Source organism: Aliikangiella marina (assembly GCF_007004765.1).
In the GTDB taxonomy this organism is placed as follows: Bacteria; Pseudomonadota; Gammaproteobacteria; order Enterobacterales; family Kangiellaceae; genus Aliikangiella; species Aliikangiella marina.
Window position 1 is genome coordinate 401,557 of sequence record NZ_VIKR01000001.1, and the last position, 115,343, is coordinate 516,899.

92 protein-coding genes and 2 tRNA genes (1 of these 94 running past the window's edge) are annotated in these 115,343 nt (G+C 42.3%); 57 read left to right on the plus strand and 37 right to left on the minus strand.

Going from position 1 to position 115,343, the window contains the following annotated elements; translation table 11 throughout:
• From FLL45_RS01875 to FLL45_RS01890, 4 genes are all read left to right on the plus strand, one after another.
• On the plus strand, positions 1-1,133 hold the end of the coding sequence (locus tag FLL45_RS01875; RefSeq protein WP_142888089.1) for a TonB-dependent receptor. The gene continues 2,008 nt to the left of window position 1, outside the view; the window shows 1,133 of its 3,141 coding nt (coding positions 2,009-3,141); its start codon lies beyond the left edge, outside the window; the stop codon is at positions 1,131-1,133.
• 437 nt (positions 1,134-1,570) lie between these two features.
• Complete coding sequence (locus FLL45_RS01880; RefSeq protein WP_142888090.1) at positions 1,571-1,915, plus strand: hypothetical protein; 345 nt, start codon at positions 1,571-1,573, stop codon at positions 1,913-1,915.
• Positions 1,916-2,033: 118 nt separating this feature from the next.
• Positions 2,034-2,525, plus strand: coding sequence for a nuclear transport factor 2 family protein (locus FLL45_RS01885; RefSeq protein WP_142888091.1), 492 nt, complete (start codon positions 2,034-2,036; stop codon positions 2,523-2,525).
• A 425-nt stretch (positions 2,526-2,950) separates the two neighbouring features.
• Complete coding sequence (locus FLL45_RS01890) at positions 2,951-3,508, plus strand: YiiX/YebB-like N1pC/P60 family cysteine hydrolase (RefSeq protein ID WP_142888092.1); 558 nt, start codon at positions 2,951-2,953, stop codon at positions 3,506-3,508.
• 116 nt (positions 3,509-3,624) lie between these two features.
• Here the strand turns inward: FLL45_RS01890 and FLL45_RS01895 are convergent, their stop codons facing one another.
• From FLL45_RS01895 to deoA, 3 genes are all read right to left on the minus strand, one after another.
• Complete coding sequence (locus FLL45_RS01895; protein ID WP_142888093.1) at positions 3,625-6,006, minus strand: aldehyde dehydrogenase family protein; 2,382 nt, start codon at positions 6,004-6,006, stop codon at positions 3,625-3,627.
• Positions 6,007-6,098: 92 nt separating this feature from the next.
• Positions 6,099-7,133: a deoxyribose-phosphate aldolase gene (gene deoC, locus FLL45_RS01900; protein WP_142888094.1), complete on the minus strand. Its 1,035-nt coding sequence runs from the start codon at positions 7,131-7,133 to the stop codon at positions 6,099-6,101.
• A 12-nt stretch (positions 7,134-7,145) separates the two neighbouring features.
• Positions 7,146-8,483, minus strand: a complete 1,338-nt coding sequence (deoA, locus tag FLL45_RS01905) for a thymidine phosphorylase (RefSeq protein WP_142888095.1) — start codon at positions 8,481-8,483, stop codon at positions 7,146-7,148.
• 390 nt (positions 8,484-8,873) lie between these two features.
• Here deoA and FLL45_RS01910 point away from each other — a divergent pair, with 390 nt between their 5' ends.
• The 3 genes from FLL45_RS01910 to FLL45_RS01920 all read left to right on the plus strand — a co-directional run bounded on the left by FLL45_RS01910 (position 8,874) and on the right by FLL45_RS01920 (position 11,827).
• The gene (locus FLL45_RS01910; protein ID WP_142888096.1) at positions 8,874-10,079 is read left to right on the plus strand and encodes a NupC/NupG family nucleoside CNT transporter; all 1,206 of its coding nucleotides are present in this window, start codon (positions 8,874-8,876) and stop codon (positions 10,077-10,079) included.
• 45 nt (positions 10,080-10,124) lie between these two features.
• Complete coding sequence (cdd, locus tag FLL45_RS01915; protein WP_142888097.1) at positions 10,125-11,069, plus strand: cytidine deaminase; 945 nt, start codon at positions 10,125-10,127, stop codon at positions 11,067-11,069.
• A 116-nt stretch (positions 11,070-11,185) separates the two neighbouring features.
• Positions 11,186-11,827, plus strand: a complete 642-nt coding sequence (locus tag FLL45_RS01920; protein WP_142888098.1) for a TetR/AcrR family transcriptional regulator — start codon at positions 11,186-11,188, stop codon at positions 11,825-11,827.
• A 77-nt stretch (positions 11,828-11,904) separates the two neighbouring features.
• Here FLL45_RS01920 and FLL45_RS01925 read toward each other — a convergent pair whose 3' ends face one another.
• From FLL45_RS01925 to FLL45_RS01940, 4 genes are read right to left on the minus strand one after another with little or no spacing between them, the layout of a single operon-like run.
• Positions 11,905-12,774 carry an LOG family protein gene (locus tag FLL45_RS01925; RefSeq protein ID WP_185964287.1) on the minus strand — a complete coding sequence of 290 codons (870 nt, stop codon included), beginning with the start codon at positions 12,772-12,774 and terminating at the stop codon, positions 11,905-11,907.
• A gap of 60 nt (positions 12,775-12,834) precedes the next feature.
• On the minus strand, positions 12,835-14,133 hold the full coding sequence (locus FLL45_RS01930) for an NCS2 family permease (RefSeq protein ID WP_142888100.1): 1,299 nt from the start codon (positions 14,131-14,133) through the stop codon (positions 12,835-12,837).
• A gap of 47 nt (positions 14,134-14,180) precedes the next feature.
• A complete protein-coding gene (locus FLL45_RS01935; RefSeq protein ID WP_142888101.1) occupies positions 14,181-15,575 on the minus strand; it encodes an MFS transporter in 1,395 nt (464 codons plus the stop codon).
• Positions 15,576-15,604: 29 nt separating this feature from the next.
• On the minus strand, positions 15,605-16,627 hold the full coding sequence (locus tag FLL45_RS01940; protein ID WP_142888102.1) for an adenosine deaminase: 1,023 nt from the start codon (positions 16,625-16,627) through the stop codon (positions 15,605-15,607).
• Between the two features lie 266 nt (positions 16,628-16,893).
• Between FLL45_RS01940 and FLL45_RS01945 the strand changes: the two genes are divergently transcribed.
• Complete coding sequence (locus FLL45_RS01945) at positions 16,894-17,436, plus strand: GNAT family N-acetyltransferase (RefSeq protein WP_142888103.1); 543 nt, start codon at positions 16,894-16,896, stop codon at positions 17,434-17,436.
• 27 nt (positions 17,437-17,463) lie between these two features.
• Here the strand turns inward: FLL45_RS01945 and FLL45_RS01950 are convergent, their stop codons facing one another.
• Positions 17,464-18,672 (minus strand): hypothetical protein, encoded by a 1,209-nt coding sequence (locus FLL45_RS01950; protein ID WP_142888104.1) that lies wholly within the window; start codon positions 18,670-18,672, stop codon positions 17,464-17,466.
• 116 nt (positions 18,673-18,788) lie between these two features.
• Positions 18,789-19,379 (minus strand): bactofilin family protein, encoded by a 591-nt coding sequence (locus FLL45_RS01955; protein WP_142888105.1) that lies wholly within the window; start codon positions 19,377-19,379, stop codon positions 18,789-18,791.
• A gap of 555 nt (positions 19,380-19,934) precedes the next feature.
• Here FLL45_RS01955 and FLL45_RS01960 point away from each other — a divergent pair.
• The 3 genes from FLL45_RS01960 to FLL45_RS01970 all read left to right on the plus strand — a co-directional run bounded on the left by FLL45_RS01960 (position 19,935) and on the right by FLL45_RS01970 (position 26,703).
• On the plus strand, positions 19,935-20,312 hold the full coding sequence (locus FLL45_RS01960; RefSeq protein ID WP_142888106.1) for a DoxX family protein: 378 nt from the start codon (positions 19,935-19,937) through the stop codon (positions 20,310-20,312).
• 369 nt (positions 20,313-20,681) lie between these two features.
• Complete coding sequence (locus tag FLL45_RS01965; protein ID WP_142888107.1) at positions 20,682-21,266, plus strand: gamma-glutamylcyclotransferase; 585 nt, start codon at positions 20,682-20,684, stop codon at positions 21,264-21,266.
• Positions 21,267-21,504: 238 nt separating this feature from the next.
• Positions 21,505-26,703 (plus strand): hypothetical protein, encoded by a 5,199-nt coding sequence (locus tag FLL45_RS01970; RefSeq protein ID WP_142888108.1) that lies wholly within the window; start codon positions 21,505-21,507, stop codon positions 26,701-26,703.
• A gap of 6 nt (positions 26,704-26,709) precedes the next feature.
• On the opposite strand, the gene FLL45_RS01975 is transcribed toward FLL45_RS01970, so the two are convergent.
• A complete protein-coding gene (locus tag FLL45_RS01975; protein ID WP_142888109.1) occupies positions 26,710-27,879 on the minus strand; it encodes a metallophosphoesterase in 1,170 nt (389 codons plus the stop codon).
• Between the two features lie 338 nt (positions 27,880-28,217).
• Entirely contained in the window at positions 28,218-28,415 is a 198-nt protein-coding gene (locus FLL45_RS01980; RefSeq protein ID WP_142888110.1) for a hypothetical protein, read from the minus strand.
• Positions 28,416-28,823: 408 nt separating this feature from the next.
• On the opposite strand from FLL45_RS01980, the gene FLL45_RS01985 reads away from it, so the two are divergent.
• From FLL45_RS01985 to FLL45_RS02000, 4 genes are all read left to right on the plus strand, one after another.
• Entirely contained in the window at positions 28,824-29,243 is a 420-nt protein-coding gene (locus FLL45_RS01985) for a DUF1801 domain-containing protein (protein ID WP_210247090.1), read from the plus strand.
• 82 nt (positions 29,244-29,325) lie between these two features.
• On the plus strand, positions 29,326-29,910 hold the full coding sequence (locus tag FLL45_RS01990) for a DJ-1/PfpI family protein (RefSeq protein WP_142888111.1): 585 nt from the start codon (positions 29,326-29,328) through the stop codon (positions 29,908-29,910).
• A 113-nt stretch (positions 29,911-30,023) separates the two neighbouring features.
• Complete coding sequence (locus tag FLL45_RS01995) at positions 30,024-30,410, plus strand: DoxX-like family protein (RefSeq protein ID WP_142888112.1); 387 nt, start codon at positions 30,024-30,026, stop codon at positions 30,408-30,410.
• A gap of 296 nt (positions 30,411-30,706) precedes the next feature.
• On the plus strand, positions 30,707-31,240 hold the full coding sequence (locus FLL45_RS02000) for a hypothetical protein (protein ID WP_210247091.1): 534 nt from the start codon (positions 30,707-30,709) through the stop codon (positions 31,238-31,240).
• Between the two features lie 29 nt (positions 31,241-31,269).
• On the opposite strand, the gene FLL45_RS02005 is transcribed toward FLL45_RS02000, so the two are convergent.
• Positions 31,270-32,070 (minus strand): substrate-binding periplasmic protein, encoded by an 801-nt coding sequence (locus FLL45_RS02005; RefSeq protein ID WP_185964288.1) that lies wholly within the window; start codon positions 32,068-32,070, stop codon positions 31,270-31,272.
• A gap of 96 nt (positions 32,071-32,166) precedes the next feature.
• Entirely contained in the window at positions 32,167-36,798 is a 4,632-nt protein-coding gene (locus FLL45_RS02010; protein ID WP_142888114.1) for an EAL domain-containing protein, read from the minus strand.
• Between the two features lie 488 nt (positions 36,799-37,286).
• Between FLL45_RS02010 and FLL45_RS02015 the strand changes: the two genes are divergently transcribed.
• Positions 37,287-38,195 carry a M14 family metallopeptidase gene (locus FLL45_RS02015; protein ID WP_142888115.1) on the plus strand — a complete coding sequence of 303 codons (909 nt, stop codon included), beginning with the start codon at positions 37,287-37,289 and terminating at the stop codon, positions 38,193-38,195.
• A gap of 20 nt (positions 38,196-38,215) precedes the next feature.
• Here the strand turns inward: FLL45_RS02015 and FLL45_RS02020 are convergent, their stop codons facing one another.
• The 3 genes from FLL45_RS02020 to FLL45_RS02030 all read right to left on the minus strand — a co-directional run bounded on the left by FLL45_RS02020 (position 38,216) and on the right by FLL45_RS02030 (position 40,410).
• Positions 38,216-38,719, minus strand: a complete 504-nt coding sequence (locus tag FLL45_RS02020; protein WP_185964289.1) for a CIA30 family protein — start codon at positions 38,717-38,719, stop codon at positions 38,216-38,218.
• Positions 38,720-39,005: 286 nt separating this feature from the next.
• The gene (locus FLL45_RS02025; RefSeq protein ID WP_142888117.1) at positions 39,006-39,662 is read right to left on the minus strand and encodes a cupin domain-containing protein; all 657 of its coding nucleotides are present in this window, start codon (positions 39,660-39,662) and stop codon (positions 39,006-39,008) included.
• 61 nt (positions 39,663-39,723) lie between these two features.
• Entirely contained in the window at positions 39,724-40,410 is a 687-nt protein-coding gene (locus tag FLL45_RS02030) for a tellurite resistance TerB family protein (RefSeq protein ID WP_142888118.1), read from the minus strand.
• Between the two features lie 616 nt (positions 40,411-41,026).
• Between FLL45_RS02030 and FLL45_RS02035 the strand changes: the two genes are divergently transcribed.
• Complete coding sequence (locus FLL45_RS02035) at positions 41,027-42,868, plus strand: amidohydrolase (RefSeq protein WP_142888119.1); 1,842 nt, start codon at positions 41,027-41,029, stop codon at positions 42,866-42,868.
• A gap of 147 nt (positions 42,869-43,015) precedes the next feature.
• Here FLL45_RS02035 and FLL45_RS02040 read toward each other — a convergent pair whose 3' ends face one another.
• Complete coding sequence (locus tag FLL45_RS02040; protein ID WP_142888120.1) at positions 43,016-44,797, minus strand: DUF3300 domain-containing protein; 1,782 nt, start codon at positions 44,795-44,797, stop codon at positions 43,016-43,018.
• A gap of 377 nt (positions 44,798-45,174) precedes the next feature.
• On the opposite strand from FLL45_RS02040, the gene FLL45_RS02045 reads away from it, so the two are divergent.
• The 3 genes from FLL45_RS02045 (at position 45,175) to FLL45_RS02055 (ending at position 47,409) form a co-directional block, all read left to right on the plus strand.
• Positions 45,175-45,636, plus strand: a complete 462-nt coding sequence (locus FLL45_RS02045; RefSeq protein WP_142888121.1) for an EVE domain-containing protein — start codon at positions 45,175-45,177, stop codon at positions 45,634-45,636.
• 7 nt (positions 45,637-45,643) lie between these two features.
• Positions 45,644-46,339 (plus strand): aspartate/glutamate racemase family protein, encoded by a 696-nt coding sequence (locus FLL45_RS02050; RefSeq protein ID WP_142888122.1) that lies wholly within the window; start codon positions 45,644-45,646, stop codon positions 46,337-46,339.
• Positions 46,340-46,488: 149 nt separating this feature from the next.
• The gene (locus tag FLL45_RS02055) at positions 46,489-47,409 is read left to right on the plus strand and encodes a TIGR01777 family oxidoreductase (RefSeq protein WP_142888123.1); all 921 of its coding nucleotides are present in this window, start codon (positions 46,489-46,491) and stop codon (positions 47,407-47,409) included.
• Here the strand turns inward: FLL45_RS02055 and FLL45_RS02060 are convergent.
• Positions 47,406-48,440: a DUF3080 family protein gene (locus FLL45_RS02060; protein WP_142888124.1), complete on the minus strand. Its 1,035-nt coding sequence runs from the start codon at positions 48,438-48,440 to the stop codon at positions 47,406-47,408. The genes FLL45_RS02055 and FLL45_RS02060 overlap by 4 nt on opposite strands.
• A 134-nt stretch (positions 48,441-48,574) precedes the next feature.
• Between FLL45_RS02060 and FLL45_RS02065 the strand changes: the two genes are divergently transcribed.
• Positions 48,575-49,717, plus strand: coding sequence for a serine hydrolase domain-containing protein (locus FLL45_RS02065; RefSeq protein WP_142888125.1), 1,143 nt, complete (start codon positions 48,575-48,577; stop codon positions 49,715-49,717).
• 97 nt (positions 49,718-49,814) lie between these two features.
• On the opposite strand, the gene FLL45_RS02070 is transcribed toward FLL45_RS02065, so the two are convergent.
• From FLL45_RS02070 to pepA, 4 genes are all read right to left on the minus strand, one after another.
• The gene (locus FLL45_RS02070) at positions 49,815-49,988 is read right to left on the minus strand and encodes a DUF3012 domain-containing protein (RefSeq protein ID WP_142888126.1); all 174 of its coding nucleotides are present in this window, start codon (positions 49,986-49,988) and stop codon (positions 49,815-49,817) included.
• 17 nt (positions 49,989-50,005) lie between these two features.
• Positions 50,006-52,834, minus strand: a complete 2,829-nt coding sequence (locus tag FLL45_RS02075; RefSeq protein ID WP_142888127.1) for a valine--tRNA ligase — start codon at positions 52,832-52,834, stop codon at positions 50,006-50,008.
• 64 nt (positions 52,835-52,898) lie between these two features.
• Complete coding sequence (locus FLL45_RS02080) at positions 52,899-53,324, minus strand: DNA polymerase III subunit chi (protein ID WP_142888128.1); 426 nt, start codon at positions 53,322-53,324, stop codon at positions 52,899-52,901.
• A 50-nt stretch (positions 53,325-53,374) separates the two neighbouring features.
• Entirely contained in the window at positions 53,375-54,868 is a 1,494-nt protein-coding gene (gene pepA, locus FLL45_RS02085) for a leucyl aminopeptidase (protein WP_142888129.1), read from the minus strand.
• Between the two features lie 327 nt (positions 54,869-55,195).
• Between pepA and lptF the strand changes: the two genes are divergently transcribed.
• The 14 genes from lptF to FLL45_RS02155 all read left to right on the plus strand — a co-directional run bounded on the left by lptF (position 55,196) and on the right by FLL45_RS02155 (position 67,862).
• A complete protein-coding gene (gene lptF / locus FLL45_RS02090; protein WP_142888130.1) occupies positions 55,196-56,323 on the plus strand; it encodes an LPS export ABC transporter permease LptF in 1,128 nt (375 codons plus the stop codon).
• Entirely contained in the window at positions 56,316-57,383 is a 1,068-nt protein-coding gene (lptG, locus tag FLL45_RS02095) for an LPS export ABC transporter permease LptG (RefSeq protein WP_142888131.1), read from the plus strand. Before lptF ends, lptG begins: the two co-directional genes overlap by 8 nt.
• A gap of 290 nt (positions 57,384-57,673) precedes the next feature.
• Positions 57,674-58,153 (plus strand): hypothetical protein, encoded by a 480-nt coding sequence (locus FLL45_RS02100; RefSeq protein ID WP_142888132.1) that lies wholly within the window; start codon positions 57,674-57,676, stop codon positions 58,151-58,153.
• A 569-nt stretch (positions 58,154-58,722) separates the two neighbouring features.
• The gene (locus FLL45_RS02105; RefSeq protein WP_142888133.1) at positions 58,723-59,490 is read left to right on the plus strand and encodes an RNA methyltransferase; all 768 of its coding nucleotides are present in this window, start codon (positions 58,723-58,725) and stop codon (positions 59,488-59,490) included.
• A 91-nt stretch (positions 59,491-59,581) separates the two neighbouring features.
• Positions 59,582-60,766: an IscS subfamily cysteine desulfurase gene (locus tag FLL45_RS02110; RefSeq protein ID WP_142888134.1), complete on the plus strand. Its 1,185-nt coding sequence runs from the start codon at positions 59,582-59,584 to the stop codon at positions 60,764-60,766.
• A gap of 176 nt (positions 60,767-60,942) precedes the next feature.
• The gene (locus tag FLL45_RS02115) at positions 60,943-61,638 is read left to right on the plus strand and encodes a spondin domain-containing protein (RefSeq protein WP_142888135.1); all 696 of its coding nucleotides are present in this window, start codon (positions 60,943-60,945) and stop codon (positions 61,636-61,638) included.
• Positions 61,639-61,650: 12 nt separating this feature from the next.
• Entirely contained in the window at positions 61,651-62,376 is a 726-nt protein-coding gene (locus tag FLL45_RS02120; protein WP_142888136.1) for a spondin domain-containing protein, read from the plus strand.
• A gap of 78 nt (positions 62,377-62,454) precedes the next feature.
• Positions 62,455-63,192: a response regulator transcription factor gene (locus FLL45_RS02125; RefSeq protein WP_142888137.1), complete on the plus strand. Its 738-nt coding sequence runs from the start codon at positions 62,455-62,457 to the stop codon at positions 63,190-63,192.
• 51 nt (positions 63,193-63,243) lie between these two features.
• Positions 63,244-64,710: a sensor histidine kinase gene (locus FLL45_RS02130; protein ID WP_142888138.1), complete on the plus strand. Its 1,467-nt coding sequence runs from the start codon at positions 63,244-63,246 to the stop codon at positions 64,708-64,710.
• A 140-nt stretch (positions 64,711-64,850) separates the two neighbouring features.
• A tRNA-Lys gene (locus tag FLL45_RS02135) sits at positions 64,851-64,926 on the plus strand.
• Positions 64,927-65,037: 111 nt separating this feature from the next.
• Positions 65,038-65,113 (plus strand) — tRNA-Lys (locus tag FLL45_RS02140).
• A 198-nt stretch (positions 65,114-65,311) separates the two neighbouring features.
• Positions 65,312-65,806: a methylated-DNA--[protein]-cysteine S-methyltransferase gene (locus tag FLL45_RS02145; RefSeq protein ID WP_142888139.1), complete on the plus strand. Its 495-nt coding sequence runs from the start codon at positions 65,312-65,314 to the stop codon at positions 65,804-65,806.
• A gap of 3 nt (positions 65,807-65,809) precedes the next feature.
• Positions 65,810-66,733 carry a site-specific tyrosine recombinase XerD gene (gene xerD, locus FLL45_RS02150; protein WP_142888140.1) on the plus strand — a complete coding sequence of 308 codons (924 nt, stop codon included), beginning with the start codon at positions 65,810-65,812 and terminating at the stop codon, positions 66,731-66,733.
• A gap of 268 nt (positions 66,734-67,001) precedes the next feature.
• Positions 67,002-67,862, plus strand: coding sequence for a DsbC family protein (locus FLL45_RS02155; RefSeq protein ID WP_142888141.1), 861 nt, complete (start codon positions 67,002-67,004; stop codon positions 67,860-67,862).
• A 98-nt stretch (positions 67,863-67,960) separates the two neighbouring features.
• Here FLL45_RS02155 and FLL45_RS02160 read toward each other — a convergent pair whose 3' ends face one another.
• Positions 67,961-68,329 carry an Mth938-like domain-containing protein gene (locus tag FLL45_RS02160; RefSeq protein ID WP_142888142.1) on the minus strand — a complete coding sequence of 123 codons (369 nt, stop codon included), beginning with the start codon at positions 68,327-68,329 and terminating at the stop codon, positions 67,961-67,963.
• Between the two features lie 221 nt (positions 68,330-68,550).
• On the opposite strand from FLL45_RS02160, the gene acs (FLL45_RS02165) reads away from it, so the two are divergent.
• Both acs (FLL45_RS02165) and FLL45_RS02170 read left to right on the plus strand, forming a co-directional pair.
• On the plus strand, positions 68,551-70,494 hold the full coding sequence (gene acs, locus FLL45_RS02165) for an acetate--CoA ligase (RefSeq protein ID WP_142888143.1): 1,944 nt from the start codon (positions 68,551-68,553) through the stop codon (positions 70,492-70,494).
• A 202-nt stretch (positions 70,495-70,696) separates the two neighbouring features.
• A complete protein-coding gene (locus tag FLL45_RS02170) occupies positions 70,697-71,662 on the plus strand; it encodes an aspartyl/asparaginyl beta-hydroxylase domain-containing protein (protein ID WP_142888144.1) in 966 nt (321 codons plus the stop codon).
• Between the two features lie 90 nt (positions 71,663-71,752).
• Here FLL45_RS02170 and FLL45_RS02175 read toward each other — a convergent pair whose 3' ends face one another.
• The 3 genes from FLL45_RS02175 to FLL45_RS02185 form a co-directional block, all read right to left on the minus strand.
• Positions 71,753-72,478 carry an exonuclease domain-containing protein gene (locus FLL45_RS02175; protein WP_142888145.1) on the minus strand — a complete coding sequence of 242 codons (726 nt, stop codon included), beginning with the start codon at positions 72,476-72,478 and terminating at the stop codon, positions 71,753-71,755.
• A gap of 2 nt (positions 72,479-72,480) precedes the next feature.
• Positions 72,481-74,337 carry a putative nucleotidyltransferase substrate binding domain-containing protein gene (locus FLL45_RS02180; RefSeq protein WP_142888146.1) on the minus strand — a complete coding sequence of 619 codons (1,857 nt, stop codon included), beginning with the start codon at positions 74,335-74,337 and terminating at the stop codon, positions 72,481-72,483.
• 266 nt (positions 74,338-74,603) lie between these two features.
• Entirely contained in the window at positions 74,604-75,890 is a 1,287-nt protein-coding gene (locus FLL45_RS02185; protein WP_210247092.1) for a DcaP family trimeric outer membrane transporter, read from the minus strand.
• Between the two features lie 220 nt (positions 75,891-76,110).
• Here FLL45_RS02185 and acs (FLL45_RS02190) point away from each other — a divergent pair, with 220 nt between their 5' ends.
• From acs (FLL45_RS02190) to ppk2, 3 genes are all read left to right on the plus strand, one after another.
• Positions 76,111-78,060, plus strand: coding sequence for an acetate--CoA ligase (gene acs / locus FLL45_RS02190; protein ID WP_142888147.1), 1,950 nt, complete (start codon positions 76,111-76,113; stop codon positions 78,058-78,060).
• Positions 78,057-78,734, plus strand: a complete 678-nt coding sequence (locus FLL45_RS02195; protein WP_142888148.1) for a response regulator transcription factor — start codon at positions 78,057-78,059, stop codon at positions 78,732-78,734. The genes acs (FLL45_RS02190) and FLL45_RS02195 overlap by 4 nt, the downstream gene beginning before the upstream one ends.
• Before the next feature lie 83 nt (positions 78,735-78,817).
• Positions 78,818-79,783: a polyphosphate kinase 2 gene (ppk2, locus tag FLL45_RS02200; protein WP_142888149.1), complete on the plus strand. Its 966-nt coding sequence runs from the start codon at positions 78,818-78,820 to the stop codon at positions 79,781-79,783.
• Between the two features lie 176 nt (positions 79,784-79,959).
• Here the strand turns inward: ppk2 and FLL45_RS02205 are convergent, their stop codons facing one another.
• The 3 genes from FLL45_RS02205 to nhaR all read right to left on the minus strand — a co-directional run bounded on the left by FLL45_RS02205 (position 79,960) and on the right by nhaR (position 83,191).
• A complete protein-coding gene (locus tag FLL45_RS02205; protein WP_142888150.1) occupies positions 79,960-80,787 on the minus strand; it encodes a substrate-binding periplasmic protein in 828 nt (275 codons plus the stop codon).
• A 122-nt stretch (positions 80,788-80,909) separates the two neighbouring features.
• Positions 80,910-82,160 carry a cyclic di-GMP phosphodiesterase gene (locus FLL45_RS02210; protein ID WP_142888151.1) on the minus strand — a complete coding sequence of 417 codons (1,251 nt, stop codon included), beginning with the start codon at positions 82,158-82,160 and terminating at the stop codon, positions 80,910-80,912.
• 125 nt (positions 82,161-82,285) lie between these two features.
• Entirely contained in the window at positions 82,286-83,191 is a 906-nt protein-coding gene (gene nhaR / locus FLL45_RS02215) for a transcriptional activator NhaR (protein ID WP_142888152.1), read from the minus strand.
• A 155-nt stretch (positions 83,192-83,346) separates the two neighbouring features.
• On the opposite strand from nhaR, the gene FLL45_RS02220 reads away from it, so the two are divergent.
• The 5 genes from FLL45_RS02220 to FLL45_RS02240 all read left to right on the plus strand — a co-directional run bounded on the left by FLL45_RS02220 (position 83,347) and on the right by FLL45_RS02240 (position 87,176).
• On the plus strand, positions 83,347-83,604 hold the full coding sequence (locus tag FLL45_RS02220) for a hypothetical protein (protein ID WP_142888153.1): 258 nt from the start codon (positions 83,347-83,349) through the stop codon (positions 83,602-83,604).
• A complete protein-coding gene (locus FLL45_RS02225; RefSeq protein ID WP_142888154.1) occupies positions 83,598-84,014 on the plus strand; it encodes an HPF/RaiA family ribosome-associated protein in 417 nt (138 codons plus the stop codon). The genes FLL45_RS02220 and FLL45_RS02225 overlap by 7 nt, the downstream gene beginning before the upstream one ends.
• Before the next feature lie 66 nt (positions 84,015-84,080).
• Entirely contained in the window at positions 84,081-84,830 is a 750-nt protein-coding gene (locus FLL45_RS02230; protein ID WP_142888155.1) for a tellurite resistance TerB family protein, read from the plus strand.
• Positions 84,831-85,132: 302 nt separating this feature from the next.
• Positions 85,133-85,807 (plus strand): PspA/IM30 family protein, encoded by a 675-nt coding sequence (locus FLL45_RS02235; protein ID WP_142888156.1) that lies wholly within the window; start codon positions 85,133-85,135, stop codon positions 85,805-85,807.
• Complete coding sequence (locus tag FLL45_RS02240) at positions 85,800-87,176, plus strand: hypothetical protein (protein WP_142888157.1); 1,377 nt, start codon at positions 85,800-85,802, stop codon at positions 87,174-87,176. Before FLL45_RS02235 ends, FLL45_RS02240 begins: the two co-directional genes overlap by 8 nt.
• 77 nt (positions 87,177-87,253) lie before the next feature.
• On the opposite strand, the gene FLL45_RS02245 is transcribed toward FLL45_RS02240, so the two are convergent.
• Entirely contained in the window at positions 87,254-88,093 is an 840-nt protein-coding gene (locus FLL45_RS02245; protein WP_142888158.1) for a hypothetical protein, read from the minus strand.
• A gap of 320 nt (positions 88,094-88,413) precedes the next feature.
• On the opposite strand from FLL45_RS02245, the gene FLL45_RS02250 reads away from it, so the two are divergent.
• The 5 genes from FLL45_RS02250 (at position 88,414) to FLL45_RS02270 (ending at position 97,397) form a co-directional block, all read left to right on the plus strand.
• The gene (locus FLL45_RS02250; RefSeq protein ID WP_142888159.1) at positions 88,414-89,367 is read left to right on the plus strand and encodes an alpha/beta hydrolase; all 954 of its coding nucleotides are present in this window, start codon (positions 88,414-88,416) and stop codon (positions 89,365-89,367) included.
• A 114-nt stretch (positions 89,368-89,481) separates the two neighbouring features.
• Positions 89,482-91,860 (plus strand): TolC family protein, encoded by a 2,379-nt coding sequence (locus FLL45_RS02255; protein ID WP_185964290.1) that lies wholly within the window; start codon positions 89,482-89,484, stop codon positions 91,858-91,860.
• 9 nt (positions 91,861-91,869) lie between these two features.
• Complete coding sequence (locus FLL45_RS02260; RefSeq protein ID WP_142888161.1) at positions 91,870-92,979, plus strand: efflux RND transporter periplasmic adaptor subunit; 1,110 nt, start codon at positions 91,870-91,872, stop codon at positions 92,977-92,979.
• Positions 92,980-92,989: 10 nt separating this feature from the next.
• Positions 92,990-96,064 carry an efflux RND transporter permease subunit gene (locus FLL45_RS02265; RefSeq protein ID WP_142888162.1) on the plus strand — a complete coding sequence of 1,025 codons (3,075 nt, stop codon included), beginning with the start codon at positions 92,990-92,992 and terminating at the stop codon, positions 96,062-96,064.
• A 247-nt stretch (positions 96,065-96,311) separates the two neighbouring features.
• The gene (locus FLL45_RS02270; protein ID WP_210247093.1) at positions 96,312-97,397 is read left to right on the plus strand and encodes a c-type cytochrome; all 1,086 of its coding nucleotides are present in this window, start codon (positions 96,312-96,314) and stop codon (positions 97,395-97,397) included.
• Between the two features lie 9 nt (positions 97,398-97,406).
• Here the strand turns inward: FLL45_RS02270 and FLL45_RS02275 are convergent, their stop codons facing one another.
• The 5 genes from FLL45_RS02275 to FLL45_RS02295 form a co-directional block, all read right to left on the minus strand.
• Positions 97,407-97,739 carry a hypothetical protein gene (locus tag FLL45_RS02275; RefSeq protein WP_142888164.1) on the minus strand — a complete coding sequence of 111 codons (333 nt, stop codon included), beginning with the start codon at positions 97,737-97,739 and terminating at the stop codon, positions 97,407-97,409.
• A gap of 111 nt (positions 97,740-97,850) precedes the next feature.
• On the minus strand, positions 97,851-98,306 hold the full coding sequence (locus tag FLL45_RS02280; protein ID WP_142888165.1) for a hypothetical protein: 456 nt from the start codon (positions 98,304-98,306) through the stop codon (positions 97,851-97,853).
• Between the two features lie 224 nt (positions 98,307-98,530).
• Positions 98,531-98,950 carry a hypothetical protein gene (locus FLL45_RS02285; RefSeq protein WP_142888166.1) on the minus strand — a complete coding sequence of 140 codons (420 nt, stop codon included), beginning with the start codon at positions 98,948-98,950 and terminating at the stop codon, positions 98,531-98,533.
• Between the two features lie 41 nt (positions 98,951-98,991).
• Positions 98,992-99,573, minus strand: coding sequence for a hypothetical protein (locus tag FLL45_RS02290; protein ID WP_142888167.1), 582 nt, complete (start codon positions 99,571-99,573; stop codon positions 98,992-98,994).
• A gap of 141 nt (positions 99,574-99,714) precedes the next feature.
• Positions 99,715-103,524 (minus strand): PAS-domain containing protein, encoded by a 3,810-nt coding sequence (locus FLL45_RS02295; protein ID WP_142888168.1) that lies wholly within the window; start codon positions 103,522-103,524, stop codon positions 99,715-99,717.
• A 184-nt stretch (positions 103,525-103,708) separates the two neighbouring features.
• On the opposite strand from FLL45_RS02295, the gene FLL45_RS02300 reads away from it, so the two are divergent.
• From FLL45_RS02300 to FLL45_RS02325, 6 genes are all read left to right on the plus strand, one after another.
• Positions 103,709-103,966: a DUF4212 domain-containing protein gene (locus tag FLL45_RS02300; protein ID WP_142888169.1), complete on the plus strand. Its 258-nt coding sequence runs from the start codon at positions 103,709-103,711 to the stop codon at positions 103,964-103,966.
• Between the two features lie 9 nt (positions 103,967-103,975).
• A complete protein-coding gene (locus tag FLL45_RS02305; RefSeq protein ID WP_142888170.1) occupies positions 103,976-105,796 on the plus strand; it encodes a sodium:solute symporter family protein in 1,821 nt (606 codons plus the stop codon).
• 73 nt (positions 105,797-105,869) lie between these two features.
• Complete coding sequence (locus FLL45_RS02310) at positions 105,870-107,768, plus strand: AMP-binding protein (protein ID WP_142888171.1); 1,899 nt, start codon at positions 105,870-105,872, stop codon at positions 107,766-107,768.
• A gap of 395 nt (positions 107,769-108,163) precedes the next feature.
• Positions 108,164-109,087 (plus strand): hypothetical protein, encoded by a 924-nt coding sequence (locus FLL45_RS02315; protein WP_185964291.1) that lies wholly within the window; start codon positions 108,164-108,166, stop codon positions 109,085-109,087.
• A 2-nt stretch (positions 109,088-109,089) separates the two neighbouring features.
• Entirely contained in the window at positions 109,090-110,844 is a 1,755-nt protein-coding gene (gene recJ, locus FLL45_RS02320) for a single-stranded-DNA-specific exonuclease RecJ (protein ID WP_142888173.1), read from the plus strand.
• A gap of 93 nt (positions 110,845-110,937) precedes the next feature.
• Positions 110,938-112,893 (plus strand): alpha/beta hydrolase family protein, encoded by a 1,956-nt coding sequence (locus FLL45_RS02325; RefSeq protein WP_185964292.1) that lies wholly within the window; start codon positions 110,938-110,940, stop codon positions 112,891-112,893.
• A 20-nt stretch (positions 112,894-112,913) separates the two neighbouring features.
• Here the strand turns inward: FLL45_RS02325 and yacG are convergent, their stop codons facing one another.
• Entirely contained in the window at positions 112,914-113,102 is a 189-nt protein-coding gene (gene yacG, locus FLL45_RS02330; RefSeq protein ID WP_142888175.1) for a DNA gyrase inhibitor YacG, read from the minus strand.
• Between the two features lie 155 nt (positions 113,103-113,257).
• On the opposite strand from yacG, the gene FLL45_RS02335 reads away from it, so the two are divergent.
• Positions 113,258-113,536 carry a peptidylprolyl isomerase gene (locus tag FLL45_RS02335; RefSeq protein WP_142888176.1) on the plus strand — a complete coding sequence of 93 codons (279 nt, stop codon included), beginning with the start codon at positions 113,258-113,260 and terminating at the stop codon, positions 113,534-113,536.
• Between the two features lie 69 nt (positions 113,537-113,605).
• Here the strand turns inward: FLL45_RS02335 and FLL45_RS02340 are convergent, their stop codons facing one another.
• Positions 113,606-115,183, minus strand: coding sequence for a phosphoenolpyruvate carboxykinase (locus tag FLL45_RS02340; protein WP_425456669.1), 1,578 nt, complete (start codon positions 115,181-115,183; stop codon positions 113,606-113,608).
• Positions 115,184-115,343: the final 160 nt, after the last annotated feature.

Below are 115,343 nucleotides of genomic sequence, written 5' to 3' on the forward strand. Positions count from 1 at the left end.
TCTATCAACCAGCATTTGACGCAATCCAAAACGCGAGCAGTGACGGTAACGTTTCATTCACTGATCCTAACTTCGAGCTTCCTTCAGATTGGCGCTATCAAATCGCGACTGACGTAATGTTTGATATCGAAGGTTTTGTAGATAGTGCGAAGTGGACTACTGAGTTCATGCATATCGACAAACAAGATTCAGTTTTCTGGGTCGATGCTTCATTACAAGACGCAACTGTGACAACAGCTGCAGATGGCCGCCGTTTAATCTACACTGATAATGATCGTCGTTATGACTTGATGTTGACTAATACTGATGTAGATGGTCGTTCAAACATCTTCTTAACCTCTTTGGATATGAACTGGGATAACGGTTGGTCTGTAAATGCTTCTTACACTAACCAAGACATCACTGAAGTTAATCCTGGTACTAGCTCTACCGCTAGAAGTAACTACCGCTTCTCTGATGGTATCAACCGTAACGTTCCAAGAGATCAACTGGGGGTTGCTGCGTTCGAAATCGAGCATCGTTTTGTGTTAAACGTTGGTTACAACACAGAGTTGTTTGACGGTTACGAAACTAACATCAACTTGTTTGCTGAAAGACGTTCAGGTGTACCGGTTACTCACACAACTAACTTCGACCGTAGTGTGTTAACTTCTGATGTTAATGGTGAAGTTATTGGATTAAGCCCTGAGTTTACTTCTGGTGACTACACGTCTTACATCCCAACTGTCGGTGATCCAAATGTTGTCTACACTGACCCTGCGCTAGAAGGTCAATTGCAAGCTGCTATCAGCGAGCGTGGTCTTTCTGCATACGCAGGTGGTTATGCGCCAATTGGTTCTGACAGAACACCTTACATCACTAATATCGATTTGAGCATCAATCAAGAAATCCCTGGTTTATTTGATGATCAAAAAGGTGTGATTACTTTAATCATCGATAACTTCTTAAACTTCATCGACCACTCTAAAGGTCAAGTTTATGACAACCGATTCAACACGCTTCGTTTGTATGATGTTGACTCGATTGACGATCAAGGTCGCTACGTAATCGACCGTGTTCGTGATGATGGTAATCGTTTCAATGCTGAGCAATCTGCATGGAGATTGAAACTTGGCGTGAAATATACTTTCTAATCAGTATATTTTAACCAAACCATTTAAAAACCGGCTTTTTAGCCGGTTTTTTTTGCCTTTGAATTAAGCGCTATGATAATCATTAGACACTCCTGTTTTATCGTCGATACCATTTGTTAGTGTCTGCGAACATTTCAAGACTTCAGCTTTTAACATCCTGCATTTTCAGTATCAATTAATTCACTTCGGTGGGTGGTCATATCGATTCCTGCCTAAATAATGAAATTATTAAGAAAGGAGGCACATAACAGAGAGCGAGAACAACACCAAGACAACTCAGAGATTGAAGATTGATGGCGTGAGAGAATGTCGATATAGTGACTGTCTGCAGTGGGTCTGACAAGAACCTATTAAATGAGAGTAAAAGCACATAGCCATACGCCAAAAAAGACCCGTACAATATGCTTATTAGCTAGTCTTAGGGGCAATAATTAAAAATGGATTTAGTTGGAAGATTTGAAGATACGTTTTGCAACATCGCTATAGAAAAAGGAGACGGTAGTTCTAGCAATGATGCTGAACTTTTCGAAGAGATGAAAGCGTATTTTATTCGACTGTACAATCACCCACGAGGAAAAAGTCGAATTGAAGGCTTGCTCAACCATAACAACGAATGGGTACAGTTTTGGGTAGCTTCGCATCTTCTGAGTGAAGGTGACAATAAGCGTGCAGCTACAGTGCTGAAAAAGCTTTCAAATGATGGGGGAAATCTTGGGTTTGGTTCAGAGACGACTTTAAATGAGTATAAAAAAGGGACTCTAGGTTCTCCATTTGGCCTTTAGCTTGATTAAGAGTATGAGTCTTCAAATAGAGGGCTTAAAAAACGAGGTCTCATTTGAGGCAAGCGTTATACTTGAGGTTAGTTTTCATATCTGATGTCTCTTGATAAAGGAACAATAAATGAATATTCAAAAAATTCTCGGTTTGGTTTTGTCAGGAATTATAGCTGTATCTTTAACTTGGGCTTGCCAGGCAAATGAAAAATCACACACCCCTTTAGAGAAAGCAAATCTAAAGAAAGCCGTATATTGTATGGAAATTTTGGAAAACAGAAACGATCTTAAGCCATCCAAAAGAATTGAAATTTTACGTAACGAATGTTACGCCGAGAACTTTGTCGAACATTCACCCCATATAAGCGGTGGTCGAGAGGGACTATTCAGATTGTTTAAGAGTCGATACAAAAAATATCCGAAACTTTCTATGTCTATTAAACGAAGCGCGTCTGAAGGTGATTTAGTTTGGCTGCATCTTCATGTAAAGCACACACCGGACTCTCTCGGAGCTGCTCTCATGCATATATTCCGCATGAAAGATGGAATGATTGTGGAGCATTGGGGGGTTGGTCAACCTGTTCCAGAAGTGTCTAAAAACAAGAATACAATGTTTTAAAATCTATGAGTTGGAGTTGTATAGCAAATCAAAGCGCGCGGAATTGGTAAAGTCTTTGAGACGTTGAGTTTCCGCTTTCAGGAAAAAAATAGTAGATATTGTAGCCCGCCTACCGTTTACGTTATTGCAAAAATACTTACTCGTAGAAGCACCTCAAACCAGAAATAATGAGTTTATGAATGGTTCAATCCCTTCCTTTAAATTTTATCTAAGTCAGTTAATAAAATTAAAATTGTGGCTGTTTGTGAATCTGCATTTCGGCTTCGTTTGTAATTAGAAACGCTTTTAATTACACCAAACCATAAAAAGGTCGCTTTATTCGATACTTTAAGTCCGTAGTATAGATACCATAAACTAATTTCTTGTTCTGCAAACCTCCAGAAAATACATTGGGTCTATCTAAAGAAACTAACAAGGAATGCAAAATGATTGACCAAAAAACAATGTCCGACTTGCGAGAAGGCGATATTATATTCACTTCGATACCCAACCTACTTTATCAATCGGTTGAACGCGCTTCGAATTCCCCAACTTCACATGTTGGCATTCTTTTTAAAATTGGCGACGACTGGGTTGTTGCAGAAAGTCGAGTTCCTATCAGTTGCTATACGCCACTAATAGATTTTGTTAGTCGATCGAAGCGGGGCTGGGTCAGTGTAAAAAGAGTTAGCAAAAAGTTGACTCAGCGCGATATCACTAAACTTAGAACTGAATGTGATTCAATGATGGGAAAACTTTATCACTTAGGGTTTAAATACCGCTCAAACCGACAGTTTTGCTCAAAGTTTGTGTATGACGCATACAAGAAGTCACTCGGTATAAACGTTGGCAAATTAATGACGCTTAGAGACCTGCTGGAAGAAAACCCCAATATATCAAAGACATTTTGGCGTTTCTGGTATCTTGGATTTATACCTTGGAATAGACAAACAATAACCCCAGGCAGCCAGTATAATGATCCGTCACTCGCGACAGTTATCTAGCATTAACAAAACTTCAATCTACTGGAAATTTAGAAACTGCAGGCAAAAAGAAGCCCGAATATTTCGGGCTAACGATTGAGTGTATAGATACAAAACTATTGAATAATAAACTTGTATTAATCCCCGTAAGGAATCCAAATATTTTTAACTTCACATGCCTCTCTCAACAACTGCTGAGAAACATCATTTGCATACCAATCATGCGCTTTGCCATAGTTGACCCAAGTGCGCTTTAGATTGGCTGCTGAGGCTAGTTCGACCTGTTGGCTGCCTTCAGCAGACCCTTGATACCAAACGCCGTCGACTTGATCATGATCGGCTAACACTTTAACTAACCCATCACGCTCACCAGTCACAATGTTTATAACACCCGCCGGTATATCCGAAGTTTCAATAATTTGATAAAAATCTGTCGCCAACAAAGGCATCTTCTGAGAAGGTACAACCACAACTCGGTTACCCATTGCGATCGCTGGAGCCAGCATAGTGACAAAAGCGAGGAGGGGAGATTCATCCGGACAGGCGATGCCTAAGATCCCTAAAGGCTCATTCATCGCTAAGGTAACACCTTTTAGCGGCGGCTGGTGAACTCGACCTTCGTACTTATCGGTCCAAGCCGAATAAGTAAACAATCTTTCAATAGCGGTATCAAATTCTGCCTCTGCTTGAGACTGACTTTGCGTGCCAAAAGATACGAGCCGTTGACAAAACTCTGCACGGCGATAGCTCAAGTTCTCGGCAATGTAATACAACAGCTGAGCTCGAAGATGAGTATCAGTTTTTGCCCAAGACGCTGCTTTGTGAGCTGCTTCAACAGCATTTCGGATATCTTTACGATTGCCCTCACCAACTCTACCAAGCGTTTGACCGTCAGAACTTAACACCTTAATCGTATTACCATTATCGGCTCGCGCCTGTTTACCGTTGATATAATGTTTTGCCGTTTGATCGATTCCTGGAATTCCGGCGACTGGTTGTAGCTTGGTTTTTGGATCTTGAGTGGCATTGCTTGGTTGGTTTTTAGTAACCGAGTTGGCTTTTGGTTTAAGGTACTCATACATACCTTCCTTACCGCCTTCGCGGCCAAGGCCAGACTCTTTGTAACCGCCAAAACCACAAGCAGCGTCAAACTGATTGGTTGAGTTAACCCAAACAACACCGGCTTTTAATTGCGGCGCGACATCAAGCGCTTTGTTGATGTTTTCTGACCAAACACTCGCAGCAAGCCCGTAACGCGTATTGTTTGCAAGATCGATGGCTTCTGGCTGATGACGGAAAGTCATGACCGACAAAACTGGTCCAAAAATTTCGACATTAGCAGCAACGTTTGAAGATTCAACATTACATAATAACGTTGGAGGGTAGAAACAGCCGTCCTGTGGAAGCTGTGAGTCCGGCTGCCATAAATCAGCGCCTTGCTCGACACTTTGATTGACCAGTGCATCAATTCTCTCGCGTTGCACTGGGTCAACAATTGCACCAACGTCAGTATTTTTGTCGAGGGGATCACCAATACGTAGGTTGTTTAGTCGACGTTTTACTTTTTCAATAAACTCATCAGCAACGCCTTCTTGCACCAATAATCGAGAACCTGCACAACAGACTTGACCTTGGTTAAACCAAATCGCATCAACGAGTCCTTCAACGGCACTATCTAAATCGGCATCAGCAAAAACAACAAATGGTGATTTGCCGCCAAGTTCTAAAGTAAGTTTTTTACCAGAACCAGCAGTTTTTTCTCGAATCATTCGGCCAACATTAGTGGAACCGGTAAAAGCAATTTTATTGATATCCGGATGAGTGACAATTGACTCCCCGACGCTACCATCACCAGTCACAATGTTGACTACACCTTTCGGTAAATTAACTTCTTCAAATACTTCAGCAAGCATTAAAGCCGTCAAACTGGTGTACTCAGCTGGTTTTAGAACAACGCAATTGCCTGCCGCAAGGGCAGGTGCAATTTTCCAGGCAGCCATCAATAACGGAAAATTCCAAGGGATAATTTGACCGACAACGCCAACCGCTTCAAATTCTGGGAATTCAGAGTCGAGTAACTGAGCCCAACCCGCGTGATGATAAAAGTGACGAATTAACAATGGAACATCAATGTCGCGAGACTCTCGAATTGGCTTACCGTTGTCCATTGATTCGAGCACGGCAAATTGTCGGGCTCGCTTTTGTAATACTCGAGCAATAGCATATAAGTAACGCGCTCGACCATGACTACCGAGTGCTTGCCATTCTGGTTGCGCTGATTTTGCGGCTGCGACAGCTTTATCGATGTCAGTTTCGGTCGCTTGAGTGATTGTTCCGAGTACGTCACCGGTTGCCGGATTCTTAGTCTCAAAAGTTTTTGCATTGTCGCTTTGTTGCCATTGGCCATCGATGAACAGACCAAAGCCTTGGCCTTTGTTGGCAAGCCAATCTTTTACCGAGTCGTTAGCTTCTGGTGCGGGCCCATAGCTCATGTCGTTAAAAATTTCAGTAACCTTCATTTTTCATTCCACAATATTTTGTTTTTTTATTGCTTGTACAATTGTCCGATTAAATGGTCTTGTCTATCGGTCCTTTTTCAGCAAGTTTAAAGTTAACCCATTGGATGATGATAATTTGCTGAATAACGACCGGTTACATGATGCTCTAATTGTCTTTCGATATCTGCCAACAGACTAGACGCACCAAACCGGAACATTTCTGGATTAAGCCAGGTGTCGCCCAATTCTTCTTTCATTAACACGAGATAGTTAATAGCGTCCTTCGCCGTGCTAATACCACCGGCAGGTTTAAAACCAACGCGGAAACCGGTTAAATCATGATAGTGTCTAATCATCCGTATCATCACTAAACTGACCGGTAAAGTCGCGTTGGTCGACTCCATACCAGTACTAGTCTTAATGAAATCACTGCCGGCCATCATCGAGACCATCGATGCTTTGGCGACATTCGACAGGGTGCTCAATTCACCCGTTGAAATAATGGTTTTCATATGCGCCTCGCCGCAGGCTTTTTTAAAGGCTTTAACTTCGTCGTAAAGTGCTTGCCAATTACCATTTAACACGTGAGCGCGAGTAATAACGATATCAATCTCTTTTGCCCCAGCAGCCACCGAACGTTTTATTTCTTCAAGTCGAGTTTCCATGGGCGCCAGGCCTGCTGGAAAACCAGTTGAAACCGCCGCGACCGGGATATTTGTACCTGCTAATGCATTCACTGCAGTGTCGACCATTTCATGATAAACACAAACCGCACCTGTGGTAATTCCTAGTGACTCGACGCCGAGTGCTTTTTGGATGTCTAAATTTAGCGGGTACTTTGCCTTCGCGCACAAGCGTTTGACCTTACCTGGCGTATCTTGACCTGATAGCGTGGTCAAATCGATGCAGCTGATTGCTTTTAATAACCAGGCGGCTTGGTAATTTTTTTTCAGGGAACGACGGGCAGTTAATGATTTTGTACGTCGTTGTACCGCGGAAAGGTTAACGCGAATATCGTTCAACCAATCAACCGTCAAAGGAACGCCAGGGTTGTGCACAGTGTGTTCGTCAATGCTATGTTGATTGCTTGTTTTTGTGCCTTTAACAATAGGTTCAACGTTATTGCGAACAGTATCTTTTTTGCTCATAAAAGTATCCTACTACGCTGGAGTTTTGCTCGTGATGCGTTCTAAAACTGCGTTTGGTTTATTAGTCACCGATTCACTCAAGACGACGGCAGCGTGGACTTGTTTAATGGCGCGTTGTGCGTCTTCATGTGACTTTGCGTGGACCATCATCAGTGGTTCATCAGCATTAATTTGATCGCCCACCGCTTTGATTTCGCTCAAGCCAACCGAGTGATCAACATCGTCTTGGGCGCGGCGTCGGCCGCCACCAAGTTCCACTACCACATTACCAATCGCTCGTCCGTCCATCTCTTCAATAGTGAGAGTTTTTGACTGGCCAGACAATACAGGCACTACGACCGGCGCTTGCGCTAAATACTGCTGCGGTTTTTCGAGTAAATCAGCGGGGCCCCCAAGTGCGACAACCATTTTACTGAATAGCTCTGCTGCCTGACCACTTTGTAAACTTTGGTTCATTTTGGCTTCGCCTTCAGCAAGGTTTTCACATACGCCACTTAATACCAACACTTCGGCGCCAAGTTCTATGACGACTTGGTGAAGTCGCGGGTCGCAATGTTTGCCTGTCAAATAATCAATCGATTCTTGCACTTCCAGAGCATTGCCGGCTGTTTGACCTAAAACTTGAGACATATCGGTAATCAACGCTGAGGTCGGTAAACCCAAACCTTCACCGACTTCGACAATATTTTTGGCGAGTGCTTTAGCCATTTGGTAGTCTGCTGCAAATGCACCGCTACCGGTTTTTACATCCATGATTAAAGCGTCTAAGCCTGAGGCGAGCTTTTTACTTAAAATCGACGCGGTAATTAAAGGAATTGATTCAACGGTGGAAGTGACGTCTCGAATACCATAGAGGCGTTTATCGGCAGGTGCAAGCTCTGAGGTTTGGCCTACAATAGCACAGCCTATTTCGCTAACAATTCGCTGGAAATCGGCAACAGAAGGCGCTGCATTGTAGCCTGGAATACTTTCCATTTTATCTAAAGTTCCTCCCGTATGACCTAAACCGCGTCCGGATATCATTGGCACATGAGCACCACAGGCGGCTAACATGGGAGCAAGCATTAAGCTGACTTTGTCGCCTACGCCTCCGGTCGAGTGCTTGTCGACAACCGGACCATTCAGTTTGAAGTTTGACCAATCTAAGGTCGCGCCTGAATGTTGTAAATTGCGTGTTAATTCAACACATTCGTCACGCTGCATTCCCTGAAAGAACACCGCCATGGCAAAAGCTGCAACTTGTCCCTCGCTGATAGATTGATCAACAATTCCATCCACAAAAAAGCGAATTTCATCGGCCGATAATACCTTTCCGTCACGTTTGGTTCGGATAACTTCTTGTGCCAGCATTTCTAAACTGTGCCTTTTATTTTTAATGTGAGGAGATCATAGTAGATTACGAAAATTAATGCGCAATAATAAATGAAAGCTGACCATTTGGTCAACTTTATAAATATGACTAAAAGCGGCAATATTATAGGCCCTACCAGCATGACTCGACCTTGACCATTTGGTCAACTCTTGTTAGTCTGCTTTGCGGTGTTGCTAAAGAAATGGCGATAGCTGGGGAGGGGCGCCCCGGAGTTGAATGTTCACTCTACCATGACCTCAAAAATAATAAAATAGTCTTGTTTGGTTTAAAAATAGTCTTGTTTGGTTTAGACGTGACTAAAAAGGACTAACATCAAGTTTATGCCATCTGTCGGCGATCAGCCGAATGGCTTTATGGGAACCCGCTTCATGAGCATCATCGGAATAATAGTCCTCATTGCGATAGCAATCGCTTTCTCTGAAAACCGAAAAGCCATTAATTTCAGAACCGTCGGCGCTGCATTTGCGCTTCAGGCGATATTTGCTTGTTTTGTTCTCTACATACCTTTTGGACAAGAGGTTCTTGCATCCGTTTCTAGTGGCGTTCAAGTTGTGATTAATTACGCTGACGCGGGTATTCAGTTCTTATTTGGTGATTTAGCGAGAGAGAAACTCGGTTTTATCTTCGCGTTTAACGTCTTGCCGGTACTTATATTTTTCTCAGCGTTAGTCTCGGTGCTTTACTATCTCGGTATCATGCAAAAAATCATTCAAGTGATTGGGCGGTTTTTTCAATACGTTATGGGAACCGGACATGCTGAATCTCTCTCGGCCACGGCAAACATATTTGTTAGCCAAACTGAAGCGCCATTGATAATACGGCCCTACATCGCAGGAATGACTCGCTCAGAGTTATTTGCCGTGATGGTTGGTGGTATGGCTTCGATTGCTGGTTCGTTATTAGTGGGCTATTCCAACATGGGGGTCGAGCTCAAATACCTAATTGCATCAAGCTTTATGGCAGCGCCTGGCGGACTAATGATGGCTAAAATCGTTGTTCCAGAATTAGGTAAACCGCATGAGGCTGCGGTCGATATTGAATTTGATCAAGATGCAAAGCCCGCAAACGTGATAGACGCTGCAGCAAGCGGAGCGATTAGCGGCATGAAATTGGCTGTGAATATCGGCGCGATGTTAATTGCGTTTATTGCGTTAATCGCGCTGATCAATGGTAGCTTGAGTGGATTAAGCGGGTTGCTTGGTTTACCTGAAATTACGATGCAGAAGATCTTAGGTTACGTTTTTGCGCCAGTCGCCTACTTAATTGGTGTGCCATGGGGGGAGGCGGTAACCGCTGGAGGGCTTATTGGCCAAAAGGTGATTCTCAACGAATTTGTCGCATACGTCGATTTTGTAGCAATCAAGGATAGCTTGGTTCCAGAATCACAAGTGGTTATTACTTTTGCTTTGTGTGGATTCGCCAACCTGTCTTCGATCGCGATCTTACTCGGTGGCTTGGGCAGTATTGCGCCTGGTCGACGGCATGATATTGCTAAATTAGGTTTAAAAGCAGTGCTTGCTGCATCATTGGCTAATTTAATGAGTGCAGCATTGGCTAGCTTATTTTTTGTTTAATTCACGAGTGATTAAATAATCAATAAAACGAACAGAGACTGCAATATGACAATACGTAATCTGTCATCGCGAACTCCCGAGAAAGATCGAGAGAGCTTTGAGCGCGTGATACAAAATGACGGCGTAATGCTGGCTGAAGAGTGTCAGAAATTCTGTGAAACGCACAATGAATCTCTCGAAACACTGATGCTAAAGTTGTTACCACTTGCAGCAGATTATTCGGTTGCCAATATTTCTAACTTTAACGTTGGGGCCGTTGTCTGTGGTAAGCAACAAAATAGAAAGGGATATAGCAATTTATATCTTGGCGCAAATTTTGAATTTGATCATCTAGCGCTCGGTAATTCACTTCATGCTGAGCAAGCGGCGGCAACCAATGCTTGGATGCATAATGATTCGATTAAATCACTTGCAACCTCCGCGGCGCCCTGCGGACATTGTCGTCAATTCCTTTATGAATCTAGCTGTGGCGACTCGTTACCCATTTTAATTCCCCAGCCCGAATCCTCAATCGCTCAATCGAATGCAGATTACCAAGCGATTGAATTGAATACCTTATTGCCTGCAGCATTTGGTCCTGCCGATCTAGGTTCGCAAGAAAAGCTGATGTCAAATAACAATCAGGGGATTAATCTATCCTTTGCAAAGGGAGTAAATGATTCATTAGTCGATTTAGCGCGATTAACAGCTGAACAAAGTTACGCTCCTTATACTAAAAATTTTGCAGGTTGCGTTATCTTAGCCGAAGACAATGAAACCTATTTGGGACGCTATGCAGAAAACGTTGCATTTAATCCTAGTTTACTCGCGTTTACCGCCGCGCTTAGTCAAATGAGAATGGCAAGAAAAGCTTTTTCAAGTAATCGAATTAAGCGGGTAATAATCGTAGAACATGATACTCAAACAAGTCAGCGTTCAGCCAGTGAACTGTTACTAGGCTCGCTCAATTCAAGAGTCAGATTAGAGTGGCATGCAGCCACACTAGAATAGCATTAACAACTAACCGTAAAAGCAAAATAAAAATAAAATAACAAAGAAAACAATAACAGTAAAAAATAAAAACAATAAGATACTAAAGCAGTACCCAAACGATTACAGAGAAGAGAATGAAAGATCAAAAAGAAATTACTCGGGAAATTAACGAGAAAAAAATTCTCCATGCTGCAGAATCGGTTTTTGCGCAGTATGGCTACAAGGGGGCGACCACGGAACAGATTTCTAAAGTTGCAGAATTACCAAAGGCTAATATTCATTACTACTTTAAAACTAAAGAAAATATCTATCACCGCGTGTTAGAGAATATTCTTAACGACTGGATGGATGCCGCAAAAGCGTTTGATAATTTTGAAGAGCCAAACGTGGCGTTAACCAAGTATATCGAATCCAAAATGCAATACTCTCGTCATTATCCTGCCGCTTCGAAAGTTTGGGCGAGTGAAATTATGCAAGGAGCGCCGGTTGTCGGTTCGTTCTTAGAAACGACGTTAAAAGATTGGTTGGAAGATCGAATTAATGTCCTTCAGGGATGGATAGATTCAGGAAAAATTAAACCTGTTGATCCTCGAGCCTTTATATTTTTAATCTGGTCCGTCACTCAACATTACGCAGACTTTGAACATCAAATCGTTATATTAAATGAAGGCAATAGACTAACCGATGAAGAGTTTGCGCAAAAAACGCAGCAGGTGGTTGAGTTTGTTTTGGCGTGTGTTGGGTTGAATCAGAGCAATAAGTTTCAAGAGGGTTGAAGCCTGAATCTTAATATCGTGACAATGAACAAATAGAAACAGGTAGCTAGGTCATAAACTAGCTACCTGTTTTTCTTTTATTTCTTTATTTTTAAATCTCTTTCAAGTAATTTCACAACATCTTCAGGATTGTCGACATGAGTAAAGAGTTCTTCTACCTCATATCGTTTAATCGTGCCACGCTTCACCATATCATCGAGTCTTTGGTAAAAGCTTTTCCAGTGAAAGTCTTTGTCGCCAACAATATACATTGGTAAAGGATCGAGTTGATTGCTTTTGATTTGTTCAATTGTTTGGAACAATTCCCATTCAGTGCCTGTTCCACCAGGTGCAAAAACCATTGCGGCTGAGTGGTTAATCATTAAGCTTTCACGGATGGCCACGCTTGTGAAAATGATACCGTCTGAGATAATGTTTTGCGCTTTTTTAGATGATGGTCGATACTGCCAAAACGCTTTACTTGCATCACCATTTTCTCCTTTACGCGATGGACCATAGTAGGTTGTGTAACCAATACTTGGACCACCCGCTTTCGTTGCGCCACGAGCGCCGGCTTCCATTATGCCTGGTCCAGCGCCAGTTAAAATCGGATAAACTTCTGCGTTTCGTTTAGTCCAGTTGTAAGCGAGATTATAAATCTGTTTGTAGAGTCGAGCATTCGCTTCATTAACTTCTGGATCGGTAGATTGACCATTCTCGCTGATACGAGAGCTTCCGAAAATAGTGACAAAGCCGTTGGGGTATTTGTTGGCTCTGAACGACTCGGCACAAGACAAATCGCGGAAAAAGTCATCTAGGGTCAGATTGTTTTCTGCACCTTTGTAAGGGCCAGTATAACTGGCGTTTTTGATAGCACTTTTACAGGTTGTTGGCGCAGTATCAGCTTGCACTGAAAATTGAGCCACAGACAAAATTATCGAAGTAACTAATAGCGTGATTTTTTTCATTATCATCGTATCCAAAAGTTTTTAGTGAATTAAGTTAATCAGTTTGCTTTTTCAAGATCCTTATTCAGTACCTAAGAATACATACTTAGAGACGAAAACAAGGGCCATGATTAAAGCGGGAATATGGGAACGGTTAAATTGACCGGTCGTGATTTTTAATATTGCGTAGCTGATGATGCCAAACCCGATACCATCGGTAATTGAAAAAGACAGTGGCATAACAATTATTGTAACTACCGCTGGCACGTATTCGGTCATATCTTCCCAGTCAAGCAGCGTGACATTTTTGACCATATAAGTGGCAACAAATAGTAGTACAGGGAAAGTTGCGTAGCTTGGAATCGAACCCACTAAAGGTGACAAAAACAAGCTGGCTAAAAAGAGAAGGGCAACAACTACCGCCGTTAATCCTGTGCGACCGCCAGCATTAACGCCTGCTGTGCTCTCGATATAACTGGTTGTTGGTGAAGTACCAATGACTGCACCCGCCGCCATTGTTGTACTATCGGCGAGCAGCACTTTGTTCAAGCGAGGTAGCTTGCCATCTTTATCCAACAGGTTAGCTGAATTGGCTACACTGACTAAAGTACCGGCAGTGTCAAACATATGCACGAACAAAAAAGCCAGTACGATACCTAGCATTGCAATGTCAAATGCACCGGCAATGTCGAGTTGTCCGAGCGTCGGCGATAAACTAGGCGGCATTGAGAAAACACCTTTTATCTCGGTGATGCCAAATAACATACCGAGTAACGTTGTGACGAAGATACCGATAATAATCGCGCCTGGAATTTTCCGAGCCTCTAGGGTAACGATGATTAAGAAACAAAATATTGCGAGCAGAACAGTTGGTTCGGCTATGTCACCCAGAGTGACTAGGGTTACTGGATGGTCGATAACAGTTGCCATATTTTGGAGAGCAATAATGGCCAAAAATAAGCCAATGCCGGCCGCAATGGCTATTTTTTGAGAAGGCGGTATCGCGTTGATAACCCATTCACGGATCGGTAAAACGGTGAGGATTAAGAACAATACACCAGCAAGGAATACTGCCCCTAAGGCGACTTGCCAGCTATGCCCAGCACCAAGCACCACAGAGTAAGTAAAGAATGCGTTAACGCCCATTCCGGGGGCGAGTGCAATTGGGTAGTTAGCGTATAAGCCCATTGCCAAAGTTGCTAAGGCAGAAGCAACACAGGTGGCAACGAAAGCGGCATCTCGATCAATGCCTGCTTGCGACAAAATATCAGGGTTCACAAAAATGATGTAGCCCATGGTTAAAAATGTCGTAAACCCGGCAATGATTTCAGTTTTTAAGGTAGTTTTGTTTTCTGATAATTTAAATAGTGACTCTAGCATTGTGCTTTCTCTTAGTTATTTCTTTTTATTAATCGACTATCAAAAATTTAGCGATGTAATTTATCCAAAATAGGCGAACGGCTATTCCAAGTAAATAATAGCAAAATCATGCCAATAAATGCGGAGGCAAGATAAAAATGAATGACATAGTCCCAACCCCAGTGCTCAGCAATATAACCTGTACCAAAGTTTGCAGCAAAAGCACCGATGTAGCCAAACAAACCAGTTAGTCCGACTGCGGTTGCGGCTGCCTTTTTGGTTGCAAAATCAGCGGCAGCCACAGCGACGAGTAACATGGGCCCATGGACAAAAAAGCCGACTGCAAATAGGGTAAATGACATGAGTACTGGATCGTCAAAAGGTACATACAATATCGCCAGTACCGAAAGGACCAACAAGAACATAAATAGTACCGATACTCGGCCGCGTCGTCCTCGGAAATAGGTATCAGACAGCCAGCCTGCTGCAATCGCACCGACAATGCCAGCAATCTCAAAAACTGAGGTGGTTATGGCCGATTCCGTAATTGAAAAGCCGCGACTCTCTTTTAGGAAGCTGGGCGCCCAATCTAAAATACCAATGCGGACGATATAAACAAACAAATTCACTAAGCTAACAAGCCATATGAGTTTGTTAAACAAGATATGGTCTTTAAAAAGTTGAATGGCACTTTCTTTTTTATTCACATCTTCGATGACATCATCATCTAGAAATAAGTCATCTTCATCGGGTCCATGCTCTTTAAGTTGCTTGCGTTGATAAACTTCAACGGGTGGGAGATCAACATCTTCAGGTTTATCTCGTAAACGATTAAACAAAAATACCCCGTAGATTACTGCGAACATGGCTGGCGCAAAAAACACTGAACGCCAAGTTTCGAAATAAACAATTAAGTATCCACCCGCAGTTAAGATAAACGCCGCACCAATATGATGTGACATATTCCAGATACCCCACTGTTTACCGATTTCGCTTGTTGTAAACCAATGAGTGATTAATCGGGAGCAGGGCGGTTGTCCCATACCTTGGAAGATATTATTTAATATCCAAAATAAGGCAAAAAAGGTCGTCACTGATAATCCCAGAAAGCTACTCATGCTCTCAGTGGTGAAACCCAATAGAAAGCTTACACCTGCGGAGAGCAACAAACCGGCACTCATCACGTAGCGGGCGCTGTAATTATCGACTAGCAGTCCACTCACGAACTTTGAGAGACCGTAAGCGATTGAAGCAAATGCTAGCGCTGCACCAAACTCGTCTTTACCGATATCAAACTCTTCTCTGATGTAGGGGTTGGCGACTGATAAATTTTTACGAATAAAGTAAAAAACCGCATACCCGGTCAATATCGAAAACATAATTCGATTTCGCCAATACGGATAGCGATTGATGGCGTCTTGAGTGAGCTCGATTGATTGTTTATTAGAATTTGATTGGCTCATTGACCTTTTATTCCTTAAAGAGTTATCCCTTAATGAGTGGATACCGTATTGACTAGGTTATCGATTGCCGCCAGATGTTTTGCCTTTTCTGGCTCATCCAAAAAAGAAGCCGTGAAACTATTTTTGGCAAGTTGAACTATTTGTTGCTCGGTTAGGTTTAAAGCTGACTGAATCGCGAAAAAATTTTCGTTAAGATAACCACCAAAATAAGAAGGATCATCCGAATTAATCGTAATCAAAAGGCCTTTTTCGAGCATTGCAGGTAACGGATGAGTGTTGAGAGCATCAACGACGCATAGCTTTAAGTTTGAGAGGGGACAAACGGTCAACGCCATTTGGCTTTCGCTCAACCGCTTAACCAGCGCTTCGGATTCCATCGCGCGATTGCCATGATCGATTCGATCGACTTTCAGTAAATCTAAAGCTTCTTTGACATAGGAAGGAGGACCTTCTTCACCAGCATGCGCAACCAGCTTCAAGCCTAATTCTCTGGCTTGATTAAACACTTGTTCAAATTTTGATGGCGGGTGGCCTACTTCAGAAGAGTCGAGTCCGACCCCATCAATGCGATCAAGAAATGGTTTAGCTTGCTGTAAAGTGTCAATCGCTTCCGCCTCGCTTAAGTGACGTAGGAAACACATGATAGTCTTAAAGGTAATTCCCCATTTTTGCTGGCTGTCATTAAGGGCTCTATTGATGCCAGTAATAACGGTTTCAAATGCAATCCCTCGCTCGGTATGGCCTTGCGGGTCAAAAAAGATTTCGACATGACGAATATTTTGCTGATGGCACTTTTCTAAATAGGCGATAGTCAGATCATAAAAATCTTGCTCATTGATTAAGACGCTCATGCCGGCGTAGTAAATATCTAAAAAGTCCTGTAGTTGAGAGAAGTTATAGGCTTGTTGGATTTCCTCAACGCTGGTGTAAGGTAAGTCTACCTGATTGCGCTTGGCCAGTTTAAACATTAGTTCTGGCTCTAAAGACCCTTCAATATGTAGGTGTAATTCAGCTTTTGGTAGCTGCTCTATCAGTTTCTGAATGTTTGACATGATTAACTCACTGTAATCCAAGCAATGTCGAAAGTTTCAAGTTAACTTTTTGAATTAAATAAGGTTTTTAGGCCTACCGTCAGTTGCTCGAGCTTCCTAATTGGGGTGTTCTTTTTAAGATCCTGACAAAATGGTCAAGATTGCTGGGCATTGTATCTAAAATTGAATGTTATTTCTCTATAAAGGTGTATTTTTACGATTTTTTAACCCAGTTGAGTTAGGATCCACTTTTACCTTATTGCGCTTAACGATTGGATGAATTTGTGATGACAGTAAACATTCCAGAAACCTCAAGACTTAAATTTAAGTTTGTGACAGAACGAGATGCTGAGTTTTTGTTTGATTTGGACCAGGATCCCATGGTTATGAAGTTTATAAATGGCGGTATTAAACACTCTCGTGAACGGATCAATGAAGTGTTTCTACCACGAATCGCTAAGTTTGCTAATCAAGAAAAAGGCTGGGGGCTGTGGCAAGTGATTGAGAAAGTGACCGGTAAAGCGATTGGCTGGATTCTAGTGAGACCCAATTTGTTTTTTAGCGATAACCCAGAGTTTGATAACTTAGAGGTTGGCTGGCGATTTTTCCAGTCGTCGTGGGGAAAGGGGTATGCGACTGAAGCGGCCGAAGCTGTGATTGAAGTGGTGAGCAAATATGAAGAAGTCACCCGAATTTCCGCAATTGCGGTAGAAGAGAACCTCGCTTCAATTAATATCATGCGAAAGCTGGGAATGAAGTTTGTGAAGAAATATCTTCATAAGGATCCGTTAGGCGATAGCGAAGTTGTTTATTATGAGAAGACTGTCTGACATTAATAATGCGAGTGAAATAGGCTTTTAGAGTTTACGATACTGGAATAAAAACTCTTGGTAGGCTTCACCTGACTCAGTGGTGCCAAAGTAATAGGATTGAACTCTAAAACCAGGAAACATCTTAGAGATTTGTGAAGTCGTTAGTGGTTGGTTCGCGACTTCACCAGAAAACTCACTGCTAAATTTAACCAAGCAACTTTTTTCAATTTTAAACAGACATGGCTGAATCCCAATAGTATCGGTATACGGCAGGACCATATGTAAGAGAGCTCCATTGTCCATATGGCTAGTGAGTTTCTCAAACAGCCGTTCGGTTTCAGTTTCACTGATAAAGCAGAGCAGATCCCAAAATAATACTAAATCGAATTTAACCGAGTCGCGATAGTTGAAAACCTGGTTCCCTAGGTGTAAGGGTTGGCCAACCGCAACACTTTTTTCCCAAGTCATTGCAGCAAATAAGTCCTCTTCGATGCCAAGGTTGGCCAAGGATTCCAAGACTTTTATATTAGCAATTCTCGAGCTTCCACAATCAATAATACTATGCGTTTTGCTTTTACTAAACACCGCGAGTTGTTTGGTGAGGTTAGGAAGACTAATCGACTGATAGCTTTCATTGGACTCTGAACGAGCGATACCGGTTTGCCCATGAGCAATACTCGATTCAAAATGAACTGAGCCATTACTTTCTGATTGATGAACGAAAGTATACTCGACTAACCCTTTACCCTCAGACTGGTTATGTTTTAAGGTTTCTTTGAGGTTAAATTCTTTAAACTGCTGCAATAATTCGATCGTAGCGTGCGAGTAATTACTAATGTTTGATTCTGACTTTGATTGTATAACCTGATAACTAAAATCATCCTTTAAAATAAATAACAGTGGTTGTTCGGGTATTATGCCACTCGTGTGCCGTGTGGCATGAATGACTGTACCGGGTTTGAGCTTATCGGCAATCAGTTCAAACAGAATTGATATTTCTTCAATCGATAAATAATGAAATAAATCCCAGGTAAGTAGAATATCAACTTCGACATGGTCATTTAATATGACAAGGTGTTGTCTCAACGCCTCCTTAAAACAGAAGTCATCATCGATCTTTATTTCACTGAGAAACAAGGGAAGATCTTCAACATAGCATCGGCAGCGTTTTTTTATAAACGCACGAGTTGTCCCAGATGCAAATGCGCCCAGATCTAATATCACACTGTTGGGTGATATGATCTGCTGAAGCAAGTTAGTACTCGTCGAATTCAAACCCTGATTCATCGTTTTGGTGACTCACAACCATCGAGCTTTTGGTTTGTCTCAGGTGTTATTCGCTCGATGGTGATTCGTTAAATTGCGAGAAACTAGTCTTGTTTTTTATCTTTTTTGGCGTTTTGATTACTCATCGTCGAAGCGGCTGGTTCTGGCTTGTTGCTGGCCGACTTCTCCGGTAAGTGAGGATGAACAAGCTTCTCTTTAAACTTGTTGTGGCAATCTTTCTTTTCCTGCTCATTGTCGATCATATCCATTGAGCCGCGAAACTTACCGCCATCATCTAATTGAATTCTGGGTGCGATAAGATTACCTTTTACTTTGGCGGATTTTTTTATCGAAATAAGCTCGTCCGCCAGCACGTCGCCATTTAAATTCCCGTTAATAGTGATATTGTTAGCATGAACGTTTGCGTCGATAGTGCCTTGAGAACCAATCGTGAGATTATGACCCTCCATGATAATGGTTCCTTCCACGGTTCCTTCTATGTGGATATCTTCGGTGCCAATAAGTTCACCGCGAAACTTAATATTACCGCCGATAACAGATTGACTGGAAGAGGAAGGCTTGGCCTCTTGAATAGATGCTGGTTGAGCACTTGTTACGGTTTCTGCTTGGGGTTCGCTGTCATTGTTGTCACTTGTTGAGGTGAAGAACGGGTTGTCCGACGATTTGAGCTTCATTGTATACTCCAGAAATGTTAAGAAAGTGCGCGTTAATCAACATTCCTACTACCGATGTAAAAACTAATCTTGGGTCGAGCGGGATCAATTTCGTAGAGGAATTAGTCCTCCAAAATTACGTCATTGGGCAAGCAATAAAATCATAGAATCGCTAAATTGTGATGCGCATAACATTTTACTAGATCGCATATCCAAATTAGGTATGCACGGATTTTGGTCGACTGCTCAAAGGGGAGAACATCGGGTTTTCTGATGCGCGAATGTTGGCACGACTTAATGACTAATTGGTGCGGTGCAATCACTAAATTACGCGTTAAACCGTGAATCCCATCTAGCAATGAGCTCTATCTAGCAATGGGCTTACTGCTCGATGTATAAGTGTTGAGCGCTTTTGTGAGGAATGCTTCGTCATAAATACCGGCAATGAACTCTATTGTTTGTACCAGCAACTATCTAACTGGATATTGTAAAAATCTATAGCGAGGTCTGTAACTTTTGGGCGGTTAATTCTGTCTTTATGGTAAGTTTTGACATTGGCTTAGTTGAGGAATGGTTATGGCAGAGAAAATAGTGACTTATGTGTTAGCGTTGATTTTTATCTTATCGGGTGGTGCTAAAGTCGCCGGGCTCGAATTTGAAATAGTGGCATTTGAGCGGTGGGGGTATCCGCTTTGGTTTATGTATTTGACTGGGGTTGCTGAAGTGATTGGCGGAATAGCTTTAGCCACTAATATTCTTAGACAATTTGCGGCGCCAGCCTTGGCCGCACTGATGGTCGGCGCTATTAGTACGCACATTATGCATCAAGAATTTGGGATGTTAGTGGTTGCAAGTATCATTTTTGCGATGAGTGTTTATTTAACCAAAGTACTTTGGTCAAAAGAAAGCAAGTCAAATGAAGCCGCTACAGAGGTTGAAGCGACGGAAGGATAACCAGTTTGACTGTAGACTTTAAAAATTAATCATTAATCATGCTTTAAAGTAAAAAAATACAGGCGTGGTTCTTATGGGACACGCCTATAAAGGGGCAACTGTCAGCGGTAATCAACTGAATAGTTTTTGCTTGGTAAATTGTATCAACCAGTAAAAAAACAGGTTCATCTCCGCCTCTAATGGCAGTTAATATAAAACAAAAGTTCAGCAAAAGTATGTGAATAAATACATCGAAAAAAAGCGAAATTTTCCCCTTCGCCGCGAAATAAAACCGTTCAATTGACTTAAACTATTTAGCAATTTTGTAACCGAGTGATAAATTGAGAAAAACAAACAATTGCAGCTCGAAACTCTCAATTTAAACAGCTTATGGTTCATGATACGCAGTCTCTCAATAAAAAACGCCAAGATTTATCACGCTGGGATGAAATATGGATTTTTGGTTATGGTTCATTAATCTATAAAGTCGATTTTCCGTACTTAAAAAAATCCCCGGCCTTTATCGATAATTGGCAAAGACGCTTTTGGCAAGGTAGTCATGATCATCGCGGAACACCGGATAACCCCGGTAGAGTATTAACACTAGTCGAAGAAGAAAATACTTGTTGCTACGGAATGGCTTATCAAGTGACAGTTGAAGAGTTTGAGCATTTAGATCACCGGGAAAAAAACGGTTATCTTAGATTTGAGATTGATATGCACTTGGCGAATGGTGAAACGAAACTGGGCCTAGTATATATTGCACCGCAAGAAAATGAGGCCTATTTGGGACCCGCGTCAGAAAAAGAAATTGCAGCGCACATATTTAAGAGTCGTGGACCGAGTGGTGAAAACAGAGACTATGTTTTCAAACTAGCAGCAGCTTTGCGAGCTGCGAACGAAATTGACGAGCATGTGTTTCAAATTGAAAAGCATTTAATCGAGTTAGCGTCGCCTTTTAAATATCATTCTTGATCGACTAGAAATATTTTTGCGAGTTGCATTTGCTTGAAAAGTGACGAATAAATATCTCTCTAAAAGATATTTTGTTGGCTTAATCCAAATATATTCTCCCCATTAACTGTTAAATGTTGATTTTGTTGCGTTTTTGCCTTACTAATTAAGAGGTGTTTGAACAACTCAGTTCTGCGCTGGGGCAGTTAAACAGTTTGAGGCAGTAGGCAGGGACTGTCTTATTGGCAGAGAAGCCATCATGGACAAAAACGATTCTAATAATAAGGGAAACGGAGGAACTGCAAAAGGAAAGGGCAGTCGCTTCCGATCAAAATCGACAACTTTAAAGCCGATCATTCTATCGACTTTTCTCATCGTATTGCCTATTGCTTTGTATTGGTTTGTACAAATACAAAACCATCAAGAATATGAGCAAGATAAAATTTACCGAACACTCCGCGAGCTAGAGCTGCATATCTCAAAAGAGCTATCCGCTCTTGAAGGGTTAGAGAGAGTGCTTCCACTAGAATCGGTACTACCTGGAAAGCTTTATAAACAACAAAAAGATCGCAGAAACAAGTTACTCACTAACTTACACCCTTGTTCCGCCCTAATACTTGAAGATAGTGGTTTCAAGTCTCAACTCAAAATCGAAACAACGGTCTCAGGAACAAATTGCCGATGGAACAATGACACCAAGGAAGAAGTTTTACTGACATTTAAGGAGCTTAAAACATCATTCGATAGTGATAAGCAGTCTGTTATTGAAGATTTAAATGATTTGAACGACGAGAAAAGTGAAGGAATCAAAGATATCGCAAGTGATTTTAATTTTGATATCGAATCTCCGGCGCGATTGGGTAGTCTTTGCTTGGAAAATGCTATCGAAGATACAACTTGTACAGAGCTAAAAAAAATGAGTCGTGCCAGCTCCGCGGTTAAAGCCGCTGCGAGCTTTGCTGACATTTTGGCAAACGGGGTTGTCATCTACGAAGCCTGTGAAAGTGTTAATAGCGCATTGAGCAATTCTGGGGCTCAGACCGAAGCAAGCAAAACAAAGTCAAGTAAAAACGCCTACAAAAAGCATCGCACCTATTCCGACAAGCTTGTGTATGATTGTGAAGAATACCGAGATAATCTTGACAGTCTTTTTGAAGATTTTGTTGATACCATGAACATCAAAGCACCGAGGACAACTCAAGAAGTCAAATCGGTCGCCAACACAATAACCGAAATTATCGATGTTTTTTACGATACTTTAGAATTAGTCTCGACCCACCTAGTCGATTTGGAAGGTTCTTTGAAACAGAGAGTGGCGCCTTTTCAAAAAATATTAAAATCTTCCAACATGTGCGTTTTTATTTCCGCCGATCATAGCAGTATTAGCTTTGACAAAGTGAGCGTCATTAACCGCGGCGAGTTTTACACCAAGTTTAGCTCCGATATAGCGAGTTGTAGTGCAGTGCTAGAAGGTAAAAATATTATAATTATTAAAAAGTCACTCAAAGATTATTCAACAACTGCTTCGCTCGTTGATAGTCGCTCGCAGACTAGAACTAGCTCACGGAGAGCATTGTCTCGCAGTAATCGAACAGATAAGCCGGAAGAATCCAATGTTGTCTGGCTTGCTGTTGGTGTTGATAGTATTTTAAAGCGCTACCGAAGAACTTTAACTTACATGGAAGATATCTTTTTAATCGATAACTCTGGCGAAGTGTTTGCCAGCTTTCTTGGCGCGAATAAAAATTCTGCGACGAATACTTCTGACTATCGAATCCTTAATTTAAAACCGCTGCTTAACGAGGCAATTGAAAACAACAAAGCCAAGACTCCTGAGAGTGAAAAGCACATTCTCGGCAAGGTTGAGTTAAATGAAATCGGCCATTCTGCTAATCAGGGTAGAGCCATTGACCCCGCCTGGTCTTATCAAGCGTCGTTAATAGTGGAAGGGGCTGAGTATCATGCAATGGTAAAGCCGACTTCAATTAGTCTTCGAGACTCGAAAAGCGTGTATAAAAAGAACAAATTATTACTCGTAGGGTTAAAGAAACCCAACCAAATTAACTTGATGACAGAACGGCTTTCACCACTATTCCACTTCACGGTGTTGTTTCTTGCTTTGTTACTTTTGCTAACTATGCCGGTTTTACATGTCATACTGACTCGCAAACATAATTCCTACTCTGCTTTTTCAGTTGGACTATTTAAAGTCGCCGTTTCATTGTCCGTCATTGTAACCTTCTCAAGTTTTAGCGGTTATTTCACCATGCTCAAGCATAACTTATACAGTGCAGAGTTATTAGACAAAACCGCGGATAAGCTTCTAGATGATTGGCAAAAAGAACGTAATGCGGCAATCAAGTTTATGAAATCAGTCGAGCATTGCGTGTTTAAGCCAGTTCAAAACGATATACCACAAGAAGCAAACTGTCCCGAATATTTCAAACCGAGCAATCTTCTCTTTTATAAAGAGTATGAACAAATCAATGGTAATGATGGTAACTTCGCGTCGAGAACAGAAGGGGTTGATAGTTACGTCTACAGACAGAAAGGCGGTTTGCCGATGCTTGGCTTGGTTTTTTATACCGATGAAAATGGCATTAAGGAAAAACCTGATTGGATGGCGCGTGACTATGTACCTGTGAGAAACAAGAAAGTTAATCTATCTCAGAGAAACTACTTTAAAACACATCGAAATCAATTGGCATGGAAATTCTCGGCTAATGACAAAAAGCCTCAGCAAGAGAACACTAGCCAAGAGATGAGCAAATCACAGGTTCATCAGGATTATTTTGTCGAGCGTATTTACAACTATATCGATGGTCGAAAAATTACCCAACTTTCAATCCCGCGGACAGTAAAAAATACTCAAGAAAACACCGGTGGCTTTAATGGAATCGTCTCTGGTGAAATAATGGCGCTGACATTAGAAAGTCCAATTTTACCACCTGCCATGCGTTATGCTGTTGTCGAAAAAAGCTCCGGTCAAGTACTTTTTCATTCGGAAAAAGAAAAAGTGCTGGTAGAGAATTTTTATGACGAAATGGACGACACCGATCTTGCTCATGCAATAAGACTGAATAGCGAATCCTTAGAAATGATCGTTTATCGAAGTAAAAAAGTTGTCGCCTATTCGAGACCAATTCCAAATACAAACTGGTCGCTCATTTTACTTTATGACTCTTCGGTTGCTCATGGCGTTGTCAACGAAGTTGCAATTAGCGTTATGATCGTATTGGTGATTTTAGCTGTTTTAGCATGTGCGATTACTTACGGGCTTAATCTGATTTTTAATAATGTACAAGCTTACTTAGAAAAAACTAAAGTTAAAAAGATAAAAGCTATCCGGTTTGAAATGACGACTCAACGATATGCACTCATTGTCGTCATTACCGCGATTATTTTTGCACTTGTTTATAATTTGCTAGCTACGGGGAGCGGATTAATCTTTGTATTAGCTTACCTAGTACTCAATTTTTTATTGAGTACGCGCTGTCTGATTACGAATGAAGACAAAAAAGTTAAAGCCGGAAATTGGTTGCGAACTCGCCCTGAATATTTAACCCTATTTTTAGTCACGCTGCTGGCTTTGCCATCTTTAACCATGTTTATTCGGTGGTACAATATCTCGACACATCAGTTGCAGGCATATAATTACTTCCAAATTCAGCAAAAACTCAATGAGAGAAAAGCCTACCTGGAAAACTATCGGAATGTTTTTTGGTACGAAAATGATCAAGATAAGCAAACAAGATGGCTCAATGCTGAACAGCAACGCTTGGGAATGTTTGCTGAATACCAAGTTAATAAATCTAACCAGTCACCGGGCCAAAATTTAAATCAACCGCAAGTCGAAGTTACTTATGATGCTTCAAAAATTTTGGCTTACTCTCGCGTTAAGCCGGCGCAAGAAACTAGCACAAATGTTGTTTCATCCAGTGATGATTCATTTTCAGTTTTTTCTACAGAGTTCAATCCTTCGGATAAAACCAATCAATTTTTGCTCAACAATACAGCAACATGTTTAGCGCATGTAGAGAAAGATGATGAGACACATCAGCAATGGCGTTCGATACCGCCATTAGGTCAGCTCGCGATGCTGGCGTATCATATTGATGGCCAACATTGTGCGCAATACAACCCGGCTCATGGAGAACAATCCATTGATAGCTTAAATAAGTTGATAATTCGGATTAATAACCAGCTATTAGGTGATGTTTTAAGCCCTGAAATAGCAGAGACTGATCATCATGATGCGGGTCATCGAGTCACCCGGTTAAAGATGTCAGAAAGCTTAATGTACTTGTTCATGGTTGGTCTGATTGTGATGATTTATATTTACACTCGTCGATTAATCTCGGGAGTATGGACGAAAGACTGGTTATCTCAAGCTTATTACTCGAGCAAAAAGTCACATCAATTTTCTTATCCTAAACACCGGTTGTTTATCAGTCCTGAAGTGGGCTTTGTTGAAGAACTGATGAAATTGCTAAACGATAACGGTGAAAAACATGATTCTTCTGAGATAACCGCAGCGAATTTAAATGGAGTCTGTCATGCCGTTAAGGAATCGAATGGAAAAGCGATAAGGGTTTATTTAAATGTTGATTTGGTTGCGATGGATTATGCGCAGCGTAAACAACTACTCATCGAGTTGGAAAGTCAGTTGTGTCGAAGTGAGTCCATCATTTGGATGACAGCCGATATTTCACCGCTATATCGACTGATGAAATCAAGAGCTTACCCAAAAGCTAATGAAGCATCTGATATATCACAAGCGGAAGTATTACGTTGGGCGAATCTGTTTAGTAAGTTCTATAAAGATTATCATAATGGTCGTAGGGATAAACTGAACGAACTGTTCGCTAACCCTAATCCAACTCAAAAGGATCCTCGAATTCCGAAAAACCTAGAAGCTGAGTTTAATGGCTTTTATCCCGATTTGAGGTGGATATGGAACGTTTCTCTGAGTACCAATGAAAAAACTAAAACGCTAGCGAAAGCAGCTGAAGTCTGCTCCATATATGCTGGTCCTTATTATCGATTCAAATGGGAGTCTTGTACACGCGATGAAAGACTCGTGTTATATCAAGTTGCGACGGGACGATATCCATCACCTAAAAATAACGACGTTATCGAACATCTTTTACGCAGAGGGTACTTACACGCCGACCCATTTTTACAGGTTGCCAATAAAAGTTTCCAAAGCTTTATTTTAAATGCTGAGTTACAAGACACTTTTGACGAATGGGAAGATGAAGCAGAGAAGAGTAGCTGGCAACAAATTCGAATCTATGTCGGGGTACTAATTTTACTAATCTTGGCATGGTTAGCTTATACTTCTCAAGATACCTATCAACAGATCGCCTATCTAGTTGGTTCTTTGTTGACCGTTTTTACAGCGTTAACACAAGGAGCAAACCTGCTTAATTTAGGCGGCGCAAAAGATGGCGAGTAAGAAAGTCTAGAGTAATATCTGCTCGCCGTTTGCTAAAACACGATAAATTTTTTCATGTTTTATCAATAGTCCCTCAGAGCTTCGAAATGGAAAACTATTTCGATAGTCTTTTGGGTGGGCAACATCAATCGCGATAACCTGACCATCAAACTGTTTGTTAACTTTTGATTGAATTGTGTGACCGACAATAACGGCTTTCGCGTTGAAAGCTTCCAAGGTTTTTCTGACATCCTGGGCATCAATATCTGATTTGAAGTAGCCACGATACCAAGAGGGACCTGTGGTTGTTGATGTCAGAAATTGTGTCTTATTTTTTTCTCCTTGAGGAAAGTAGAGCTTTCGATAGTTGTTTCTGACAATCTGATTAATTTCTTCGATAGAAGTCGTAAATTGAGGTGTTTTGGGGTGAATGCCACCATGGACAAATAGATAGCCATTAATCAGTTCTACGGTATTTTTATGGCTCATCCAGCGACCAATGAATGAGTTTTCTCCATAGAGTTCATGTTGTTGTTTATCTAAAATTCCAGCGACATGAAAATATTTTTCTTTTGCTTTTTTGAAGTTGCCTTGGAGGTTTTTGATTTCGTGGTTGCCTAAAATAAAGTGAACAAGACCGCCATGTTGTTTAGCTTGTTGTTCGAGTTTATAGATAAACCACAATACTTGCGTGGTGGAAAAGCCGCGATCAACAAAATCTCCAACAAGTACCAGGTGACCTTTCCCAAAGGTCCATTCTAGCTGATCATTGATGACTTTATTAGCAATTAAAAAATCTCTGAATGTTTTAAATCCACTTTCAATATCAGAGATTGCAAGAATTGGAGCGTTATCGTTATAAACAGCCGCAGGGATTTTAAAATTAGCGTCCAATTGAAATTCGAATGCATTATTTTCCAACGCAAAATGAGTTTTAGCGTTTGGTTTAGATTCGATAGAAAAAGTTTCTGAGTCGACGTAGAAGCCTTCATCTCGATCGCCTCTGATGTAATTAATTTTTAAGGTTTGATCTTGGATGAATACATGAGGACCTTCCCCCGCTAATTTTACCGCTAGTGGATTATCACCGAAGTGTGCAGACGCGCCTATGCTGATACCGAAAATGATAGCTGAAGTTAACAACAACAGGCAGCTGATGACAAAGTGTTTAGAGAACGTCATTAACTCTTTTTTCATGATTTAAAGTCCTTGTTTGAAAATTGGCGTTGTATGTTATTCGGGAATATATAACAAGCTACCTTGCAACACAAGGTAGTAGGTGTAAAAATATTGGGCTTTAATTGGTTAGGATGGTCGATTAACGCGCGATAAATCGTGATATGATTTTGAGTAGAAAGGTAAAAAGAGAACTAAATCAACAGGTTAGGTATAGATTGATGATTAAACGTTTTTTAGACGCGCATTTCCAGACGCTGTCACAGGATACAACAGTCAACTGGTTTTTCGGATTGCGCTTACGGTCGGCGAAGGTCTACAGGTTTGTTTATTCTATAGGTCTGGTTATAGACGAGCGACTATTGTTTGTAAGCAATGACGGTAGAGCCCAGGCATTCTTCTAAGGATTGTATTTTTTTGAGCTGCTCGTCGGTAAGCTCGGCAATTTCTGGTTCCTCGTAAGCGACCAAAGTAGTACCAAGCTCCTTCTCTAGTGCTTGCAAGGCGGCGAGTGCCGGTTTATCCAGGTGGGCTGGCTGAGAGTAGTTGATGGTCATAGTAATCTCGCTTTCAAAGGTCGTTGGTTGAATGATAAGCATAGCAAAATAAAAAACCATTTGGGTGTTGAAATCTCCTTTCGATATATCGAAATTGATCAAAATTTAGACGGAATTTGGCGAGATGGGGTCCATCAATTCGCCCTTTGTCGAGCAATAGCGTATCAATTGAAACATCAATAGAGGCAAAAAATCGGTGCTATCGTAGCCTGTCGGTGAAGTTGTTTAATGCGAGGTAAAAAAGTGGGGCTCAATACGGAGAATAACAGTCGCTTAAGTCGCCTGGGCTAATATTTATTAAGTGACAAGATGTCCTGAGTTACAATACGCTTAGAAGATTAAGACTGAAGCATTCTAGTCAACCAAAATCCCATGTTTTAAGGAAGATGTGTTAACCATTAAATATTGATGAAACCCATTATTGATAAGAAATTAGCAGAAAAGTTCGAAAGCTATCCTGATTTTGTCAAATCGCAGATGTATGCGCTACGTGAACTTATCATCGAAACGGCAGTTGATTGCGACAAATTTGAAGCGTTTGAAGAGTCGCTTAAATGGGGTGAGCCGAGTTTTGTTACTCAATATGGCAGTCCAATTAGAATCGACTGGAAGTCGAAGCGAGCGAACGAATATGCGATGTATTTTCATTGTCAGACTAAATTAGTCGATACTTTTAAAGAACTTTATGGCGAAAACCTAAAATTAGAAGGTAATCGCGCGATGATATTTACGGTTGATGCAGTGATCCCAAAAAAAGAACTTAAGCATTGTATTTCACTCGCATTTGATTACCATCGTTTAAAACACTTACCGCTGTTAGGTGCATAATAAAAATCAGAACAAAGGATTCAGAACAAAGGATTCAGAACAAAGGATTCAGAACAAAGAATAAAGAACAAAGGATAAATCGTTGAACGTTGGAATTTATATCTATGAAAATGCCGAAGTTTTGGATTTTGCGGGTCCATTCGAAGTTTTTGCTACCGCGAGCCGTTTTTCTGTACCTGAGAACTTTTTTAATGTGTTTTTGGTTGCAGAAACCAAATCACCGCTAAACGCCAGAGCGGGTTTTAGTTTAAATCCCCACTATGATTTTAACTCACATCCACCAATTGATGTTTTGATAGTTGTGGGTGGCGTTCATTCCCAACAACTCGAAAAACGGAGTGTACTAGAGTGGGTTGCTAGTCGTGCAGCGTCGGCAAAAATTACCGCATCCGTATGTACAGGTGCTTTTATATTGGCAGCGGCGAATGTGCTGACTAATCAGCGAGTAACAACTCACTGGGATGATATCGAGGAGTTGAAAAGCGCTTTTCCAAACCTTAATGTCATTGAATCGCAGCGTTGGGTTGATGAAGGGAGTATTGTTACTTCTGCGGGAATCTCTGCGGGTATTGACATGAGTCTATATCTGGTCGCTAAATTAGTGGATAAGTCACTCGCAATTCAGACCGCCAGAACTATGGAGTTTGAGTGGTCCCAAGCTTGTTAGTGACCCAGTAAAAAGCATACCATCAAGGGCGTTAAAAAAGCCTAAAAAATCATCAACAAGTTTTTTTACAACGATCGTCGACAAGGCTATTGGAAGGAGTATTGGTAGAGCTAATGTCTGAAGTTCAAATAATGAGATACCTGATAACTTGTACATGGTTGTATCAGGGAATCTTTCCGAAATTAGTGCACATTGCCCCCCTCGAATGGTTGATTTCCGGAAGTTTAGGTTTCGATGACGCAACAACCGTTCTTTTTATAAAAATTTCAGGGATATTAGAGTGTCTCTGGGCGCTGGTATTTTTTAAACTTTATCAATACCTGCAAGTCCTTTGGTTGAATATTCTAGCGCTAGTTGGACTATTCGCTGCGGTCGTTATTCTTCAGCCTAGTCTCCTTATCGAAGCTTTTAACCCCGTCACAACCAACGCTTTGCTCATCGGTATGACATTGGTACTTATGCGATCTCTGGCTAAAAGCAACCAATTGAAACAAGTTTAATTGAAAACTTTTGCCCAAGAATTACTCGATATCTTCCAAAGCCATCAAAAATGATGAATTAAACCAGGTGAGTATGCGCTTTTGTATTATAACGTGGTTTAATTCACCCTTTTCAAACTATCGCAAAATAGGATATTATCGATTACGGTCAAAGCTTGGCTTGATTTGCCGACAATTCATTTGTTCAAGGAAATAGATAAATGTGACCTGTTTGAAATAAGAATTGGTCTACGGAAATAACCGTGAATCAATAATCACAATCCATTAATGAATAGTTAACGAACAGAAGGGAAGCTGTGATAAAGATTACTCAATGCCAACCCCCAAAAGATAGCTTGCTAACTGCTTATCACGCTCGCGGTTGCTATACCGATTGCTTCACCACTGTATTGGATGCTGAGGTTTCGGCTGAAGATTATATCCTTGCCTTTTATACGACTTTTATTTTTAAGATTGAACGCGCTATTCTCAAGCTTTTCTTAGCAAAGCCCTCATCCGATAAGCAGGCAAAGCTTTTAGCGAAAAAGGAAATCGATCAGTTTGCGGCATGGCATGTAGAAGGTCGAACCACTGATCAAATATTATTATGTGACTTTCAACAGAAAACGCGTTCTTGGTTGAAAGTAGAGGGCATCGAATATGATGGAAAACGCAGTACACGGCTTTATTTTGGTTCGGCGGTAGTACCAGATAGAAAACTGGCCAATGGTGAATATACATTGAGTTTAGGCGTAAAATTTTTACTCGGTTTCCACAAATGGTATTCAAGAATTTTATTAGCATCGGCTAAGCGCCGGTTGCAAAAAGTGTCTGTTGACTCGTCAATTTAGTTCTGTTTGGTTCGTTGTAGGACAATCTACTATAAATGCCATTTTTCTTTTAGGGCTTCAATTTTGCCCGCTTTAGCGAGTGTATGAAATGCCTTTTCAATTTTTAAAATCAATCTAGGATCGCTACCTTTACTCAATGCAATGTAAAAATCGTTTCGTGAGTTATCCGGTGTATAGATGGGCTTTAAGTCTTTTTCTGAGTAACCGCCAAACTTGATTTTTGGTTCGCGTGCCGATGGCGCTTTAAGCATAAGATCGGCCCGATTTCGCGCAATCAGTTTGTAGCCTTCATCAAGGGCGAAGGTTCGCTCAACGTTAGGAAAAGGGTGCTTGTTAATGTATTGTTCCATCGCCGAGTTTTTAGTCACCACAATTCGGTATTGGTAGAGCTGGTCAAATGACTCTACCGGTTGAATGGTTTGGTTCGATTTCAATGCGAAAAAGGTGAAATATTCGCTATTAACCTTTCCAATCCAGAAAAAGTGATTTTCTCTTTGGGGGGTTCGAGATAACGAGAGAATCAGCGTATTTTTTTCTTTTAATGCTATGTTATAAGCTCTTACCCAGGGATAAAATTCGATTTCTTGTGAGGGAAGGCCCGCTTCCGCAAATAACTTGTCGAGTAAATCAATGACAAATCCTTGTGGTTTGTTTGATTGATCTAAGAACTGATAGGGCTCCCATACTTCGCTCACAATTCGCAGCTTTTGTGCTGCTTCTTTTGCATAATTGTTGGGCGAGACAATTAACCCGACTAATCCAAGCATCACAGTTATACAGCGCCGCATGTGCTTAACATTAAGCATACATTGGTTTAATTTTTTGAGCACGCTAGTCATCGGGGGGCGCTGTTATTACTCTCTCGAACGAATAACTCAAAAGTATCATTTGAACGTTAATTCTGCTAGTCAAAATTAGCAATAAGTCTACTGTGCGAGCTTTAAATGAGATTGTTTTTCTTCTAGTAATTGGGTGATAGTGGTTTTATTTTTGAGTAGTTGGACAACTTTATTGCCGGGTAACGGTTTGCTCAGAAGGAACCCTTGTACTTCTTCGCAGCGATAATCAGTGAGTAATTTGAGTTGTTTTTGGGTTTCTACGCCTTCTCCAATAACACTAACGTCCAAGTTATGCGCCAAATTTATGATTGACTCAACCATTTTTGCGTCACGCGTGTCCTCGGCAATGTCGGTGACGAAAGATCGATCTATCTTTAAACTATTGATTGGGAACTGTTTCAGATAACTAAGTGAGGAGTAACCGGTACCAAAATCATCGAGTGATAGTCTTACGCCGATCTCTCTAAGTCGGCCGAGCATATCGGTTGTAAAACTCATATTATCCATTAGCGTCCCTTCGGTTATTTCAAGCTCTATGCAACGAGGATCTATTTGATATCGGTCTAAGATGCGTTTCACCTTTAGCGGTAAATGATTGTCTCTAAACTGGAGCGCTGATAAATTGATAGCGATGTTTGTGGTGATGCCCAATTCGTCTTGCCATTGCTTGATTTGTTGACAAACGACGTTGAGCACCATTTCGCCGATGGGGATAATTAATCCCGTTTCTTCTGCGACGGGAATAAACTCGAGCGGCGGTATCCATCCGTGTTGGGGGTGATGCCACCTTAACAATGCTTCAAACCCAGAGATTTTATTGGCCTTAATATCAAACTTTGGTTGGTAGTGAACGATTAACTGATGACTATCTAGCGCGTTTCTGAGTTGGTTTTCGAGGCGAATTCTTTTAGTCACTCTTTCATTCATTTCTTGAGTGAAAAACTTGAAATTATTTTTCCCTTTATGTTTAGCGTGATACATCGCGGTGTCAGCTTGTCGGAGTAAAGTATCCACATCATTGCCATCTTGTGGAGACATCGCAATCCCGATACTTGGACTGATTGCGACTTCGTTTTCGCTGAGTTTGTAAGGCGTAGCAATATCATTCAATATTTTTTCTGCGACGTTAATAACTTGGTCGATAGTATCGACATTAAATAATGCGACAGTAAATTCATCGCCGCCAAGGCGAGCAACAGAATCGCTCTGTCTAACGCAATTTTTAAGGCGCTGTGAGACTGCGACCAACAACTCGTCGCCAAAATTATGACCTAATGAATCATTCACATTTTTAAAGTTGTCGAGATCGATAAATAAAATTGCGACGCTTAAATTCTGCTGTTCTGCAGTTTTTAGGCCTCGTTCTATTTGTTGATAGAGTAAGGTTCGGTTAGGAAGCGAGGTGAGGTTGTCGTAATTAGCCAACCGTCTCAATTCTGATTCAGCTTGCTTTCGATAACGAATATCGGTCATTGTGGCGATAAAATATTTGTTGCTATATTCTTCGTTTTCAACGGCAGCAACTCTGAGTTCGACAGGAACATTGGCCCCTTGAGTTCTCCGGATCCATGCTTCACCCTGATAGTGATTATGTTGCGCAACGATCGCTGTCATTTTATTAAAAAAAGCTTGGCTGTTTTCGCCTTTATCGCTCTCTGAAAAAAAGCTAACATCAAGCGGTTTACCAATTACGCGATTATCGAGACCTGTGATATTGGTAAACGCTCGATTTATTGCACATATATTCAAACCTTCATTAAATATAATTGCGCCATCGGTAGAGCTTTGAAATGCCGATGCGATGAGCCGGTTGTTCTCTTCAGCTTGCTTGATACTTGTAATGTTTCGTGTCGTACCGCTCAGTTTCAGCGGCTTGCCAAATTCATCTTTTTCAGTGACTCGCGCTTTATCGAGCAGCCAAACCCAGTTTCCTTCGATGTCTTTATGGCGATAAATTGATTCAATATGATCGGTATTTTGATGAAGGATCTTTTGAATATCGGTGACAAAAGAATCAATGTCATTGGGGTGAATGTACTTCTCTAGGTCATTTCGTTTTCCACTAAAGGTCGCAGAGCGGTTTTCTAAATGATCAAAGGTATTTCTTCTCGATATCTTTTGTTCAATGATATTCCATTCCCACATCTCATCACCACTACCCCAGAGAGCTTGAGTTAGTCTATTTCTGCTTTTCTCTAGTGCTTTTTGGGCTAGCAGTTCCCGACGAATGAAGACAAATACAATCGCCAATACGCCGAGAGCGACCATGGAGTAAATCGCAAAAGCCCACCAGGTTAACCATGGCTTAGGCTCAATAACAAATTGTAATTTTGTCGTGTTGTCACTCCAAGTCATATCACGATTGGTTCCTCTAAGCTCGAGTTGATACTCGCCAGCTTTTAAGTTTGTGAAAGTAACTTCCCGATCGCTACCGAGATTTATCCAACGATCGCTCAAGCCGTTTAGACGGTAGGCGTATTGATGATTCCAAGGTCGGACATAGTCGAGAGAAGAAAATTTGATTTTGATAACACTGTCGGTGTACTTAAATTGCCATTGTGTGAGTCTATTGATCGGTTTGTCACTTTCGATTGATCTGAATCGATAAGCTTCAGAACTTTCTTGCGCAGAAGGAATTTCAATATCAGTGATCACTAAAGGCGGTGCAAAGTTCGATTTTTTTATTGATTCCGGTTTAAATCTGATGACACCGCGACTGCTACCAAAGTTTAAGAAGCCTTGTGTATCTAGAAACTGGGTATTCTCGTGAAAGTTAATATCATTTTTTAGGAATCGCTTACCATAATCGGTGAGCTGATCTTTTAGAATATCGAGTTTGAACAATCCGTTTCCGGAGGTAAACCAGATATTTTCCTCATTGTATGGGTAAACTGAAAGAAAATTAATTTCGCCGATGTTTTTATGACTTTCCAGTAATGAGTAACGAGTTGTTGCCTCGCCATCGAGTGACAGTTCGAGTAACAGTAATCCTTGGCCATAAGTTGCTACCCAAAAGAGGTTATCCTGATAAGGAACAATTGCATAGATCCATATTTTCTCGACGGTTTTTCCTAAGTTTTGAAATGTCGCGCGCTTTATTGATTTAGTCGCTCGGTTTAAGAAATAAAGCCCATTAGAGGTGCTCAACCATAAATTATTGTTTTGATCACTGGAGATACTGGTAAATTCGAAATTGAACCCTTTACCAATTTCCTGCCTGACTAATTCGGTGTGATCTTCAAGAAGTCTGAGGTCTTGATTAACCCGCAGTAATTTGCCATTAGTACTGGTAACCCACAAAGTATCATTGGGCGCTTTAGCGAGACCCCAGATAGGCTCCGAAAGAGACTTTAATAAGTGATTTCCCGGTTGCTTTTGGTCCGCCAAAATTTCGCTCGCATAGGTGAGTTTTTTATCGGCGATATTAAACCATGCCAATCCATATTCCGTTCCAATCCAAAAGTGTTGGTCGCTTGTTTTTAAGATCGTCCATATCGGTGCTTGTTGCTTGGGGTCTTGACCATATTTGCCCGTGTAGTAAGAAGTGATTTTTCGGTTACTTTTGTCGAGTCGATTAAGGCCTTCGCCTGTGCCAATCCACAAAGCATCTTGAGTTTCCTCAAATGACCAAACTTGACGACCACTTAAAGAGTGCTTATCGCCTGGGATGGGCCTCAGGTTTTCAATGGTCTGTTCCGGATTAAAATAAGCCAGACCATCGAATGTGGTGACCCACATGGTTCCAGAATTATCGAGCAAAAGGCTGGTAACCTGATCATGCGGAATGGTTCTATCATCCGAAAGTTGATGATTTAAGTGTTTAACTTGATGAGTGTTCGGGTCAATAATGTTGATGCCACTGCTCCAAGTAGAAACCCAAATCTTGCCCTCATGGTCAAGTGCAATGTGCCAGGTTGCGTCAGTTGTCAGTGCCTGTTGATTATCAGAATCAGCAGTAAAATGTTTTGCCGTTTTAGTTTTTGGGTCGTAAGCCAGTACGCCATTTTCATAAGTTGTTAGCCATAAAGTGCCATGCTTATCAAATACATGAGCCGAGTAACCGAAACGGTCGGGGAGCGCTTCTAATTCGAGTTTAGAGAAAGACTGCGTTTTGAAATCAAAATTTAAAATGCCTTGGCTAGTACCGATCCAGTAATTGTCATTGGGTTGTTCAATCACAAAACTAACAGTGTTGTTTTTACTATTTTGGGCGCTAATCGGCGCAGGTCTGAAGCGTTGAAAGGTGTCTGATTGACTATTGTAAAGACTCAAGCCCTTGTTGGTACCCATCCACAATCGTTCTTTCGAATCTTCAGTCATGAAATAGACTTGGTTACCGCTAATTGATGATTGGTTGGATTCGTCATAGGGATATTGCTTAAACTCACGCTCGTTGGGTTTCAGCCTGCTGAGACCATCCGATGTCCCAACCCAAAGTCGATTTTGCCTATCTTCATATAAAGTGAGTACCCAGTCATCAGCGAGGGTTGAGGGCGTATTGGGAGCAGAGTTAAAGTTTGTGAATTCATAGCCATCGTATCTGACTAGCCCCTCTGCAGTGGCTATCCAGATCATGCCGTCGCGGCGTTGGATAATATGATTAACGTAGTTGGAACGAAGTCCATTTTCGGAGTTGACATGCTGAAAATAGATAGGAGAGTCAGCTAAAAGCGGCTGACTGGCTAGAAAAAAGCATACGATTAAAGCATTTCTTAGCACTAAACTAAACCTAACTAATTGATTTTATTCTATTATGTTCGATTGCATTGATTGTAATCTCGTTATGAGATTAGCGTTTTGAAGCGATTTCTTCAAGTAAAATTGTTTATAAAATAGTCAGCTGGGACGCAAGGCTTCTGCAAAATTGACGGATCCTAAATGAGTGTTTCCCAATCGATTATTACTAAGTATAGATAATTCTTGGTGGAATGTTTGTAAATCATAATTGAGTCTGAAGCGAGTTTGAAAATTGAAAATATTGAGTCAAATGGTCGATTCTTATCTAACTCAAATCAAACACATTAGAATAAACAAATGAAAACAATTCCGTCGAAATTACCTGATTGAAATCGAAACGTTGTACTAGCGATGACTTGTTGTATTCGATGTGACTAGAACTATTTATTGACTATTTACGTTTGTTCTCTCGACGAAACATGTTAACGTTGCAAACTCGAATTTTAAATCAAATATTTGGCAAGTTTTTAATGGCTGACACGAATCATTCAACGGGTAAAAAATGGGGACAAACAGAGAAGGCTCAATGGCTCTCTGAACAATCAGTTAAAAGGTCGTATCACCAAGAAGTGATGCTTCAAGTCGAAGCATTAAGCGCTAAGTTTGAAGTCGTTAACTATGGTGCTTTATCTTATGATGCTGAAAGATACCCGTTATTTATTTTGAAAAATTTCAATTGGGAAGACAGTAACCCAACCATTCTAATAACAGGTGGTGTTCATGGATATGAGACTAGTGGCGTGCAAGGCGCGTTAAAGTTTTTAGCAACCAAAGCAGAAGATTACACGAATTTTTTTAATTTTATTGTTGCACCTTGCGTAAGTCCCTGGGGATACGAAACGATCAATCGATGGAATCCGTTGACACTTGATCCCAACCGCTCATTTTACCCCGAAAGTCCCGCCGAAGAGGCGGCTTCATTAATGCGCGCAGTTGCAAAAACGAACGCTAAGATTTTTGCACACTTTGATCTTCATGAGACAACGGATACTGATAATACTGTTTTTCGCCCGGCGCTTGCTGCTCGCGATGGGGTCACCCAAGATAACTGGAATATCCCCGATGGTTTTTACACCGTTGGCGATGCTGAAAACCCACAAGAGGCTTTCCAAGGGGCAATAATTGACTCTGTTCGACAAGTCACTCACATTGCTCCTGCGGATGAAAACGGGCAGCTGATCGGTGTTGATATCACTCAGGAAGGGGTTATTAATTATCCCGTAAAATCCATTTTTTTATGTACTGGTTTTTCAGATGCCGAGTATTGCACAACAACCGAGGTTTATCCCGATAGTCCGCTAGTGAATGATGAAGATTGTAAAAATGCACAAGTAGCAGCGGTAGTGGGAGGACTTGATTATTTGTTATCGATACGGTGATTGCGATTGGCCATAACGAGTTAACACGCGCCGATAAAGCGAAAGTCCAACTGGAATCGACCCGGATTTTTATCGCCCAGTAAGAAGCCGACTTGGCGAATATTATCAGCTGAAAGAACTGGGGCGCCTTTAATCAGTCGGCCTCTAAATTGCGGTACAAAATTAGCCAGTTGAAAGCTGAAAGATTGCCATTGGTTTTGCTGAGTCTGAAACGACTGAACGTATGCATAGCCATCAAAATTGCGGTCGCTTCTCAAACGAAACTGATATTCTCGCCCGTCTCCACGTACTTCGATACACACTTTCTCAGCGTCGCCAAAATATCCCGCTGGAGTATGGCTGCGGGTACTCGCAAAGCCACCGTTGTTCTCTAGTGACAAATTGCCAGTAAAACGCATAAAGGCGTCTTGTTTGCTCACCAATAATTCACTGGCTGAACGTCCACCCATAACGGTATCGTTAACTATCCACCACTCTGCAGCATCATGGTTGAGCCAGTTTTTACTAGTTAAATTGGAAGACATGAAGACTCCGCAGAGAAACAGCACCCAAATGGAAGTTAGTTTCGATTTGATAAGATAATTCATGAGCGCTAATAAAGTTGTATAAGATACTATAAAGTTACGAGCGCTTACTGGTTTTAGATCTGGTTGGCTAGGTAAGGTATTATTCTTTGGTTTTCAATGTCGTTTCTCAATCTCGGTTGGCTTGGAAGACGAGTGTTGGGGCAATTCAACTTTTGGAATTTTTAACGGATATCATTATTCATCCCATGTTAGGTGAAAACTGTCTCAATAAACTCAGCTAGGCTCAATAGCCAACTGGTAAATGACCCGTTTTTACCCAAATAATGGTTTCTTCATCGACATAAGGGAAATGCTCGCTCATGTGCGGGCTGCGAATCCACGTATGGGATGGGTATTCGCCATGTTCATCTTTAAAAGTACCACTGAGAACAAGAATTTCTTCGCCACCGAAATGCCGGTGGGGTTGAAATTTTTCACCGGGCGGCCATTTTACCAGTGCTACATGCTCATGTTTGAATTCGTGTAATGGCATCACCTCAAGGCCGCCAATACCTGGGTGCCAAGCTTGCGTATTGGTATTGATTCTGACACTGTCTAAATCTTGAGAATCAAACTGGTTTAATTTGACGAAAATAACACAACCTTGGTCGCTATAGGGAGCGTGTTTGCTGCCGGGGGGATTTCGAAGGTAAGTGCCTGGGCCGTAATCACCAGTTTCATCCGAGAAAGTGCCTTGGATAACAAAGATTTCTTCGCCTTTAGGGTGCGGGTGCTCGGGAAATTTCGCGCCCGGTTTGTAAGTTACAATACTGGTTGTATGTCCAGACTCCTTCGCTTCTCGTTCCAACGGCTTTCTCAGAACATTGGCAGATGGACTACTAACCCAGTCCATCTCTTCGGTTCTAATCACTAATTTCTCATTGAAATCCATATTTAACATGACAAAACGTTTCTCTGTTAATTGTTTAAGCTGACTCGACTATTGACCAACATAACTTCGTCTAGCTATTGCTAATTTGATTGTGCACCGCTTGAACTAATGGAGGCGGTAATTGCAAACCGGCGGCGAGTTTTTGCAAATATTCTCTCCCTTGCGCTTGGTCTTCATCGATTGCAAGAACGGACGCGGTATATACTTCCATCGCTAACTCAGGAGTATTGGACTCTGCGATCACTTGGTTCAAAGACATAGGAGCGCTAATTTCGTTAAACACTAAAGCTCGATCTTCGTTAGACAATCCCATTGAGTCTGCTTTATTTGCGATATTTTGATATTCAGATGGGTCGAGGTGTCCATCTGACATAGCCGCCGCAACCATGGTTTTAAGAATATATATCGATTGTTCTTGCGGTTTGGTTTCGTCGAGATTTTCAAATTGTTGTTCATTCAAGCCGGTCCAATACGCGAGTTGGTTGCTCTGCTGGTTTCCGTTTTGATTATTATTGACTGAGTCTGTTGGTATTCCAGACTGCGGGTTAGATTGATTTTGGTTGTATTGTTTGTAGGCATTCCAGGCTAATGCGCCGACTGCGGCAAGCCCTCCGTACTTGATGAGCTTTTTGGCACCTTTACGACCTTTTTTACTGGTTAAGGCGCCAGAGACCGCGCCGCCAGCTAGGCCACCTAAGAACCCTTTAGAAACGTCGCTCGAAGACAAGCCATTGAGTATTTTCTTAAAATCAACCACGTATCGCTCCTTTTTCTCTGCGTAATTATGCTAAATGAATTTTGAAGATTGCTCTGTTAACAAAGTCTGTAGATAACAAATCGTTTAAGTAACGAATAGCTAACCGTTCTATTTCTCAATTGTTGGAGCAAACTGAACGTGCCGCCCTCAGAATGCCAACTGCCCAAGCGTCGCACAAGTTCAAATCTTAAGGAATTGTTTCAGTATTGAATGATTAAACAACATTATTGAAAATTACAATAACGAGATGCAGCGTTGATGACAGTCAAAGTCGATTAATCTTTTGTTGCGAGGATAAAAGTAAGCGCTTAGGATAAAGCAGTTAGTTAATTCGGCAGACATTGTTGCAAGCTTGTATTAATGCATTTAGTTTTAATGCGTGCAGTTTTGGTGCGGTTGATTGCTGTGCGAATGATTGCTGTGCGAATGATTGTAGTTCGGATGATTTTAGTTCGAATGATTGTAGTTTGGACGAGTGTAGTTCGGATGATTGCATTGCAGTTGATTGTATTCAGTACAGTTGTAGTACGGACAAAAACAATACATTGCAATTTGATTGAAAATAACGCGCAACTTTGTTGATAAAAATAATCAAAAAACGATAAAGGAACCTTGGATGAAATGGCCTATTACTTTTAGTGGGAGAGTTATTAATGGAGCGACTGGTAAGGGGGAGACTGTTAAAAAGGCAATTGCTTTTCTCTTATCAGTGCTCATTGTCGCTTGTTCTCAAGAGGTCGAACAAAGCACCAGCGATTCTTCTCAGCAGGTCGAGCCGATTGATTTAATACTTACCAATGGAAGCGTTTATAGCTTCAACTGGCGAGCGCCTGACGGTGACGGTAATCCTGCAACAGACGCGCCTTATCAATCAGGATGGCAACCTGATGCGCAAGCAATTGCGATAGATGACGGATTAATTGTCGCTGTCGGGACTAATCAAGTTATCCGCCAAATGGCGACGGCTCAAACTCAAATTGTCGACCTTGAAGGGGCGACAGTGCTTCCCGGTTTTCACGACTCGCACGTCCACATTGCTGAGCTGGGACAAATTCTTTCTCGTATAAACCTCATCGATGTAAAAACGCCACAAGAAGCGATTGATCAATTGCTCAAAGCAACAAAAGCAATTGATTTAGGACCAAATGAGTGGGTGATAGGTCAGGGGTGGGACGAAGGCGCGTGGGCGAATGCTTATCCAACCAAGGCGCTTCTTGATAAACATTTTCCTAATAACCCGGTATTGCTTAAAAGCTTACATGGATTTGCCGTTTGGGTTAATTCCGCTGCACTTGGTATTGCGCAGATAGATCACAATACACAGCCGCCTATTGGCGGAGAAATAGTTAAGGATTTAACCGGCGAGCCAACCGGAATATTACTCAACCGAGCAACTACTTTGATTCAAAACAAGGTACCTGATGCATCCAATACAGAGTTTCAATCTTGGGTGAAGAAAGGCATGCAACAAATGCTAAAAGATGGCTTTGTCGCTGTTCACCAAGCCGGTGCAGAGACTAAACATATCAGCGCATTTCAGGCATTAAATCAGGCGCAAGAACTCCCTCTGCGAACTTATGCAATGTTATCAGCGCGAGATGAATCATTGGCCAAAGAATGGATAACAAAAGGACCGCTCATAGACCCGAGTGGCTGGTTAGATATCCGTTCGGTTAAAGCCTATTATGATGGCGCTTTGGGGTCAAGAGGGGCGAGGTTACTCGAGGATTATTCCGACAGACCAGGACATAGAGGAGTTTCTGGAGAAGGGTACGGTTTTGATGAATCCCTTGTTGAAGCTTTAATGCGACGAGGGTTTCAAGTTGGGATCCACGCCATTGGTGATGCCGGTAATCGCGAAACCCTCGATTTTTTGCAAAAAGTCATGACCGATTTTCCAGAAACTAGAAACCTTAGGCATCGAATAGAGCATGCGCAAGTACTTCACCCCGATGATTTAAGCCGTCTAGCCAACTTGAAACTGATCGCTTCAATGGAGCCACAGCATGCGGTTGAAGACAAAACCTGGGCCGAGTCGCGAGTTGGCTCAGAGCGGATAAAAGGTGCGTATGCATGGCGTAAATTGAAACAAGCAGGAACCCAAATGACGTTGAATTCTGATTTACCAGGTTCAGACCATTCGTTGTTTTACGGTTTACATTCTGCCGTAACTCGCCAAGATAAGCAGTCGCAACCAGCGGGAGGATGGTATCCACAGGAGAACCTTACAATTGAAGAGGCTGTCCGTGGGTTTACTATTGATGCCGCTTTTAGCGCATTTCATGAGAATGACACTGGTGTAATCGCGAAAGGAAAATGGGCTGATTTAACCATCGTTGATATCGATGTAATGCAAGTGGCTGAGAAGCAGCCTCACGCATTGCTAACGGGACAAGTTTTGATGACAGTATTGGATGGAAAGATTGTTTATCGAAAGGAGTCATTTTCTGAGGATTAATCTGCCGAGCAGAACAGCGTAAGAGCGCGAATAAACCCGGTGATCACTCAATAAGTGGTGTGCATAAGATTATGACCAACACAGAGAGGTACTGGTTTAAACAAGCGTTAAAGCACAGTCAGAAAACGATGCTTTAACGCCTAGCGATTAGCGCTCCTTTCGAGAGGAACTTCGACTCGATTTGTTTGAGCGGTTGGAATTAGACCGCGCCCTTGGCTGAGAACTTCTATTGCTGCTCTCATAACGAGGACTGCGGCTTTCACGCGGCGGAGTATAGTTTGTTGGTGCGGAGCGCTGAGTCGATCGTGTCTCTTGTCTTTGAGTATTGCGCTGCACATCTCTTCTTGGTTGACTACGTGATTCGTTTGACCGCCGGTTAACTTGTCGAGACCGCTGTTCTATTTCTCTATTGCTCGATTGAGAGCGACGCTCGCTCCTGAGGTTATTCGAACGAGAGTCTTGGCGACGTGTATTGCCTTCCTGCAAATTCCTTCTCACATTTGAGTATTGGTCTTGTTGTCGATTACTCCGTGCTTGTGAGTCTCGTTGATTTACGCCTCGCGAGATAACGTCACGATTTCGGTTTTGTAAATCTCGGGTTTGTGCTCCTCTGTTGGTTGAGTTGCTGTTTCTGACTTCTCGATTTTGCAAGTCGCGGTTCTGTCGTTCGCGATTTTGAACGCCGCGACTGATTACGTCTCTATTTTGAGAACCGCGGGTACGGGAATTTTCGGGCCGAGTGTTTCGGTTGACCAAATCGCGATTAACCATGTTGCGATGGGTTGAAGTTTCTCTATCAAACCTTTGATTAGACCGAGTTGTACTACGCTGACTATTGCTTGAGCGACGCTCTCCTAATTGATCTCTCAGTCTTTGCTGTCGGGTGACTTGTCGCGTCTGTTGATTAAGTACGTTTTGTCGTCTTGTATTGGCATTGGCAATGGTTTGCGAACGCTGGTTTTGGCGTTGAACAACATTCTGTCTTGCGGAGACTCGGTTACTTAAACTATCCCGTTCTGTTCGACGAATCGTGCGAGTTTCAATCCGGCTAGGGCGACTACTTTGATAACGCTCCCTAATCGTGTTGGTTCTATAAGCCACGCCTCGGCGATGGCGTGGGTTATGTCGCCAGCGAGCTGAATTAACATGGTGCACAACATCTCGACGATAGCGACGATAATGTCCATGGTAATAGTGGTGATGATGCGAAATCACTAGGTGGCGATTATGCCAATGAAATCCACCGAAGAAAAAGTCGAATGATATGCGCACTCTCGGGTACCAGTAAAACGGACCATGATGATGGTGCGCGTAATGCCGATGACGCCAGTAAACCGGCGGGTAATGTGCCCAGTGCCAAGTACCATACACCACTCGAGTATCATAGTAAGGAACATAGACAACTTCGGGCTCTGAGGGCTCAATGACAATGATTTTTTCTTCGCGAACAACCTTAACATTATCCATCTTGTCGAGATTACCGACATTATCAGCCCGTCGTCTGAGTGACTGAATGGCATCTAAGACAAGCGCCTCGTCTTGTAAAAAGGCGTCCCCGACTTGTTGTGTCCAATCGAGATCATCGCTCATCCGCTTTAAAACTGTTGGGAATGGCACTAGCGCCTTTACACTGGGATCCCACTGTCGATCTTCCACTTGTTGCATCGCCTCCCCAGGCGCTAAGTCAGGGTTTTTAGTGACCCAGCGGTTAGCTTGAACGACTTCAAGCGGGTAAGTCGAGGCAATTAGAATGTGCGTCAGAACGCTGTCTGGATAGAGTGCAATCGGCGCAAGAATTTGCTCAAGTTCGGCTTGACTAAAAGACTGCGCCATTTCATCGTTGCCATCACTCTCGGCAAACGACTGTGCGGAGACAAAAATTATACTCAAACTGATGAGTAACTGTGATAAAAATTTGATTGCTTTCATAGCGTTATCCCATTTTGTTCGCTGCAGAGTATTGTTTTTATCTGTTTCTGCATAAAGTGCTGTTCTGCCTTTGATACGATTAACGTCTATTAAACACGCTGTAAACTGAATGATGCATGAACAAATCGCCTTTGTTTGCATTCTACGCCGATTTTTAATGATTTTCAGGAATTGTCGCTTGCTACTGGCTTAGACAAAAGCCTTACGTCCTGATTGAGCGCTACTCATACGCTTTTGAAAGACTCAATTGGACGATTTCAGACAAAAAAAGCAACAAAGCAAGGTCATATCATTGCGCTATTAGGAATGACTGGTCAAAGCGCCTTGTTTTTCAGTAACATAGAGAAATACTCCTCCAAGATATAGGGAATATTCAATTGGCTTATTGGCTTTTAAAAACTGAACCGAGTGAGTTCAGTATCGATGACCTTGAGGCGCTGGGGAGTAAAACAGAGCCTTGGGACGGTATTAGAAACTATCAAGCGCGAAATATTATGCGTGACAAAATAAAAGTGGGTGACAAAGCACTGATTTATCACAGTAGTTGTAAAGACGTGGGCGCGGTGGGGACCGCAGAAGTCGTTGAAAACGCCTATCCCGATCCCGCTCAGTTTAATCCGAAAAGTAAGTATTATGATCCCAAGTCAAATCGAGATAATCCTCGTTGGGTTTGTGTTGGCGTTAAGTTTTTGAGCAAGTTCGATAACATTGTGGCGCTGAAACAAATTAAATCAACGCCCGCGCTTGCAGAAATGGTATTGGTTAAACAAGGCCGTTTATCTGTTCAACCAGTAACGGCGAAAGAGTGGAAAGTGATCAATCAAATGGCAAAAGGGTAAGTCAAACATGAAAACCATCGGTTTGATTGGCGGAATGAGTTGGGAGTCGACGGTCAGTTACTATCAATTGATAAACCGTGGCATTAAGCAGCACTTAGGCGGCTTACATTCTGCCAAGTTGCTAATGTATAGCGTTGATTTTGCAGAAATTGAAGCGCTTCAACATGCCGGTGATTGGCAAAAGACGGCGGAAATACTGGCTTCAGCCGCGCAATCGCTTGAGTCTGGTGGTGCCGATTGTGTGGTTATTTGCACAAATACGATGCACAAAGTGGCACCTCAAGTTGCTGCAAGCGTCTCTCTACCCTTGATTCATATCGCTGATGCCACGGGACAAAAACTCTCTGAGAATAGTATCGAAACTGTCGGCTTGCTGGGCACAAACTTTACCATGGAGCAGTCGTTTTACAAGGGGCGTATTGAGTCAGAGTTTGGTATACAAGTGGTCATACCTAATCAAGCCGAACGTAAAATTGTCCATGAGGTTATTTACCAGGAACTGTGTCTCGGAAAAATCGAGGAAGCGTCCAAACGCGAATACCTTAAAATCATCGATAAGCTGGCTGCTCAGGGTGCTCAAGCGGTTATCTTAGGGTGTACAGAGATAGCATTGTTAGTTGAGCAAGCAGACACTAACGTTCCTTTGTACAACACGACAGAAATCCATGCTCAAGCAGCGATAGAGTTTGCCTTATCAGTTTAATCTCGCCAATTCTTGGGTTTATCCATTAGTGCGATTTCTTCGTATTTACCATCACAAAGAATCGTTTTATCAACTAAGATGGTCAGACTAAGACTAAAGATTGAGACGACGAATTTTTAATGATTGACAGAGGGTACCGACGGTAAAGCATGGCGAATTACTTGATAACTGGTGGAACAGGGCTGATTGGCAGAGCGCTGATTAAGCGACTTCAACAATCTCCTGCAACGATTACCGTGTTAACCCGCGATAAAAAGCGAGCAGCTCAAAAGCTCGGCTATTTGGTTAACTTGATTGAAAGCCTTGAAGAAATCGATCCGCAAGAAAATATCGAGTTCGTTGTCAACTTAGCTGGAGAACCAATCGCTGATAAGCGTTGGTCCGTTGGCCAAAAGATGAAAATATGGCAAAGCCGCGTAGAGCTCACCAATCAGATTATTCAATGGATGAAAAAACAAACTCACAAGCCTCAAGTATTGCTTAGCGGATCCGCCGTCGGCTGGTATGGAGATGGCGGTAGCAATGAGCTCACAGAAACTAGCATGCCGCACCCTGAATACCAGCACGAACTATGTAAGGCTTGGGAAGAAGCGGCGCTTGCTGCTGAGGCATTTGAGGTTCGAGTGTGTTTATTGCGTACTGGATTAGTGGTTAGCTCACAAGGTGGTTTTCTCGACAAAATGCTGCTGCCATTCAAGCTTGGGTTGGGAGCCCGAATAGGAGATGGTCGTCAATATATGCCGTGGATTCACATTGACGATATGGTGAATGCATTGATGTTCATGTTGGATCCAAATGAAGAGGATATTGAATCTTGTCGCGGAGCGTTTAACCTTACTGCGCCAACGCCAGTCACTAACACCGAGTTTACCCAAACTCTCGCGCGAGTAGTTGGCAAGCCGAGTTTTCTTTTTGTGCCTTCTTGGTTTTTAAATTTAGCCTTGGGAGAGATGGCTAGACTTTTATTGACCGGCCAGCGTGCAGTTCCTCAAAAGCTGCAAGACTTTGGTTTTTATTTCCAATTTGATAAGTTAGAAGGAGCGTTACAAGAAGTACTCAAAAAAGACTAGCGGTTATCGATGGTTGGTTTGCAAGCTTGGTCAAGTTTTTGCCAAGTTTTGACATGGTCTAATATCGCTTGTTTTAGTTGTATTTCTAAATGGTTGGAAGAATCAATATTGAAGCTTTGATCATACCAGTGATAGAAACCCGTAGCGTCTTTTGGAAAATAGATAGACCACTGAGCGAGCTCTTTTTGAATCCCACGAAAACTATTCAACAGTGTGACTTGGCGCTTTTGAATGTCTTGGAGATAGAACTTATTTAAGATATTTTTTAAATACTGGTATTCAGTCGTCGGCTGCTTGTTCGGACAGATTGAGTGCAAATGAATATTTAGCTGCGATGTTGTTGCTTGCAATTCATCGATATGAAACACCAGCTCTGCCTCGAGTGAGCCGATCAAGCCAGAGGATTGTTCAATTAATTGAAAAGTATCAAACCACTGCTGATTATCGGGTAACTGTTTGCTAGTAAGCAGCTTTCTTAGATCGGCAAAGCTTTGAGCCAGCGCTTGCATTTCTTGCTCACCGACCGCGCGATGCTTATTCGAATATGAAAAAAGCTTTTGCCAGTATCTGCTAGCCCAAGTATTGTTCCATATCTGAGTTGAAAACTGGGTGCGTTTAGCTGATATGGCTGCCAACAATTTTTCGGAAGGCGCTTCTATTGAAGCGACGCATTGCGCTAAAAGAATAGATAGCCGTTTTTCGTAATGCAGCAGCGATTCGGCTTGCATATTCCTGCCCAATTGACTGTTTCTATGCCCTAGTAACTGTTGTAGTTCAACGCACTCTGTCACTGAAAAAAAATCTAACCAATCGACTCGGACTGTCGGTAATTGACGTTTCAACTCCTTAGTGTCAGGAAATTGTTTTGCAGCTGGTGGAGCCTTAAGGTATTGAACATTAAGAATAGTGTAGATTCTTTGTTTGTAGTCAGTAATTTCCTCGCTATACTCATTTAACTCAGCGCAGCCACTCACAATCATAAGACTGAGCAAGAGTACTGAGGAATGCGCGAAAATCTTAGGGAGCATCATATTTTAGGGAACATCATAAAAGTTGCCGAGTCAATAAGTCGAAAAGCAATGTTCTAGTTTACGAAGGACAGAGCTAGGGTAGCAAAAAACAGTAAAGAAAAAATATAAACAAATTAAATACAAAGGGAAAATAGATGTTTAAAAATCAATTTGGTTTGGCACTAGTGATTGCGGCTTCAGTAAGCACCTTCTCATTAAATCTCAAGGCTGCTAACTTTAGCGAGCAGGTTGACAACCTGTTTTCATCGATAGATTCAGCCGCTCAGCCAGGTTGCTCGGTTGGCGTTATTGAGAAAGGCCGACTCATTCATCGGTCGGGTTATGGACTTGCCAACATGGAACTTAATGTGAAACTTGATGGGAGTCATGTTCATCGGGTTGGCTCAGTCTCCAAGCAATTTACCGCGATGGCAGTATTACTGTTGGCTGAGGAAGGAAAAATCGATTTACAAGCCGATATTCGTCAATATCTGCCAGCGTTAAAAGATTATGGCGTGAAGGTGTCGGTTAATGCGATGCTGGGGCATTTTGCTGGCATGGCTGACTATGACTTTATTTCTGGCGGCGATCGCGGTCCTGTTAAGAACGGACTCAACATTAAATCCGTCGCGGGAGGCCCATTTCGGTTGGGTAATGAAGATTATTTAACCATTAAAGAGTTTTATGATGTGGTCAAGAAAGCGCCTTTGAGGCACAAGCCGGACCAGAAATGGGACTACAGTAATTTAGCTTATTTTCTCCTATCAATGCTAGTAGAAGAAGTTTCTGGGGAAACTATCAGGGAATATGCGGAGAAACGAATTTTTAAGCCACTTGGAATGAGGCATACATTTTTTAGTGACCAACCGACGGAAATTGTTCGTAACCGAGCAAGTGGTTATAAGCCCGCGAAGGAAGGCGGTTATGTAACTGATATGACCAACCTTTTTTGGGTTGGAGATGGCGGAATTCACACGACTGTCGATGACATGTTGAAGTGGGATCAAAATTTTTATCACCCTAAAGTCGGTAAGAATCCGAAACAACTACTAGCGCTTTTTAATAAGCCGAACAGTGATTATGAAGCTCGTGGTGGCGGGCTTTATGCAAATGGCCAAATGATTACTGATAAGGATGGGCGCAAGTCTTATGCGCACGGAGGAGGCTGGTTAGGCGTATTGACTTACTATGAGCGCTTCCCAGAACATCAGTTTTCAACGATTGTGTTTTGTAATACCACCGATCAAAAACCGTGGGAATTCGCTAAACAAATTGCTGATTTATATTTTAATCAATAAGGTTATTGGTGATTGGCGTTTAACGAGACAATAAAAAGACCTTTCTAAACAGAAAGGTCTTTTTTTAACTTTTGGGTTTTAAGGCTAGATTTGATCGTTATTCTTCGTCAGATTTAAAAATGCAGTGTTTCGCAAAATCTTTAGCTTGATTCGCGGTCCAGTCGCCTTTAGGTTTCTCCTTCATATCTTCGCACCATTCTTTACTACCGACTTCGGGCGCGCATCCAGATAGCATTGCGAGGGCAAAAAGGATTGCTAATAAATATTTCATGTCATCTCCTTGAGTGTTTATAGGTTTTCCAATTGTTGTTTTTGTTCGATTAGTTTGCTAATCGCGAGCTCTGACTGGGCTAGCTTTTCTTTTTCCTTTTCGACAACCGCGGCAGGTGCTTTTTCGACGAAATTAGCATTCGATAATTTACCGGCTAAACGTTGCTTGTCTTTTTCTAGTTTGTCAATTTCCTTTTCAAGTCGAGCCACTTCAGCGGTCACATCAATAAGTCCAGCAATCGGGACTAAAATTTCCATTTCTCCCGCTATCGCAGTCGATGAAGGCGGAGCTGACTCACCGACTTCCTCGATTGACTCCAATTTGGCTAGCGCCGAAAGAAAGCTGCGGTACTCATTCATGCGTCGAATGTCATTTTGAGTCGCATTTTTAAGTAAAACACTGACCGGTTTCGCGGGAGAAACATTAAGCTCACCGCGGATGTTACGAACGGCGACTATCACTTGCTGTAACCAAGCCAAATCATTTAACGCTTTTTGATTACGCTTTGATTCGTCGAAAACAGGAAAAGCCGCTTTCATTATCGTGTCACTGTTGACATTAACCATCGGCTTTAAACGCTGCCAAATTTCCTCGGTAATAAAGGGCATCATTGGGTGGAGCAAGCGCATCATACTTTCGAGCACATTGACCAAAGTGTGGCGGGTACCGCGTTTTTGCTCTTCACTTGCATCATCGCCGTATAGAATAGGTTTGGATAACTCTAAGTACCAGTCACAATATTCACTGCGAGAAAACTCATAAAGTGTTTGTGTTGCCAAATCGAATCGATACTCTTTTATGTGCTTTTCGAAATCGACAATAGCATCTTGCAGCTTGCTGATAATCCATTCATCAGCAATACTCAATTCAAAATTGTCATTGTCTTTACCGCAATCCTCACCTTCAGTGTTCATTAACACATAACGTGCGGCATTCCATAATTTATTACAGTAATTGCGGTAGCCCTCGACACGACCCAGGTCAAAATTGATATCGCGACTGGTTGATGCTAATGCACAAAAAGTCGTTCTCAGTGCATCAGTTCCGTAACTTTCGATGCCATCAGCAAATTCCTTGCGCGTTCTTTTGGCAATTTTTTCAGCATCTTGCGGATTCATCATCCCGCTGGTCCGTTTTGAAACCAGGCTCTCAAGATCAATACCATCGATTAAATCAATTGGGTCTAAAACGTTACCCTTTGACTTGGACATTTTATTTCCATGCTCATCGCGGATGAGGCCCGTAATATAGATTTCCTTAAATGGTACTTTACCGGTAAATTTCAGAGTCATCATAATCATTCGCGCAACCCAAAAGAAAATGATGTCAAAGCCGGTTACCAAAACACTGGAAGGAACAAATTTTTCAAGTTCTGGTGTTTCGTTTGGCCACCCCATAGTGGCAAACGGCCATAGTGCAGAAGAAAACCAAGTGTCGAGAACATCGTTATCCTGACGTAAATTAATATCATCTGTGAGACCATTTTTAGCCCGAACATCAGCCTCATCACGACCGACGTAAACGTTACCTTGATTATCATACCAAGCGGGAATTCTGTGACCCCACCAAAGTTGACGGCTGATGCACCAGTCTTGGATATTTTCCATCCAGTGGAAATAGGTTTTATCCCAGTTCTCCGGGACAAACTTGATATCGCCATTTCGAACCGCATCGATCGAAGGTTTGGCGAGCGAATCAACGGCGACATACCATTGATCGGTTAGTAAGGGTTCAATAACATCGTGACTACGATCACCGCGCGGTACTTTCAAAGCATGATCGTCGATCTTTTCAAGGAATCCAAGTGTCTCAAACTCTTCTACAATCAGTTTGCGTGCGGCGAAGCGATCCAAATTCGCGTACTGCGACGGTAAGGCATTGTCAAAATCATCGATCGGCTGGCCATTAATTTCAAATACTTCTGCAGCCGAAAGAATAGTCGCTGTTGGTGACATGATATTAATCAATGGTAGCTGATGGCGTTTGCCAACATCATAATCATTGAAGTCGTGTGCTGGTGTTATTTTAACGCAGCCAGTACCAAATTCTCGATCCACGTAATCATCGGCAATTACCGGAATTTTTCGCCCTACCAATGGAAGCGATACGAACTGACCGATTAGATCTTTATAGCGCTCATCATCAGGATGGACTGCCACTGCGCAATCACCTAACATCGTTTCAGGTCGAGTCGTTGCGACAACGAGATAATCTTTACCATCGCTCGTGGTCGCACCATCAGCAAGCGGGTAGCGAAAGTGCCACAAGAAACCTTTTTCGTCGAGATTTTCAACTTCCAAATCAGAAATTGCTGACTGGAACTTAGGGTCCCAGTTTACTAACCGTTTACCACGATAAATAATGCCTTCTTCGTGCAAGCGAATAAACACTTCTTTGACTGCGTTGGACAAATCTTCATCCATAGTAAATGCTTCTCTCGACCAGTCAGGTGAATCACCAAGACGACGCATTTGTTGCGAAATAGTTCCGCCCGAGGATTCTTTCCATTGCCAAACTTTTTCGACAAATTCTTCACGAGTGAAATCAGTTCGCTTTTTGCCTTCTGCATTGAGTAGGCGTTCAACAACCATTTGAGTTGCGATCCCCGCATGGTCGGTACCGCATTGCCAAAGCGCATCATCACCTTTCATTCGATGATATCGAGTTAGCAAATCCATAATGGTGTGCTGAAACGCATGCCCCATATGAAGGCTTCCGGTGACATTGGGTGGCGGAATTAAAATACAGTAAGGTTCGCCTTTGCCATCCGATTTGAAGTAATCGTTTGATTCCCAGTTTTCATACCACTTTTGTTCGATGTTCTGGGGAGTATAGGATTTATCCATGATTGATTAACTCAGTAAAAAATAATCTATTAGTTTGAAATTATTGCTAACCACCTATTGGCGATTAGATTTTGCGATGGTTCAATGGGTAGCCTCGCTCGCGGTAAAACTTAAATCGAGCGCGCGCGAACTCTTTAGTTTCTTCGTTGCCATAAGCGTACTCAAAAACCCAGTTGAATCGGCTGAAAAACTGAGGGACTTCATTGGCCAAATTGATGAGCACGTCAGGCCTAACTTTGGGATCTTGACCAAAGCCGATTTCAATCGGTGGGTAAGTATCAGGATCTTCATCAGCTAGTTGATGTGGTAAGAAACTTTTTGCATCTTGAGTCCAAAGTAATTCATCAATGGCTTCAGCTTGTTTTCGGTTTTCGGCATGAACGAACACTTTCTGCCCTTTACGATAAGCGCGTTTAACGACTTCGCAAAGGTGCGCATAAGGTGTTTGATGATCGTCGGCATTTACCGAATAAAATTCAACTTGGGTCATTGTTTCGCTCGCTGCAAATTATCGCTTAATCGGCGATTGGCTCTCTGTTATTAACCTTCACAACGGTTCATAATGTATTGAGTCAGCAATGGTACAGGTCGACCAGTTGCGCCTTTTGCTTTGCCGCTTACCCATGCTGTTCCCGCAATATCGATATGCGCCCAGTGAAACTTTTTCGCGAAACGCGAGAGGAAACAACCGGCGGTAATCGTGCCAGCACCTTTGCCACCAATATTAGCCATATCGGCAAAATTTGAGTCTAGCTGTTCTTGATACTCATCCCAAATCGGCAATCGCCATGCTCGATCGCCACAGTGATCACCCGCATTGAGAATATCGTGGGCGAGCGGGTTATGGTTGCTCATTAAGCCTGACGCTTGATTGCCTAAGGCGATGATGCAAGCGCCAGTTAAGGTTGCAACATCAATAACAACATCTGGCTCGAAGCGTTCGACATAAGTCAATGTATCACACAGGACTAGGCGTCCTTCAGCATCAGTATTGAGTATTTCGACGGTTTGACCGGACAGGGTTGTCACAATGTCACCGGGCCGCGAAGCTCGACCACTCGGCATATTTTCTGCAGCAGCAATAGCGACAATGAGGTTTGTCGGGAGTTCCATTTCAACAGCTGCAACGAATGTTCCAAAAACAGCCGCGGCGCCGCCCATGTCATACTTCATTTCGTCCATGTTGGCGCCTGGTTTCAAGGAAATACCACCACTATCAAAAGTGATGCCTTTACCAACAAGAACAATGGGTTTTTGCTCAGCATCGCCGCCGTTATATTTCATGACAATCAATTTAGCGGGCGTATCAGAACCTTTAGATACCGACACAAAGGCGCCCATACCCATTTCTTCTAACTCAGACTCGTCGAGGACATGGCAGTCAACTTTGTCATTGTCCACTGCGAGAAGCTTTGCTTGTTCTGCAAGGTAGGAAGGGTTGGCCACATTAGGCGGTAAATTACCCAAGTCGCGAGCTTTATGGGATCCTTTCGCTACCGCAATGCCTTCCTCAATCGCTCGTTCGCCAACAGTTAACTCTTTGCGAGTGGTAACATTAAACGTTAGCCGTCTTAGCGGGCGACGGGTTGAGTCGGTTTTGCTTTTGAACTCTTCAAATGCATACAGCGTATCTTGAGCGGCTTCCACTGCATGACGAACTTTCCAGCGAGTGTCTCGGCCTTTAACATTCAGTTCGCTCAAGAAACACACGGCTTCCATTGAGCCTGTTTCATTAAGCGTAGTGATGGCCTTAGCGATAACCTTGCGATACTGTTTATCGCCAAAATCGCGCTCTTTGCCACAGCCGATGAGTAATACACGATCAGACAATGTATTGGGGACATTGTGGAGGAGTAAAGCTTGACCAAGTTTTCCCTCTAAATCGCCACGGCGAATAATGTTACTCAGGTAACCTTCACTCACCAAATCGAGCTGTTCAGCCATTGCTGACAGTTTTCTTGATTCAAAAACACCTACAACAACACAAGCACTGCGTTGTTTCTCCGGATTACCACTTTTTACATTAAATTCCATTACAAACCTTACGTTTAGTTTCAAATCTTGCCGCTGAAATAGCGAATCAAGCATTGATTAAAAAATGTGCAAAAAATTAAGCCTAGTAGGCCGCTTAACAATGACGATATTATCGACCGTCTAAAATCCCTGTATCAATAACCAAAAGCCATGAGCCCTTGAAAGTGCTTGTCTTGAAAGCTGTTGGTGCACTCAAAGCTATGGTATATTGAGCGCAATTTTCGAGGCAATTCAGCCTTGAACAGATACAAAAGCTTATAAAAACGCAAGTTTAACGTAAAAATCGTTAATTATTAAGTAAAAGTGACACTTTTCTGAGTAAATAATTTGATCTTAAAGCGATACATTAATAGCGAAATTCTGCGCACTTGCGGCGCGATTTTAGTCGTTCTGATCTTAATTTTTATCAGTACTCGTTTTATCAAATATATACAGTTAGCGGTAGAAGGCACAATTTCTTCCGCATCGGTGTTCAGTTTGCTCGGATTACAGTTACCGGCGATGGCAGGCTTTTTATTACCATTGTCATTTTTTATCGCCATTTTACTCACTTTCGGTCGGCTTTATAGCGATAACGAAATGGCTGTAATCAGCAGCGTTGGGGTAGGCGAATTGCAACTTGCAAAAAACATTTTGCCCGTAGCTGTCATACTCGCGATTTTATCTGCGGCACTTTCTTTTTATGTCAACCCCTGGTCGAGTTATCAGACCAAAACCTTACTCGCAAAAGAGAAAGCGGAAGCAAAATTCGGTGCGTTTTCTCCAGGGCGCTTCCAAGAGAATTTATCGAGAACCGGAGTCGTTTTTGTCGAATCAAAAGATAATGCCGGTGAAATCCAGGGAGTGTTTGCAGTAACCGGCTTAGGCGAATCAAACGAAAACATCCAAGTCCAAACGGCAAACAAAGGCCGTTTTTGGAACGAGTCGGGCCAAGACAAACGCGGCGAGGCCAGCTCTCAAGATTATCTGGTGCTAGAGGATGGTGTGACCTACTCGTTTGATAAAGCGACTAGCCAGTGGAGCATAACCGAGTATGGCGCTTATTTTATGCGAGTCGAGCCACCCGAGGCGGAGTCGCTCTCGCTCAAAAATAAGTCTCTGTCCACCGCGCAATTGCTCGACTCACCGAGTGCTGCAGAGTGGGCTGAATTGCATTGGCGTTTAGCGGCACCACTGTCAATCATTGTACTCTGTTTTATGGCTGTACCTTTAGCCAGAACCCAACCGCGAAAAGGTAAGTTCTCACGTCTATTTCCAGCGATAATGATTTATCTGGCATATGCACTTTTGATGATGAATGGGCGTCGCTTTATTGAGTCAGAAAAACTCCCAGAGTTTGTTGGCTTGTGGTGGACACATCTGATAGCAATAGGGTTTTGTTTTTGGTTATTTAGACCGACTAAACGCAAGCCTAAAAAGCAATCACAATCTCACCAAAAGGCTGTCAATGTTTAATTTGCTAGATAGGTACATAGCAAGGCAGGTTATCGGCGCAAGCTTGATGATGCTGTTATTACTGGCGGCACTGCGCAGCCTTTTTAGTTTAATTGATGAGTTAGGTGACCTTGGCCGAGGTGGATATCAATTATCGGACGCGCTTCTGTTTGTTGCGCTGATGTTTCCCAGCCGTATTATGGAGTTTTTTCCAATGAGCGTATTAATTGGGACGCTCTTTGGGTTAGGTGCAATGGCTGCTAACAGTGAACTTACCGTAATGCGAGCCGCGGGGGTCACAACCTGGCGAATAGCTGGCTCGGCGATAAAGTCTTCGTTGGTGCTCATGTTGTTGGTGGTGTTGATTGGTGAACTTGTCACACCGATATCAAGTAAGGCGGCACAACAATTAAGAACAGCCGCGATTAGCGGCGGAGAGCTGAGCGTTTCGAAAACCGGGCTGTGGGCGCGATATCAAAATCAAGTAATACAATTAGGCAATATATTGACCGATGGACGTTTGACCGAGATTAATATTTATGAGTTGTCCGAGACTCGAGCGCTTAAGAAAATCATAAAAGCCGATACCGCACAGAAACAAAGCCAATATTGGCTTTTGCAAAACGTGACTGAAATTGAATTTTCAGATAATGAAATTACGACATCAAATAGTGAGTCTAGAATGTGGATTAATCCACTCGATCAAGATCAGATTGACTCCCTCATTTTAGAGCCTGACACCTTAAATTTGTCGGGGTTATTGAGCTACATCGACTATTTAAAACAGAACAGTATGCAAGCTGAAGTATACGTGTTAGCGGCTTGGCGAAAAGTGATGCAACCTTTGGCTATTGCCGTGATGATGTTTGTTGGCGTGTCTTTTATATTTGGGCCGATGCGCAATGTATCAATGGGAGCGCGAATATTGTCAGGAGTCATGTTGGGCTTTGTATTCCATTTAGCCAACCAATCCTTTGGTCCGGTCAGTTTAGTTTTCAATATTTGGCCATTCGTTGGCGCAGTGACTCCGCTATTGCTTTTTGCGGGGCTCGGATACTTATTGATGAAACGAGCAGGTTAATCAAGCGGGTGGGTTAATCAAGCAAGTTGATCTAACGGTGAAATCGGATTCGAGCTGATTATTGAGATAAATCACGCAGATTCGATTGAATGTTGCTGGAGGAGTGAGTTTTCTTCGGTTTCTGCTATACTCGAAGAGAATCCAATTAACTAAGTATCTGAAATTTCTGAATTAAACTGGGTTCTGCCAAGTTAAAATGAATAATATAAGGCGATAAATAAGTAACCATTCAGTACTAAACAGTGAAATGCTAACAATAATCTTTTGGGACAAATACGGTTGGATAAGCCATGCTGAAACTTCTAGATTTTTTTGGGCTCGCCATTGATGAGGACCGCGCTGATATCATTCCATTAATGGAGCTATTAGGCATTAATCAGGAAATCGAAAATACCAAAGTTGTTACTACTCTAAAAAAGAAAAATGGTCGTGATGCACCAATCGTCGCGGTTGCCAGGCGTCAGCAAGTGTTAAAAATGATTAAACCGATGCTTAATGAAAATATGCTGGAGCATGATCCAAACTTTTATGATAAAGAAATTAATACCTCAAGTGAACATGACCGCCGCTATGGTGCCGAAGAAAAACTGCTTGAGTACGCCCTGCTCGTGGCGAGCACTAAGAGCAAACATATTTTAGAAACAGAAGGTGGGTTTATCTCGTTAAAGCAACTTAGAGAAGCGGCATTTCTTGAAACAAGATTTGATCGGTGCTGGGAAATTTTATCTTCACAAACTCATCACATCGTTTCTGCATTCCGAAAAGGCTAACCTCAACGTCGAACGATACAGTAAATGGCTTAAGATTAACTGTCGAAAATAAGCAAAAAAAAACCCGGACAGATTGGCAGATCAGGCCGGGGATAGGCTCCATGATGGGAGAAATACAAGGAATTAACTGGAAACTCTCTTGTTTGCATATATTAAGACGAAAAAATCGCCAAATAGTTTCTTAAATCGCTAACGTACAAGTTACAAAATGTGACTGGAAACCACTGAAACTAAAAAAATTATAGACCATGAATGTGTACGCATTGGGGAGTCGCTCGGAGCGACTTTCAAAGCGCAAATCGAGTAGTTTCAAGGCGATTTAAGGGTAGTCGCAATTGATGCTTCAAATGATGGTAATAATAAATCGGTTGATTATTTCCAAATATTCTATAAATATTGAATTTGTTGAATAAACGTCAAGCTTTGAGCAAGAATTTTTCCTGAATTCATCACTTTTATCTTAAATATTTTAATCGTTACTTGCGAAATAATTTAGGTCTTGTACTTCTACCGTCTTTTTCTGATAGCATGCGCACTCGTCTCGATTGTCCCGTTAAAATAAAATAACGATGTTAGATAAAATTCAGGTAGTACTATCCCACACAACTCACCCCGGGAATATCGGTGCAACTGCGCGCGCGATGAAAGTCATGGGGTTATCTCGGTTAGCTCTGGTTAATCCGCAAAAGTATCCGAGTGCGGAAGCAACGGAGAGGGCATCACGCGCGACTGATATTCTTGCCGATGCGGTGGTCACTGAAGATCTCAATACCGCTATTGCAGAGAGCAAGTTGATCGTTGGAACCAGCGCACGAACCAGAAGCTTGCCGAGTAAGTTAATCACCCCCCGAAAGCTGACGGAAATTATTCAAGAGTCACCGACTAAGACTCCCGTTTCTATTTTGTTTGGCACCGAAAACTCCGGCTTAACGAATGAAGAACTTCATTTATGTCACTACCATGTCTATATCCCGACCAATCCTGATTATTCCTCTCTCAACTTGGCTTCTGCGGTCCAACTTATTTGCTATGAATTGCGACTCGCTTTTGCCGAAGGTGATTTATTGCCGGAACAACCGGTGGTTGAAAGCGAAGAGCCGATTAATCGCGCACAGTTTGATGGAATGCTTGAGCATTTTTTAACCGTTATGCGTGAGACAGGTTATCTGATGCCCGATCACGAAAAACAGATTGATATCCGGTTGAACAGGCTACTCAATAAAGCGGAAGTAACGCAGTCAGAAATGAATATTCTCAGAGGCTTTCTTCGATCCGTTGAATATCAGTGCGCAAAAACGAGTAATATTGCAGCAGAGAAAGATTCACCTAGTAATTGAGAAAAGTTACAATAGGAATGAATTAACGACAGTATTGAATGAATGATGAGAGTGCGACTATAACTAAGTTTATGGTCGAGCGAATAGCAGTATGAAGAAACCGATTTATTTAGATTATGCCGCAACTACACCGGTTGACCCCTTGGTTGCGGAGAAAATGATGGCGTGTTTAACAATGGACGGGAGCTTTGGCAATCCCGCTTCTCGCTCACATCGTTATGGGTGGCAAGCGGAAGAACTTGTCGATATCGCGCGAAATCAGGTAGCCGATCTTCTAGGGGCTGATCCAAGAGAAATTATTTGGACATCTGGCGCCACTGAGTCCGATAATCTGGTCCTCAAAGGGATAGCGGCGGCGCATAAAAAAGGGCACATTATTACCAGCGCTTTTGAGCACAAAGCCGTTTTGGATACATGTAAAGTCCTTGAAGAACAGGGCTTTCGAGTCACTTATTTAAAGCCAAGTGTTGAAGGAATCATTGAGCCCGAAGCAGTACGAGATGCGATTCAATCCGACACCATTTTGATTTCTATTATGCATGTCAACAATGAGATTGGTACCATACAAGACATTGCCGCTATCGGAAGAATTGCTCACGAGAATCATATTCCCATGCATACAGATGCTGCGCAGAGTGCGGGTAAACTGGCACTGGACGTCACTCAAATGCCGGTCGATTTTATCTCTGTTTGTGCTCATAAAATTTATGGTCCAAAAGGTATTGGTGCGCTTTATGCTCGCAAAAATATGCAACCGAGTGTAGAAGCTCAAATTCATGGGGGCGGACACGAGCGAGGCCTGCGATCGGGGACTTTAGCAACTCACCAAATTGTTGGTATGGGAGAGTCTTTCGATATCGCACGCAATTCAATGGATAGCGAGGCGCAAAGAATACGCGCGCTTAAAGAAAAGTTTGTCCAGGCGGTGAGCGCCATAGGTGATGTTTACGTCAATGGTGACCTTGTTAGAACAGTCCCGGGAATCGTTAACATTCGTTTTGAATATGTCGATAGCGAAACGCTTTTAATGGCGTTAAAGGACATTGCAGTTTCCTCAGGTTCAGCCTGCACTTCAGCAAGCGTTGAGCCATCTTATGTCCTCAAATCGATGGGGCTTACTGACGAGCAGGCACATTCTTCTTTACGCTTTTCCTTTGGGCGTTTCACCACGGAAGAAGAAGTGAACCAGGCTATTGCAATCGTCCAGCGTGGTGTTGATAGGCTACGAGCGATGTCGCCAGAATGGCAAGAGAAGTTGAAGCACATCGCCAATTAAGAAGCACTTTAGAATAAACTAGAAAATAACTTTATAGTAATAGTAACGAATCAATCAGTTTCCTCATCTCAATTTGTAATCATCATTCGCTTGTGAAAGTTTTGTGATAATTTCGTGACGCAATTGAGAATTGCGTCTTTTAATCTGTGTCCAGATTTTAACCAGAGGACACAAAAATGAAATTCAAAACAACACTTCTAGCAGCAATGATTGCATCCGGCGCTTCAAACATTCACGCCGCGCAACTTAATGTCACTATCACTAACTTGACACAAGGCATTTACTTTACCCCTTTTGTGGTTGCTGGACATGACGATTCGGCACGTATGTTTGCGACTGGCCAACCAGCATCGAGCGAGCTCCAAGCGGTCGCAGAGGGTGGCGACATCAGTGGCTTTGTTAGCTTACTTAATAGTGTTGGCGCGGTAGTCGTTGAAAACCCCGCCGGTGGGCTTTTAGCGCCAGGCAGCAATGCCAGTTTTACGATTGATACGGGAGATTTAAACTACCTTTCAATGGTTTCCATGTTATTGCCGACTAATGATGGATTTGCAGGATTAGATTCGTGGAGTATACCTTCAGAACCAGGCGTCTACACCGTTAATCTGAATGCCTACGATGCGGGAACTGAAGCCAATGATGAAATTGTGAACGGTGGCGGCGCACCGGGTGTTCCAGGTATTCCAGCCGCACCTGGAGGTGATGCGGGTACAAATGGAACAGGTGTGACTGATATCGAAACCAACCAGACCGTTCACATTCATCGCGGTGTACTTGGAGATGACGATGCAACCGCTGGAAAAAGTGATTTAGATAGTCGTGTCCATCGCTGGTTGAACCCTGTGATTCGCTTGCAGATAGAAGTGCTTTAAGCGGAGGTCACCATGAAATTTATCAATCAATCAAATCGGTCACTGAGCGGAGCACTGGCTTTTAGTTTGTTACTGTTGGCGGGTTGTAGTGACAGTGGTAACAATGTTTCTCAACAACCTGTCCAAGCGGAACCACAGCCTCAACAGAAAGTGTTTACTATTGATGTTATCAACTTAACCAACAATCAACCTTTGTCGCCGCTAGCGATTATTAGCCATAGCGAAGGGGCGATTTGGACTTTGAATCAACCTGCGTCCGTTGCATTGGAAAACCTAGCAGAGAGTGGTGATAACAGTATGCTATTAACAGCAGACTTTGCAGCATCATCTTTAAATGGCGCCGAAATTATACCGCCAGGAAGTAGCCAATCTCTCACCATGAGAGTGCCGCTTATGGGGCAAGCGTATATTTCAATGGCGACCATGTTAGTCAATACCAATGACGCTATTTCAGGATTAAATCGAGTCGATGTAACAAATTTGCCAACAGGCCGGTCTGTTTCTTATGTGACTAATAGTTACGATGCTGGAACCGAGGCAAATAGCGAAATGGCAGGCACTATTCCCGGTCCAGCTGACGGTGGCGAAGGATTCAATAGTATTCGAGATGATGTCGATTTTGTATCACTTCATCCTGGCGTCGTGACCAGTGATGATGGAGCGAGTAACTCAGTACTAAACGAGTCACATCGATTTGATAACCCAGTAATGCGGGTAACCATTTCTCGTGTTCAATAGTTGAGTCAAAGAATCGGTGTCGCTGTGAGCCAAAGTGATAAATGGAGGAGGTTAACTTCGGTTAACCTCATACGTAAAATGAGTGAGACCGATTCAATCTTGATCGTAGAAGACGACAAAGATATTGCTGAATTATTAAAAGTTAATCTCGAGGATCTTTCTTTCCAGTGTGATACTTGTGACCGGGGTGACCAAGCCGTGACTCAAATCGCCAACAAACACTATGCATTAGTCGTGCTAGATCTGACGTTACCTGGATTAAATGGGTTGGAGGTTTGCAAGAAGGTCAGAGAATTCAATCCTCAGCAACCGATTCTAATGTTAACCGCAAAAAGTTCAGAACTTGATCAAATTATTGGTTTAGAAGCGGGCGCCGATGATTACATGACCAAACCATTTAGTATTCCAGCGTTACAAGCGAGAGTTAGGACGAGAATTCGTCGCAGCAAGTCTTACTTTCAATCGGTTATCAATGCTCATGATAAGGGCGAAAGTGAAAGACATGTTGTCGGCGATTTATCGATTGACTCGACCTGCAGGGAAGTCAAAGTTCACGAAGCAAGACTCGACTTAACAGCGCGCGAGTTTGATTTGCTCAAGCACTTTGCGACTCATCCAGAGCAGGTTTTTTCGCGCTCACAGCTGTTGGACTGCGTATGGGGCTATAACCACGATGGTTACGAGCATACGGTCAATTCTCACATCAATAGATTGAGAACAAAACTGCAAACTGCGGTCGGTAACAATTCGATTATTCAAACGGTTTGGGGCGTTGGCTACAAACTCAAGACGGAAAATTGTTTTATTCATCATTAGCACTAATGGAACAGCCAACCTTTTAAAAAATAAACCAATAAAAATTAATCAATGAATCTATATCAGAAACTCGCGCTTACATTACTAACAACGTTTGTTCTATTAGTTGGCGCTTTCGCTTTAATACTACAGTCTCTCGAAGCTGCCTCAAGAGATAAGGCAGAACAAGAGTTACACCGGAATTTGGCTGCGTATTTAGTTCAAGATAATCCGTTACTTGCCTCAGGCAAATACGATAAAAAAGCACTTGAAAATTTGTTTCATTCCATGATGATTTTGGGGCCAAACTTTGAATTTTATGTGCTTGATCCAGAGGGTAAAATCTTAACTTACTCGGCAAAACCTGGTGAAGTCATTCGAGACAGCGTCTCGCTGGAACCGATTAATTGGTCGATTAATCAACAGATGAGTTTTCCGCTTTATGCGGATGACCCTCGCAGCAATAAGCAGAAGATTTTTTCAGTTGCTGAAGTAAAAACCGGTGAAGAGTTAACCGGGTATCTCTATGTAATAATAGGCGGACAAAAATACGATAGTATTTTCTCATCGGCAAAAAACAATGAAAAATTAAGAGTCATGGGCTATCTAGCGGCGGCTTCTTTAGTCTTTCTATTTATTTGTTTGTTGATTAGTTTTAAATTATTTGTACGTCCGCTCAAGCAATTAGCTAGCCAAGTAACGACACTAAAAGCTCGTTTAAACCAAGAGACGCTAACGCCATTGGAGTCGCAGTCAAAAAGTGGCGAAGTCGCTGAATTAACATTGGCATTCAATCAACTGATTAGTCAAGTGAACCGGCAAATCGTACAACTAGAATCTGTTGACAAAGATCGCAGAGAATTATTAGCGCATCTCTCACACGACTTACGAACACCGCTATCTTCTTTGCAAGGATTTCTAGAGACTATCAAGTTAAAAGCGGGTGAGTTAACGCAACGTGAAAATCTTAACTATGTTGATAAAAGTTTAAAAAATGCTAATTCGCTGAAGAGTTTTGTTGATCAAATATTTGAATTGGCTCACCTCGAGTCGGGTGAAATAACGGTTACTAAGGAGTCGTTTCCAATTGCTGACTTGCTCTATGATACGGTTGATAAGTTTTCGGGATTAGCAAGCAAAAAGTCGATTAGTTTAAAAGTATTATTGGATAATGAGCAGTTGATGCTCAATACTGACATTGCAAAACTTGAGCGGATATTGACGAACCTAATTGAGAATGCCATACGGCACACTCCAGAAAATGGTGAGATTATCCTCCAAGCGAGTACCGACAACAAAGTCAATCAAGTTACCCTTGAAATCAATGATAACGGAACCGGTTTAAACCAACAGGAACTTCCCAGTTTGTTTGACGCAAGATTTAGAGGGAAGCAGGCGGTTGACGATGAGAATAGGCATATCGGTCTTGGTTTGACGATTACTCGAAAATTGGTCAGAGTATTAGGGAGCGAAATTTCCGCGCGAAATAATTCGCAAGGCGGGGCAAGTTTCTCATTCGCATTACCTTTAAGAGCATGAAATAAAAGGTGGTTAAGTGCGGAATTTTCGTCAAAGATTGACTAAGATTGATGCTTAGTTAGGCAAAACTCAGGAATTTATGGTTTTTCAAAAAAAATACTTGTAATTTTTTTGAAATCTAGCATAATGCGCTCCGCATCGGGTCGTTAGCTCAGCCGGTAGAGCAGTTGACTTTTAATCAATTGGTCGGGCGTTCGAATCGCCCACGACCCACCATATTCAAAAGCCCCCAGATATGGGGGCTTTTTTAATGCACTCTTTTCATCCAGGTGCCACTTGGGTACTGGAAATCCCGGTGATAACAAAACCGGACTTATTAACCCTTTCGGGTCGTTAGCTCAGCCGGTAGAGCAGTTGACTTTTAATCAATTGGTCGGGCGTTCGAATCGCCCACGACCCACCATATCGAAAAGCCTCCACCTTGGAGGCTTTTTTATTGCCTATTATTTATTCGATACTTTATTCCAAACTGTCCGTTTGCTGCCGTCATTTCTTAAGTCTCAGGGAAAGGAGTTTGTGTTCCTGTGACGCTTGTTACTTGAGAGCTGGTGTTACCGAATTTTGCTTGATAGCATGAACAAAAAGCAGCGGATACCCGATTATGATTGAAACCTTTATTATCCAGTCGCCTGTTGGCGGATTAAAGATGACTCTTGAGAGCGAACGGCTAAAAACCATTGAGTTTTCCGGACAAACTCAATCAAAAGCACCGGTATCAAAGGTTGCTAAAATCATACAGCGACAATTACTGAATTATTTTGATCGGCCGCAAGCCAAGTTTGAAATCGATATAATGGGCCAGGGGACCGACTTTCAGCGCAGAGTTTGGGATGCATTGAACCAAATCCCTTGCGGTCAGGTCATGACTTACGGTGAAATGGCCGAAAAACTTGGTACGAGTGCTAGGGCGATAGGTAATGCGTGTCGCCGAAATCCAACGCCAATTGTCGTACCCTGCCATCGAATAGTGGCAGCAAATGGACTCGGCGGATTTGCCGGGGCTGTTCAGGGCGAATTACCGACTATCAAACAGCGTTTACTGCAAATTGAGGGCTTAGCACCGCTTTCTAGCCAGTTACCTTTAGAGGCCGTCTAGCAAATGCCTAAACGGTTAAAATTAGCGAAATTAACTCAAGCCGACGAACAGCAAATCAGTTTATTTGTTGATCATCTCTGGATGCACGATGGTCTCAGTCAACACACCTTGAATAGTTATCGTACCGATCTGACCTTATTTGCAAGATGGTTGGCGCTACAGTCGTCTTCCCTGATTGAGGCTGACAACGGATTGATACAATCCTTTGTCGCAGCGCGTGGTGCTCATCAGTATTCTGCGCGTTCAACCGCAAGAATGCTGTCCTGTTTGCGACGTTTTTTTGGTTACTGCTTGGAAACTGGCTTATTAGAGAAAGATCCGACTGCACAAATTGTCTCGCCAAAGCTTGCTAAATCTCTGCCACACTCGCTATCAGAGTCCGATATTGAAGCGCTTTTAGCGGCTCCCGATAAAGAAGACTTACTGGGTATTAGGGACTTAGCTATGCTTGAATTAATGTATGCGAGTGGTTTGCGGGTATCCGAATTAATCGCTATCGAGTTTTCTCAAATAAGCTTACACCAAGGGGTTCTTCGAGTATTAGGAAAGGGCAGTAAAGAGCGCTTAGTGCCTTTCGGCGAGAATGCTGCCGATGCGGTTGAGCGATATTTAAAAACAACTCGTCCCAATTTCCTGGGCAATCGAGCATGTGATCATTTGTTCATCTCGAAAAGGGGTCAAGCAATGACGCGGCAAACGTTTTGGTATCGGATTAAGTTTTACGCGCAACAAGCGGGAATTAAAAAACACCTCTCGCCACATACTTTACGACATGCTTTTGCGACGCACTTACTGGCCCATGGGGCTGACCTAAGAACCTTGCAAATGCTATTAGGCCACAGTGATTTATCAACAACGCAGATTTATACCCATATCGCCAAAGAACGATTAAAGAATTTGCATGCGGTGCATCATCCGCGCGGGTAATCTAAGATTTAGGCGGCTTGGCTTATCTAAGCTTTGTGATAAAAAGTGATAATTATCAGCAAATTATCGCTTTTTTTAACCGTTTGTCTTCAATTTCTCTGCCCTAGCATTCTGTTACATGATATTTTGCCGATAATAGAAACATATCTAATCTAAGTTAGTTATAATTGCGTACAATTTGCTGGCTCCGGAATGACTCGCGCGACACCGCACGGGGCAACGCCGGGACCAATTTAACCCATTAAAAAGAGTTTAAAATCAATTCATTATGTCAACTAAACCTATTTTAAGCCTGGTTGTAGTGATAGGTGTTATCGCACTGTTTGCTATCCTAGGTAACCAATCGCAGCAATTGATCGCTGCAAATGAGTCACCCGCAGCGACCTACCAAAAGGCACCTGATAATCCGAGTGATGCTGCAAAACTTGCCATGCTCAAATCACGGTTAGAATCGAAGTTACAAGGCATCGATATCAACGATATCGAAAAAAGTCCTTTAGAGGGTTTTTACCAAGTGTTCTTTTCGGGCCAAGTTTTATATGTCACCGAAGATGGGCAATATCTATTTACGGGGAATTTACTCGAGCTCGCGGAACAAGCACCGATTAATCATACCGAGCTCGCGGTTGCGGCCCTCGAACAAAAGCAAGCGCCCATGCGTAAGCAAGTACTAGCCAGCATTGATGAAAAAGACATGGTTATTTTTAGAGCAAAAGATGAAAAACATGTGATTACCGTGTTTACTGATGTCGATTGTCGATACTGCCGAAAATTGCATGAGCAAATGGCTGAATTCAACGACAATGGCGTGACTATTCGTTACTTGGCCTATCCACGCGCTGGTATTGGTTCGTCAGCTTACAAAAAGCTGGTCTCCGTGTGGTGTAGCGATGACAAACTGGCTGCTATGGATGATGCCAAGTTACGACGCAAGTTTGCCGACGCTTCATGCAACAACCCAATTGCGAAGCATTACAAAATGACCAGAGATTTCAATTTATCAGGTACGCCAGCGTTAGTCCTTGATGATGGTGAACTCATTGTTGGTCTTCCGCCAATGGGCGACCTAATGAAGCACTTGAGTCAAAAGGCTGAAGTCAAAGCAGCACAAGTCACTCCAGGTAGTTAGTTTGGTCGACGAACAAATTTATAATATCCGAGAAAACTCCGGCCTTAGCCGGAGTTTTTTTATGGGAAATATTTGAGCAAGCTGCTGTAAATAAATGCTTAAGGAAATAACAAGGCAACGACTTTTCGGTACTCGTGTACTAAGACTTGAAATGTGTGGCAGGCATTTCGTGTACTCATTGATTCAACCGCATAGCCCCTATCATTGAGGGCTTTTACTTTTTCGACGGGAAGAAGCTGGTGTTTGGCACCGCTACCGATGATTAATATTTCAGTGTCCTCTGCAACCAGATTTAGCAGCACTTCGGCCGACAGTTGATTGAATTCGATGTCATTTTCGAAGCGACTGATTGTCTCTGATGTAAGCACGATAGGGGAGCGATAATCTTCGCTTTGCATGGATATAACGCCGGGCGAATAGCCTTTTATGGTGACCTTATTGTGACTAACTTCTTTTTGAATGAGCATATACTTGAAGTAACTGGGACTTGATGTAAGCTAGTATACCGCTTAATGATAGCGATCAGTAATAGCCACAATCAATCAGGTAGAATGAAAAGAATCATAAAATGGTTGCTGCTTGGTTAAGCGAACAAATCTATTAATAACCGGCAAACGCCAAAACCCAAGTGGTTTAATCTCTCACAATGAGTGAGTCAATAAATAAAGGGCCAAAAAGGAAAACTATCATGACCGACATCTATCCAGTAAAGCCAGCGGTGGCGGAAAAAGCGCATATTACCGAGCCGCAATATTTTGAGATGTACAAGCGATCTGTTGAGGACAACGAAGCATTTTGGGCTGAGCAAGGAAAGCGTATTGACTGGATAAAACCTTACAGCAAAATTAAAGACGTCTCCTTTCAAAAAGATGACCTCCATATCCGTTGGTATTATGACGGTACCTTAAATGTTTGCGCGAACTGCGTCGATAGGCATCTCCCAGAAAAAGCGAATGATACAGCGATCATTTGGGAAGGTGATGATCCCAATGTTTCTCAGCATATTTCCTACCAAGCATTGTTCGACAATGTCTGCCGATTTGCCAATGTTTTAAAAGCCCGCGGTATTCAAAAAGGAGACCGAGTCACGCTCTATATGCCGATGATTCCTGAAGCCGCTTATGCAATGCTCGCGTGCGCAAGAATCGGCGCAATTCACTCGGTGGTATTCGGCGGATTTTCTGCTGAAGCGCTCGCGGGAAGAATCATTGACTGTAAAAGTAAATTAGTGATTACGGCTGACTTTAGCAATCGTGGTGGTAAGCAAATTCCTTTAAAGCAAAATGTCGATGCCGCTTCAGCGATAAAAGGGGTAAGCGACTACCTTGAGTCAGTGTTGGTGATTAAAAACTCCGATACTTCGGTCGCTTGGAATGATGCTCAAGACTACTGGTACCATGAAATACTGGAAACCGTTGACACAGACTGTCCAGCTGTAGAAATGGACGCTGAAGATCCCTTATTTATCCTTTATACCTCAGGCTCAACGGGCAAACCGAAAGGCGTTTTGCACACCAGTGGTGGCTATATCGTTTATGCATCAATGACTCATCAATATGTGTTCGATTATCATCCTGGGGATATTTATTGGTGTACCGCAGATGTCGGCTGGGTGACAGGACATAGTTATATTGTTTATGGGCCGCTTGCTAACGGTGCGACTACCTTAATGTTCGAGGGGGTTCCGAATTACCCTGACCACAGCCGCTTTTGGCAGATCTGTGATAAACACAAAGTACAAACTTGTTATACCGCACCGACAGCAATTAGAGCGCTCATGAGAGAGGGTGACGAGCCGGTTAAATCTACTTCGCGTGAAACATTGAGTTTGTTGGGCAGTGTCGGCGAGCCAATAAATCCTGAAGCATGGCATTGGTACTATGAGGTGGTAGGTGATAGTCATTGCCCCATTGTCGATACTTGGTGGCAAACCGAGACCGGTGGAATATTGATTTCACCATTACCGGGCGCAACGCCACTGAAGCCCGGCTCTGCAACGAGACCGTTATTTGGGATTCAACTTGCCCTGGTTGACAGCGACGGAAATGAATTGCAAGGAGAAGCTGACGGCAATCTGATTATCAAAGATAGCTGGCCTGGGCAAATGAGAACCGTCTATGGCGATCATCAGCGATTTATTGACACTTACTTCAGCGCGTTTGATGGAGTATATACCACCGGCGATGGTGCACGGCGCGATAAAGATGATTACTATTGGATCACTGGTCGTGTTGATGATGTGTTAAATATTTCGGGTCATCGCATGGGAACTGCTGAGGTTGAGAGTGCCTTGGTTGCCCATCACGATGTTGCTGAAGCCGCTGTCGTTGGCTACCCTCACGATATAAAAGGGCAAGGTATTTATGTTTTTGTAACCCTAAATGTCGGTGTTGAAGCGTCGGATGCGCTAGAAAAGGAGTTAGTTCAGTGGGTGAGAAAGGAAATTGGTCCAATCGCGTCGCCTGACTTAATTCAATGGGCGCCGGGTCTACCTAAAACACGTTCAGGGAAAATAATGCGACGAATCTTGCGCAAAATCGCTGAAAATGACTTTGAAAACCTCGGTGACACTTCGACCTTAGCTGAGCCTGCGGTGGTTGATGATTTGATTGCCAACCGTAAGAATCGTTAATCCATCAATGTGGTTGGATTAAATTCGCTGACAAAAATGCCAAATATAGGGATTAGATCAGGTTTTGCGCACAAAACGGCGGTATTTTGGTCAAAGATATTGGCGTTTTATCCGATAACCTTTATGATCGGCGCAGTTTTTAAGCTCTCCTTAGTGAATTATCGCGAAAGTAGAGAGCGGTTGAGTAGACTAGAGTAATTCGATGGTAACTTTATTTGCAGTAGTATTTGTCGCATACATGGTATCGATAATTTACATCTATAAATTTCGCGGCAATGAGCGATATGCGAGTTTTGGAGAATATATCCGAAAAGGTTGGCCCATTTTTGCGCCTTTTAACTGTTTTTTGTATACCCAGACTCGTTCAGAGGGCAGAAAGCCCATCTTGAAAGGCGATTTTTATGATGACTTAAAAGTCATTCGTGATAATTGGGAAACGATTCGCGATGAGGCTAAAGCGCTGAGCGACGATAAAGTTTTCGAAACTGCCCATGACCCTGATGCTGCTGCTCACTATGACATTGGTTTCAGAACTTTTTACAAAAGAGGTTGGAGCAAGTTCTATATTAGTTGGTACGGATATACTCATGACTCAGCGAAAAGGTTATGTCCCAAAACGGTAGAAATTCTTAAGGATCTGAAAACAATTAATGGGGCAATGTTTTCGTTGCTACCGCCAGGTGGCGAGTTAACTCGACACTTGGATCCTTTTGCTTGCTCTTATCGTTATCACCTTGGGTTAAGCACGCCGAATTCTGATGACTGCTTTATCGAAGTCGATCAAAACAAGCAAAGTTGGCGCGATGGAGAAGCGTTTATGTTTGATGAAACGTTTATCCACTTTGCTGAGAATAACTCTGATCAAGATCGCTTAATTTTAATGTGTGATGTTGAACGCCCAATGGGAATACTCGGCCGGCTATTTAATGGACTTTACAAGTTTTCTATGCGTTGGATGGTCGTTCCTAATACCGAAGAAGATAGACAAGGTGGCGGCAATCGGATTTTTATTAAGCTCAATAACTTTTTTGCCTATTCAAAAGCGCTTAAAAAGAAGAATCGAAAGTTATATAAAGTCGTTAAATTTGTTTTTAATAGTCTCTTGGTTGCGGCTTTAATCGGATTGATTTACCTGCCTTACTATCTGATTACCACGGCATTTGCATAACCAGAAAGTTTGCTGTTTGCTTGAGAGATAGCGTTTCTTTGTCTATCTCTCAGCACTTCGCGCTTACTAATGATTCCTGACAGAGATTTATCAGTCTTTACAATACTTGAGATTCAAGTCGGCGAGCTTAGCGGACTCTTTTGATAGTCCGAGATCAGCCAATAAAGCAAATAGCAGTTCGGCGGTGGCGAGGGCATCTTCTAAGGCGTTGTGCGCCGTATAATTTGGTAATCCATACTCCTTACGTAGATTGAATAAACGTAGCGAGCCGGCGGTAATTAATTCGTTTCTCCGAGTCTTTATTTTATGCGCAATTTCTAAGGTGTCTAGAAAGTGCAAGGGAAGTGGGGAACCAATAATCCTTTTTGCCAATTGTTGAATAAATGATCGTTCAATTTTTTGATAATGGGCGAGGATCACCGCCCCATAGGTTTTTTCTAAAAAAAGTTCGAGAGCCCGTTTTGCTGGAACACCAGTATTGACTTGGTCATCGGTTAGTCCATGAATTGTCACATTATCGCTCTGTAAAGATTGATCGGGTTTCACGACAATATGAAAACAGTCGGCCAATTTAATCTTGAAGTCGACGATGGGACAAAATCCCATACTAATTATTTTGTCATGTTTACTATCGAGGCCAGTCGTTTCAAAGTCCACTGCAACGATTTTAGTTGATACTAAGTTTTGCGTACGACCGATTTTTGACGCTGCTAAATAGCTTTCGACGACTCGCGGATCGAGCAAGCATTTCTCTCGATCAAAGTTGAATCTTTGCGAGGATAAACCAAACCAGTTGTGATGGTTAAACCAACTCATTATTAGTTGAGCCGTCCAGTTTGATAGCGAGTGCTCATCGCACTTTGGTAAGTCCGCACCGTTTCAAAAGTATCTTTGAGATGGCGTTTTTCTAGCGACGATAGCGTTTCCGGTGCCAGGTAATTATCTGCATCGATACCTTGGCTAATTTGCTTCGCTTGATGTTGCACTCTGATATTACTTAAAAAGACAAAAGCATCTTTTAGATCGTGTAGCCCGGGTTGACTCAGTGCGCCTGATTCGCATGCTGCCTCCAGTCGATCGATAGTATTAATGGGATAGCATCCACAAGCGAGTGCGTATACTCTCGCCAGATCCGTAATGGGGACTACGCCGCGCTTTTTCATGTTGAGTGCTTTTTTCTCGCTACCATGGTCTTCTAAAACAAACGAACGAAAAAGGCCAAGCGGTGGCGTATGATGTAATGCATTGGCAGCCATATAATTGAGGAACATAGGTTGAGTTTTAACCAGCTTATTAACGTACTCTTGAAGTTGGGTCAACAATGATTGTGTTCCATGAATCGAGCGGAGATCAAAAAATATGCTGGCGTACATTAGTGCTTTTGGTTCGGGCTTTAAAATCCAACTGTCGAAATAGGTTTTCCAAACATCCAGCGGCTGTCGCCACTTCGGATTAATCGCCATAACGTCACCCGGGCAATATACATAACCGCAAGCATTGAGACCATCACAAACGAATTGACAGAGTGACTGAAAGTAATCGTCATGCAAGTCGGCATCATAATCGTCAGCAAGTAACAGCATATTGTCTTGGTCACTTTTAGCGGTTTGGTCATTACGCGCAAGAGATCCTGCGATCACCCAAGCGTACTCAACCGGTGGCTCACCAAGTTGTTCTTCGGCCATTTTTAACAGTTGCCGATTAATCGCACGTCCGATCGAACTGATCGTATAACTTATATCACTCGCATCCAATCCTTGTTCAACCATTTGAGTGAGTGTCACTGGTATTTGATCGGAAGCTTTAACTAGTCCTTCAATCGTATTGGTATTAAAAATTTTATTGATTAAATAAATCGGATTATTACTTTGCCGATGGATTAGATCGGTCGCGGTTAAAACACCGATATATTTTTTATTCGACAAAACTGGTAAGTGTCGAACATTAAAGCGAGCCATTTTCATTAACGCTTCCGATGCGGTGGAATCAGCGTTTATGGTTAAAAGGCCTTCGCTCATAATTAAGCCGACTGGACTTTCATGTGAAAGTCCCTCGGCAACCACTTTGGTACAAAAGGCTCGATCAGTGACAATACCTTTGACATCATCATTGTTAGTAATGAGTAATGAAGTACAACCCGTTTGTCGCATAATTTGTGCGCATTTACCAACAGTGGTTTTATGATCGATGTATTGAATATTGTCCTGTAATAATGACTTAACTGGTGTGTAGTTAAGCTGGCTGCCTTTGGCATTCAGTTGGAAATTATCGGTGGTATTTTTGATTGTCGAACGATCGAAATAATATTTAAAGTAAGGTTCGGTTTCAAACAACTCAAAAAATATGCTGGCCGGAATTAAATAGAGTAAAGTATCCTCTAGTGCCTTAACTTGTCGCTTTACTTCCCCCTTGCGCTGCAACGATGCTTGCCCGAAAAAATCCGTTTCTGAAAATTGCGCGACAATTTGACCATTTTGTTCTTGTCGCTCAACCGCACCCGAGCGAATTAAATACAGATATTCATTGGTATCACCTGGATTTAATATGCTTGTACCTCGTTTAGCATACTGGATCTCAATAGTACTAATGAGCGCTTTTCGCTGTTGCTCAGAAAGTTTAGCGATTGGCTCACACTGTGATACATACTGAAATATTTCGAGAGTTTCAATTTCCATATTAAGTTATCAATCATATTAAATTATCAAGCGTACTAGTTGGCTTCGAATAAAAACGGTTGATAAGGTTTATTAACAAGGTTCAGGCAGCAATATCAGTTACCCGAATGATTTTGCTTATCAGTTTACTTGGATAAAGCGACTTCGCCCAGCAACATCGCCTGTTAAAATGATCTTAATCAAAAGAAAAAAAGGCTGGGTTACGCCAGCCTCAAAGAGAAGCCTTGGGACCTATTGCTTCTCAAATCTTGCGCTGAGTACTCATTTTAAAATCCGTATTTGGCGCTAAAGATATAACGTGTCATATCGCCATCTTGGCCACTTTCTAGTTCTCTCGTCGCATCGAGAATGCCAAATCCCAGGGTTAACTTTGCAACTGGACTGTATAGAAAGTTAATCTGATAACTGTTGACTGACTCAGTAACGCCAGTACCTGTAAGGGCAGTGTCATTATCAATGGTCATTCCTGAAATAATGATATTAGTTCGCCATTGTGAATTCCAATGATGTCGAAATGCGACTGCATACAGACTTGAGTCGATCGCATTTAAATTGCCGTTTACGTCTAGTACTGCGCCGTTTGCCGTATTAAGGCCCGCATAGCGGCCCATACCAGAACCGGTTGCCAAATTGAGTCGAATATCATTTTTGTCGCCGACTTTAAATTTACCTGTGATACTCAAGCCATTAGATGATTCGGTATCATCAATACTGCCATTTTCATAAGCAAGCGTGCGTATTAATGCTGCTGCACTGAGATGACCCCAATCGGCTTTATGAGTGTATTTAAGGACAAAATCGGGTGTCCCAGAGTCGTCAGTGACAATTCTAGAGCCTCCGCCAAACGGAGTGACGGTTGATTCAGAGTTTTCGAGTGCAACTTGCCAAGGTCCATTGGTATAGCGAACCATTGGCTGTCTCTCGAAAATAATCCCATCGGGCGAAGCTAAGAAGTCAACTGACTCGGGTAGCGCGCCAACGTCTTGGAATGTCGACCAGGTCTGACCGAATAACCAGTTGTTGTATTTAAAAAACGCATGCCTTACGCGTGGATTATAGGAGTTGCTGACGCGCTCGTTCCCACCAGGAGATAGCAAGAAATCCATTTCTATAAATGACATTAACTTATCGCCATTTGCCAGTTCGTGATTTGATTTGAAGTTAATTCGAGTCTCTTTGGCAGAAAAATCAAAATGATTACCTTCACTCGCACCGCCAACGGGGATAAGCCCCGGAATATAAAAATCTCGGCCGACGTTTCCAGAGGCTAGGTCACCATCACTATAATCACTGATAGAAGCTGTCGCCTTGATGAAACCGCCAAAAGCGTATGTATGCTTTTCTGAAGCTTTTGTTTGTTTAGTCTTGTTTTCCTTTGAAGCTTCTGACTTCAGGGCGCTGAGCGCTTTCTCCATCGCAGAAATCCGCGCTTCGAGTGATTCTTGCGCAGAGATAGACAAAGGTGAAACTACAATGAGTCCGCTAATTGCAGCGGTAACAACCTGTTTTTTGAATGAATCGAGATTGATTTTACTTTTTTTTTGAATTGACATTTTCCCTCACTCGCCAAGATGTGTTTGACTGTAATTTGTGACAATACAAGTGTGCACTCTGCGTCTGAATTCTTGCTATTAGCCATTAGTCTAATAATTCAGCAAAAGGTCTTAGACTAAAGTCTAAGGTGCTACTTCTAGTCAAACATTTAGGAGTTTTTTAGACTTACATCATCATCTCTAGCTAGGTTAGTTTTAAACGGCCACCGAAGGTAAAGTTATGTCGAAAGTTTATTCCGTTCCAAAGTCTATCGCTGAATCAGCGCTCTTAAATGAGTCCCAATATTCGAAAATGTATCAACAGTCGATTGATAACAACGAGTCTTTCTGGGCTGAGCAAGCAGCAAGGATTGACTGGATAAAACCGTTCAAAACTATTAAGGATGTTAGTTATCAGAAAGATGATTTACATATCCGATGGTATGAAGATGGCACCTTGAATGTTAGCGAAAACTGTATCGATCGCCATTTAGCTACGCGAGCCGATCAAGTCGCGATTATTTGGGAGGGTGATGACCCAAGTGTATCGAAAAGTATTACTTATCGAGAACTGCACGTTGAAGTCTGTAAATTTGCCAATGTTTTAAAATCGCTGGGGGTTGAAAAAGGCGATCGTGTAACGCTTTACATGCCAATGATTCCCGAAGCGGCTTTCGCGATGTTAGCGTGTGCGAGAATTGGCGCAGTACATTCAGTTGTATTTGGTGGATTTAGTGCTGATGCATTGGCCGGAAGAATTATTGACTGCGAAAGTAAGCTGGTCATCACTGCGGATTACAGTCGTCGTGGAGGAAAGCAAATACCACTCAAAAATAATGTCGACGCGGCCGCAGAAAAAGAAGGCGTAAAAGAATACTTACAATCGGTTTTAGTGATTAAAAACACTGGAGATGATGTTGTTTGGAATGAGTCGCTCGATTATTGGTATCACGAATGCATTGCTCAAGTCGAGGATGATTGTCCCGCGACAGAAATGGGCGCGGAGGATCCACTATTTATCTTATATACCTCTGGCTCTACCGGAAAACCGAAAGGCGTACTACATACCAGTGGAGGATATTTAGTTTATGCATCGCTCACCCATCAGTATGTATTTGATTATCATGACGGCGATATTTATTGGTGTACGGCGGATGTTGGTTGGATAACAGGGCACAGTTATATTGTATATGGGCCACTGGCGAATGGTGCAACCACGCTGATGTTTGAAGGGGTACCTAACTACCCTGATAGCAGTCGATTTTGGCAAATATGTGATAAACATCAGGTCAATATCTGCTATACAGCCCCAACGGCTATTCGGGCCCTGATGAGAGAAGGAGACAGTTATGTCAATTCAACTTCTCGTCAATCTTTGAGGCTGTTAGGCAGTGTTGGCGAACCGATCAACCCAGAGGCATGGCAATGGTATTATGATGTGGTGGGTGAACAGCGCTGCCCGATAGTCGATACATGGTGGCAAACAGAAACCGGTGGTATTTTAATTTCTCCGTTGCCCGGTGCGACACCATTAAAGCCTGGCTCAGCAAGTCGTCCACTCTTTGGAATTAAACCTGCATTAGTCGACGGCGATGGCATGGAACTACCAGGAGCAACCGAAGGCAACCTCGTGATAAGCGACAGCTGGCCCGGACAAATGCGTACGGTTTATGGCGATCATCAGCGGTTTATTGATACTTATTTTAGTACTTTCGAAGGCCGTTATTTTACAGGTGATGGTGCTCGTCGTGATGAGGATGGTTATTATTGGATAACGGGCCGGGTAGACGATGTATTAAATATTTCAGGGCATCGAATGGGCACCGCAGAAATTGAGAGTGCACTTGTCGCACATCAAGAGGTTGCTGAAGCCGCTGTGGTAGGCTACCCTCATGATATCAAAGGTCAGGGGATATATACTTTTGTCACACTCAATGCCGGTGTAGAAGGTTCGCAGGCTTTAGAAAAAGAGCTCGTCCAGTGGATTAGGAAAGAAATTGGTCCTGTTGCATCACCAGACTTTATTCAGTTTGCTCCAGGGCTGCCCAAGACTCGCTCAGGAAAAATAATGCGTCGGATTTTACGCAAAATTGCCGAAGACGACTTTGCAAATTTAGGTGATATTTCTACATTAGCTGAGCCTGCGGTTGTCGATGATTTAATCGAGAATAGAAAAAATAAAAACGAATGAAAAATGAGATTTCGGTTAACAAAATAATTATAGCGGACGACCATCCTCTATTTCGAAATGCACTCGTCCAAGCGCTTAAATCTGAGATTGAAAGTGCGGCGTTTTTTGAAGCTGCAAGCATCACTGAACTTGAGCAAGTCCTCGCCGATCATAGTGATGTCGATCTGTTATTGATGGACCTTCACATGCCTGGGGCAAATGGATTTGTCGGGCTATCGCATGTTGTTCAGCGCTACTCTCAACTACCGGTCGTAATGATTTCCGCCAACGAGGACATCGCGATTGCTGCCAAAGCTCGCCAATATGGAGCATTGGGATTTGTCCCTAAATCCGCATCGATACCTCATATGATCCAAGCCATTGAATCCGTGTTGATGGGCGATGAAAGTTTCCCTGATAACGCAGCGAATATTGAACTCAGTGAAGATCAGGAACTCGATGAGCTAGTCAAGAAAGTCGCTGAGCTGACCCCAAAGCAATTAGAGGTGTTTAACTTACTCTCTGATGGTTTACTTAACAAGCAGGTTGCCTACGAACAAAATGTTACCGAAGCGACCGTTAAAGCGCATGTTACCGCAATCATGCGTAAGCTAGGCGTTACCAATCGAACCCAAGTCATACTAATTGCCAACAAAATTAAAGTCGACGAGAATTTTGGTTCTCCCGCTTCTTGATGTTGATCAATCAATTCTCCGATTATTCTATTGCTTCACCCCGCCAAGTTTTATAATGAAAAGGCTATAACTTAGGAGGGCACATGGCAGAAAGTAAACAGTCTCCCATTATCGAAAATACCGCTAATGAATTTCACCCTGACGAAATTGCCGTTGAGAGCGAGCTACATGGCGGTGAATTACGTCATCACCTCGCAAAAATGCGACATGATAAAGAAGCAATCGCAAAAATTATGCAATCGAATGACTACCCATACAAGTCAAAGATGAGCCGCAAAATCTATGAAAAGCATAAACAAGAACTCCAGGTTGAATTATTAAAAGTTCAAAAATGGGTAAAAGATACTGGACAACGCGTCGTTATTCTTTTCGAAGGACGTGATGCGGCGGGCAAGGGGGGGACAATTAAACGTTTTATGGAGCATTTAAACCCTCGTGGTGCGCGCGTTGTTGCTCTCGAAAAACCCACCGAAGAAGAAAAAGGGCAGTGGTACTTTCAGCGTTATGTTAAGCATCTACCAACGGCCGGCGAAATGGTACTGTTTGATAGAAGTTGGTATAACCGGGCAGGTGTTGAGCGAGTAATGAATTTTTGCTCGCCAAACGAGTACCTTGAGTTTATGCGCCAGGTTCCACAGTTTGAACGAATGTTAACACGCAGCGGTATAATGATTTTCAAATATTGGTTTTCTGTGAGCCAAGGTGAACAAAAGTTACGTTTTGAGAAGCGTCATCATTCACCGTTAAAGCAGTGGAAGTTAAGCCCAATTGATGTTGAGTCGCTGGATAAATGGGATGATTACACTGAGGCCAAAGAGGCAATGTTTTTCTATACCAACACTGCAGACTCACCCTGGACTGTGGTTAAATCCGATGATAAGAAACGGGCAAGAATTAACTGCATGAAACATTTTTTATGGAGTTTAGATTATCCCGATAAAAACAAAAAAGTTATTCGAGTTCCCGATCCATTAATTGTTGGTAAAGCAGCGAGCATTATCGAAAACGATGAGCATATTCTCGCTAAATGTTTGCATCCTGATCATTAATTATTCAATGGCGCGAGTAGTAAGTGCAAAGTAATCGGTACTAAGTATCAAGACCTAAGTATCAAGACCTAAGTATCAAGACCTACTGGGCTAACGGGCTAACGGGCTAACGGGCTAACGGGCTAAAGGCCAAGAATTCGGCACGGTTGCTTGAGTTAGCCCACCATTTCTTAACTTTACTCATCATGAATCAATCGATAGTGCTTAGAGCTTACACCTGAGACTTTTGATTTGTGTGTGTCTAATTTTTTGAATGAATCAGCCAAGATTTTTGAGATTGTTTTAAAACCCGCTTTGTGGCGCGAGAAAGCAAGGTGGAGTGGGGAGCAGGACAAACTTTTTTCTGAAAAAACCACGTTCTTGACAGCACCAAATTGCTCTAAGTGCCAGCTCATCGTCAATTGATTGCCGATAGCCATGTCAATTCTCTTTGATAGGAGTAACCGAGTTAGTTGTCTGTCTTCAGATACTTTAATGGTTTTAACCTTACCGCTGTTGATCAAATCGTCAAAATATTTTCCGTAACTGTAGGCATCTGTTATACCGATCACATCGTCTTCGCGGATCTCATAGGAAGTAGCGTTTGCTTTGAGCCCTCTAGACTTCAATGTCACTAAATGATTGCACTCTTTGGCAAGTTCCAGATCTTTAAAATACATGTAGGCCTTCCGGTCTTGTGTTTGAATGACCGGAAACATGGCATCAACCTCACCTTTCTGCATCATCATTATCGCGCGTTTAAAAGGTACAGAGACCCAGTTTACCTCAAGGCCAGCGTCTTCCGCAGCGGTCCTAATTTTATCAACGATGAAGCCTTTTGGCGCTTGTTCTTTGGTCCCTAAAGTTGATTTTGGATAGTAATAGTAGGGTGGGTAGCCTATTAAATCGCCACCATCCACAATAGTAATAACCTTAGCATTTTGAGAATTGACATCGCTTGAGCTCGCGCTTGTGCTCAGGATAAGAAAAAACAGACAGGTCACTATTCGTATTGCAGTATTCATTGGTCTTACACTTAATTTGGCTGTTAGACAATAGATAGATATATTGATGTTTACGATGGTAAATCCCGATTGGATTGTGCTCGGAGATGAGACTATAGATTCAAGCTATCGTAGCGTTGAATTCAGCGCCCAACTTGCATGAAAAGGGATTCTAGGAGTCCACGGTTCATCCCCAGATTAATATCTTCCGCTTTGATACTCATTTCGATTTCTTCGTTAGAGTTAGTCAAATCGACTTTTTTGGGTGATGTGTGAGTTCGCTGACTGAGGCTATAAAAAATGATAATCGTCGGTTTCAGCGGATTCGACTCGTTATATCGATAGACCATGCCAATCTTGCCAGACTTTAACTTAACCAATGAACCAACCGGATAAACCCCGATACATTTAATAAATTGTTGTACCAATTCATTGTCGTACAAGTGAGGCGCGTCGAGCATGGTGCGGAAGGCTTGTATTGATTCTTTCGCGCCGGCATATCGTCGGCTCGTGGTCATCGCATCGTAAGTGTCGATAATAGCAGCCATTCTTCCCCAAGTTGAAATGTCATCTTCAGCGAGTCCATTTGGATATCCGGAACCATCCAAGCGCTCGTGATGACTACTGACAACATCAAGAGAGACCGGACTGACGCCTTCGATGTTTTCGACTATCTTGGTGCTATATTCCACGTGTTTCCGGACCAATTGTATTTCTTTATCGGTTAACTTTTCCTCCTTATTGAGAACGGTTTTAGGAATTAGCGTTTTACCAATATCAAGAAGAAATGCGCCGATTGCCATTTCTTGAATGAGTCTTTCATCGTACTCTAAATAACTGGCAAATGTGGTCATTAGAATGCAGGTGTTGATTGCATGCTCAAACAAATAAGAATCGCGATCTTTCATGCGCGTCATAAACATGAGTGCATCTTGGTTGCGAAAAATCGAGCCCATGATCTCATTAGTGGTGTCTTCAACAGCCTCCAACTCGATAGCTTCCTCATTAATCGCGGAGTCGAATATTTTTTCTTGGAGTACTTTGGCCTCACTAAATAATGATTCGGCGTTATCGAGTTCTTTGGCCAGAGAAGTTGGTTTAGTGTCTGCTTTTTTAGGGATTTTTGAAGTCGCAGTTTGAGGCGCGTCATTGTTGACTTGTTTTGATTCAACTTCTTTTTCAGCCTCTGTAGGGCTTTCGGTATCATTTTTCTCTTGCAAGTCAAAATCAACGTAAACGTAAGCAACCTTTTGTGCTTTCATTTTATCGATAAGTTCTTGTCGACTTACTCGACCGCCAGCTTTTAGTTTAACGCCAGTCTTTTGACTCTCGATTTCTGTGACAAACATGCCTATTTGTAGCTCTTCTAGCGGCAATTTCCGAATGTCTGGCATTGATTACCCAAGTTTTTTACCTAAGATGTAGTAATTATAGTTAATAAGCTAACGCTTATTCGAAAATTTTCCGTCCTTGTGGAACCGCCAAAGATTGTCAGATCCACACTTTACCTTCCTTGTTTTTAATAAGAAATAAATGTTTCTTTTGCCGTATCACAAATGGCGACTGCAGCTGGGTGTTTGACTTTTCGTTCTAAGGTAATTGCGTAATAACGTTGCTTTACATCGAGTAAGCTGCCGATGATTTCGACATTAAAGTTATGACAAACCTCTTCTTTTATAACATCGGGCATAAAAAATACCCCTAAGCCGGCTTGACCAAAGGCTTTTAAAATAGCGTTGTCATCGAATTGTGCCTTGATATTGGGGTAAATGTTGTTGTCTTCACACCATCGATCAAATTTGTGTCGAATCGCGTATTGTTTTGTCGGCAGCAACACTGGCGCTGAATCTAATGATTGCGGGAAGTTGTCTCTGAATTGTGCTGCAATAGAGGGATCGGCGAAAAATGTAATATGGCTTTCACCTAAAAAGTGATTATAAGCTTTGATGCCAAGATCAGAATTAACAGGGGTATCGCTGAGTACCATATCGACTTCATGAATGGCCAGCTCAGCTAAGTTGGTCTCCACAGGCCCGGAGCGGCAAATTAAAGAGAAGTCTTCAGATATTTGCAGTGACGGAGCCAACATTTTGTAAATAATTGTTTTCGGTAAGGTGCTCGCGACGCTAACAATAAACTCCACGCTTCCAAAATTAGGCGAGCCTCTGAGCATCTCACTGAGTTCTTTTCCGAGAGAAAAAATCTCATCAGCGTAGGTTTTCACCAATTTACCAGTATCGGTGATTTCGATCCCTCGCCCTGATTTCCGAAATAGCTCTGTACCTACTCGCTCCTGGAGTGCAGAGAGCTGGCCACTGATGGTTTGGGGAGTGATGTGGAGTTTTTCACTGGCTTTTGCAATGCTGCCTTCGTTGGCCACTGTCCAAAAGTAGTGAAGGTGTTTGTAATTTAAGTCATTGGCCATCGGCTGAATTCCCTTCTGTATAAGTCTCTATATTTCGAAAAAATCGAAGATTAAATAATTATTAATCGAATATATCTTTGTTTTTCTGTTGGATAAACTCGATTTCAAGCTAAATGTTAGGCAAATGCTAAACCAGGACTGAAAAGGAGGTAATTATGCTTGTAGATAGCCAAATAAAAGAGTCGTTTGCGAGACAAACTCCCTTAAGCGTGTCGCTAGTAAAGCACGATTGCTGCAACGACGATGCAAAAGTGCGTCAATTTTCAAGCGATAAAGCATCAACGGCGACTACATCGTTGGTGTGCCCCAAGAATTGGCAAGGTCGATTGATTCCCCGCGAGTTTGTTGATTTAACCCTAGCATTTCATGCTGCTGAAGCAAGGCGTGAAAAACGCCAGGAGGACTTATGTTAGTCGAAGTATACAGCCGAAAACTGAACGACTCTCAGGCGCTTAAAACCTACGTTCATCGCCGCTTGGGCTTTGCTCTTGATAGATTCACTAACCGAATCACGAGAGTTCATGTGCGCCTGGCGGATATCAATGGGCCTAGAGGCGGCAAAGACAAGAGCTGTTTAATGCAAGTATTTTTTGACCAGATGCCTCACATTTTAATCGAGAGTCTTGATGAGAGTATTTTCAGTGCCATTGATAACGCAGCGGAAAGGGCAAGAAGAGCGATAACGAGTCGTTTTGGTAAACAGCAGCGAATTCAAAGATTGGCGGTTCTTAACCAGAGAGAACAGCTTGAAACGATTTACAGTGAATCAGAGGTAGTGCAACAGAACAGCGAAGCCTCGAAAGAAAGAGTACATGCGTATTGAGCGGTTAACGTCAATCAAAGCCCGAACATCAACTTTGGCGCAAGCGATCAAATTAGGAGCTTAGTTATGAGTATTAAAAATTTGTTTAATCAGTTTGTTGGCAGTCAAATGTCTGAATCAAGTAAACAAAGTATTCAGCAAGGTATAAGCCGTTTTATCGGCGGTCAAGCGTCAGGTCAGAACCCGCCAAAAGTGAAGAGCAATACCACTGGATTGGTTGGCGGTTTGACTGGTGGAATAGCCGGTGGCGTAGCCGCAGGTGGCATTATGTCGCTGTTAATAGCCAATAAATCGGCGAGAAAATTTGCCGGAACTGCAGCAACTTACGGCGGCGCAGCTGTACTCGGCGGCGTTGCTTACAAAATGTACAAAAATTGGCAATACGGAAATACTGCGGTCGGTAATCAAGCTAGCAGTGATTTAAGCGAAGCGCCTGTAGAAGATGCGATGACAGAAGATTATCAGTTAACCCTGATCAAAGCGATGATAGCAGCCGCTAAAGCCGATGGGCATATTGATGAAGAGGAACAAAAAAAGATTTTTGACGCAGTTAATCAAATGGAGCTGTCTCCAGAGGAGAAGGGGATGCTGTTTGACATGATTAGTTTGCCGATTTCGGTTAATGAAATTGCAAGCGGAGTAACCAGTCAAGCCCAGCGAGCCGAGGTTTATTTCGCTTCTTGTATGGTGGTTAACCCTGATTTACCCGCGGAGAGAGTGTATCTAAATAGTCTAGCTTTAGCGCTTAAGCTCCCGCCAGAGTTTGCGGCGCAACTAGAAAAGAATGCACATAGCGACATAATTGACGCGGCATAGCATGTGCAAAAGTACCCAATAAAATACCCAGTATACGCAATGACCTTATTATTGTTATTAATGATCATTTCGATGATTGTTCAACTCGTTTCTACTCGGCCATTAGAGTGACCATTAGCCCACTATTTGTGGGCATTTTTTTGTCTTTGAGCTTTATTGGCTTCAGCATTTAGTTAACTCAAGGTTATATTTCCCAACTCTCAGTATCAGCATATGATACTTTGTCTTAATCAGTACCAATTCAATCCAATCCTCTCGATAGTATCCGTAGACTTTACTTTTAACATCTTGAGGAGATTATTATGTCCATCTTAAAACGTCTTTCAGTCACTTTGTTTTCAAGGCTCGATAACGTCGTCTCAGATATTGAGAATCATGACGCCATTATTGAGGCAGCAATTGAAGAGCAGGCGAAAAAAATTGCCAATGCAAAAGTTCAACTGCTGCATTTAAACCGGCGTAAATCTTCTGTATTGCAGCAGTTAAAGAATGCGAATGAAGAGCGGGAGCGTTGGCAACAACGCGCACTCAACGAAGCAAAAGTTAATGAGAGTAAAGCGTTGGAGTGTATTCGCCGTCGTAAAAATGCTGAACAGCAGATTGAAAAACTCAAACAAAGTGAATCTGAATATGTTACTGCCGCTGAAAAACTCAGTCGCGATATTCAGCATAGCGAAGAAGAGCTAACAGACATAAAACAAAAACGGCAGCTGTTAAAAGCACGCGAGTCGAGCGCCAAAGTGAGAAGCGAATTTACGCCTAACGCTAACGCTAATTTGAAACAAGCGGAAAAAGCTTTTGACCGCTGGGAAGCGAACTTAATGGAGAGTCCTCTTGAAATTGAAGAAGCCTTATTGGTTGATGATTTCGAACAAGCTTATCAAGCCGAAGAAAAGGAAAATGAATTAAAAGAAGAATTGGCGCAATTAATTCGTAGTGACCAAGAAAGGGTGAAAAAGGAGAATGCAAATGAGTAACTCAAGTAACTTCTTTAGTGAATTGACTGACTACCAAACCAATCAAAGTGAGCAGCGACTTTATGCAAATTCACAAGACGTTGCCTCAGATAGTCAGAACTGGTTGCGGTTTTTGCCGATGATACTCCGTGGCGTAGGCGCTACTGCGATCATTGTCTCTTTGTATACTTTTTTAATGCGCGGCTGGGATTCCAGTGGTGACACAACGCGCTACTTTTTCTTATTAGGGCACACGCTGGCTTTGGCGTCTATAGGGCTGCTGAGTGCTAAGTTGATTAAAGAAACTAAAGGCGCAAGACTGTTGCTGATTCTCGCCTTATTTTCGGTGCCGATAAATTTTGCTGTTTTAGGTGGCTTTGTGTTTTCTGGTGTTGGGGCGCTCATTAAAACTGATATCCCTGCTTATGTCACATGGTCAGTTGATTCTCTGCAAGTCGCCCTGACGATTACGGCGCTATCATCTTTGCTTATGATTGGTGTTGCGTTATTAGGATACAAAGTATTAACTCGGCGTTTATACCGACAATCCGCGCTATTTTTTATTATGAGTAATAGTATGCTACTAGTACCGTTTAGAATGCCTGAACTCATTTCTGGTTTGTCTTTATTGATGACAGTGAGCTTGTTTATTTTCCACCGAGTCGTCCTGACTCGTGATTTGACTGCTAAAACTATTGAAGGAAAAATTGCTTTTAGCTTGCAGTTTTTACCGATAATTATTCTGTTTGGAAGAAGTTTTTGGTTGTATAGTTTTGATCTTATTTTGTTGTCGTCAGCAACATTGGTTGGCTTTTTACTGATTCGCCAGCTTTTGCAATTTATCGATGAAGGCGCCTTTATTCGTAAAATATTTGAGTTGACATCTTTGCTGCTAACTTTCATTTGCGGTATTAGTCTTGGCGCCGAAGCGATAATATCATTCCGCTTGAATGATGCTTTAATCATTCCGCTTGTTACACTGTTAATGGCTGGATTAACCTATGAAATTTCAACTCGCGGCGCGCAAAGGACGGCAATTTATCGAGTGTTAGCGGTTGCAATTCTAGTACTTGGGATGTTCTTAAACGTATTAATCGACTTTAGCCTACTAGCTGCCGTTCTATGTCTTGTCTGTGGTGCGATCATGATGGTTTTGAGCTTTGTCAGCCAGCAAAAGTCAATATTTATTGGCTCAACGATTCTGATCGTTGCAGGACTTTACTTTATGATGACTCGGCTCATGTCAGTATTCGAATTTAACTATTGGTTCGGATTGGCTGCAATCGGGGTTACCGCAATTGTTGGCGGTTCATATTTAGAGGCACGAGCAGATGATATTAAAAATCGATTCAAACGGCTTAAAATGCAATTTTCTGAATGGCAAGTCTAATGAGCTGAGATCAAACGTTTCGAATTAATATCATCGTTTTGCAGCGGCTATCGTTGGTTAACCGCTGCAAATTTAATTCAAGGATAGTTCAAACAGGGCGGGTGCAAATAGAGTATTTCTGCCGCTACTGTTTTCAGTTTTAATTGTGTGGCAACTTCGACGGCAATCGTCTCAACCGCTGGTAACTCTCTTGCGGAGAATCCTGTAATCGTTTCATAGAAAATATAGGCGGTAAGCAACGTACCATTCATATTGGCGTGATTACCATCAGAGTGAAGTCTTATCTCTGGGTAGCGCTCGCGACTTAAATCCCATGCAAGGCTGATAGGTGCGACGCAAGCAGAGACTCGGTACGCGATGTCGACGTGAAGATTATGAACTCTCAGTCCTTCTTCACCATTTCCCTCACGCGGATGCTCCGGAAATAGTATAGGCGTTGCAGCATGCTCGGTGATGATATTAATCCATTCTTCAGTTATATCAGTTGGATAGGTATAGAGCCCGGTAGTTGAGTACTTTTGGCCTTGTAGTACGATGTGTGTCCAGCCTCTGTCTTTTATCTGCTTGTAAGTTCTCCCGCTGGTGGACCTTTCATCCAAAAACATCGCGGAAATATCCAGATAAGCATACGCCGTGCTGTGCTCTCCTCGTGTTTGGCTGCCCAGTTCGATAAGCGACGCGACCAATAAAGGTAGGCGATTTTGTGCAGTGTGACTATTACCGATAAAGAGTAATTCCCAATCGGCCTTAGCTGCGGTACTCGGTGAGACATATTGTGGAAATGGTGAAGTGTCCTCCTCGCTACTACTGCTTAGGGCCTGAGAATCATTTGAGTTGTCGGAATCGGTGTTTTGATTGCATGATACCAAGAATAAAAGTATCAGGATTGATCCCATTTGAGAAATTGTCTTCAGCATTTAACACTCCGAACGACTAATGAATGAAAGATTTAAGGATTAAACGAGTAAGTTACAAAAGTCTATTCAAGAGTGCTCGATTAAGCGATACCGAGGGTGTGATGGAAACATGATGCTATAGTGATTAATGAGTGATGATAGGCCAATATCATTCGCGACGGTCATTTGTTAGTCTCATTTGCGATTATTATTCACTCGATTCATTACCAAGAAAAACTTGCTCAATTTGATAATCCAAGCGAGAAAACGATTGAGGCTTATCTAAAATTCGTCAGTCGATTAAAATTAACCAAGGGCTAGGTTAATAACAGGTGAGTAAAATGTCTAACAAATTATCTTTTTTGTATTTTCTCAGTACGCCGTTCGCCGTCAAGCTTGTCGGTCTGATACTGATTTTCTTTTCATTAATGATTGAGGGGCTTGGTGCTGCAGAGTTAAACGAGTATCGAGTTACAATGGATGATGAGCATCAATTGGTCATGTATAGCCGCATCCCTGACAATCCACGAGAGGTGATTTTACTGATTCATGGTCGAACTTGGAGTGCACTGCCAGATTTTGATTTAATGGCGGGAAATGAAAATCTGTCGATGATGCAAGCGCTGGCAAAACAAGGGTTTGCCGTTTATGCCGTCGACCTTCGCGGCTATGGAAAGACTCCAAGAGATGAGAGTGGCTGGAACACTCCAAATAGAGCCGCGAAAGATGTCGCCATACTCCTTGATGACATAAACCAGCGACACCCAGAATTAGCTGGGACTAATGTGTTTGGCTGGTCATATGGTTCAATGGTTGCCATGCTAACTGCACAGCGGTATCCCGACAAAGTAAAGACCCTCATTCTTTATGGCTTTCCGATAGATACCACTGAAAAACGGGATAACGGCCCAAACCATTTAGTTCCGCCGAGAAAAAAGACAACAGCTCAAGCAGCTGCCGAAGATTTTATTCTACCTGGCACGATTTCAAAAGCTGCAATAGATGCTTATGTGAGCGCGAGTTTAGCCGCTGACCCCATAAGAATGGATTGGAACCAGTTGGCTCAATGGAATCAGTTAGATGGCGCTAAAGTCACTGTGCCGACATTATTATTGCAAGCCGAAGCTGATCCCTATGTTAATTGGGATGCTGACGCTGTGCTTTTTAAACGCCTTGCGAATCAAAATAAACAGTGGGTGGTGCTAGCAAATGCAGATCATGCGGCGTTATTGGAAACTGCAAGATTTAGGCTTTACGATGCCGTTATAAATTTTGTAGAGTGGACGTCAAAGTAAAAAAGACTAGTTTAAAATCTCTTTGGGAGATTTTGGTTGCGCTGTTCAACATCAAAAATATCAACAATCTGAATGATTATAAATTGGCATCATGAACAAAAGGAAAACAAGGTCATGAGCATAACAAAGTTTACTTGTGTCTGCCTACTGATGGTTAGTTTCGGCCTCCAAGCCAAAGATATCAGAGTAGCCATTATCAAAGACGGGCCCACGCAAAAAGAATTCCTCTCTGAGTCGGTCGTTCAACAGGAAATTGTCGATTTACTCGGAAGCGAGTTTAGTGTCAGTTTTGTTGATTCAAATAAAACAACGGCGAATTGGACATTAGCGGGAATTAATCGAGTTATTGATGAAAACTACAGGGATCCAAATGTCGATATTTTAGTGACTATTGGCGTTGTTTCATCAAATGAGGTTGCAACACGAAAGCGCTTTCCAAAACCGACGATTGCAGCTGTGACAATCGACCCGGTTGCACAGAGTTTTCCAATTGAAGGGAATCGGAGTGGTAAAAACAATTTTACCTATATCGCTGATGTTAAAGAGCCGGGGATAGAAGTCACCTTTTTTAGGGACTTTGTGGGACAATCAAAATTTGCTGTTTTAATTGAGCCCCTGTTAGCGGAAAGCTGGCCAGAATTTTCGGTGCTATTAGAAACCGCGGCGAAAAATTACAACGTAGAATTTATACAAGTGCCTGTCAAAGGCTCTCCCGGACAAGTCGTTGACGCAATACCTGCCGATGCAGAAGCGGTATTGGTAGGGCCGTTAGCACAGTATTCCCGTAGCCAAGTAAGAACCCTAGCGAATCGGCTAATCGACAGAAAGCTTCCCAGTTATACCTTTGCAGGAGAAATTGCAGTTGAAGATGGCTTAATGGTCACAACAAGTCAAATGAGTCAGGCGCAGGGACAAATGTCTCGTCGTGTCGCGATCAATATTCAACGCATTCTGTTAGGTACCAACGCGAGCGAACTGACCGTTAATATGCAATTCAATAGTCGTGTAATTTACAATCAAGCGACGGGCTTGGCCATCGGATTTGCACCACGGTGGGATGACGTGATAGATGCAAAAATTATCAATGAAGAAGAGTTTGTTAACCGCAGAGCTTTTACTGTTCAAGAGGCTGTCAAATTTTCTCTGCAAAACAACTTAAATTTACAAGTCGCTTCCTTTGATGTTGAGCTGGCTAAAAAAGATGTTGATATTGCGCGTAGCAATCTTTATCCGAGTATGTCATTGAGCGCGGCATATAACCAAATTAATGAAGAGCAGGTCATCCCAGGTGCTAATCCGGAAAAAAGAAGCGATGCACAGTTAAACTTTTCTCAACTGATCTACGCAGACTCGGCATGGGCGAATTTTGAAATCAATGAAGCATTAAAAAATAATCAACTATCGCTATACCAGTCGCAAGTTTTGGATACTGCGCAACAAGCGGCGACAGCCTATTTAAATTTGTTGCGAGCCAAGGCAGATGAAGAAATAAGGCGAGCCAACCTCGAAGTGACCCGTAAAAATTTGGACCTAGCAGAAAATAGACTGAGAGTAGGTTCCTCTGGAAAGTCAGATATTTTACGTTGGAAAAGTCAGCAAGCTATCGATAGAAAAAACCTGTTTGCTTCGGAAGCCAATCGAAGGAATGCTGAACTTGAATTAGCCAGGGTGATGAATCTTGAAAAAGATGTATTAGTCGATGCGCGCCAACCCGAAGTCAGTGATTTGTTGAGTATTTTATCTGACGAGAGATTTGAAAAATTTGTTGGTAATCAAATTCATTGGCAGGCTTTTCAAGAGTTTTATAAGCTTGAAGCATTAAAAAACTCACCGGAGTTAAAAAGTTTTGAAAGTTTACTCGAAGTGAACCAGCGAGAGTTATTAACTAACCAAAGGGGAAATTATATTCCTGATGTTAATTTTGTTGCACAAGCGGGACGCAATATCGATCAAAGTGGTTTGGGTGCTGTTTCAGATGTCGAAAAAAATACTTGGTCCGTTGGTGTGCAAGCCAGTTTAAGTTTTGATTTAAGTGGACAGCGTCGCAATACAATCAGTCGTAAGCAAATTGAGACTAAACAAATTCAGCTGCGGCAAAAAGCGACTGCCCAACAAATACTGACCAATACCGGTCAAGCTCTTTTTAATGTTGGTAGCTCGTATCCGAGTATTGAGTTGAGTCATGCTTCGGCCGAAGCTGCAATGGAATCATTAACGCTGGTACGCAGCGCATATGCCAATGGTAAAGTATCAATCAGCGACCTTCTTGATGCGCAAAATAATGCGCTCAGTGCAAGACTCCTTGCCGCGGACGCAGAATATGCCTTTTTACAGGACTACATTCGTCTAATGAGAGCCGCCGGTGACTTTAAACCACTATTAGACGGTCAATATAGTAATGAGTGGTTTGACCGACTGATTCAATTTTTCCGAACTCGAGGTATTGCAACATCGTCGTTCCAACCAACACAATCCAATAATAATATTCAATAGGAGCTTTCAATGAAAATCGTAAAAACTATCTTAACTGTTGGTTTTTTAAGTCTGCTCCTAAGTGCTTGTGAGCAAGAAAAACCAATTGTTGAGAAAACTTATCGACCTGTTCAGTATACTAAGGTGATGCCCTCGGGAGGGCAGAACAAACAAACATTTTCAGGCGTTACCGAAGCTGGACTTGATGCGCAGTTGAGTTTTAGAGTGAGTGGAACTATCGCAAAAAGACTGGTTAAACTCGGTGAAGAAGTCTCCGCAGGACAAGTGCTTAGCGAATTAGACGCCACCGATTATCGCGTTGGCTTACAACAAGCCCAAGCAAGTCTTCAACAAGCGCTTGCCAATCAAAGAAATCAAAAAGCCAACTATGAACGAGTAATTGATCTGTATGAGAATAGTAATGCCTCAAAGAGCGATCTTGATGCTGCGAGAGCCGGAGCGGAATCTGCTGAGGCCTCGGTCGACGTATCTCGTAAACAAGTTGAGTCAGCAGAACTTCAACTCGCTTACACGCAAATCAAAGCACCACAAGCTTGTTCTATCGCCGCAGTATTGGCCGACACCAATGAAACAGTTGCTGCAGGCCAGGGGGTTTTACGCATCAATTGTGGTCGGTGTATTAAAGTAAGAGTGTCTATTCCTGAGCAGTTCATACAATTGATAAAGACAGGTTCCAATGTGCAAGTCAGTGCTAGTGCCAGGCCTGATAAAGTTTACTCTGGCATTGTCAGTGAAGTTGGTGTCGCTGCTGCTTCCGCTGGCACTTTTCCTGTAGAAGTTATTTTGCAAGGTGACTGTGCCGAATTGAGAACCGGTATGTCAGCGAACGTGCAGTTCGATTTTTCAGATCAGCTGGCAGGCCAAGGAAAAATATTCGTTCCTTATTTATCCGTAGGGGAGGATGAGAAGGGGCACTTTGTTTTTGTTCTAGTACCAACAAACGACGACATATACCGAGCAGAAAAAAGGCATATAGTCATCGGAGCACCGGCGCAAAACGGTTTGCAAATTGCTTCAGGATTGACCCAAGGAGAATTGATAGCAACAGCAGGTGTCAGACGACTCCTTGAGGGCATGGAAGTCAAGCTTTTAGACAAACCCATCCTGAAAAATAACTAAGGAGCAAAACATGGATATTACTCGTTTTGCTATAGAGAAGAATCGAATATTTAGCGTGATATTCGTAATTCTGATTTTTGCCGGAGTCAATGCTTATTTTACCCTACCTAAAAGTGAGGATCCGGGCTTCATTGTTAGAACCGCTTTTATTCAAACCCAATTGCCAGGAGCGAGTCCACAACGTGTTGAACAACTTGTTACCGATAAGTTGGAAAAAGAAATTCAGCAAATGCCTGAAGTTAAGCATATCAGAAGTGAGTCACTCACCGGCGTGTCGTTGGTTTATGTCGATTTGAAAGAGGAATTTACTGAGCTTCGACCAATATGGGACAAGCTGAGACGTAAAGTCGATGACGCCAAACGTGAGTTACCGAAAGAAATCAAAGGACCTTTTATTAATGATGAGTTTGGTGACATATTTGGTACTGTAGTTGCTATTACCGGTGATGGATTTAGTTATCGACAACTCAAACAAATCGCTGATGAAGTCCGTAACGAGTTGTTGTTACTTAAAAATGTTGCCAAGGTAGATGTCGTTGGTGCGCAAGAAGAAAGAATTTTTTTAGAATACAGTAATGCTCGCTTGTCAGAACTTGGTATTTCGCCTGGACAATTACAAAACATCCTGGCGCAAAAGAATATTATTCGTTCAGGTGGGAATTTTTCAACAGATTACGAGAAAATTATCGTCGAGCCTACTGGCAATTTTGATTCGATCGCCGATATAGCGAATACCATCGTCAATATTCCTAATTCACAAAATGTTGTAAAGCTAAGTGACCTAGTCACCGTAAGAAGAGCTTTGATCGATCCTCAAGAGATGGTCATGCGTAAGACTGGTGAGCCAGCAATCGCTCTAGCGATTTCATTAAAAGAGGGCGGTAATGTCGTCGATTTGGGCATTGAACTGAAACAAATGGTTGAGTATGTAAAAACTGTTTACCCTGTAGGTATCGATTTTGAATTTCTGGCATTTCAAGCCGATGTTGTTGACAGCAAAATTAGTGATTTTTTAGGTAATGTCTGGCAAGCGATTGCGATTGTCTTATTAGTCATGCTGGTGTTTCTGGGTTTGCGAACTGGATTTATTGTGGCTTCGTTAATTCCCTCGGCGATGATTGTGACTTTATTTGTAATGCAGTCTTTCGAGATTGGGATCGATCAAATGTCGCTTGCCTCTCTAATCATTGCGCTAGGTATGCTGGTTGATAATGCGATTGTGATGAGTGAGAGTGTAATCGTTAGAGTAGAGCAAGGTGAGTCAATTAAAAAAGCTTCAATCGAATCTGCTGCTGAATTAAAGCTTCCGTTACTGATTTCATCACTGACAACTTCAGCAGCATTTCTACCGATATTTTTAGCCGAATCTCAAGTGGGTGAATATACAGCGCCACTTTTTAAAGTAGTGACGATTACATTGATTACGTCCTGGCTTTTAGCCTTAACGCTTGTTCCGTTATTGTGTGTATTTTTCCTTAAAGTGAAAAAGAAAACTGCGGAGGAGCATTATGATTCTGGTTTATATAAAAACTATAAACGTATTTTATTAGCCGTGGTTAAGAAACCTTGGTTATCTTTAGTTGGGGTGGTAGCTATATTTTACTTTTCTTTACAAGGATTTGCCTTTATTGAAAATGTATTTTTCCCAGAAAATGACAAACCGGTAGTAACAGTCGAGATAGAAACACCGGCAGGCTCTCCAATAGAACGAACTATCGAGATCACCGAAGCTGTAGAAAATTATATATTGACGAATTTGATGGCGGAAAATGAAGGTGGTAAAGGATTTCTCTCTTGGGGAACTTATATTGGTGAGGGGCCGCCACGATTCACTTTGTCGGCACCTTCGCATGCCCGGGCGCCGAATTATTCGATGATCTTAGGCAATGTAACAGATACTCAAGTCGCCAAAGAGCGGATTTTTCCCGAGGTCGAGAAGTTTATCATTGATAACTATCCAGATGTTACGCCGACGGTAGACTTTCTGCCTTTAGGTACGGCGGGTGGTGCGCCAGTTGCAATTCGAATAATGGGACGCGACCAAGAGCAACTATTTGAGATTGTAGAACAGGTCAAACAGCGCTTAACAGCAACAGCGGGCACTAAAAGCATTGTTGATGACTGGGGAACTCGTTCTAAAAAATTGGTAATGGATATTGATAATACTCAAGCGCAGTTAGCGGGGGTTACTAACGATGAAGTCGCTTCCGCGATGCAAACTTATTTAACTGGTCTGGAAACGACTAATTTTAGAGAAGCAGATAAGCTGATTCCGATTGTATTACGCTCAGAACGTCCAAAGGATGCCAAAACAGACTTTACGATGATTGGTAATATTGGCGTTTTTTCTCAGGCTACCGGACAAACGGTTCCATTGAGCCAAGTGGCGACATTGGGATTAGAGTGGCAAACCTCAAAGATTCTTAGAAGAGATCGCTTGAAAACAGTGACGATTTCTAGTTATGTCGAGCCTGGTTACAACTCGATAGAAATCGCATTAGCGATGGGGGAATGGTTAAAGGAACAACAGAAAGATTGGCCATTCGGATATCGTTGGGAGCTTGGTGGTGATGTCGAGGGATCTCTTGATGCTCAAAAATCGATATTTGACAAATTACCGATAGCGGGTCTAATCATGTTGTTGCTCTTGGTCTGGCAATTCAACTCACTTCGTAAAACGACTATCGTCATTGTAACAATTCCGCTGTCTTTGATTGGCGTTGTATTTGGACTAGTGGTAACCGATTTACCATTTGGGTTTATGACAATGCTGGGTGTTATTTCTTTGGCTGGGATAGTGATTAATAATGCAATTGTTTTGTTGGATAGAATAAAGATAGAAAATGAAGAAAATGGTTTGCCACTGCACGAGGCCGTACCTTTCGCTTGCCAACAAAGATTAAGACCGATTTTATTGACTACAGCGACAACTATCGGCGGAATGATTCCTCTCGCCCTAGGGGGCGGGCCTTTATGGGAATCAATGGCTGTTGCTATTATATTTGGTATCTTGTTGGCAACCTTATTAACACTTGGCGTTGTACCGCTACTCTATAGTCTTTTTTATCGAGTGAAGTATGGATGATTGTTAAGCGGTTTAAATACTTAGTGCTTCGCTGGAAGCGTTGTGACAATAAAATGATATTGGGCGATTACTCGAGCAGTGCAATTATAAGTAGTGGGACTAAGTTAAAGTGTCATTTATCCTCGGTTTACTCTCGCTTTAACGGTTTTAAGAGATATTTATTGGCATGTTGATATACTAATGAAGCTTAAACTAACCAATAATACTGGTTGATGATATTTCTTCATTTGTTCTTATGGAGTTGTTCTTGAAGTTTCCTAAAATACTGGCTTTCTTTTTAATCGCATTACTAAGTGCTCAACTAATTGCAAAAGAATATACCTACAGCAAAATGGGACCGCCGCGAAAACTGACGCCACAACAAGCCGAGGTTGCTGAAGCGAATTATAAGAAATACTGCGTCTTATGTCATGGTGAAGACCGTCAAGGTCACGTTAATGATCATGCGCCTTCATTACGCAGCAAAAGTTTATTTGAATCTGGAATCCCTCATGCGGTACTAAGACCATTATCTTATGGTCGAGAAGGGACACCAATGGCAGGTTATCTCGATGAAGTCGGAGGTCCGCTAACTCTCGAAGAAACTTGGAATTTAACCTATTGGTTGTTCGAAAAATCCGGTGCGGAAAGGGTGAGGCTGTCAACAAACCCCGTTATTGGTGATGTCACTAAAGGCGAGCTGGTTTATCAAAAAGAGTGCGCAACTTGTCATGGTAAAAACGGCGAAGGCGTCACTGCACCAGCGCTAGGAAATCAATCTGCGTTGGCACACAACACGGATGAAGTTATTCGTTATGCTATTCGTCATGGGCGCCAAGGTACACCAATGAAAGCTTATGCCGAGATCTTGACTGAACAAGAAATCGATAATGTCACTGCTTTCTTAAGGAGTAAAGCAAGTGGCTGGGAAATGAAAAAGACGGTACTAAGAAGGTTACCGACACCCGATGAATATGTTGTTAATCCGGATGGTCCGCACCCCAACTTTAAACTTCAGGAAGACCTCTATGTTTCAGCAGAAGATCTCAACACTGCTTTGCAAGCCAAAAGCAAAATCGTATTGCTTGACACTCGGGTGCCTTCGGTTTGGCAAACGGCACATATAGAAGGTTCAATTCCACTACCATATTATGCTGATCTCGATGAAACAGTTAAGGACTTACCCAAAGATGTTCAGATTGTTGCTTATTGTTCCTGCCCAAGGGCAGCCGCCGACCATGTCGTACGACAACTGCGCAATCGAGGCTTTGACAATACAGCTGTTTTGTATGAAGGTATTTTTGGGTGGATGAATTTGGGCTACCCAGTCTCTCGTCGAGAGGCTGTTGAGTAAAACCATCAATCACTTTTTGGAATCCTCTGGTTCACTAGCAGTCGAAACATTGTCTAAACAATTAGCGTTTTTATCGAACAGCCTGTCATAGAGATCGCAGTCATTCTCTTGTTGTTGATTTTTATTTTGCTTCTTTTCTTGAATAATTTTTATTCGCTGTTCAATCTCAGGATCTGGAAGCACCATTTGTACTAAAATACCGATGACTAGTGCGCCAGTCTTCCTATTTTTCGCCCATTGATAGAGCTTTACGAGCATTAAAATTAGACCGAAAACGATTAACCAAAATTCGTAAATCTCCACAACCTCATGGGCTCCGTTAAGCAATTGTTCTATAGTCATTACACTACTCCTGAAAAAGTTGTTTGGGTAATGGTAAAAGTTAAAACTGACTCACCCAGGCTTTAGCACGAACGCCCTCGGGTGCATTGTTGAGCTAAAAATTAGTAAGTTTTAAATCAGGAGTGCTGGTTCAGAAATCAAACCAGAGGTAAGCATGAGTATAAAGCGTCTTTCTGAAGCAATGGTTTTTAGGTGACCGGCTAAGTGTTTTTGAGCGGTGATTTGCAATCGGGCGACTTGTTGATGATGGACACGTAAAGAATAGAAAGGCGAAGAATGGAAAGGCAAAAAACCGATAAGTAAAGCGTGATTGTGCTGAGTGGTAAAGGGGGAGGTGCCATTAATAAGCGTTTTGATTATGCTTGCTTTCGCGTATCGATTGAGTCGCTTAAGCGGCTTTAATACGGCGCGCTTAGATTGCGCATTATTAATGTTTTCTTCGATATAATAGGGCGAAGAAAACGCGTCACTTTTTATCAAGTGGTGTGTTGTATCATTTGCTAGTACTAAACCCGAAGTACAGAAAATTGTACAAGCGAGTAGATAGAGATAGCCTTTCAAATTCATGGTTTATATCGATAGAGATATTCTGTATTCAAGGATGGGGACGAATTGGTTTATTTCAAGGGGCAAATTGCGGTTAATAAAAAACAAACACAGTAGTTATTAGCTAACGCATTCAGAAGTGGATTGTCAGTGATGCTCAGAATCGTGAAATTACGCAATCAGCAATTATAAAGCGAATTCAAAAGCGCCTAGATGATAGGCGCTAGTATCGATAATCGGTCTGCTTATTTCTTTTTAACTTTTACCTTAGGTAGGTAAAAAGATTGCGTCGAATTCCCAATTCGAGTGCAGTCACCATTTTCATCCCAGCTAAAGGTAACATACGAATAGTCGGCGATGCTTTTAATCCCATCGAGTAGCTGAGCATTTTGAGTAAAGCAGGTGATACGCTCTTCTTCTGCTTCACCAATGCCGGCCTGGCAAAAGCCAAAATTAATGACTTCCGTTTCACTTACTGAGATTACTCGAACACCGCAGCCAATAAAAGCGAATTCATTATCAGAGCGACGCGCTGTATTCATGTCTCCAGTAGCTAATCTGTTTTCAGTATCAATGGTTACTTCGGCAGGTTGCGTCAATCCAGCCAACACACTTCCCGACATTAAAGTCCCTAGAAAAACAACTAAAATACTTTTGATCTTCATTTTACTTCCCTTTTTTCAGTTTGAAATTTTGATTAGCAAATCTAATTGCTAAACCTTGCTTTTGCTTCATTCATGGCTGTTGCCATTTTACGAAGTACTTTTTGTCTATCCTTAAAGTTAAGATAAACTAATTCGCTTTCAATGTGAGATAACTCATTTTGGCTGAGTGTTCCATCACTAAGATAGGCGTCTAGCTCACTATCAATTCGTTCAACTAATGCATGATTGTCATCTTTATGATGATTCGGGTCTTGATTAATAGCGAATGACGAATTTTGATTACTTTGTTCGGTTAAGGCTAAGGTCATTTCTTGGTTGATTATTTTTCGAATTTTTTCATAATCAATTAACTGGTTATCTAGTGATAAATCAGAGGTTATAATTGATGATTGTTTATTAATCGCTTCAAGGTTATTGACCTTTTCAAGCTCCACTGATTGATGAATGTCATTTGGCTGGTTGAGTTCTGCGTGACGTTGCTGGTTTAAGAGAGAATGCGACTGTCTGTATTGGCTCTGTTGCGTTTTAAGCGCACCCAGCTCTTCTTCGAGTGAGATGGTTTTTGTGATAAGAAATAATATCGCTACTATCTGCAGGCTAGAAAATGCATATAAGATTTTCATATTGAATTAACTTTTTCTATCTCCTTCCTTAGAGTCATTAGATGTTAACCGCTGGCATTTCTTTGTCTAGTCTTGATTGAAAAAATATCTCGATTTTAAGATTAATTATTTACTTTTTATCATTCATAGTCGTTACTCAGTTTAGTGAGAATTCCTTAAAATCGAATTAATGCTCACTCTTAAAATAGCGGGTTTAACCGGTTTTCGAATAATCGGAACGCCAAATTGCTTGATCTTGCTCTCAACTTCAGGCGTATGATCCGCAGTAATAATGATTGCTGGAATTTCTATACCGGTTTTCTCTCGCATCGTTTCGATAAACGCCAAGCCGGTTTTTCCATGCTCGAGCTGATAATCAACTAGCATGATGTCTGGAATAAAAGATTGCTCCAATATTATGTCGATTTCCTCTGCTGAGTTTGCGCTTTTGACGTTACACTTCCAGCGTTCAAGTAGCATCGTCATTGCGTCGGTGATTGGCTTTTCATTATCGACACATAATGCATTTATTCCCTTTAAAATATCAGTTGAAGGTTGCTGAGCTTGTTGTATCGCTTGAGTAGACTGCTCACTAGTCGCTGTGACATAAATCGAAAAGCGAGTTCCGCGTCCATAATTAGAGCGAAGGTCTATTTTATGATCAAGGACTGAGGCAAGTCGTTCGCTAATAGAGAGACCTAGCCCGAGCCCTGATTCACTTTCTCCCAATGAGGGATCGGCGATTCGTTTAAATTCGTTAAAAATGTCTTGTTGATCGGCCTCTTTAATACCGATACCTGTGTCGCAAACCGATAAGCGAATCTCCGATTTTCGTTTTTGTAAACCGACAATCACGCCACCTTGTTGAGTATAACGGATTGCATTACTGACAAAATTTTGAACAATTCGGTAAAGTAGCTCGGGATCACTTTTAACATAAAGATGCCTTTTGAAAACTTTAAATTTAAGGTTTTTATTCGTCGCGAAACTTGAGAATTGTTTTTCAATTGAGTCGAGTAATTCGTATACGTCGAAAGTTCGTGTTTTGGGGTGAACCGTACCACTATCAAGCTTTGAAATATCAACCAGCGAGCGAATGATGTTTTCGGCAACAGCTAAGCTCTGATCAGTTTTTTCGACCAGTTCTGCTTGAGCTTCGCTCATATTGGTCGATTCCGATTTTAACATTTCACTAAATAAACGAGCAGCGTTAAAGGGTTGCAATAGATCATGACTGGCAGCAGCCAAAAAGCGTGATTTACTTTTGTTCGCTTTTTCTGCCTCTTGCTTAACGGCTTCTAATGCTTTAACGGTGGAATGTAGCTCGTCAGTTCGCATCGCTACTCTTTGTTCCAAGGTTACATTGATTTCCTTTAAAGCTAATTCTGCTTTGCGGCGATTAGAAATATCTTGAGAAATCGTATAAATGCCGTCGACTTCATTCTTTTCATTGAGGTTGGGAATATAGGTGACTAAGTAATATCGCGAGTCATCGCTGGAATCTTCCCATTCAAACTGCTGCTTTTGATTCATCATCGCAGCGGCGATGTAGGGTTGCTTGAACTCAAGTTCCTCAGCGGATAAGACTTTAGTAACCGGTTGGCCGATAATTTCTGATTTTTCTAATCCTGAATGCTTAGCAAATGCCTTGTTGACAAAAGCATAGGTTAAATTCTTGTCGAGATAGGCCAATTGCGCGGGCGAGTTGTCGGTATATAGTGCGGTATTTCTTTCATTCTCTTTCAGAGCGGCTTCAATTGATTTATATTCAGAAATATCAGTATAGGTGGTTACGTATCCGCCCTCAGGAAGGGGATTACCAACAATCTCTATCACCATGCCGTCATTTCGTTCTCTTTCAAATCGGTAGCTCAGTCCAGATGATAGATGCTCAAGTCGTTTATCGACGTGTTCTTGTACTTCTCCTGGTCCACAATAACCCCGCTCTGCATTAAACCGAATCAACGAAGCGACTGGCATACCGATTTGCAAGAAACCTTCAGGATAATTCATCAGCCGCTGGTAACTTGAATTCCAAGCAACGATGTTTTTATTACTATCACTGACACTGATTCCTTGGGAAATATTATCCATTGTAGTTTCGACAAGTTGACGGTTAAATTTGAGTGCTTGTGAAGTAGAACTCAACAGATTAATGACATCTTCGACGCTAAAACCTTTTTCTTTTAATGCTGACAACAAAACAACTCGCGCTGATGAAGCGCCGATCGCGGTGGACAATATTTTTTCGGTCTGATCGACCAAATATGAGTCCGCTAAATCATTATCACTAAATGCCGATGCAAAGCTTTCAAATGCGGCAATCATGCGCTCGTGGCCAACAATTGCTGCCGCTAGAGTTTTTAAATCACCAACCGTAATTTGCCGACTTTCTTTGGTAATTTCTTTTTTGCTAATCGACTTGGGGCGAGAGCGAGTGTACGCATAAGCCTGAATTTTTTCGGGAAGTGTTTGGGTGGACAGCTTGGAAACAAAAACTAAAGAAAATACATTAAATATTGTCGATATCAATAATGATTCACTAAGAATAGATAAACCAGTATAGCTATTTTTATTCGACAATAAATCTTCGCCGTTAATGGTTGGGATCCAAGTTAAAATAAACCAAAATACCGTGCCACTTAACAACCCTGCGATAGCACCTTGGTGAGTGGCTCTTGACCAGAATAAACCGATAAATAACGCTGGCGCGAACTGTAAAACCGCGGTGAACGATAAATAACCGATTGAGGCTAGAGATTGGCTTTCTTCGAGTAATCGATAAAAGCCAAAACTTAACAGCAACGATACCGCGATAGTAAGGCGCCTAATTATCAGCATTCGACGAGTAAAAGATTGGTTTCTAAATTGTCCTTGTTTCAGTAAGACTGGCAAGGCGAGGTCGTTGCTGACCATCGTACTCAAGGCGACTGTCGCGACTATCACCATGCCAGTTGCTGCTGATAAGCCACCGATGAATACTAATGCACTCAAGGTACTTTCTTGGAGTGCAATTGGCAATGCCAGAATATAGGTGTCAGCTGGAGTGCCTGAACCGGCGAAGTACTGATTTCCAGCGACGACAATAGGAATAACGAATAATGAAATCAGTGACAAATAAATGGGGAATATGATTCGAGCATATTTTAAGTCTTTCTCTTGGTGATACTCGACAACGGTGACATGAAACTGTCTCGGTAAACAAAAGATAGCGACCGCCGCTAGTATAGTTACTGTAATGGTTGTTTCCCAATTGATTTGCGAGAAACTGAACTGGTTAATGTCGGTGGACTGTTGCAGCTGATTAATCAGGTCAACGGGGCCATCAAAAATTGAGTAAAGTGCATAGATACCAATTGATAAAAAAGCAATTAGTTTAATAATTGATTCAAAGGCAATGGCATTCATCATTCCATATTGATGCTCGGTGACATCAATATTGCGAGTGCCGAAGAGTACAGAGAAAACAATAAGGAGTAATGTAATAAAGAAAGCATTGTAATGGGTTTCATCGAAAAGATTTTGCTGAGCATCAAAAACCTCAATGCTCATTGTGATCGCTTTTAGTTGCAATGCAATATAAGGAATAATTGCAACTATTGCGATAATAGTGACGATTGCTGCAATCACTTGAGACTTACCATATCGTGCTGCAATAAAATCAGATATTGATGTGGTATTTTGTTCGTTGCCTACGGTGACGAAACGTTTTAAAAGTGGCCATCCCAGTGTATAGACCAAAATAGGACCGAGATAGATCGGGAGATAACTCCAACCACTGTCCGAAGCGCTACCCACCGCACCATAAAAAGTCCAGGAAGTACAATAAATAGCGATGGAGAAGCTATAAACCAAGGCCTTACGCGTACCAGAAAAATGTGCTGGCTTGTTCTTATCACTGTAATAAGCAATAAAAAATAAGATAACCACATAGATAAAAGCAATCAGGATAATTTGAAATGTGGAGATCATTTGCCCTGGCGGTGTCCGATAAGTAATTGTTTTATTTAAAGGTATTGCTAAATCTCTTGCGTGTCAAACTCGCTCGTCAGTTTTATAGACTAAAGTCGAAAGGAAACTTGCGGCTGATTTAGTTAAATTCATAGCGTTGAAAAATCTTAAGTTAGTTACAGAAAAACTCGCCTGAGGAGGAAATATGACAGAACAAGAAAATCACGAGGCATACTGGCGCGAAAATATTAAGCTAGTGTTCCTCTGTTTGGCGATTTGGTTCATCGTTTCATTTGGATTCGGTGTGTTGCTGGTAGAGCAGCTCAATGCAATTCGCATGGGCGGTTTTAAGTTGGGGTTTTGGTTTGCGCAGCAGGGTTCGATTTATACGTTCCTGGCACTGATTTTTTTCTATGTGCACCAGATGAATAAGTTAGATAAAAAATATAACGTAAACGATTAGGAGAGACTGATGGAAACTCAAACGCTTACTTTTCTATTTGTCGGTCTTTCTTTTGCAATTTACATTGCGATTGCAATTTGGGCCAAAGCAGGTAGTACGGGGGAGTTCTATGTTGCTGGGGGCGGAGTAAAACCAATTTATAACGGAATGGCGACTGCCGCCGATTGGATGTCTGCTGCTTCTTTTATATCCATGGCCGGTTTGATTGCTTTCTTGGGCTACGACGCTTCTGTTTATCTTATGGGGTGGACGGGTGGCTACGTGTTACTCGCGATGTTGCTTGCTCCTTATCTAAGGAAATATGGGAAGTTTACTGTACCTGAATTTATCGGCGAACGTTATTACTCAGATACTGCGCGTATCGTTGCCGTTATTTGTTTGATATTTATTTCTTTTACCTACATTGCCGGTCAAATGCGAGGTGTTGGGATTGTATTTTCACGATTTTTAGAAGTCGATATTATTACCGGATTGATGATCGGTATGGCTATTGTGTTCGTCTATGCAGTATTGGGTGGCATGAAAGGTATCACGTACACCCAAGTGGCTCAGTACTGTGTTTTAATTTTTGCTTATACCGTCCCGGCAGTCTTTATTTCGCTGCAAATTACTGGCAATCCGCTCCCGCAAATAGGATTTGGTAGCACGCTTGCCAGTGATCCCTCGGTCTACATGCTCGATAAGCTCGATCAGGTTATCACCGATTTAGGATTCAGCGCTTACACTGACGGAACGCAAAGTACCACTAACTTGTTTTTCTTAACCATGGCGTTAATGGCTGGTACCGCAGGATTACCTCACGTAATAGTCAGGTTCTTTACCGTACCTAAAGTATCAGACGCAAGAAAGTCTGCCGGTTACGCATTGTTATTTATCGCTTTACTTTATACGGTTGCGCCCGCGGTCGGTTCAATGGCGCGTTTTAATTTAGTCAACACGATTAATGGAGACGAAGTGACCGGAACTGAATACTCTGAAATGCCGAGTTGGTTCAAAACTTGGGAGAATTCTGGGCTGCTTGCTTGGTATGACCATAATCAGGACGGCAAAATTCAATATGCCAAAGGGAATCCGCTTGACGGTAAAAAGCCCACTTTCGCTGAAGAACGAGGTGCACAAGGAGAACGAATTGTAACTAACCCTGGCAAAGGAGAGGTCGCAGAAGGTGCCCCATTCGCCAACGAAGTTTATGTCGATCGAGACATTATGGTGTTGGCAAACCCTGAAATAGCAGGGCTTCCCGGTTGGGTGATTGCGCTGATTGCCGCTGGCGGTATCGCTGCCGCATTATCGACCGCGGCGGGACTATTACTGGTTATTTCAGCGGCAATTTCGCATGATTTAATGAAGAAGACCTTTGCACCGCAAATCTCGGAAAAACAGGAGTTGATGTATGGGCGAATTGCTATCACGGTGGCGATTTTAATTGCAGGATACTTGGGGGCTAATCCGCCTGGATGGGTCGCCGAGACCGTCGCAATGGCCTTTGGTTTAGCAGCTTCATCGTTATTCCCAGTGATCCTGCTTGGTATCTTTAGTAAGCGAGTTAATCGTAAAGGGGCTATTGCTGGAATGTTGACGGGATTAATTTTTACTTTCTGCTATATCGTCTATTTCAAAGGAGTCTTTATCGAACCATTTGCAGCCAATATTGAAGAAAATTGGTTGTTTGGAATTACCCCTCAAGCGATCGGCGGACTGGGAATGATATTTAACTTTGTTGTTGCATTGACGGTTAGCCATTTAACTGAAGAACCACCTAAAGAAGTTCAAGAGATGGTGGCGAGCCTTCGAATTCCGCGGGGTGCAGAACAAGCTCACGCGCATTAGCCAAAAGTCCCTCTCTTTTACAACGAAAGAGAGGGACATAGCCTTAATATCTACCTTCGAGTCGCAAGTACCAATGTCTAAATTAAACTTCAATCAGATATACGCTGAATCTTTGCTCGAACCTAACAAGTTTTGGCTGCAAGCCGCAGGTAAAATTAGCTGGTTTGAACCGCCTATCGCAGCATTAAATCGAGTGGAAGAAAATGCGTTTATTGGAAATTGGTTTCGAGGTGGCAAATTAAACACTTGCTTTAATGCGCTTGACGTACATGTTGCCAATGGCTTTGGCGAACAAACGGCTTTAATTTACGAGAGCCCAGTCAGCGGCCAAACGCAACGCTTCACCTTCAAGCAGTTGTTGGCGCAAGTGGCAACGTTCGCCGGTGCGCTTAAAGCCAAAGGGGTATCTAAAGGCGATAGAGTGGTTATTTATATGCCAATGATTCCCCAAGCAGTCGTCGCTATGCTCGCTTGTGCGCGGATCGGCGCGATTCATTCCGTCGTATTTGGCGGATTTGCATCGAAGGAATTAGCGGTCCGAATCGATGACGCTGAGCCCAAGGTTGTTTTGACCGCTTCATGCGGACTTGAAGGAAATAAAGTCATTGACTATAAAGCGTTACTTAATCAAGCATTGCAACTCAGCCAGCATAAACCTGATTTTCAAGTTATCTTTCAGCGAGAGCAACTAGCTGCTCAATTGGACTACAGCGGGGATATTGGCTGGGTGGATTTTGTGGCCAATGCGCAGCCCGCTGAGTGTGAGCCACTTGATGCGAGTGATCCGCTCTATATTCTTTACACTTCAGGCACTACCGGCAAACCCAAGGGCGTAGTCAGGGATAATGGCGGCCATTGTGTTGCTTTAAAGTGGAGCATGCAAAATATTTATAATATGAATCCTGGTGAGACTTTTTGGGCTGCTTCAGATATTGGTTGGGTAGTCGGGCATTCGTATATTGTCTACGGGCCGTTAATCAATAGAAACACAACCGTCTTATTTGAAGGTAAACCAGTCGGTACGCCCGATAGCAATGTCTTTTGGAAGACGATTGAAAAACACCAAGTGAAGACACTTTTCACCGCACCGACTGCAATTCGAGCAATCAAAAAACTCGACCCTCAAGGCAAATTGATGCGTGAGGCAAAGTGTGATTTGTCTTGCCTTGAAGCGCTGTTTCTCGCGGGTGAGCGTTCTGATGCCGATACCCTTCAGTGGTCTGTAGCGCAGCTCAAAGTACCTGTTATTGACCATTGGTGGCAAACTGAGACCGGTTGGTCAATCTGTGCAAACTGTTTGGGGATTGAGCAATTGCCGATTGTGCTTGGTTCACCAACTAAAGCTGTCGCGGGATATGAGCTGGCGGTTTTAGACAAAAATGGTCAGCCAATTGAACAAGGAAAAATTGGTGCACTGGCCATCAAGACACCGTTACCTCCAGGGACTTTTATCGGACTGTGGAAAGATCAAGTACGCTTTAAAGAAAGTTATTTTAAACGTTTTGCGGGCTACTACGAAACAGGAGATGCGGGGTTTATTGACGAAAATGGCTATGTTTTTGTCATGTCGCGAACCGATGACATTATTAATGTGGCCGGTCATCGTTTGTCCACCGGGGCGATAGAGGAAGTTATTGCCGGTCATCCGGATGTTGCGGAGTGTGCAGTTATTGGCATACCGTGTGATCTTAAAGGAGAAATTCCTGTCGCATTGCTTGTGTTGAATGAACAGTGTCAAGCGTCATCTGCCGAAATTCAATCAAATACGGTTCAACTTGTGCGAGACAAATTAGGTGCGGTCTATAGCTACAAGTCTGCCGTTGTCATCGATGCATTGCCAAAAACGCGTTCAGGTAAGGTACTCAGAAGTACAATGAAGAAAATTGCGCGGCATCAAAAATATGAAGTCCCCGCAACCATTGATAATCCCGATTCTTTGAGTCAAGTCTCATCGGCGCTAGCTCAGTTATAATTAGTCGTTAGATGAATAATTGAGATTACTGGTGTCAGCAGAGAACAATGCTTAAGGCAGTTAGCAAAAGAAGGTAGCACAAAAAGCTGGTATAGGAAGTTGTCAAAGTAAGCTGGTATAGGAAATTGATAAAGAAAGTCAGTGAAATCCATTGAAGCGCAAGATTTTCTTAAGCCCATTAGCAATCATTTGTTTCGACTTCTTTATGGGGCCCCTTTGTTTAAAAAATAATCAAAAAATCTTTGCAAACGGATTAGTTTTATCTTGTCAGTCAATCAAATACTAAAAAAGATTGAAGTAAATAGCTTTTTTAGGGTTTAATCATTCCAATAAGATCATCATTCAACGATAAGCCAAACTAAACTTTATTATTTGATTTAAACCGAGAATTTCAATTGACTCACCTAACCGTCTATCTACCGCATCTATGCTTATACCAAATAGAAGCGCTTGGGTTGAATATTGAACAAACCGATTGCTCAGTCGAAAAGCTGGATAAAGACTGGCAGCAAGATTTTATCGAAGCAATTGATTACCCTCGAGAAGAGTTACCTTGGGCACAACTGCGAGTAACTCAATTCAATAGTGAAAAAGACGATCAGTTTGCTTGCTGCTGTGATCCTGTATTACTTCAATTGACTCATCGCGGTGCCTACATGATGGGACAACAACAGCTGGCTATTTCAGAGAATGATGCGATTAGAATTGTAGCGCAGGTCAATGAAAGATTGATGGGACCTCATGAGCGTTTATTACTCGTTGATAAATATAGCTGGTTGTACATTTCGGACAAGCAACTGACTTTAGAATCTCAAAGCATCCGACGTTTGATTGGTAAAGATATGTTCGATCAAGGCTATCGAGGAAAACAGGCGAGTGATTGGCAAAAACTCAACACTGAGATACAAATGTTGATCAAAGAAATGATGGATTATCAAGGGCTCACGCCTTCGGCTCCAGAGACGCTGATCAATGTCCATTTTTATGATCCCGTCAATGTTAAAGACAACAACGAATTACCATTCATTAATAGAGAACAACTAGTCGTGTGTTCAGACAACGAACTTGTGAAGTCGTTTTGTATGAACAGTCTTATCAGCCAACAACCTGTGGCTGATCTTTCTGATATTGAGGGAAACGTTTTTTTGATTAATTTTGATTCTGAAAAAGAAAACTATTTGAAAATTATTCATCAAATACAAACTTCATTGAAGGAGAAACAATATCTAGGCATCGTTATCAATTGCGCAGATGCTAAAATCGTATTTCAGTCAAATGAGAGCCTTCTCTCAAAGTTTAAGCGTCTATTGAAGCAGTAACAATGGTCATCAAAAAAATTAAGCATAGGGAATCATCGCCCGTCGCTGGGTTAAAAGATTTTCACCCGAAAATCCAAAGTATTCTATCTGCCCGGGGTATAAATGATGTTGCTGAGTTGGATTATCGATTAGCCAACTTAATTTCCCCGACGCAACTGTTAAATATTGAGTTTGCAGCCGAGAAAATATTTGAATCAATTCAACGCCAAGATTCGATTTTAATCGTCGGAGATTTTGATTGTGATGGGGCAACAAGTAGTGCGGTAATGATTAAAGCATTACGTTCGTTAGGGGCTAAAAAAGTCAATTACTTAGTGCCGGATAGATTTGCATTTGGGTATGGCTTGTCGGTGAAATTAGTCGAGCATGCCGCAACACTCGAGCCCGATTTAATGATTACAGTCGACAATGGGATTGCTAATATTGATGGTGTGGCAAGAGCCAATGATTTAAATATACCGGTAATCATCACGGACCATCATTTAGCTGGAGATGAGTTACCAGATGCGCTCGCTATTGTGAACCCTAATCAACCGCGGGATAGTTTTAGTAGTAAACACCTTGCCGGGGTAGGCGTCGCGTTTTATACCATGTTGGTGCTTCGCAATTTGATGAGACAAAAAGGTTGGTTTCAGCAAAACGATATCGAAGAACCAAATTTAGCAGCATTACTCGACATCGTTGCTTTGGGTACGGTTGCCGACGTTGTGGTTCTTGATAACAATAACCGGATACTCGTTGAACAAGGCTTAAAAAGAATTCGCAGTGGTCACGCTTGCCCTGGTATCCAAGCGATACTACAAGTGGCAAAACGAGATATCAATAAGTGCCAAGCAAGCGATCTTGGTTTTGCGGTTGGACCTCGTTTGAATGCTGCTGGTCGCTTGGATGATATGAGTATCGGCATTGAGTGCCTGCTAGCCAATTCTATTGAACAAGCATTGCCAATAGCCAGCCGACTGGATAACCTGAACCGTTCGCGCCGTGAAATCGAAGGGGATATGTTAGAGCAAGCCAAACTTGACTTGGAAAGCTATTTTTCTCAAGCTGATAATGAGTTCAAAGATGAGAAGCGACCTTTATCGATGTGCTTGTTTGATCCTAATTGGCACCAAGGTGTGATCGGTATTTTGGCATCTCGCGTCAAAGATAGGCTCAACCGTCCTACTATTGTATTTGCTAGGGACGATGACTCAGAGCAACCAATAATAAAAGGCTCAGCTCGTTCGGTTAAAGGTGTTCATATCCGAGATGCCTTGGCACTAATTGATAGTCACAATCCGAAACTCATTGAAAAATTTGGCGGTCATGCAATGGCTGCAGGACTCTCGATAAAACAAAAAGATTTCCAAGTATTTGCAGAGCGATTGAATTGGGCGGTCGAAAAAATACTAGCTGGTAATTCGATTAGTGATGAGGTTTTAACTGATGGGCATCTGGACAATGAACTCTTCAGCTTAAGCTTTGCCGCTCAACTCAAACAGTTAGGTCCATGGGGACAAGGATTTCCTGAGCCCACATTTGATAATGTTTTTAAAGTCGCCAACTGTCGGTTACTGGGAGAAGCGCACTTAAAATTAGTGCTAGTTAAAGATGAAGTCGCGGTCGATGCGATTTATTTTCGTTGTCCTGAAAATCAACAAGCCCAAGTGGGAGATACTGTAGTGGCTGTGTATAAGATGGATATCAACGAATTTAGAGGGGAAACCAACCTTCAATTAATGATCGAACAGCTAGAAATTATTGATGAAGGATAAATACCGTTAGCGAATAAGTAGTAAAAAAGACAACTATTCGAAAATAGATTACAAAAAACAATGATAAAAAATCACGAAAAAATGACTACATCAATGAGACTATTTTATTGCTTTTTAAGCATTGCACTGTTGACTCAGTTCCAAATCGCGAATGCTAATCAGATAAAAGACTTTGCTAAATCGCAAGAGTTTAGACAAGTTAAACTTTCACCCGATGGTAAAACGATAGCGGCGACGTTAATTAACGAGGATGCAGCGATCGCTTTTTTTGACAGTGAGTCGTTAAAGCCTATCAATAAAATCGGATTCAATCGGAAAAAAGAACCGGGTGAGTTCTATTGGGTCAATAACGAACGATTAGTTTTCAAGTTATTACACCGAAGAGCGTGGCGTGAGGAACCAGAGTATTACGGTCAGTTGTATGCCATTGATAAAACCGGTGAACGACCAAAAATGATTTTTGGCTACAACGCTGGTGAGTCGAATGCGGGTCCAGGGGCAAAAAAACGAAAGGTCTCTACTTATGGGTGGGGAGAGATAGTCGATCTTCTGGATGGTGATAAACGACACATTTTAGTTCAATCAACGCCTTTTTCGCGAGACGGTGATAAACAACCAAAACTAATTTTGCTTGATGTTTACAAGGGCCATATTGTTAAGACACTGGCATATTCTCCAATTCCTTCGAGTGATTTTTTTACAGATACTAAGGGCAATTTGAGATTGTCTAGTGGGTCGGATGAAAACGATAACTTTAAAGTCTACTCCTTTGATTCGGGTTCGAAAGAGTGGTCTGAGTTTGCTAATGGTAAGTATGGTGAACACTTTACGCCACTGGTATTCGACACGGAAAGTAATCATTTTTATTTTTTAGATAATTTTAAGACCGATACACTCGCTTTGTATCGCCTCAACTTAGCGACCCAAAAAAGAACATTGATGTTCAAGGACCCTCTAGTCGACATTACCAGTGCGATGCTAACCTCAGACCAAAAAAAGATCCTCGCAATCAGGTTTGATCCCGATTACCCAAATTACGCAATCGTACCTGCAGAGTCTCCAGAGCATTCAATGTTCAGAAAAATGCTTGCCACGTTCCCCAATCAGATTGTTGATATAACCAGCCTCTCGACTGATGGAGCGCTAGCGATAGTCAAAGTCAGTAGTGATTCAAACCCTGGCGTTTTTTATTTGTATAACAATAAGCAAAACAAGCTCGCAACCTTATTCAAAAAGAATCCGCATATCAATGAAAAGAACTTGTCTCCTATGCGAGCTATTCAGTTTATCGCTGATGATGGTGTTGAAATCAATGGGTACTTAACTAGTCCGACAAATGCAAAAGTGCAAAGGCAACCTTTAGTTGTCATGCCTCATGGCGGACCGCACGGAGTCAGAGATCGTTGGGGATATCATTCTGAAGTTCAAGCGCTTGTTTCAAGAGGGTTTGCAGTGCTTCAGGTTAATTTTAGAGGATCGGGTGGCTATGGAAGAGAGTTTTATCAACAAGGTTTATTGCAGTGGGGCGATAGAATTCAGCGCGATATTATTCAATCAGTCAAGTGGGCGATTAAAGAAGAAATTGCTCATCCCGATCGAATTTGCATAATGGGGGCTAGTTTTGGCGCATACTCAGCGGTTATGTCTGCGACAATTGAACCAGATTTATTCCAGTGCGTTGTTGCCAATGTAGGCGTTTATGATTTAGCACTCTTATATGAGGACGGAGATGTTCAAGAATCTTTTTGGGGGGCATCTTACTTAGAGAAAGTAATAGGAACCAATAAGGCGACACTGCAAGAATATTCTCCGATTAATCATGTAAAGAAACTCAAAGCGAAAATATTTATCGCTCACGGAGAGAAAGATGAGCGAGCGCCGATTGAACATGCTGAAAAGTTGAAAGAAGCTTTACAAGCCAACGGCTTGCCGTTCGAATGGTTTGTCAAAGAAACCGAAGGGCATGGTTATTATTCTGATGAGAACCGAGCAGAGTATCTAACTAAGGCTATCGGCTTTATCGAGAAAAACATCGGCAGTTATCGATAATATTTTTGTCGAGCAACCGACTAATATTTTGATTCATTATCTTCTTCGGAGTAAACTTTTTCGCCTGGGATTGAATGGCTTTCGTTTGCCCATTCACCCAAGTCAATTAGTTGGCACCGCTTTGAGCAGAATGGTCGATGTTCCTCGCAGTCTTTCCAGCGAAGACTTTTTTTACAGGTTGGACAAGATATAATGAGTTCTTCGTTCATGTTGGGCTCAATTTTTCGGTAACGTATCTATTATCTGATATTGAATTCCTTAAAGCAAAGTGTTCTCGAGTGTTTTAAGAATTTTTACTTCATTAAATCTTCGACCGGGACTATAATTTCGGCGACCGTTACAAATAATTAAACTGGAGATAAAAATGGCTACGGCAACAGCAAGACATATATTGGTGTCTACTGAAGAAAAATGTAATGAATTAAAAGAACAAATTGCAGGCGGTGCTGATTTTGGCGAGATAGCGAAAGAACACTCGACTTGTCCTAGTGGTAAAAGCGGTGGAGATTTAGGCTCTTTTGGACCGGGGATGATGGTCGCAGAGTTCGATCAAGTTTGTTTTAACGAAGCCGTCGGTGAAGTTCATGGGCCAGTTAAAACCCAATTCGGTTATCACCTGGTAGAAGTCACTAGCCGAACTTAAAATAATCAACGCACTAAAAAAGGGAGCAAATGCTCCCTTTTTTAATTGTCAGGCTCTTGCTAAATAGATTTAAGCTCGCGGCCCCGCAGCTTTAATTGCATCTGACACATCAAACTTCTCGATATTGTCTTTGAACAACGCTGCCACAGCTTTTGCTTCTTCGTCGTAAGCGGCGTGATTGTCCCAGGTTTTCTTGGGCTCTAAGAGACGCGTATCGATGCCTTCGATATTGACAGGAACATCCAAGTTGAGCTCTTCAATGTGAGTTGTTTCTGCCTTAGCTAATTCGCCTGATTGAATTGCAGAAATAACCGCTCGAGTGGTTGGAATGCTAAAGCGCTTTCCACCATTATGGTAAGAGCCACCGGTCCAGCCCGTGTTTACAAGATAGACCTTTGCATTGTTTGCTTCGATGCGTTTCATCAATAGCTCCGCATATACGCTCGCAGGCCGAGGGAAGAATGGGGCGCCAAAGCAAGTTGAGAAAGTCGATTCAATTGCTTTTGTTGAGCCTATTTCAGTAGAACCAACTTTTGCTGTGTATCCGCTTAAGAAGTGGTAAGCAGCCGCTTCTTTTGAAAGAATCGATACTGGCGGGAGAACACCGGTTAAGTCGCAAGTCAAAAACACTACTGCTTTAGGTTCGCCAGCACGATTTTCTTCAACACGAAGGTCAATGTGCTCTCTTGGATAACCTGCACGTCCGTTCTGGCTTAAAGAAACGTCACTATAATCAGGATTACCTTGGTCATCTAAAACAACATTTTCGATGATAGTCCCGCGCTTAATCGCATTCCAAATGACGGGCTCATTTTCCTTCGAAAGGTCGATTGTTTTGGCGTAACAGCCACCTTCGATGTTGAAAACAGTGCCTTCACCCCAACCGTGCTCATCATCGCCGATGAGTTCGCAAGAAGGATCAGCAGAAAGGGTGGTTTTGCCCGTTCCAGAGAGGCCAAAGAACAAAGTCACATCGCCTTTGCTGTCTTTGTTCGCCGCACAGTGCATCGGCAATACATCTTTGGCTGGTAGTAAAAAGTTTTGTACCGAGAACATGGCTTTTTTCATTTCACCGGCATAACGCATACCAGCAATTAAAACTTTACGCTGACCAAAGTTGATAATAACGACACCATCTGAATTAGTGCCGTCACGTTGTGGGTCACATTTGAAGTGCGCACAATTTAAAATTTGCCACTCATCTTTTGATTTAGGGTTGTAGTCAGTAGGACGAACGAACAAGTTGCGACCAAACAGGTTTTGCCAAGCCGTTTCTGTTCTCACTTGAACAGGCAGGTAGTGCTCCGGATCAGAACCGACATGAAGCTCTGATGTAAAGTAGGCGTCTTTTGCTTCCAAATAATTTTCAACACGTTCCCAAAGTGCATCAAACTGAACTTCATTGAATGGGCGGTTGACCTTGCCCCAATCAATTTCATTTTCAGTAGAAGCTTCTCTAACGATGAATCTGTCGTTAGGTGAACGTCCTGTTCTAAGGCCTGTTTCAACGCTTAGCGCGCCGTTAGCCGCTAAAACGCCTTCTTTCCTTTCGAGGGCCATATCGATCAATTGATCGCTCGTTAAATTTAGGTGTTGTGTCGCCATCTGTCTCCACCGGGGGGTCGGGTTTATTGCAAACGTATGCAATCGGGTAAAAATTGCGCGGCATTTTAGCAAATAAAATCTCGCTAAACTACACTAAATTTGGGTTTTTAACGGGTAAAAATAATCATCAATAGGAAATCGATCTGAGTCGCTAAGTGACTGTAAATAATAGAAAAATAATTGACACCGCTGTCAATTGGTG

Bases quoted from the DNA above. Each gene is read 5' to 3' on its own strand.
- FLL45_RS02245 (WP_142888158.1), bottom strand. From the start codon at position 88,093: ATGCTGAAGACAATTTCTCAAATGGGATCAATCCTGATACTTTTATTC.
- FLL45_RS02280 (WP_142888165.1), bottom strand. From the start codon at position 98,306: ATGAATTTGAAAGGCTATCTCTATCTACTCGCTTGTACAATTTTCTGT.
- FLL45_RS01945 (WP_142888103.1), top strand. From the start codon at position 16,894: ATGACAGTAAACATTCCAGAAACCTCAAGACTTAAATTTAAGTTTGTG.
- FLL45_RS02255 (WP_185964290.1), top strand. From the start codon at position 89,482: ATGAGCATAACAAAGTTTACTTGTGTCTGCCTACTGATGGTTAGTTTC.
- FLL45_RS02180 (WP_142888146.1), bottom strand. From the start codon at position 74,337: ATGGAAATTGAAACTCTCGAAATATTTCAGTATGTATCACAGTGTGAG.
- FLL45_RS02065 (WP_142888125.1), top strand. From the start codon at position 48,575: ATGTTTAAAAATCAATTTGGTTTGGCACTAGTGATTGCGGCTTCAGTA.
- FLL45_RS02335 (WP_142888176.1), top strand. From the start codon at position 113,258: ATGGCTACGGCAACAGCAAGACATATATTGGTGTCTACTGAAGAAAAA.
- FLL45_RS02220 (WP_142888153.1), top strand. From the start codon at position 83,347: ATGCTTGTAGATAGCCAAATAAAAGAGTCGTTTGCGAGACAAACTCCC.
- nhaR (WP_142888152.1), bottom strand. From the start codon at position 83,191: ATGGCCAATGACTTAAATTACAAACACCTTCACTACTTTTGGACAGTG.
- FLL45_RS02025 (WP_142888117.1), bottom strand. From the start codon at position 39,662: ATGTTAAATATGGATTTCAATGAGAAATTAGTGATTAGAACCGAAGAG.
- FLL45_RS02110 (WP_142888134.1), top strand. From the start codon at position 59,582: ATGAAGAAACCGATTTATTTAGATTATGCCGCAACTACACCGGTTGAC.
- FLL45_RS02040 (WP_142888120.1), bottom strand. From the start codon at position 44,797: ATGAAAGCAATCAAATTTTTATCACAGTTACTCATCAGTTTGAGTATA.
- FLL45_RS02145 (WP_142888139.1), top strand. From the start codon at position 65,312: ATGATTGAAACCTTTATTATCCAGTCGCCTGTTGGCGGATTAAAGATG.
- FLL45_RS02120 (WP_142888136.1), top strand. From the start codon at position 61,651: ATGAAATTTATCAATCAATCAAATCGGTCACTGAGCGGAGCACTGGCT.
- FLL45_RS02115 (WP_142888135.1), top strand. From the start codon at position 60,943: ATGAAATTCAAAACAACACTTCTAGCAGCAATGATTGCATCCGGCGCT.
- FLL45_RS02185 (WP_210247092.1), bottom strand. From the start codon at position 75,890: ATGTCAATTCAAAAAAAAAGTAAAATCAATCTCGATTCATTCAAAAAA.
- FLL45_RS01955 (WP_142888105.1), bottom strand. From the start codon at position 19,379: ATGAAGCTCAAATCGTCGGACAACCCGTTCTTCACCTCAACAAGTGAC.
- FLL45_RS02175 (WP_142888145.1), bottom strand. From the start codon at position 72,478: ATGAGTTGGTTTAACCATCACAACTGGTTTGGTTTATCCTCGCAAAGA.
- FLL45_RS02240 (WP_142888157.1), top strand. From the start codon at position 85,800: ATGAGTAACTCAAGTAACTTCTTTAGTGAATTGACTGACTACCAAACC.
- FLL45_RS01985 (WP_210247090.1), top strand. From the start codon at position 28,824: ATGAAACCCATTATTGATAAGAAATTAGCAGAAAAGTTCGAAAGCTAT.
- FLL45_RS02300 (WP_142888169.1), top strand. From the start codon at position 103,709: ATGACAGAACAAGAAAATCACGAGGCATACTGGCGCGAAAATATTAAG.
- FLL45_RS02100 (WP_142888132.1), top strand. From the start codon at position 57,674: ATGCTGAAACTTCTAGATTTTTTTGGGCTCGCCATTGATGAGGACCGC.
- FLL45_RS01975 (WP_142888109.1), bottom strand. From the start codon at position 27,879: ATGAAAAAAGAGTTAATGACGTTCTCTAAACACTTTGTCATCAGCTGC.
- FLL45_RS01970 (WP_142888108.1), top strand. From the start codon at position 21,505: ATGGACAAAAACGATTCTAATAATAAGGGAAACGGAGGAACTGCAAAA.
- FLL45_RS02250 (WP_142888159.1), top strand. From the start codon at position 88,414: ATGTCTAACAAATTATCTTTTTTGTATTTTCTCAGTACGCCGTTCGCC.
- FLL45_RS01880 (WP_142888090.1), top strand. From the start codon at position 1,571: ATGGATTTAGTTGGAAGATTTGAAGATACGTTTTGCAACATCGCTATA.
- FLL45_RS02080 (WP_142888128.1), bottom strand. From the start codon at position 53,324: ATGACCCAAGTTGAATTTTATTCGGTAAATGCCGACGATCATCAAACA.
- FLL45_RS01920 (WP_142888098.1), top strand. From the start codon at position 11,186: ATGAAAGATCAAAAAGAAATTACTCGGGAAATTAACGAGAAAAAAATT.
- FLL45_RS02295 (WP_142888168.1), bottom strand. From the start codon at position 103,524: ATGATCTCCACATTTCAAATTATCCTGATTGCTTTTATCTATGTGGTT.
- deoC (WP_142888094.1), bottom strand. From the start codon at position 7,133: ATGAGCAAAAAAGATACTGTTCGCAATAACGTTGAACCTATTGTTAAA.
- FLL45_RS02070 (WP_142888126.1), bottom strand. From the start codon at position 49,988: ATGAAATATTTATTAGCAATCCTTTTTGCCCTCGCAATGCTATCTGGA.
- deoA (WP_142888095.1), bottom strand. From the start codon at position 8,483: ATGCTGGCACAAGAAGTTATCCGAACCAAACGTGACGGAAAGGTATTA.
- FLL45_RS01885 (WP_142888091.1), top strand. From the start codon at position 2,034: ATGAATATTCAAAAAATTCTCGGTTTGGTTTTGTCAGGAATTATAGCT.
- yacG (WP_142888175.1), bottom strand. From the start codon at position 113,102: ATGAACGAAGAACTCATTATATCTTGTCCAACCTGTAAAAAAAGTCTT.
- FLL45_RS01980 (WP_142888110.1), bottom strand. From the start codon at position 28,415: ATGACCATCAACTACTCTCAGCCAGCCCACCTGGATAAACCGGCACTC.
- FLL45_RS02050 (WP_142888122.1), top strand. From the start codon at position 45,644: ATGAAAACCATCGGTTTGATTGGCGGAATGAGTTGGGAGTCGACGGTC.
- FLL45_RS02325 (WP_185964292.1), top strand. From the start codon at position 110,938: ATGAGACTATTTTATTGCTTTTTAAGCATTGCACTGTTGACTCAGTTC.
- FLL45_RS01930 (WP_142888100.1), bottom strand. From the start codon at position 14,133: ATGCTAGAGTCACTATTTAAATTATCAGAAAACAAAACTACCTTAAAA.
- FLL45_RS02290 (WP_142888167.1), bottom strand. From the start codon at position 99,573: ATGAAAATCTTATATGCATTTTCTAGCCTGCAGATAGTAGCGATATTA.
- FLL45_RS02225 (WP_142888154.1), top strand. From the start codon at position 83,598: ATGTTAGTCGAAGTATACAGCCGAAAACTGAACGACTCTCAGGCGCTT.
- FLL45_RS01965 (WP_142888107.1), top strand. From the start codon at position 20,682: ATGGTTCATGATACGCAGTCTCTCAATAAAAAACGCCAAGATTTATCA.
- FLL45_RS02205 (WP_142888150.1), bottom strand. From the start codon at position 80,787: ATGAATACTGCAATACGAATAGTGACCTGTCTGTTTTTTCTTATCCTG.
- recJ (WP_142888173.1), top strand. From the start codon at position 109,090: ATGGTCATCAAAAAAATTAAGCATAGGGAATCATCGCCCGTCGCTGGG.
- ppk2 (WP_142888149.1), top strand. From the start codon at position 78,818: ATGGCAGAAAGTAAACAGTCTCCCATTATCGAAAATACCGCTAATGAA.
- FLL45_RS02020 (WP_185964289.1), bottom strand. From the start codon at position 38,719: ATGTCTTCCAATTTAACTAGTAAAAACTGGCTCAACCATGATGCTGCA.
- FLL45_RS01960 (WP_142888106.1), top strand. From the start codon at position 19,935: ATGGCAGAGAAAATAGTGACTTATGTGTTAGCGTTGATTTTTATCTTA.
- FLL45_RS02230 (WP_142888155.1), top strand. From the start codon at position 84,081: ATGAGTATTAAAAATTTGTTTAATCAGTTTGTTGGCAGTCAAATGTCT.
- FLL45_RS02195 (WP_142888148.1), top strand. From the start codon at position 78,057: ATGAAAAATGAGATTTCGGTTAACAAAATAATTATAGCGGACGACCAT.
- FLL45_RS02210 (WP_142888151.1), bottom strand. From the start codon at position 82,160: ATGCCAGACATTCGGAAATTGCCGCTAGAAGAGCTACAAATAGGCATG.
- FLL45_RS02170 (WP_142888144.1), top strand. From the start codon at position 70,697: ATGGTAACTTTATTTGCAGTAGTATTTGTCGCATACATGGTATCGATA.
- FLL45_RS01890 (WP_142888092.1), top strand. From the start codon at position 2,951: ATGATTGACCAAAAAACAATGTCCGACTTGCGAGAAGGCGATATTATA.
- lptG (WP_142888131.1), top strand. From the start codon at position 56,316: ATGTTTAATTTGCTAGATAGGTACATAGCAAGGCAGGTTATCGGCGCA.
- FLL45_RS02155 (WP_142888141.1), top strand. From the start codon at position 67,002: ATGTCAACTAAACCTATTTTAAGCCTGGTTGTAGTGATAGGTGTTATC.
- FLL45_RS01925 (WP_185964287.1), bottom strand. From the start codon at position 12,774: ATGAAAAAAATCACGCTATTAGTTACTTCGATAATTTTGTCTGTGGCT.
- FLL45_RS01895 (WP_142888093.1), bottom strand. From the start codon at position 6,006: ATGAAGGTTACTGAAATTTTTAACGACATGAGCTATGGGCCCGCACCA.
- FLL45_RS01935 (WP_142888101.1), bottom strand. From the start codon at position 15,575: ATGAGCCAATCAAATTCTAATAAACAATCAATCGAGCTCACTCAAGAC.
- FLL45_RS01995 (WP_142888112.1), top strand. From the start codon at position 30,024: ATGTCTGAAGTTCAAATAATGAGATACCTGATAACTTGTACATGGTTG.
- FLL45_RS02285 (WP_142888166.1), bottom strand. From the start codon at position 98,950: ATGAAGATCAAAAGTATTTTAGTTGTTTTTCTAGGGACTTTAATGTCG.
- FLL45_RS02305 (WP_142888170.1), top strand. From the start codon at position 103,976: ATGGAAACTCAAACGCTTACTTTTCTATTTGTCGGTCTTTCTTTTGCA.
- acs (WP_142888147.1), top strand. From the start codon at position 76,111: ATGTCGAAAGTTTATTCCGTTCCAAAGTCTATCGCTGAATCAGCGCTC.
- FLL45_RS02055 (WP_142888123.1), top strand. From the start codon at position 46,489: ATGGCGAATTACTTGATAACTGGTGGAACAGGGCTGATTGGCAGAGCG.
- FLL45_RS02265 (WP_142888162.1), top strand. From the start codon at position 92,990: ATGGATATTACTCGTTTTGCTATAGAGAAGAATCGAATATTTAGCGTG.
- FLL45_RS02260 (WP_142888161.1), top strand. From the start codon at position 91,870: ATGAAAATCGTAAAAACTATCTTAACTGTTGGTTTTTTAAGTCTGCTC.
- FLL45_RS02130 (WP_142888138.1), top strand. From the start codon at position 63,244: ATGAATCTATATCAGAAACTCGCGCTTACATTACTAACAACGTTTGTT.
- FLL45_RS02235 (WP_142888156.1), top strand. From the start codon at position 85,133: ATGTCCATCTTAAAACGTCTTTCAGTCACTTTGTTTTCAAGGCTCGAT.
- FLL45_RS01910 (WP_142888096.1), top strand. From the start codon at position 8,874: ATGAGCATCATCGGAATAATAGTCCTCATTGCGATAGCAATCGCTTTC.
- FLL45_RS02035 (WP_142888119.1), top strand. From the start codon at position 41,027: ATGAAATGGCCTATTACTTTTAGTGGGAGAGTTATTAATGGAGCGACT.
- FLL45_RS02310 (WP_142888171.1), top strand. From the start codon at position 105,870: ATGTCTAAATTAAACTTCAATCAGATATACGCTGAATCTTTGCTCGAA.
- FLL45_RS02060 (WP_142888124.1), bottom strand. From the start codon at position 48,440: ATGATGCTCCCTAAGATTTTCGCGCATTCCTCAGTACTCTTGCTCAGT.
- xerD (WP_142888140.1), top strand. From the start codon at position 65,810: ATGCCTAAACGGTTAAAATTAGCGAAATTAACTCAAGCCGACGAACAG.
- acs (WP_142888143.1), top strand. From the start codon at position 68,551: ATGACCGACATCTATCCAGTAAAGCCAGCGGTGGCGGAAAAAGCGCAT.
- FLL45_RS02075 (WP_142888127.1), bottom strand. From the start codon at position 52,834: ATGGATAAATCCTATACTCCCCAGAACATCGAACAAAAGTGGTATGAA.
- FLL45_RS02105 (WP_142888133.1), top strand. From the start codon at position 58,723: ATGTTAGATAAAATTCAGGTAGTACTATCCCACACAACTCACCCCGGG.
- FLL45_RS02015 (WP_142888115.1), top strand. From the start codon at position 37,287: ATGGCTGACACGAATCATTCAACGGGTAAAAAATGGGGACAAACAGAG.
- FLL45_RS02125 (WP_142888137.1), top strand. From the start codon at position 62,455: ATGAGTGAGACCGATTCAATCTTGATCGTAGAAGACGACAAAGATATT.
- cdd (WP_142888097.1), top strand. From the start codon at position 10,125: ATGACAATACGTAATCTGTCATCGCGAACTCCCGAGAAAGATCGAGAG.
- FLL45_RS02160 (WP_142888142.1), bottom strand. From the start codon at position 68,329: ATGCTCATTCAAAAAGAAGTTAGTCACAATAAGGTCACCATAAAAGGC.
- FLL45_RS01940 (WP_142888102.1), bottom strand. From the start codon at position 16,627: ATGTCAAACATTCAGAAACTGATAGAGCAGCTACCAAAAGCTGAATTA.
- pepA (WP_142888129.1), bottom strand. From the start codon at position 54,868: ATGGAATTTAATGTAAAAAGTGGTAATCCGGAGAAACAACGCAGTGCT.
- FLL45_RS02275 (WP_142888164.1), bottom strand. From the start codon at position 97,739: ATGACTATAGAACAATTGCTTAACGGAGCCCATGAGGTTGTGGAGATT.